Here is a 112,612-nt window from a genome sequence, read left to right as displayed (position 1 = left end):
CGCCGTGGTACTGCCACAGGCTGTCGGGCCGGCACAGCGGCGACCCCGACCGTCCGGCGGCGTAGGCCGCCAGCCCCACCGCGAAGACCCCGGCCGCCGGCGCCCACACCGACCGCCACCGCGGACGCCGGCTGCGGGCGAGGACGGCGGCGTACACCACGCCCGCGGCGATGATCGGCAGGTCGTGGGCGGGCTTCGCCCACGACGGCTGCGGCCCGTGGAACGCGAAGCTGCCGACCCCGACTGCCACGAGAACGATCGCGGCAGCCCACGCCAGCGGCGACCTCCACCGCATCGACCAGCCCAATACGACCAGTCCGGCCGCGACGTAGGCCAGGCTGGTGACCGCCAGAACGGGCTGTGCCAGCGCGCCATCGACGATTCGCTCGCAGTCCGAGTGACCGAAACGTGCAGACGCGGTCAAGACCCGCATGGTCGATCACCGTAGCGGTATCGGACAAAACGCCTGCGGAATGTGACGCTTGAGCGGTGTGGGGTGTGAACGCGTCTCGGCTCGGTCTCGCGGCTGCCTTCGTCGTCGGCGCACTGCCTGCGCTCGCGTTTCCCGCGCCGTCGTGGTGGTGGCTGGCCTGGATCGGCGTCGTCCCACTGCTTCTCGTGGTGCGTGCCGCGCCGACCGCACGGACAGCGGCTCTGCGGGCGTGGTGCGGCATGGCCGGCTACATACTGGCCACCCAGTACTGGCTGCTGCCGAGCGCCGGCCCGCTGCTGCTGGTACTCGCCGTCGGACTCGGCGCCTTGTGGCTGCCGTGGGGCGCGGCGACGTATCTGCTTCTGCGCGAACCGAATACGGTCGGCAGGACGGGCGCGGCCATGGCGGTGCTGCCCAGCGCCTGGGTGGTCGCCGAAGCGGTCCGCTCCTTCCCGGGTCTGGGAGGGCCGTGGGCGCTGCTCGGTGCGTCGCAGTGGAATCAGCCGGCCACACTCGCGTCGGCATCCCTGGGCGGCGTGTGGCTCACCAGCTTCCTGATCGTCGCCGCGAACACCGCGGTCGCGGGGGTGATCCTGAACCGGCAGCTGCCCGTCCGCCTGGTCGCGGCCGCGGTCGCGCTGGCGTGTGCGGCACTCGGACCGGCATGGTTCTGGCTGGGACCTGCGCCACCGGCGGGGTCGACGGTGCGGGTGGCGCTCGTGCAACCGGGCAACATCGAGGACTCCGCAGCCCGTCAGGCGGCCGGTGAAGCGCTGACCGACGATCTGCGTGGCCGGCGGGTCGACCTGGTCGTCTGGGGTGAGAGCAGTGTCGGGGTTGACCTCGCCGGCGACCCGGACGCCGTGGCGCGTCTCGCGGACCTGTCCCGCCGGGTCGGCGCGGACCTGCTCGTCAACGTCGACGCGCGCGATCGCACCGGCGAGATCTCCAAATCGTCGGTCCTGATCGGACCCGGGGGAGTTCGCGGCACGTACTCGAAGATGCGGCTCGTGCCGTTCGGCGAATACGTTCCGTTGCGGCCGCTGTTCGGGTGGGCCACTCGGCATACGAAGGCGGCGGCAGAAGATCGAAAGCGCGGCAGCGGAATCGCCGTGCTGCACACCGAAGACCTCGCCCTCGGGCCGCTGATCAGTTTCGAGACGACGTTCTCCGACCTTCCCCGCGAACTGGTGGAACGCGGCGCACAGTTGCTGGTGTATCAGAGTTCCACCTCGACGTACCAAGGGAGTTGGGCGCAGCCGCAGTTGGCAGGCATGGTCGCGGTGCACGCCGCGGAGGTGGGACACCCGGCCGTGCACACCGGATTGTCAGGTGTCAGTTCCGCCTTCGACGCACGAGGCCGGCAACTCGGGTGGTATGCCGCCACCGAGAGCGGTGTGCTCGTCGTGGACGTCCCGCTGGGATTGCACACCACCACATTCCAGCGGTTCGGCAATTGGGTACTGGCAATGGCGCTTTCGATCCTCGCCTGCGGTATCGCGTGGCTCGTCATACAACACGCCGGGCGAGGTGAGCGCCTCGGAACCGGTTCGGGGGCATGATGGGTCGCTGATGAACCCCGTGACGGTGGTGGACAAGGCGTTTGGCGGATCCGCCGATCGCCGTGGGTCGTACTCGCCCCCGTTACTCGACGGGGGGATGCCTGCCGAATACCTATCCCAGTTGATCGCCGTACTGGTGGACGGACATCCGAACCTCGGCCGCATCCGCGCCGCCGACGCCGAACGGCGCGGCGAAACGCCCTACGACCCGCGGATGATGGTCGCCGTTCTGTTGTACGGGTACACGGTCGGGGTGTGTTCGTCGCGGCAGCTCGAGCGAACGTGCGCCGACGATCCGTGTTTTCGGTGGCTGGCGGCGGGTCAGGTCCCACACCATCGTGCGATCGCGCGGTTCCGCAGACGGCACCTGGCCGCGTTGACGCCGTTGTTCGTGCAGGCGCTGGCGTGGTGTCGGGGCGCGGGTGTCGACCGGTTGGGCCGGGTCACACTGGAGGGGACGACCAGGGGCGCGCTGGCGGAGGAAGTCCTGGCCATGCTGGCCGACGCCGAACGCGCCGACATCGCCGAGGACGCGACGTGCCGCGAGCCCGCCCCAGCGACCTCGAATGCGCGGCGTGCGTTGGTCGGAGCGGTCCTGGCGGCGCTGATGTGCGCCGGCGGTTACGCCGTGGTAGCGACCAAGCGCGTCACACTGTCCGTCGACGGTGTCTCGACGACGGTGTCGACGATGAAGTCGCGGGTGGTCGACGTTCTGCGGGACAACGGCTACGCCGTCGGCGAGCACGACGAGATCAGCCCGGTCGCGGATCAGTCGGTCCGCGCGGCCGACACGATCGTGTTGAGACGCGCTCGGCCGCTGCAGGTTTCCGTCGACGGGCGGCCCGGCGGGCAGGTGTGGACGACCGCGCTGACCGTCGGTGACGCACTGACACAGTTGTCGATGCACGACGTGGAGCCCGTCACCGCGTCGCGTGCCAGTCGCGTACCGGTGGCCGGTATGGCGCTACCGGTGGTCACTCCGAAGCGGGTGCGCATCAACGACGGCGGGGTCGTCAGTGAGCGGCGGCTGGCGGCGGCGACCGTCGGCCGGCTCCTCGACGCCGCCGGTGCGCCGCTTCAGCAGACCGACAGGGTCACGCCCCCGGCCTCGACGCCGGTCGTCGCCGGGATGCAGATCGTGGTCACCCGCATCCGCGTGCACAAGGTTTCCGAGCGCCTGCCCCTGCCTGCGCCGCTGCGGCGCATCCACGACCCCTCGATCAACATCAGCCGCCGCGTCGTCGATGACCCCGGTAAGGCCGGCACCCAGGACGTCACCTTCGCCATCTCGACGGTCAACGGCCGGGTGACTGGCCGGCAGGTGCTGGCTCGCAGCATCGTCACCCCCGCCCGGCCGCAGGTGCAGCGGGTCGGCGCCAAACCGGGCACCACCGTGCCGCCCGTACACGACAACGCCACGTGGGACGCGCTCGCTTTCTGCGAATCGAGCGGCAACTGGGCCATCAACACCGGTAACGGGTTCTACGGCGGTGTGCAGTTCACCCAGAGCACCTGGGAGAGCTTCGGCGGATTGCGCTACGCGCCGCGCGCTGACCTGGCCACCCGCGAAGAGCAGATCGCGATCGCCGAACTGACACAGGCCGGGCAGGGCTGGGGCGCCTGGCCGGTGTGCAGCAGGCGGGTGCGGCGCTGACCGGCGTCAGCCGAGCCGCGGGTCGATCAGCGTGACCCCTGCCGGGGTCGCGACGCTCAGCGACGACAGGAGCGTGGCGCCTTCGGTGAGCCCGACGACGCGCTCGACGATTGCCTGCGGGCGCAACGTTCCCGCCTCGATCAGCCGCATCATTCCGGGGTAGTCCCCGCTGGCCATGCCGTGGCTGCCCAGGACGTCGAGTTCCCACGCGATGACCCGGTCCATCGGCACCGCCGGATGCCCGGTGACATCGGGCAGCAGGCCGACCTGGAGGTGACGTCCGCGGCGTCGCAGGCTGTGGATGGCATCCGCGCACGTCGCCGCAGAACCGACCGCGTCCACGGCGACATGGCTGCCCCCGCCGGTGAGGTCGTGGACCCGGCCCGCGACGTCGGCGCCGTCAGCGTGCACGGTGTGCTCCGCGCCCAGTCGGCTCGCCAGCGCGAGCGCCGCCGGCTCCCGGTCGACCGCGATCACCCTGGCGCCGAAGGCGACGGCGATCTGCACGCTGCTCAGTCCTACCCCGCCGGCCCCGACGACCGTCACCCACTCGCCGGGGCGGATCCGGGCGCGTGCGCTCAGCGCCCGGTAGGCGGTGGCGAATCGGCAGCCCAGTCCCGCCGCGGCGGCGTCGCCGACGGCGTCCGGGACCGCGACCAGGTTGGCGTCGGCGGCGTGCAGGGCCACGTACTCGGCGTACGAACCCCAGTGCGTGAAGCCCGGCTGGGTCTGGTCCGGACACACCTGCGCCTGCCCCTCGAGGCACCATTGGCAGCGGCCGCACCCGCAGACGAACGGTGTGGTGACACGGTCGCCGACCCGCCATTTCTCGACGCCGGCACCGACCTCCGCCACGACGCCGACCAGTTCGTGGCCGGGTACGTGGGGGAGCGTGATGCCGCGGTCGTGGCCGGCCCACCCGTGCCAGTCGCTCCGGCACAGGCCGGTGGCGTGCACCTCGACGACCACGCCGCCGGGCGGCGGCGACGGGTCGGCCACCGACCGGACATCCACCGGACCACCGAACTCTTCGAAGATCATGGCGCGCACGAGAACAGTCTGCCGACACGGGCCACCGCGGATCGGTGTGACGCCGGGCCCGGCTGAGATGATCGGTTGGGTCGACCCGGTTGATCAGAGGCAGGGTCGGCAGAACGGGAGTGGTCGAGTTGTCCTCATCGCAACACGAATTCTCGGCGTACGGCCCATCGCACTGGGTGGTGCTCGCGCTGTTCGTGGTCGGCGCGGCGTTTCTGGTGGTGCACGGACGCAGGCATAGCGAATCGCGGGCGCGCCTGGTGAGTCGCATCCTTGCGGTGCTGATCCTGGCGGCGTTCTCGGCGGCGCTGATCTACAAGCTGATCCGGCCGGACCTCGCCACCTCGGTGCCGCTGCAGTTGTGCGACATCGCGGAACTGACGGCGGCCTACGCGTTGTGGTCGCAGCGGCATCGGGCGTTCGTGCTCACGTACTACTGGGGTCTGGTGCTGAGTTCGCAGGCGCTGCTCACCCCGGACATCGGCACGCCGCAGGAGGGTGCGCCGGACTTCCCGCACCACCTGTTCGTCACGTTCTTTTCGCTGCACGTCCTCGTCGTGTGGGCGGCCATCTATCTGACCTGGGGACGGGGGATGCGGCCGCGGTGGCGCGACTACCGCTTCGCGGTCGTCGTGACGCTGGGATGGATGGCGTTCACGTTCGCGTTCAACGCGGTCGCGGGGACCAACTACGGCTATCTCAACGGCAAGCCGCCGACGGCGTCGTTGCTGGACGTTCTCGGTCCGTGGCCGGTGTACCTGTTCGTCGAGATCGCGGTCGTCATGGCCGTGTGGGCGCTGATGACGTGGCCGTGGGAGCGGATGAGACACCCCGCGGACCACCGGGCGGTCAAGGCCGCTGTCGAGTGAGCGGGCCGGCGACCGATTCCGCCGCTGGCGCGGTGGCACTCGCCCTATGCTGATGGCCGGCCGATTCGCGGGGACTCTACTGATGACCAATGGCACGCCGGTGGTGCGCACGGCGATCGTCCGCGCGGCCGTCGCGCTCGCTCTCGTGGCGGCGTCCTCGTGTGGGTATGCCTCGTCCTCGGCAGTGAACGAGGGCACACAGACGGCGGCAACGACGAAGGTGCCCGCCCCGCCCCCGCGGGCGTCGGCGACGCGGCCCGCACCGCCCCCACCGCCCGTGGCGCCCTTGGCAGCCGACTTCGCGACCGTCGCCAAGCTCGTGAACGACGCGATCGCGGCACGCCGGCTCCCCGGCGCCGTGGTGTCGATCGGGCACGGCGGCCGAGTCGTCTTCCAACAGGCCTTCGGTTCACGCAAGGTGGCGGGCGCACCCGGGCTCGACGGACTGCCCGCCCCCGCGGAGCCGATGACCGAGGACACGATCTTCGACCTGGCGTCGTTGACGAAGTGCCTTGCCACGGCGACCGCGGTGATGCAGCTCTACGAGCAGGGCAAGGTCCAGTTCGACGATCCCGTCCAGAAGTACCTGCCCGAGTTCAACAGAGCCGATGACCCGCAACGCGCACGAGTGACGGTGCGGATGTTGCTCACGCACACCTCGGGCGAAGAGCCGGACGTCAACCTCGACGACCCGTGGGGACTGCGCCGGGCCGAGAAGGGCGAAGGTCTCCACCGTGCGCTCACCTCACCGCTGCACTCGGAGCCCGGTGCGGTCTACCGCTACTCCGACATCAACTACATCCTGCTCGGCGCGCTGATCGAGAAGGTCACCGGTGAGGCGGAGGACACCTACGTCGAGCGGAGCATCTTCTCCCCGCTCGGCATGGGAGACACCCGGTACCTCCCGCCCGCCGAGGCGTGCGGGCCGCGCAGGATGCGAGGAACCGCCATCGGGTGGGCCGCCGCGCGGCAATCCGGCGTCCCGGCCGTCTGCCCGGCGGGGACGTGGAACACCAGCCTCTTCAGCCGTATCGCGCCCACCGCGCATGACGACGAGGGCCGACGCGATCCGAGGACCAATCCCGACTGGGATCAGCTGCTCCGTGGCGCCGTGCACGATACGACCGCGCGCCGCATGGGAGGAGTGGCCGGACACGCGGGGGTGTTCTCGACGGCGCGAGACGTCGGCATCTACGCGCAGGCCCTCCTCGATCGGCTTGCCGGCCGCCCGAGCAACTTCCCGCTGAAAAGAGCGACGCTCGAGCTGATGACGGCCCCGGAGCAGCCCGGCAGTTCACCGCGACAGCTCGAGGCGGCGAATGGCACCGCCCGGCACGCCATCGCGCACACACCGAATACGGCACACCCACTGCTGGCTCCGAGCTATCCGGCGATCGAGGGACAGAACCTGCGCGGTTTCGGCTGGGACATCGACACGGCCCATTCGCAGCCGCGCGGCAGGGTCTTCCCGATCGGCAGCTTCGGTCACACGGGCTTCACGGGAACCTCGATGTGGATCGACCCGAGCTCGGACACTTACGTCGTGTTGCTCGCCAACGCGATTCATCCGCGCGGCAATTATCCGATCTCCGAGCTGCGCGGTGAGGTGGCGACGGCGGCGGCTCAGGCTCTCGGGCTCGACGACGGGGCGACGTCAGCGCCTCGCTGATCTGTCGAGATCCCACTGCCCGAAGTCGCTCGCGAGCACCTCGTCCACATCCACGTGGGTACCTCCCAGGGCGACACCGGGTTCGGAGGCGGTGACGACGACCGACTGATAAAGCACCGCCCTGGGCTCGCGCTCGCCGGCGGACCACGCCTTGGTCTGCCACGCCCACCAGTGATCGGGCGTGGTCGACCGGCCGATCACGCCGTCGGCGATCGCCCACGCACACGCGCGGGAATGTCCGTAGATCCCGGTGCGGTGACCGCCCAGCACCGAGTTGATCCCTCGGAACCACTCGACCGCGACGGTGTTCCAGGTGTCGTCGTCGATGTCCTCATCGACGCTGAAGAAGATCGGCGCCGAACCCGGCCCTCCTGCGGCGGCATGCAGCCGCAGGGCGGTTCGCGCGTCGGCCACACCGCCGCTGTAACCCCGGGTGTAATCCGACGGCGTGGGCCAACCGGGTTTGCCGTACTGGTAACAGCTGACCACGTGAAGGTCCGCCGCGCGCAGCGCATCCGCATACCCGCGGGTGACGGGCTTGAAATCGAAATCCGCGCCCGGTCGTAACTCCGAGACATAGACGAGTGCCCCGTCGAACCCGGCCGATTTGATCTGATCCGGAGGGACCAGCCGATGGGTGAAATCGATCAGCCTCATACCCGCGGCTGACGCCGTCGGCCCGGTCAGTGTCGCAGCGACCGGGCCGAACAGCACCAGCGCGGGCGCGGTCGCTCCATACCGGAGCGCGTCGCGCCGGGAGAGGGATCGCAGCCCGCCCCGACCGGCCGGCGCAGGCGAATCGTGCACGGCGCGATCGTAACAACGGGCGCTCAACGCCCAGGGCGGGTCGACGGGATTACTTGCGAGGCAACCTTTCTCCCATCGCGGCCCTACGGTCATCATCGGAGAACCCGACCTGCCTGCCACTCCGGATGAGGGATCGCCGAGAGTTTCTGCCCGACCTCGGTGACGAAGGTGCCCACGGCATCGAGAAGTGCGGTTCTCCCGCGGGGTTCCACCACGAACTCCGGCACCTCGTCGATGGGAGTCCTCGAGTAGAGCCGTTCGTACTGGCGGTGATCCGGCTTTGATCAGCGCGCAACACATCGAGGCCGCCCACAGACGCCTGGATGATTGATTTCGCCACCGATGATGACGTACGGGGAACCCCGCGTACACCTTGATTTTAGCCTCTGAACTGCGCAGATGCAGCGAAATGGGGGTTCGGGATGCGGCGTTCACACTCACCCGGGTCGCGCGCAGACGGGTCCGCACGCGATGATGGGTGGGTTGTGACTGACCTCGATCTCGACCTGCAGGCGCTGCCGCTGGCGCCGAAGAACCCCCTGCCGTACCGGCAGTTGCTGCCGCTGGTGCGCCACTTCCACACCGGACAGGAAGTGCTGCGCCAGGCTGCGGGCCCGGTGATCCGGCTCAAACTCGGGCCGAAGTGGATGATCCCCGAGATCGTCGTGGTCACCTCACCGGCCGGGATCCGCGATGTCCTCGGTCGCAACCACGCCTCGGCCGAACGGTGCCGCGTCCACGACGAGGTCCGTGACCTCGGTGGTGAGAGCCTCTTCGTCCTCCCCAACGATCCGTGGATACCGCGCCGCCGGGCGCTGCAACCCGTGTTCACCAAACCCAGCGTGCGCGGGTTCGGCGGACACATGTCGCGCGCGGCGGAGATGGTCGGGGAGCGCTGGGGTCAGACCGCCCAGGTGAACCTCGACGAGGAGTGCCGGCGGCTGACGATGCGCTCGCTGGGCCGGTCCATCCTCGGTCTCGACCTCGACGCGAAAGCCGACCTGATCGCCGGTCCGCTACCCGTCGCCGCCGGCTACGCCGCCGACCGCGCCCTCAAACCGGTGCGGGCTCCGCGCTGGCTGCCGACCCCCCAGCGCCGCCGCGCCAATGCCGCGGTCGCGACCATGAAGGCGGTGACCAACGACATCTTGCAGGCCTGCCGCGCGGACCCGGCGCGGGATGCGCCACTGGTCCACGCGCTGATCAACGCCTCGGATCCGGAAACCGGTCGCTCGCTGTCCGATGACGACATCTGCAACGAACTGCTGGTCTTCATGCTCGCCGGCCACGACACGACCGCCACGCTGCTGACCTACGCGCTGTGGGCGCTCGGGCACCACCCGGACATCCAGGACCGCGTCGCCGCCGAGGCGTGTGCGCTCGGTGACCGGCTGCCCACCCCGGACGACGTCGGCCGACTCGGATACACCGTGCAGGTGCTCAACGAGTCGCTTCGGCTGTGCCCACCCGCCGCCGGTGTCGGCAGAATGGCGCTGCGCGATGTCGAGGTCGACGGCTACCGCGTCGAAGCGGGCAGCCTGGTCGGCATCGGGATCTACGCCGTCCACCGCGACCCCGAACTGTGGGACCGCCCCTTGGAGTTCGATCCGGAGCGGTTCAGTCCGGAGAACGTCAAGGACCGCGACCGGTGGCAGTTCATCCCGTTCGCCGGCGGGCCACGGGCCTGCATCGGTCAGCACTTCGCGATGCTGGAGGCGACGCTGGCGCTGGCCACGCTCATCCGCTCCCACGAAATCCGCTCCATCGACGACGATTTCCCGCTCGAGACGCCGTACACCACGGTCGCGGCCGGTCCCATATGGGCCCGCGTGCACCGTCGCACCTGAGAGCATCGCCTCATGACGGTCGTAATCGCGCTGCGCTGCGCCGACGGAATCGTGCTCGGCGCAGACTCCCAGATCACCGAACCCGCCCGCGGGCTCACGTACCCGGCCCAGAAGCTGCACGGCCTCGGGAAGCGGGCGGCGTGGGGCGGCAGCGGCTCCCGGGCGGTGCTCTACGACCTGGAGCAGCTGTTCGACGCGCAACCCGAGACGATCGTGGAAGCCAAGGACGTCGGGCGGGCGCTGCAGGCGCGTGTGGTGCCCGTGCTCGAACACCACTACGACAACTTCATCGAGAAGGTGCCCGGCGAATCGGCCAGCGGCGCAACGCCGGCGACGTATGTGCTGGCCGCCGGCTACTCCGACGGCGAACCGTTCATCGTCGACATCGACCCGCACGGCCTCATCGGGCACTACGAGGAGACCGGTTTCCACGCCGTCGGCAGCGGGGCGCCGATGGCGCAGCAGGCGCGGGCACTGCTCGCCAACTTCCGGATGTCCGAGCGGCCCGTCCAGTACGGCGTGGCCGCGGCGCTGCGGGTCCTGGATGCTCTCGACGAGAGTTCACCGACCGTCGGTGGGCCGATGGACATCTGCCGCATCACCGCCGACGAAGGCGCCGAACACCTGTCGGAGGACAAGGTCGCCGAGGTCCGCGACAGCGTCCGACGCTGGCAGGATCTCGAGCGCCGCGCGCTCGACGGGCTGTTCGATTAGCCGGTTTTGACGATCGACAGCACTTCCGCTCGCGGTAGCGAGGTGAGTCTGTCGGGCTCGGCCAGGATCTTCGACGCGCGCACGCCGCTGCCGATCACCACGTGAGGCTGGGCGAGGACCTGTTCGTCGATGAGGATCGGCCAATCGTCGGGCAGGCCCAGCGGTGTGATGCCGCCGTACTCCATCCCGGTCAGCGACACCGCGGTCTCCGTGGGCGCGAACGAGATCTTGCGCGCGTCGAGCCATTTACGCACGACACCGTTCACGTCGGCTCGTGTGGTGGCCAGCACCAGGCAGGCCGCATACCAAACCCGTTCGGCGCGTTTGGCTTCCACCACCACACAGTTGGCCGAATGTTCGGGCGCGATTCCGTACTGCGCACAGAACTCGGCGGTGTCCGCCAACCCGGGGTCGATCGCGCTCACCCACAACCCCTGCGCGCCACCGCGTCGCACATCGCGCCGGACCGGTTCGGCGACCAGGTCGAGCGCATCGGCGATCGGTGTGAAATCCAGTTCCCCCAACCGCATCACAGCGGGTCTCCGTCGAGGCTGTCGTTCCGGTCACCGACGAAACGCAGTAGATGCGGGTCCGAGGAGACGAATCTGTCGACCTCCTCGCCGCCGTCGCACCGCAGCAGCGCGACGGTCACCCGGTCCGGTGTCCGCGACACGACCGTCCATACCGCACCGCTGTCCTGCCACCGCCGAAGCTCCTCGACCCGGTCCCGTTCGGTCATTTCTCCACCATCCCATGGGGTACGCGAGCCGTGGCATAGGCTCGGGGCGTGGACGCAGCCTCAGCGGTCGCGGTCGGCGCGATCTTCGTGTGGTTGGGGATGGTGCTCGCCATTTCGTTCCTCGAAGCGCCGTTGAAGTTCCGGGCGCCGGGGGTCACACTGCAACTCGGGCTGGGTATCGGCCGGTTGGTGTTCCGCGCGCTCAACGCCTGCGAGGCCGTGCTCGCCGTCGCCGTGGTGGTGGCGTTCGTCGCGCATCAGCCCTCGGCAGGTGCTGCCGTCGGCGCCGCGGTCGCCCTGGTATGCCTGCTGGTGCAGGTGGTCCTGATCCGCCCGCGGCTGCAACGCCGGTCCGACGCGGTGCTCGCCGGGGCGGAGGGACCGCGGTCCCATGCGCATTACGTCTACGTCGGGTTCGAGGCCGTCAAGGTGATCGCGCTGGTCACCGCCGGAGTGCTGCTGCTCGCAGCATCGTGATGTAGGTAAACCTACCCTCAGTTGGTCGGGTAGGCTCATCGCTCAAATGACCGAGATCGATGAGGCGCTCAAGCCGGTCCTGCCGCGGGAATTGACCACTGTCTCCGACGAGGTGCGTGCGGTGCCCGCGCCGCCGCTGCCGGTGCTCGCTGAACCTTTCGCCCTGCGTCCCGCCGACGCGGACGCCGACGCGGAGATGATCTCGGAGTGGATGAACCGGCCCCACCTCGTCGAGGCGTGGGAGTATCCGTGGCCCCCGCAGCGGTGGCGCCGCCATCTGCAGGCCCAGATCGACGGTGAGTACTCGCGCCCGCTGATCGGCAGCATCGACGGCGCCGACATCGCCTACCTCGAGCTCTACCGCGCGGCCAAGGATTCGATCGCGCCCCGGTATGCCGCCGACCCGTACGACATCGGCATACACGTGGCGATCGCCGACCTCGACTTCGTCAACCGGGGTCTGGCGCCGTCGCTGCTGCCGCGGGTGGTGGCGAGCCTGTTCGAGGCCGAACCGCGGTGTCGGCGCATCATGTTCGATCCCGACCACCGCAACACCGCCGCCCGGCGGGTGTGTGAGGCCGGTGGGTGCGCATTCCTCGGCGAACACGATATGACGAACCGCCGGATGGCGCTCTACGCGCTGCCGCGTACCCCGCAGGACGCGCCCCCGACCGCCGGCTCTTAGTCACCGCCGGCGTTGCGCGCCGTCGACGACACCTACGTCACAGCGCGCCGCGGCGGACCCCGCCGTCGATCCACACCGCTCCCGGCACCGATTCGACGGTGACCACACCGTGCCGCGCGGTGACCTCCTCGGCCACCTGCACGCCGGCCGTGATGCGCTCCGGGGTGTCGACCACGACCGTGGTGACCGGAACCCGGCGCCCGACGCGCAGCAGGCTGTCCGACAGCGCCGCCTCGCCGCCCTGAAATCCCCACACCCCGCGGAACACAGTGGCCCCGGCGCTCGAGTGCAGGTCGCGCAGCCGGGAGATCAGCTCGCGATGTACCGGGATGCCGTCGTGCATCGCCGAGGCGGACGTCTGCACGGTCAGCTTCCGGTGCATGTGGTGACCTGTGGTGTCGGGTGGCGGTGCGACCGGCCGGCCGGCGAGCACGCATGTGTTCACGGCCTCGACGGTCAGCATCTGCAGACCCGGTGTGGCGCGCAGGACGTCGATCGCCTCGACGGCCCTCGCGGTCGGCCCCATCCCCACGACCATCGCCGGCACCTCGAGGTTGCGGCTGAAGAACGTGGCGCGTCGTCGCTGTCCGTCCGCGGTGCCGTCCACCCCGAGGTAGGCGGTCGCGGAGTGGAATCCGTGACGGCGCAACACGTCGCAGACGGCCACGTAGGCGAGCACCCCCGAGATGCGCTGCCCCCGACGGACATAGACCGTCAACCGGGTCAGCGGTCCGCTCGGCATCGGTCCGTCCGCCGACCGCACGGACTCCCGCGTGACCAGGCCGCGGGAGACGAAATCGACTGTCCGCGAAGCCAACTCGCGCATCTTCGCGGAACTGTCGACCGCGACTACCGCGATGGGCGGATCCTCGGACCCGGTGAGCGTGACGTCGCTTCGCAGCTCATGCCGTGGCCCGAACCCCGCGATCCCGCGGATCACGATGCTGGTCGCCACCGACGCGGAACCGTACAGGTCGAGCAGCGCGTCGGCGGTGAACCGGTCACCGCTGCGCTGTCGCTCCCCGAAGTAGGCCGTCAACTTCGTCAGATCGTCGTTCACAGCAGGCTCCCGAGCCACAGCCCCGCCGCCGCGGCGGCCAGACCCGCAACGACGCTGCCGACAACGTTCGCGGCGGCCGGCCACCCACGGCGCTCCTCGGCGAGGCGTTGGGTCTCCAGCATCCAGGTCGAGAAGGTCGTGTAGGACCCGATGAACGCCGTGCCCATCAACAGTGCGAGATGCGGGCTCAGCGCCAGCCCGCCGAGGAAGCCCAGGAGGAACGCCCCGCTGACGTTGACCGCCAGTGTGCCGAACGGGAACGGTCGTCCCACCGCCGACGTGACGCGGCGGTCCAGCAGAAAGCGGCACACCGCCCCGGCCCCGCCGAGGAACATCACCCCCGCCCACACGATCATCGGCGGATCCGCGCACGTCTGACCAGCGCGGTGGCGATGACGACCGCAGCGAGCCCGGCGGCCAGGCTGGCGGCGGTGTAACCGACCGCGAGCCCGACGTGGCCGCGCTCGAGCATCCGGACCGTCTCGACCTGCATCGTCGAGAATGTCGTCAGACCGCCGCACAGTCCGGTGCCCAGAAGCGGGCGGCGGTAGCTCGACACCGGCAGCCGTTCGAGCAGCCTCGTGGTGAAGTAGCCGAGCAGGAATGCGCCCACGATGTTGACGGTGAACGTCGGCCACGGCCACCGGCCCGGGTCCGGTGCGGCGAGTTCCTCCAACCCCGCCCGCGCCAGCGTGCCCAGCGCGCCGCCGACGAAGACCGCGGCCAGTTCCCGACCGTCGAAACGGGGCATGACGGAGAGTATGGCGGGAATACCTCCAGCCGTCGGACAGCGCCACGTCACCGAAAGGGCAGAATCAGGACCATGGCGGCCAACCCCCGCGCCGGGCAGCCGGCGCAACCCGAAGACCTCATCGACGTCGCGCAGGTCGTGACGGCCTACTACGCCGTGCAGCCCGATCCGGAGGACGTCGCCCAGCAGGTGACGTTCGGCACGTCCGGGCACCGCGGTTCGAGCCTGGACGCGGCGTTCAACGAAGCGCACATCCTGGCGACCACGCAGGCGATCGTCGAGTACCGCGCGGCGCAGGGCACGACCGGCCCGCTGTTCATCGGCCGCGACACCCACGCGCTCTCGGAACCGGCGTGGACCTCGGCGCTCGAGGTGTTGGCCGCCAATGATGTTGTGGCGATGGTCGATTCGGCCGGCCGCTACACGCCGACCCCCGCGGTCAGCCACGCCATCCTGGCCTTCAACCGGGGCCGGGAGGCCGATCTCGCCGACGGCATCGTCGTCACCCCGAGTCACAATCCGCCGCGCGACGGGGGCTTCAAGTACAACCCGCCCAACGGCGGGCCCGCCGACACCGACGCCACCGGCGCGATCGCCAGACGGGCGAACGAGATCCTGCGCAACGGGCTGCGCGACGTGAAGCGGGTGCCGCTCGCGCGGGCCCTGCAGACCGCGCAGCGCCACGACTACCTCGATGCCTACATCGCGGACCTGCCCAACGTGGTCAACCTGCACGCGATCCGCGCCGAGGGGGTGCGCATCGGCGCCGATCCCCTCGGCGGCGCCAGCGTCGACTACTGGGGCGCGATCGCAGAACGCCACGATCTCGACCTCACCGTGGTCAACCCACTGGTGGACGCGACGTGGCGGTTCATGACCCTCGACGGGGACGGCAAGATCCGCATGGACTGCAGTTCGCCGAATGCGATGGCCTCCCTGATCGGAAAGATCGGCGACTATCAGATCGCCACCGGTAACGACGCCGACTCCGACCGGCACGGCATCGTCACCCCCGACGGCGGGCTGATGAACCCCAACCACTACCTCGCGGTGGCGATCGACTATCTGTTCACCCACCGGCCCGACTGGCCGTCGGCGACGGCGGTGGGCAAGACCGCCGTGAGCTCGTCGATCATCGACCGCGTGGTCGAGGGTCTGGGCCGCACCCTGCGGGAGGTGCCGGTCGGGTTCAAGTGGTTCGTCGACGGGCTGATCGGCGGGACAATCGGATTCGGCGGTGAGGAGAGCGCGGGGGCGTCGTTCCTGCGCACCGACGGCACCGTGTGGACGACGGACAAGGACGGCATCATCCTGGCGCTGCTGGCCTCGGAGATCCTCGCGGTGACGGGGTCGACGCCGTCGCAGCGGTACGGCGAGCTCGCCGAGAAGTACGGCGCGCCGACCTATGCGCGCATCGATGCGCCGGCCGACCGCGAGCAGAAGGCGCGGCTGGCCAAACTCTCACCCGAGCAGGTCACCGCCACCGAGCTGGCCGGCGAGCCGATCACCGCGAAACTGACGGCCGCGCCGGGTAACAACGCGCCGCTGGGCGGGCTGAAGGTGACCACCGAGAACGCATGGTTCGCCGCGCGCCCGTCGGGCACCGAGGACGTGTACAAGATCTACGCGGAGTCCTTCAAGGGGCCCGAGCACCTCGCCGAGGTGCAGGAGGCCGCCCGCGAAGTGGTGGCGGCGGTCATCTCATGAGGTCGGTCATCGCGTGAGTTCACGGACGGAGGGCGACTGTCCGGCGAAAACGACGAAGCAGCGGTTGCCCCGCGAAGTCTGGGTGCTCGTCGTCGCCAACGTCGTCGTCGCGCTCGGCTACGGCGTGGTGGCCCCGGTGCTGCCGCAGTACGCCCGGCACTTCGGGGTCAGTATCAGCGCGGCGACGTTCGTCATCACCGCCTTCGCGGTGATGCGCCTGGTCGGGGCGCCGGCGGCCGGGCTGTTCGTTCAGCGGCTGGGGGAGCGGCGGGTCTACGTCAGTGGCCTGATCATCGTGGCGTTGTCGACCGCGGCGTGCGCATTCGCCGAAACCTATTGGCAACTCCTGCTGTTCCGATCGCTGGGCGGCGTCGGGTCCGCGATGTTCACCGTCTCGTCGCTGGGGCTGATGATCCGGATCTCGCCCCCCGATGCGCGGGGCCGCGTCGCGGGGCTGTTCTCGTCGGGCTTCATGATCGGCTCGGTGGGCGGTCCGATACTCGGAAGTCTCACCGCCGGGCTGGGGTTGTCGGCGCCGTTCGTCATCTATGGGGCGGCGCTGTTGGTGGCCGCGGCGGTGGTGTTCATCAGCCTGCGCAACTCCGCCGTGGTCGGCCGGGCCGACGAAGCGGTCGAAACTCCGGTGCCGTTCCGGGCGGTGATCCGGCACCGGGCCTACCAGGCGGCGCTGTTCTCCAATTTCGCGACGGGGTGGGCGTCGTTCGGCCTGCGGATCGCGCTGGTGCCGCTGTTCGTCGTGGAGGTGCTGGGCCGCGGGCCCGGCGCGGCCGGTCTGGCGCTCACGGCGTTTGCGGTCGGCAACATTTCTGTCGTCATACCCAGCGGGTACCTGTCGGACCGTCTCGGCCGGCGCAAACTGCTGATCTTCGGGCTGGCGTTGGCGGCGGTGTCGACCGCGCTGGTGGGTTTCACGACGTCGATGCCGGTGTTCCTGGCCGCCGCCTACGTGGCCGGCGCGGCCACCGGGGTGTTCGTCTCACCGCAGCAGGCCGCGGTGGCCGACGTGGTGGGCAACAAGTCGCGGGGCGGGACCGCGGTCGCGACCTTCCAGATGATGGCCGACTTCGGCTCGATCGGCGGTTCGCTGCTGGTCGGCCTGATCGCCCAGTACACCTCGTTCGGGTGGGCGTTCCTGATCAGCGGTGTCATCCTCGGTGTGGCGGCGGTGGGCTGGATCTTCGCGCCCGAGACCAGGCCCCGCTCGTCCACCGAGCACACCGGTGCCCGACCGCTGGGACCGGAGGCCGGTGGCGAAGTGCCGTGACCAGCGATTTTGAGCGGCCACCCCTCGTGGTGTAACTTCGGTGGGCACGACTTACGGGGCTATGGCGCAGCTGGTAGCGCACCACACTGGCAGTGTGGGGGTCAGGGGTTCGAGTCCCCTTAGCTCCACCCAAAGAAACCCGCTCCGGCCGTCGGCCGGGGCGGGTTTTCTCGTCGCCCTGCTCGGGTCAAACCGCGAAAGAAGTGCCCACCGTCACCCTAGGGTTACCAGGCAGGTAAACCTCCGAGAGGACGGATCGGTCGTGGGTGCAGATGAGATCGTGTCCCCGAAACTGCCCGGCGGTGAGACGCTGCCCTTCGCGACGGTGCCCTCCGCGAGTGTCGCGGGCCGCACGCTGCAGGAATCCACGTACGCGCAGCGGGTGACCCCGCCGCGTCTGCACGGCGGCGCGCCCAACATCGTGATCGTCCTGATCGACGACGCCGGGCCGGGTCTGCCATCCACCTTCGGTGGCGAGGTCCGCACGTCGACCCTGGACCGCATCTGTGCCGAGGGCGTGTCCTACAACCGGTTCCACACCACGGCGATGTGTTCGCCGACCCGCGCGTCGCTGCTGACCGGACGCAATCACCACGAGATCGGCAACGGTCAGATCGCGGAGTTGGCCAACGACTGGGACGGATACGCGGGCAAGATCCCCCGCAGCAGCGCGACGCTGGCGGAAGTCCTCAAACAGTACGGATACGCCACCTCGGCCTTCGGCAAGTGGCACAACACCCCCGCCGAGGAGACGACGGCCGCGGGCCCGTTCGACAACTGGCCCACCGGACTGGGATTCGAGTACTTCTACGGGTTCCTGGCCGGCGAAGCCTCCCAGTACGAACCGCACCTCGTGCGCAACACCACGGTGGTGGCGCCGCCCAGGACCCCCGAAGAGGGTTATCACCTGTCCGAGGATCTCGCCGACGACGCGATCGGTTGGCTGCGGCGGCACAAGGCCTTCCGTGCCGACAAACCGTTCTTCATGTACTGGGCCAGCGGCTGCCTGCACGGCCCGCACCACGTCATGAAGGAGTGGGCGGACAGGTATGCGGGCCGGTTCGACGACGGCTGGGACGCCTATCGGCAACGGGCGTTCGAGCGGGCCAAGGACAAGGGGTGGATTCCGCAGGACTGCGAACTCACCGAGCGGGACGAAACGCGGGCCTCCTGGGACAGCATCCCCGAGGACGAGAAGCCCTTCCAACGCCGTCTGATGGAGGTCGCCGCGGGTTACGCCGAGCACGTCGACGTCCAGGTCGGCCGACTCGTCGACGAACTCGACGATCTCGGCTACGGCGACAACACCCTGTTCTTCTACATCTGGGGTGACAACGGCTCGTCGGGTGAAGGGCAGAACGGCACGATCGCCGAACTGTTGGCGCAGAACGGGATTCCCACGACGGTGCGGCAACACATCGACGCCCTCGACGAGCTCGGTGGCCTGGATGTGCTGGGCTCACCGCTGGTGGACAACCAGTACCACGCCGCGTGGGCCTGGGCGGGCAGCACGCCGTACAAGGGCATGAAACTGCTGGCCTCCCACCTCGGCGGCACCCGTAATCCGTTGGCGGTCAGGTGGCCCGGCAAGATCGTGCCCGACGCCGCACCGCGCGAGGTCTTCCTGCACTGCAACGACGTGGTGCCCACCATCTACGACATCCTCGGCATCCAGCCGCCGCGCATCGTCAACGGCGAGCCGCAGATACCGCTGGCCGGGGCGAGTTTTGCCCGCACCCTCGTCGACAGATCTGCCGACGGAGGAAAGAAGACCCAGTACTTCGAGATCATGGGCAGCCGGGCCATCTATCACGACGGGTGGCTGGCCTCCGCGCGCGGACCGCGGCTTCCGTGGGTGCCCGGCCAGCCCCAGGGGATCGACACCTGGACCCCGGACGACGACACGTGGGAGCTCTACCTCCTCGACGAGGACTGGTCGCAGGCCCGCGATCTCGCCGCGGAACACCCCGAGAAACTGACCCAGATGCGCGAGATGTTCGCCATCGAAGCCGCGCGGAACTCGGTACTGCCCGTCGGTGGTGGCCTGTGGGTGCCGGTCTACCACCCTGAATTGCGCATCGCGCCGCCGTACCGGGAGTGGGAGTTCTCGGGCGACACCGTGCGGATGCCCGAGTTCTGCGCTCCGGCCCTGGGAAACAGGGACAACGTCGTGACCATCGACGCCGAGTTGCCCGAGAACGCGAACGGTGTGCTGTACGCGCTCGGTGCCGCCGCCGGCGGACTGACCTGCTATCTCGACGGAGGTCACCTCTGCTACGAATACAACCTCTTCATCTTGATGCGCACGAAGATCCGCTCGGCGGCGAAGCTCCCGGCGGGCCGCGTCACCATCACCGTCGAGACCCGCTACGCCGAACAGCGGCCGGCCGGCCCGCTCGACATCGAGATGCGCGTCGGCGACGAGAAGGTCGCCGGCGCACGGGTGCCGGTCAGCGCTCCGCTGCTGTTCACCGCGAACGACTGCCTGGACATCGGGACCTGCCTGGGGTCGCCGGTATCCCTGGACTACCGCGAACGCGCTCCTTTCCCGTTCGAGGGACGTATCCACCGGGTGCACGTCGCCTACGTGTGATGGAGGCCGGCCGCCTGACATTCAACCGCGGCCGCTCGGCTGATCGTTGTTCTTCTGCGCGCCCCAACCGTGCACCCGGTCGACCTCGATCAGCGCGCTGATACGCGGCCGCTCCCGATCGGGGTACTGCTTGCCCTGATAGTGCCGCGACAGCGCGTCGATGTCGGTGAGGCCGTCGTCGTCGTACATCTCGGTGACGCGCCCGATGAGGGTGAGGTGGGTGTACCAATCGGTGTCATCGATGACCGTGAGCGACACGCGCGGCTCCTTGCGCATGTGCTCGAGACGTTTTCGGGCGACGTCCATGTTGACCAGCACGCGGCCGTCGTCGCGCAGCAGGTACCAGGTCGCGGCCGATACCGGTTGGCCGTCGCGCCGGACGGTGCTGATGACGGCGGGGTTGGGCTTCGACAACATCCTCTTGGCGTCGTCGGTCAGCTTTGGCGGTGTCATGTGAAGTGGATGCCCGAACCGCGACGGCCCAAGCGGCCGATAGTGAACCATCACAGCTTGAAGGACTGCCACTCACACCGACCGTCGGCCTTGCCGGACACTGCCTTCGCCTGATGCCGCGCTGGCATGAAGCGAGCGTGCGATCCGGCCAGTGGCCCAGAGTCCGTAGAGCGCGGCGCGTTTGGAGACCAGACCGGAGACGGGGGCGAGTATCACGTTCCGCATGCCCACCGCGCCGAATGCCCGCAGCCTGGCGACGACCTGCTCGGGGGTTCCCCACACCAGGGGTCCCTCGGCGATGAGGTCGTCCGGCACGGCGGCGATCGCCTCGTCCAACGTGGCACGGTCGTAGTCGCCCGGAATGAAATCGACCAGCGCGTTGAAGTGCTCCCCGAACGGGTGCACCGTCCCCGCCCGGCGCCACAGGTCGGCGGGGGCCATGAGACCCAGCGCCCGGATGGCCTTCGTCTCGAGCATGGCCCGGGCCTCGTCCTCGGTGCGGGCCACCACCATGAAGCGGTGTAGCGCGGGCGTGATGGACGCAGGGTCGCGCCCCGCATCGCCGGCCGCGGCTCGTACCGTCGCGAGCTTGTCCGCGTATTCCCGCGGCGAGACCACCGCGGTCGGATACCACCCGTCGCCGTAGCGACCGGTCAGCGCGAGCATGCGGGGACCGTGTCCGGCAATCCAGATCTCCGGTGCCCGACCCGGCGCGGGTTTGAGATCCATGACTGCCTGCTCGAGACGGAAGTGCTCACCGGAGAAATCGATCGGCCCGGACGTCGACATGCACAGCCGGATGATCTGCAGAGCTTCCTCCAGGCGGCCGACCGGCTGCGCGGGGTCGAGTCCGTAGGGGTCGATGTTCATCCGTTCGCCGGCTCCGATACCGAGGATCGGCGGCCGTTTGGTGAGGTGCGACAACGTCATCATCGCTTGGGCGATCAGCACGGGGTGGCGCCGGATCGGCTCGGTGACCCCGACACCGAGGCGCATCCTCCCGACCCGCGAGGCGAGGTATCCGATCAGCACCTGATAGTCGAAGAACTCGTGGGGGGTGGGACGTTGCGCGGCGAGCCAGGTGAAGTCCCGGTCCCAGATGGCAGTGGGGAAGAGGTTCTGGAAGTGGTCGATGAGCATCACCGAGTCCAGTCCCATCACCCGTGCCCCGAAGAGAAACGCGCGCGTCGCGCTCAACGGAGGTTGGGTGCCGAGTTGCAGACCGACCGAGATCCCCGAACCGGTCACGACGGCCTCGTTCGGCGGCAGCGCAGTCGACATGACCTACCTCCTCCACACCGTTGTCGAAGCAGTCAAGCCAGACCTCGGGGCGTCGAGCTAGTGCCCAAGGTCCCCGACCGAAGTTCGATGCGGTACCGGACCCCCATGTCATGCATCACCGATGACCTCGGCCATGCCCGCTAGGGCCATCGGTCCCTAGGGAGTGATCCGCAGTGACGCCGAGACTGGTGGCGCAAGGTGCTGGTCGCCTGCCCGGTGGCGCCCCTCACCCGAGATGTGATGAACGAGCGGGCTGTACCGGGTTGCCGCCGCAGCGGCGGGGGACTGTTCGTCGCTGCGCTCGACCGGGAGTTGAGGCGTCGCGGATTCGCCGTGCCCGCACTCGAGCACGACCTCGCCGCAGAGCTGAGCCGAGAGGGGCTGACGTGGACTCGTTGACCTATGCCGGCGTTGTGTGGGACGTGTGTCGAACGGCTCGCGAAGGGCAGGCCGGCATCACCCGGCGGCAGTTGCAGCGCCTGCGCGAGATCGTCGCCTACGCACGCGCGGGCTCCACTCACTACCGCCGCATCTATCGCGGTGTACCGGAGGACGTCTCCACGGTCGGTCAACTCCCGGTGGTCACCAAGGCCGAGCTCATGAGCCACTTCGACGAATGGGTGACCGACCCGTCGGCGACCCGAGCAGGAGTCGATGCCTTCCTCGCCGATCCGGACAACGTCGGGCGCGACTTCCTGGGCCGCTATGTGGTCTGTACGACTTCAGGGGCGACGGGCAGTCCCGCGATCCTCTTGCACGATCACAGCGCATTGGCCGTCTACAACGCGGTCGGATACGCCCGATCGCTGCCGACGGTGCTGCTGTCTCCGCGGAAAGTGTGGCAACTGTTGCGCGGGCGCGGCCACCTGGCAGCGGTCTTCGTGACGGGAGGGCATTTTCTCGGCAACACCATGATGGCCCGACGCGTTCGTAGAATCCCGTGGCGCGCCAGAACGCAACGGATCTTCTCGGCCATGGCCCCGATGGACGAACTGGTGGCGGAGCTCAACGCCTTCCGGCCCGTGATGCTGAGCGGATATCCCAGCGCTCTGGTGGCGCTGGCCCACCAGCAGCAAGCCGGCCGGTTGCACATCCGACCCATGCTGGTCAGCGCCGCAGGAGAAACGTTGTCCGCCGCGAACCGCCGGCTGATCGGAGCGGCTTTCGGTTGTCGGGTGAGTAATTACTACGGATCCTCCGAAGCCGTCGGCCTGACGTTCGAATGCGCCGCGCAGCGGCTTCACGTCAACTCCGATTGGTACATCGTCGAACCCGTCGACGCGAGCAATCGCCCTGTGCCGGCCGGTCAGTTCTCCGACGGCGTGCTGATCACGAACCTCGCCAACAGAATCCAACCGCTCATCCGGTACCAAATGAGTGACCGGGTCGCGATCGACCCGCACCCGTGCGGATGCGGGAGCCCGTTTCCGGCGATGGACGTGATCGGCCGCACGGATGACACTCTCGTCTTTCCCAAACGGGCAGGCGGGAGCGTCCAGATCCTGCCGCTGGCCATCGCCACAGTGGCCGAGGAGAGCCCGGGAATCACCGCGTGTCAACTCATCCAGCGCGCCCCATCGACGCTCACAGTGCGCCTGCGCGTCGCGGAGCCCGACACCGAGCAGGCGGAATGGGACGCGCTGAGAGAACGTCTGGTTGCCTTCTTGTCCGCCCACGGAGCTACCGCGGTCAGGATCGAGAAGGCCGCCGAGCCACCCGCGCTGAATCCCCGCAGCGGCAAGTTCCGCCAGGTCTACTCCGAGGTCTCGCCGCTCGGCTGCTGACCGTCCGCGTGAAGATGGTCCCGCAGTGCCTCCTCCAGTCGTCACTCGCGCATCCTCACGAGACGATCGCGGCATGATCGGAGTCCACGGTCCCGAGATCGGTGTCCCGAAGGCGCTGGGTGGTCAGGTCTGCACGCCGATGGCGGATACTGGTCGCATGACAGCGAGATGGGATGTCGTGGTCGTGGCCCCCTTCGAGGAGGGCATCGAGCATCCCTCGGACGAGGATCTGCAGTCCACCACCATCGACGGCGCCGACGAGGCCGACGCCCGCCAGACCTACGTCGAGAAGCTGCAGGCCGTGGGCAATCAGCGTCATACCGCTGTTCAGCTCCGGTGCGACGGCCGCATCGTCGAGCAGTGGCCGAGCTAGGTCACTTCGCGCGGCGCCGCGAGGCCACCCATCGGTCGACGGTCTCCTTTGCCCACCCCTGATTGCGGCCGACGGTGACATCGGGTTCGGGGAAGTCGACGTAGCCCTTCACAGTCGCCAGGCTGACGCCGAGATACTCGGCGATCTCGCCCCGCGACATGAAATGCAGCACCACGAGGGGAGAGCCTACCCGACCCGATATGGTCATCCTTAAAGACGAAACCAGTTCTCTTTACTGCTGCAAATAGTTCCGTTGAACTGTATTTTTCTCTGCAAGAATAGGTTGCTGGGGCCACCCTTAAGGCGGTTAAAGTGCCGCCATGAAAGGCGCCCTTAAGGTTGCTACCGCCGCCACCTCGATAGCGATCACGACCGCTGTGCCTGCTGCGGCTGACACCACCTTGTACGTGGGCGGCACCGGTTGGCCCGGCACCCCGACGCAGTCACAGATGACCTGGTTGCAGAACGACGTCTACGCGGGACGCGACGACGCCCTCGTCGGCGTCGGCTACCCGGCCTCGCCGATCCTGATGAACGAATCGGTCGCCGTGGGCGCGGGGCGACTCGGCGAAGCGGTCGCCACCACGAAGGGGCCGAAGTCCCTCGTCGGCGTCTCCCAGGGGAGCCTGGTGTTGCACGAGCAGGAGCGGCGCATCATGGCGTTGCCCGAAGACCAGCGCCCGGCCGACGACGAATTGCGTTTCGTCTACATCGGCGACCCGGCCCGACCGTCCGGTGGAGTCGCCAACTGGGTGCCCGAAGGTGTCCGGGTTCCCGGGATCGGGCTCAGCCGCCCGGCGCCGCCGGCCGAAACCCCCTACGAAACCGTCTATGTCACACGCGAGTACGACGGCATCGCCGACTTCCCGGATCGTCCCCTGAACCTGCTCGCCACCGCGAACGCCGTCATGGGTGTCGCCTACCTCCACCCGAACTACGGCGTCGACCTGTCGGACGTACCCGAAGACAACATCACCGAGACGACGAACACCAAGGGCGGTAGGACCACCTCGTACCTCGTCCCGACGAAGGATCTGCCCCTGACGAAACCGTTGCGCCAGTTGGGCGTCGACCGCCGCATCGTCGACGAGGTCGACAAGCGTCTGCGGCCGGTCATCGACTCGGGCTACAAGCGCAACGACCCGAAGTCCGAATCGGGGGGCGACCACCCGACGACTTCCGCCGACGACGATGACCCAGGCAGCGACGCCGCCCCTGACCGCCCGTCGTAGGATCCGCGGGTGGCTCCCGATGAGCGCCGACTCGACGACCTGAAACGGTTGCGCAAGGTCCGCGACCGGATGGACCGCGACTACGCGAAACCCCTCGACGTCGAAGCGCTCGCACGCGGTGTCGACATGTCGCCCGGGCACCTCAGCCGCCAGTTCAAGCAGGCCTACGGCGAGTCGCCGTACAGCTACCTCATGACGCGGCGCATCGAGCGGGCGATGGCGTTGCTCCGGCGTGGCGACCTGAGCGTCACCGAAGTCTGCTTCGCCGTGGGTTGTTCGTCGCTGGGCACCTTCAGCACCCGTTTCACCGAACTCGTCGGGGTGCCGCCCAGCACCTACCGGCAGCAGCTCGCCGACGCGACGGCCGAACCCCCGTCCTGCGTGACGAAAGTGGTCACCCGACCGGTCAGGAATCAAGAAGCGCCGCCCGCTGCGCCCCATTTACGGTGAGTCCATGGACATCACGATTCACAACACCTTCCTTCCGCACGACAACCCCGAAGAGTCGCTCGCGTTCTACCGCGACGTCCTCGGCTTCGAGGTCCGCCTCGACGTCGGTGGCGGCACGATGCGCTGGATCACCGTCGGTCCACCCAATCAGCCCGGCACCTCGATCGTCCTGCACCCGCCGGCCGTCGACCCGGGTGTCACCGACGACGAACGCCGCCTCATCGCCGAGATGATGGCCAAGGGCACGTACGCGATGATCGTGCTCGCCACCAAGGACCTCGACGCCGCCTTCGAGCGGTTGCAGGCGCGCGACGCCGACATCGTCCAGGAACCGACCGTTCAGCCGTACGGTGTTCGTGACTGCGCTGTCCGCGACCCCGCGGGCACCATGATCCGCATCCAGGAGTTGCCCTGAACCATGGCGGGAAAGACGGGTAAGCACGCCGCCGACACCCACGACGTCATCCGCGTGGTCGGCGCGCGGGAGAACAACCTCAAGAACATCGACGTCGAACTGCCGAAACGGCGGCTGACCGTGTTCACCGGGGTGTCGGGATCGGGCAAGAGCTCGTTGGTGTTCGGCACCATCGCCGCGGAATCCCAACGTCTGATCAACGAGACCTACAGTGCGTTCCTGCAGGGTTTCATGCCGTCGATGTCGCGGCCGGACGTGGACGTCCTCGAAGGGCTGACGACGGCGATCATCGTCGACCAGGAACGGATGGGCGCCAACCCGCGCTCGACGGTCGGCACGGCGACCGACGCCCATGCCATGCTGCGGATCCTCTTCAGCCGCCTCGGTGAACCGCACATCGGTTCACCGCAGGCGTTCTCGTTCAACGTCGCCTCCGTCAGCGGGGCCGGCGCGGTGACGTTCGACAAGGGCGGCAGGACCGTCAAGGAGAGGCGCGAGTTCTCGATCACCGGCGGGATGTGTCCACGGTGCGAGGGCCGCGGGTCGGTGTCCGACATCGACCTCACCGCGCTCTACGACGACTCCAAATCCCTCAACGAGGGCGCGCTGACCATCCCCGGCTACAGCATGGAGGGTTGGTACGGTCGAATCTTCCGTGGCTGTGGGTATTTCGACCCCGACAAACCGATCCGCAAGTACACCAAGAAGGAACTCAACGACCTTCTGTACCGCGAGGCCACGAAGATCAAGGTCGACGGGGTCAACCTCACCTACGCCGGACTGATCCCCACGATCCAGAAATCGTTCCTGTCCAAGGACGTCGACGCGATGCAACCCCACATCCGCGTATTCGTCGAACGGGCGGTGACGTTCGCGACCTGCCCCGAGTGCGAGGGCACGCGCCTGACCGAACAGGCACGGTCGTCGAAGATCAAGGGCTGCAGCATCGCCGACGTGTGCGCGATGCAGATCAGCGACCTCGCCGAGTGGATCCGCGGGCTCGACGAAGCCTCCGTCCGTCCGCTGCTGGACGGTTTGGGCCACCTTCTGGATTCGTTCACCGAGATCGGCCTGGGCTACCTCTCGCTGGACCGTCCCGCGGGCACGCTGTCCGGGGGAGAAGCTCAGCGCACGAAGATGATCCGCCACCTCGGCTCGTCACTCACCGACGTCACCTACGTCTTCGACGAGCCCACCATCGGCCTGCATCCCCACGACATCGAGCGGATGAACACGCTGCTGCTGCGACTGCGGGACAAGGGCAACACGGTGCTCGTCGTCGAGCACAAACCCGAGACGATCGTCATCGCCGACCGCGTCGTGGACCTCGGACCCGGTGCGGGTACCGGCGGCGGCGAGGTGGTCTTCGAGGGCACCGTCGCCCAGCTCCGTCGCAGCGGCACGCTCACCGGACGTCACCTCGACGACCGGGCGGCCCTGAAGAAGTCTGTGCGCCAAGCACAAGACGCCCTGGAGATCCGCGGTGCCACGACGAACAACCTGCGCGACGTCGACGTCGACATCCCGCTCGGTGTCCTCACGGTGCTCACCGGGGTCGCGGGGTCGGGGAAGAGCTCGCTCATCGACGGTTCGGTGGCCGGCCGCGACGAGGTCGTCTCGATCGATCAGGGCGCGATCCGCGGTTCTCGGCGAAGCAACCCCGCCACCTATACCGGCCTGCTCGACCCCATCCGCAAGGCGTTCGCCAAGGCCAACGGCGTGAAGCCGGCGCTGTTCAGTTCCAACTCCGAAGGCGCCTGCCCGGCCTGCAAGGGCGCCGGTGTCATCTACACCGAACTCGGCGTCATGGCGGCCGTGGAGTCGCCGTGCGAGGAATGCGAGGGACGACGGTTCCAGGCATCGGTCCTCGAGTACACGCTCGGCGGCCGGAACATCGCCGACGTGCTCGAGATGTCGGTGGCGGACGCGCTCGGCTTCTTCGCGGACGGCGAGGCCGGGACCCCGGCCGCGCACAAGGTGCTCGACCGTCTCGCCGATGTGGGGCTCGGATACCTCAGCCTCGGTCAGCCGCTCACCACACTCTCCGGGGGCGAACGGCAGCGCCTGAAGCTGGCCACCCGGCTGGGGGACACCGGTGCCGACAAGAAGGACGTCTACGTACTCGACGAGCCGACCTCGGGTCTGCACCTCGCCGACGTCGAGCAGCTGCTCGCGCTGCTCGACCGGCTGGTCGACTCCGGCAAGTCGGTCATCGTGATCGAGCACCACCAGGCGGTGATGGCGCACGCGGACTGGATCATCGACCTCGGTCCCGGCGCCGGCCACGACGGGGGCCGGATCGTCTTCGAGGGACCTCCGGCAGACCTCGTGGCCAGCCGGGCGACCCTCACCGGTGAGCATCTCGCCGAGTACGTCGGCGGCTGAGTCAGCGGCCCGCCCGCTGCATGATCGTCGCGTCCCGGTCGACGATCTGCACCATCGCGTCGAGGTCGGAGGCCACGCGGCCGAATGCGGCGTGCAGGGCGTCGAGCGAGGGCTGGTCAGGCGGGTCCCGAAGGGACGCGCAGCGCGCCTCGACGTCGTGTGCGCTGACGACGACGGTCTGCATCGCCCTGGTCAGATCGGGATCCGGGGTGTCGACGATCGCGGACATCTCGACGGTGATGGGGGCGATCATCTGGCTGCAGTAGAACCTGATGTCGCCCACGTCGCGGGCGGTCAGGGCGTTCTGCACCTGCGGACGCACCTGATGGGCCACCTCGGTGACCGTCTTCAGGGTGTCGGAGGAGGCGGTCACCCACTCCCACATCGCCTCGATCGCCGCGCGGGTGGGCGTCCGGACGCCCCACCCGTCCTGGAGCACGGTGGGCGTCGCCGTGACCGAACTGCGGGCGAGGGGCGGACGCTGCGGGTTCTGCGGACCGACCGCATCACGCAGTGCGGTCACCCCCGTGAGCATCGCGGCGGCCAAGACGACCGCACCGATGACCGCCGCCGTTCTCGACCTCGAACGGGTCCGCGGCGGACTCGATGTGTGCGCATCCGGATCCCATCCCGGCGGTGCGGAAGGAGGCCCCATGGCTCAGAGGGTAGTTGTGAATGCAAGGGTCCGTCCCACCTCCGGGCGAACGGTCCGCCTTTGAATTGACGCTCGTGTTTATTCAGGCGTCACGGGGGTACCGCCGAATCACACCATCAACGGCCGCGGGGAGCCCTGGATTACGGAGTTGAAGCGATGGAAGACGCCCTACGAGATATGTGGAGGTCGGTCGCGAACTTCGCGCCGAAACTGGTGGCGTTCCTCGTCATCCTGATCATCGGGTGGATCCTGGCGAAGCTGATCGCCAAGGCCATCGACAAGATCCTCGAGAAAGTCGGATTCGACCGGGCCGTCGAGCGCGGCGGCGTCAAGAAGGCGCTGGCGCGCAGCGACTACGACGCCTCGACCATCGTCAGCAAGATCATCTACTACGCGCTCCTGCTGATCGTGCTGCAACTGGCCTTCGGCGTCTTCGGCCCGAACCCGATCAGCGAGTTGATCGCCGGGGTCATCGCCTTCCTGCCGAGGCTGCTGGTCGCGGTGATCATCATCGTGGTCGCGGCGGCTATCGCCGCGGCGGTCCGCGACATCGTGTCCAACGCGTTGAGCGGCCTTTCCTACGGCCGGATGCTGGCCAACATCGCCAGCATCGCCATCCTCGGTCTCGGTGCCATCGCGGCGCTGAACCAGGTCGGCATCGCGCTGACCGTGACGCTGCCGGTGCTGATCGCCATCCTCGGGACGATCGGCGGCATCCTCGTCGTCGGCGTCGGTGGCGGTCTGATCAAGCCGATGCAACAACGCTGGGAGGACTATCTGTCCCGGGCCGAGAGCGAGGGACGCAACATGCGCGAACACCTCAACAGCCGGGACCGGGAAACGACGGTGCTCCCGGCCACTGCTGGGTCGCCGCAACCGGGCTATTCACCGGGCGGGGGGCAACAGGGCGCCGGGCAGTACGGATACACCGAAGGCGCGCCCCGGTACTCCAACGAGCCGCAGTACCAGTCCGACCCCCGGTACCCGAGTGCACCCCAGTACCCGAACGACCCGGGCGGACGGACATCGCCGACGGGTCCGCCGACCGGTCCGTATACAAGCGGACAGCCCACCGGATACGACGATCCGTCCGGTGGCCGGCACACGGGTATGCCTGGCGGACAGCAGTATCCGTACGGCGGAGACCGCGGAGGTCAGCAGTAGCGCGCCGCACAAGTGCGGCCTCCTATAGTCGCAGGGGTGGACTCGTCGCCGGAGAGTGTGACCGCTGACGAGGCGTTGCGCCTGGTCGTCGACGAGTCTCGGGCACTGCTCGACAGTGGGCCGGGGCGGGTGATCGTCGGGATCACCGGCCCACCCGGTACGGGGAAGTCCACGTTCGCGCGGCGGATCGTCGAGCGCGCGGCAGCGGTGGCGAGCTATGTCCCGATGGACGGCTTCCACCTGTCGAACGCCCAACTGGACCGGCTGGGACGGCGTTCCCGCAAGGGCGCACCGGACACCTTCGACGTGGACGGTTACGTCGCGGCGCTGACCCGCATCGCGGCCGACCACGGTATCCGGGATGTCTACGTCCCCGATTTCGACCGCACCCTCGAGGAGCCGGTGGCGGCGGGCCGGGTGGTGCCCGCGGACGCCCGTCTGGTGGTCACCGAAGGCAACTATCTCGGCCTCTGGGAGGGTGTTCCGGCGTTGCTCGACCGGCTCTACTACCTCGACACTGAGCCCGCTGTTCGCCGCGCGCGGCTCCTCGCCCGACACGTCGCCGGGGGGCGCGGTGACGCCGAGGCGCAGGACTGGGTCGAGACGGTCGACTTCTCGAACGCCGCACTCATCGCCGCCGCCCGCGACCGGTGTGACCGCATCCTCGAAGTGGTTGAGCCACAGTCTTTGTGAGATGCCCGCCGCACATCAGGACGTTTCGCCGGACACCCCGGTCCGGCGGGTCAGGGACGCGTCAGCTGTGCGTACCGGCTGACGTGGTGGTCGGTGGAGCCGAACTCGTACTGCAGTGCGGTGAGCCGTTTGAAGTAGTGACCGATCGCGAGCTCCTCGGTCATCCCCATACCGCCGTGCAGTTGGACGGCGTTCTGGCCGACGAACCGCGCCGCACGGCCGATGGTGGCCTTGGCCGCCGACACCGCCCGCGCACGCACCATTTCGTCGGATTCCAGGTTGAGCACCGCCAGATAGGTCGCCGCGACGGACTTCTCGACCTCCATGTGCATGTCGACCATCCGGTGTTGGAGCACCTGGAAGCTGCCGATGGGAGTGCCGAACTGATGGCGTTGTTTGCAGTACTCGACGGTGTCGGCGAGCACCCTGCGCATCGCGCCGACGGCCTCTGCGCAGACGGCCGCCGCCCCTTCGTCGCGGGCCCGGGCGATCGACGGCCAGGCCCGACCCTCCTCGCCGAGCAGCGCCTCGCCGGGGATCCGCACACCGTCGAATGTGATGTCGGCGGCGCGACGGTCGTCGATCGTGCGGTAGGCGTGCATCGTGAGGCCGCCCTGCACCGCTGAGAGGTCGACCAGGAAGAGCGAGATGCCCTCCTCGTCATCCCGGCCACCCGACGTACGCGCCGTGACCAGCAGGTGGCCGGCCAGGGGCGCGCTCGTGACCACGACCTTCTCGCCGCGCAGCACCCAGTCCGCGCCGTCCTTCTCGGCGGTGGTGGACACATCGCGCCAGTTGTCCCCCGAGGTGGCCTCGGTCGCGGCGAGCGCGACCAGCGCGGTGCCCTCGACGATCTTCTCGAGGACGGCGCTTGCGGTCTCGCCGCCGGCGCGCTGCAGCAGACCGCCGGCCACCACCACGGTGTCGACGAACGGTTCCACCACCAGGGCGTGGCCCAGCGCTTCGGCGATGACCATCGCCTCGACCGCACCGCCGCCGATGCCGCCGGCGTCCTCGGGCAGCGTGGCGCCGAGGATGCCGAGCTCCTCGGCGAAGCCACGCCAGATGTCCGGCTGCCATCCCGCGCCGGTTTTGGCTGCGGCCCGGCTCTTTTCGAGTTCGTAACGGGTGGACAGGAACTTCGTCAACCCGTCGCGCAGCAGTTCTTGTTCTTTGGTGAGCGAGAAGTCCATCAGAGCCCCAATGCTGCCTTGGCCAGGATGTTGCGTTGAATTTCGTTGCTGCCGGCGTAGATCGAGCCGGCGCGGTCGTTGAAGTAGCGCAGGGGCGCCACCGCCTGCCACGGTTCGCCGCTCACGTAACCGTCGGCCGGCGGTTCGTACTCGGCCACCGGCCCGCCGGGACAGGTCGCATGCGGCTGATACACCCGCGACCGTGGACCGGCGGCCGCCATCGCCAGCTCCGTCAGGTCCTGGCTCAGTTCGGTGCCGAGCACCTTGAGCATCGACGACGCCGACCCGGGGTTCCCGCCCGCCGCGACCGTGGCGAGCACCCGGTACTCCAGGATCTCGAGGACGTCGGTGCGGATCCGCGCGTCGGCCAGTCGCTGGGCGAACCTCGCGTCGTCGATGAGCCGGCCACCGTCGGGCCCCGGCTGATCGGCTGCGACGGTGGCGATCTCCTCGGCCAGCACCTGCAGGGCGGGTGCGGAGGACCCGCCGCCGCGTTCGAATTCCAGTAGGTACTTGGCGACGGTCCAACCGTCGTCGATCTCGCCGATGACGTTGCTCTTGGGTACGCGGACCTCGTCGAAGAAGACCTGGTTCTGGACTTCCTCACCCGAGGTCATCACCAGCGGCCGGATCTCGATACCGGGGGTCGTCATGTCGATCAGGACGAACGTGATGCCCTGCTGCTTCTTCGGTGCGCGGGTGGTCCGCACCAGGGCGAACATCCAATTCGCCTCCGCGGCATGGGTCGTCCAGATCTTGCTGCCCGTGCACACCAGGTCGTCGCCGTCGTCGACGGCCGCCATGGTCAGTGCGGCGAGGTCGGAGCCGGCCTCCGGTTCGGAGTAGCCCTGGCAGAAGAACACCTCGCCGGTGAGGATGCGGGGGAGGAAGTAGTCCTTCTGCTCGGGGGTGCCGAATTTGATGATCGCGTGCGCGACCATCCGGATCCCCATGGGGGACAGGGACGGAGCCCCGGCCAGTGTGGACTCCCGGCTGAAGATGTAGTGCTGGGTGAGGCTCCAGTCGCAGCCGCCGTACTCGACCGGCCATGCCGGTGCCGCCCAGCCCCGCTCATGCAGAATCTTCTGCCACGCCATGCTGGCGTCGTGGTCGGCGTAGACGCTGGTCATCAGCCGTCCCGCCCGCTGGATGTCCGGGGTCAGTTTCTCGGCGAGGAACGCGCGCACTTCGTCGCGAAACGCCAGATCGTGATCCGACCAGGTCAAGTCCATGGGTCACCCCCGTCTGCAGTGTGCGTCCTCACAGAGTAAACCTAGTTAGTCAAGTGATGGTCACGTGGCCCACGGAAAGTCGACCGGCGGCGGGAGGGCGATAATCGTCCGATGGAGCGGCGACGAGACGGCCAGGACGATCGATCCCCGATGTCGCTGCTACGGGACATGCCCGCGCTGGTGTTGCTCGAGCGGTTCCCGGTCCCGGTCCTCGCCATCGCCGAGGACGGCGCCATCCTCTTCGCGAACGGCGCCTTCGCCGACATGGTGGGTCACCGGACCGAGGACGTGACCGCGGCGCATTTCACCGAGATCTTCCACCGCCTGCCCGCCGAGGACTCCGCGGTGACGGCGGTCCGGGCACACGCCGACCTCGTCGTGGAACTCGTGCACCGTGACGGGTCGATCGTCCGGGCCCGGATGAGCAAATCCGCGCTGGTGCGCGGCGACGATCCGGTGGCCTTGGCGACGTTCACCGATCTCACCGAGCGGCTGTGGGCGGAAGGGGTGTGAACCGGGTCAGTCGCCGGTGGGGCCCCGACGTGCCTCGCGCGCCAGGAACTCGGTGAAGTACTCCCGGGACGCATCGGTGACGATTGCGGGCAGGACAAGGCCGAACAGGCGCGTGACGCGCGCGCGCAGATCCGTCCCACCCGAGGCGGCGTCGGAGAGCAGGCTCCCGCCGACGAAGGCGCCGACGAACGTCTCGGCGACCGCGACGATGTCGACGTCGTCGCGGACGTCGCCCTCGTCGCGGGCTCGGGCGACATCCGTGGCCATCGCCGAGAGCCAGCCGCTGTAGGTGCCTCCCGCGGACTCACTGAACCCGGCGAAGACGCGCATCAGCACGATCCCGACGCGGGCCACCTTGTCGCTGCCGAGCTGGTCCACGACGAGGAAAGTCCCGTGGATGATGCTCTCCAGCGCGGGCGACGACGATTCACTGATGGCGTCGAAGGTGGCCAGCAACCGGGCGCTGCCCTCGGAGACGATCTCCGCGGCAAGGGCTTCCTTCGAGTCGAAGTGGTAGTACAGCGCACCCTTGGTCATCTGGGCACGCTCGATGATGTCGCCGAGTCCTGTTCCGGGATAACCCCGTTCACTGAACAGGTCGACAGCCGCCTCGATGATCCTGCGCCTGGTCGCCTCGGATCGTGCTTGGCGAATCATGTGCTGTCACCCACCTCCGCACCGAGACCGTCGCCATGTGACGCGGCCCGCGGTCACAGGGTATCGGTGGACAACGGTCGTGCCTTCTTGATCGCCAAGGCGCTGCGCCTGCGGACGAATGTCCGCAGATACCCGAGCCGCTCGGTGACCGCGAGCCCGGGCAGCACCAGCGCCCACGCTCTTTCCAGGTCACCCAGGAACGCGGCGGCGTCGTCGAGGTCGCTGGCCTGGCGGACGCCCAGGTAGAGGAAGACCAGCAGGCGGGCGACGTCCTCGGGGGGCGTGTGATCGGCGGCGTCACCTTCCTCCACCGCCCTGCGTGCGAGCGGGACGAGCGCGGCGCGGGATGTGTCCAACGCCCGCCGACGCAGGCCGTCGGTACGCCCGACGGACTCCAGCAGATTCAGTCCCGCGCGCGTGACGTGCTCGCCGATGTCGTCCACAGCGGTGCCGAAGGTGACGTCGACCAGCGTTTCCATCGCCGAACGCCGCAGTGCCACCGTCTCGTCGACGGTGCGGAGAGTCGATTCGAGCCACTGGTCGACAAGCGCCGAGGCGAGCGCGTACTTCGACCGGAAGTGGTGATACATGGCGCCTTTGGTGACCGCGGCGTCGGAGAGGATGTCGTCGAGATTCACCAGACCGTAGGGCTTGACCGCGAACTGTCGCGCGGCGGCCCGGAGAATCTGCTGACGCGTCGCGTCGGTTCTCCGGTCTCCCTGCTCGGCCACGCACACCCCCGGATTTCGCTCGAGCCGCGCACTGGCGGTGAAGGACGCCGCCCCCTGCGGGCGGCGAATGTCATACTTCAGGTTATCCGCACGGGTGCGAAACGGCCAAAAGGTATGTAACGTTCGGGTAGTGATGACTGCAAGTATCTCGCAACCAGCGTCCGCGGACCGCAGATGCGACCGCGCGGGCCTCGGAACGGCTCAGGTACCTGCGCTTTCCCTCCGTACGCTGCGATGGTACCTTCATCCGGTTGCCACGGCCTGTTCTGGCAAACCCCCTCGAATCCCTGCACAGGCCGTGGCAACCCACCTTCCAGCTGTGCGAGGTGTCCCGACCGACCGCCCGACCATCCGGCGGAACGTACCCGAGCAACGGCGAGGTGTTTAACGCATATGTGGGATCACGAAGTCGACGTGCTGTGCGTGGGTGGCGTCATCGGTGCGCTCGCCAGCGCTGTGGTGGCGGCCGACGCCGAGGTCGAGGTGCTCGTCGCGATCTCACCCGTTGACGACTCGGGCTGGCCCACCGACCGGGTGGAGGACGAGGACACCGTCGCCTACTTCGCGGCGCTGACCGACGGCCTCGCCACCTCGCCGCAGGCGATGGCCGATGTGCCGGTGCGCCCGGTCCGACCGTTGACGGCGGCCGAGCGGCGCAGGGCCGCACCGTTCTACGGCGCCCGGCTGAAGACGTGGACCGAGCAGTGCCTGCTTTCGCCGTACGGGCTCCTGCACACCAGGGTCACCGACTGGCGCACCACCACCATGCGGACCCTTGACAACCGTCCCGTTCAGGTCAAGACGGTCGGCAGGATCGCACTGCCCGCCGCGGGTGGGCCGGTGCCGCTGGCCACATGGCTCGAGGAGCAGGCCCGCGTCCGCGACATCGACATCGAGTCGGATGCCCGCCTGCAGCGGCTCGTGTTCGAGGAAGGCGTCGTCGTCGATGCGGTGCTCGAGACCGCGGCCGGTCCGTACGCCGTGCGTTCCCGCCACGGAATCACCCTCGCGCCGCGCGTCGCGCACGGCGTCGCCGAATATGTGCGTGGTGACGATGAGGCCGAGGTGGCGCTGGTCAGCGAGATCGGCAGCCGGTTCGCGCGGGTCGAACTGCTCGCGGCCGCCCCGCCCGCGGCCCCGCCCGCCGCGACCTGTTCGAGTAGCAATCGCCGGCTTCCGAAGGCGATGCGGGAGTCGCGGCGCAACCGCGCCGAACCCCGCCGGTCACGAGAAATGAACGGGCACCCGCCCTTCGGCCAGTAGCCGTTCCATCTGTTCGCCGGGCACCGGACGGGACAGCAGGAAACCCTGGGCGCGGTGGCACCCGTGGTTCAACAGGGTCTGTGCGGCGATCTCGGTTTCGACTCCCTCGGCCACCAGCTCGAGCCCGAACGCCGCCGCGAGCGCGATGATGGCCCGGACGATCGCGAGGTCACCGGCGTTGACGCCGAGATCCCGAACGAAGCTCTTGTCGATCTTCAGGGTGTCCACGGGAAGCGATTTCAGCAGCGACAACACGCTGTAGCCCGTCCCGAAGTCGTCGATCGCCACCTGGACCCCGGCCTCCTTGAGCCCTGCCAGGGTGACCCGTGTGGTGTCGATGTCCTGGACGACGACGCTCTCGGTGATCTCCAGACATACCGACCCGCGTTCCAGCCCGAAATCGGCCATCACGTCCGCCACGGACTCGACGAAACCCTCCGTGACGAGCTGCACCGGAGACACGTTGACGCGCAACACGATCCGGTCTCCCACCCCGGCTGCGCGCCAGCGGGCGAACTCAGCGCAGGCGTTGCGTAGCACCCACCGGCCCAGTTCGCCGGCGAGGTTGATGGACTCCGCCACCCCGATGAACCGGTCGGGGGAGAGCAGCCCGCGGGTGGGATGCTGCCAGCGGACGAGAGCCTCGGTGGCGAGGATCTCACCGGTTCGGATGTCCACCTCGGGCAGGTAGTGCAGAACCAGGGCCCCGCTGTCGATGACGCTCTGGAGATGCAACTCGATGTCGTTGCGCAGGGTGATCTCCTGCGACATCTGTTCACTGAAGACCGAGATGCTGTTGCCGCCTTCTCCTTTGGCGCTCAACACCGCCTGGTCTGCCCGGCTCAGCAGATCCGAGGTCGTGTCGCGGCCGGGCATGCCGACGGCGACACCGATGCTGATCGTGCGGGTCAACAACTCGCCGTCGATCGAAACCCGTTCGCGCAGAACGGCCTGCAGTCTGTGCGCGAGTGTCTCCGCGTCATCGGCGGTCATCGGCGCAGCCGGAACGACGACGAACTCGTCACCGCCGAGGCGGGCGATGAACTTCTTCTCGTCACCCTGCTGCAGGCGCTCGGCGAGGACCCGGATGAACCAGTCGCCGGCGATGTGGCCGAGATAGTCGTTGACCGCCTTGAGCCGGTCGAGATCGAAGAAGAGCACCGCCACCGGACCGGGGCGGCCCGCCGCGAGCCGGTCGTCGAGGTGTCGGAGCAGCGCACGGCGGTTGTGCAGACCGGTCAGGTCGTCGTGGTCGGCGAGGTAGCGCAGCCGTTCCTCGGCGGCGATCCTGGCCTGCACCTGGGCGAACAGCGATGCGATGGCGGTGAGCGCGTTCAGTTCGTCCTGCTCCCAGACGCGGCCGCCGAACTTGACGAAGCCCAGCACGCCGGTCGTGACGTCACCGGATCGCAAGGGGATCTCGGCGACCGTGGCCGCCCCGCGGGGACCTGTCGCATCCGCGGGCGCCGGCCGCAGGATCGCCGGTTCGTCGAGATGCTCGGTCTGCGCGAACACCGGGTCGGCGTCGGAGAAGTAGACGACCTTGAGCGGATCGGGCCCCCCGGGGGAGGTGCGCGGCGGCCATTCGGCGACCAGTTCGGAAGCGTGCACGCGGTGGTCGTGGTGCCGCAAAAAGCTCGCATCGACGTCGAAATACGAGACGAGGTCGCCCAGCACGCGTTCACTCACCTGCGCCGAGGTCGCCGCAGTGACGGCCATCAGGTCGATGGCGACCGCGGTCACGAGGACCTCGAGGTTTCTCGGCACGGTCGTCTCCGTTCCCGGTGGTGTCATGCCGGTGCCGGGGTGCTCAGGCTGCGGCGTCTGCTGCGCATCGACGGGCGGGGCGCGATGGAGAAGCGTAGGACCAACGCCTCGGACTCCTCCGCGCCGATGCCGGTCAGCGCGCGGAAACGGCGTCGCAGCTCGCCGAGTTCGCCGGCGAACGCCGGGGAGAGTTCGGCGAGTTCGCGGTCGCCGTGCGCGTAGAGGAACACCGGCGACACCGGATGGGTTGCGACGCCGTGCTGTTCGGCGGCGATCCAGACCGCCTCGGTCGCCGCGCCCCCGCGCAGGTAGTCCGGCAGTGTGTGTCCGGTGACGGTGACGACACCCAGTGCGGCGCTGGACGTCAGCCGGTCGTAGGTGTCCTCGCCCAGCGCCGACCCCGCATCCCACCGGGCCAGATCGGCCATCACCTCGCCGCGGCGCAGGATGTCGAGCTTCACCAGGTCCGTCGGGCCCAACTCCAGTGTCCGCACGTCGATCCCGGAGTCGGGCGCCGGATCCCCGGGCCAGCGCAGCTCCGAGAACATCTCCGAGTGCAGACGTGGTGTGAGGTACCGGATCCGGTCGGTGGCCGCGAGGATCTCGGCGGCCTCGGCCATGTCGCGGGTGTCGGTGAGCATCGCCAGGCGGCCACCTTCGGCCCGCGCGGCGGCGGCCATCGCCTCGATCTCGGCGGCGCCGATCGGTGTGCCGGACCCGTGATGCCGGTTGGTCTCCCGCCGCAGCATCGCGGGGTAGAGACGCGCCAGCTCCTCGTCCTCGGCCCGCCCGAGGCGGACGACGGCGCGAAGGGGCGAGCGCTCGTCACCGCGCTCGATGTGCACGTCGGCGGCGCGGTGGTGGGCCGCCGCGGCGATCCGCGCGTTCAAGACCGCCGCACCGAGTGCGACCGCGCTACCCCGGTACGCGACGTCCATCGCGCTCGTGGCCTCGGGGGCCACCCACAGGTGTACGGCGTCGGACTGTAGTTCGATGTGCCACGGCTGTGAGTTGCCACCCGAGGGGGCCCGCACGGCGGCGGCGGCGACCTTCTCGGGGACGGAGTCCGTTTCGGAATCGGCCACCCCGTCGTCGGCCGTGTCCTCGACAGCCGGGGAACCGAGCGGGTCCTCGACGCGGTCGAGGAGCGCAGCGGCATCCATCCGCACCCGGCCCGAGGGCAGCGGTTCGCCGAGGCCGATGCGGCGCACCGCCTCGGTGACGGCGGTGGCGCCCAGCGCGACTTCACCGGCGAGCTGCGGCCATGTCGTCAGGCTCGTCCCGACTTCCACCAGCGACGCGGCCATCCGCGACGACAGCGCGCTCGCGTCGAGGATGCGCAGCACGTAGGGCACCTTGTCCTTGCTCGTCAGCCCGGACAATGCCGCGGAGTCGATGTCGCCGAGCAGCCCGTGCAGCAGCGGCCGCGACGGGTCGACGTCGAAACGTTCGACGTCGAGCAGGCCGCGATCGCTGGTCGCCATCAGGACCGGGATGCGGCGGGCCCGGGCGTGCTCACGCACCAGGACCTTCACGTCCAGCGAATCGCACTCCTCCACCACCACGTCGAGCCCGTCGAGGAACTCCTCGACCGTGGCCGGTGTGACGCCGTCGGTCATCACCTGCACCGGGAGGTAGGGATCGAGTTCGGCGATCCGGCGGGCCGCGACCACCGCCTTGTTCACCCCGACGTCGACCAGGCTGGCGGGGACTCGGTTGAGGTTCGACACCTCGAGGCCGTCGAAGTCGGCGAGCCGCAGTTCGCCGCAGACCCCCTGTGCGGCAAGCGTGTGGGCCACGGCGTGGCCGACGCTGAGACCGATCACCCCGACCCGCAGCCGACCGAGGCGCTGTTGTTCCGACGCGGTGATCAGATTGCGGTTGCGGTCGAGTCGGAGCCGGCTGTGGGCACGAGGACCGAGGACGCTGACGACCGTGCGCCGCCACGGGAAGTACGCCCACCGGATCGGCTCATCCGCCAGCTCACCGTCCGCGGGCGGACGCAGTTCGGCCAGGGCCGAGCGCAGTTCCGCGGCGCGGTCGACGAACTCGATCCCGGGATCGGACCGCAGCGTCGCGAGTGCGTCGCGGTCTGCGTCGTCGATGAGAACGGAGGCGGTGTAGACAGTCTGATCAGTGGTGGACCGTGTCATCAGACCGTCGCGGCGGCGGACGTGAGTCGGCCGATCCCGTCGAGTTGCGCCGTCACCTGCCGCGTCTCCGCGAAGAACGTCGAAACCTGCTTGGGGTCGGCGTGATTGGCGTAGGTACGCCTGTCCCACCACATCATCTTCGTCTGATATCGGGCGTCGGGATATGGAGTCGCGGGAATCTTGGCGGCCAGCACACCGCCCGAGGATAACCAGCGATTGAGGACATATGCCGCGGCGGTCGCGACGGCGAATTGCGCGTCGAGCAGAAGCATGGAATGCAGCGGCACGCGGGCCAGGACGTCGGTGAGTGCGCGGCTCTGTTCGGGGTCGTCGCTCACCCATGCCGATTTGATTTCCACCACGCCGAATGGCAGGCGATCACCGACCATCTTGCGCACCGCGGTCAGGCCGGGTTGGCCGTCCCACTCGACCACCGCGTGGCACTCGTCGATTGCGGTGTACGGGCCCTTGGCGCGAACGCCACCGACCACCTGTCCGGCCTGGTTGATGCCGGCACAGAACAGCGCGGTGTCGTCGCCACGCTCGAGCGCACCGGTGTCGAGCGCGCGCTCGACTCCGTGCTTGTGGTAGCTGAGCTGCGCCCCGCGAACATACTCGGCCCAGAGTTCGGGCTCCGTTGAGGGCTGTGCCAAGACGATGGTGCACTGGCTCGCAGTATCGAACCAGGTGGGGTTCCGGTCCAGTTCCAGAAGCCCGGGGGTGGGGGTGTCTAGCTGGGCAGCAGGCATGGGTGTCCGTCCTTCGGGCAGCCGCCTGGGGGTTAGGCGACGGCTGATCGTGGTGCGCGTCACGCGGGTTCGCGAATACGCGAACTTGAGTATCCCGCTCTTAGTGGGTTCCATTCCAGCTAGCGAGAAAAACTTGTCCAGTATTGCGTTTTGTGGACCAGGCCATCAGATGTGTTTGTGCACGGAACTTCAGTTATGGCAATCGGCTATTCGCGGGTCTTCGCAGGTTGTTTGTCCGGTGGTGGCGTCCGGCGAACTTTGCGTGTGCACCGACTGCATCGCCGGCGCGGGCGCGCCGGAATCGAGCGTTTCTTGCTGTTTGCCGGCCGAGCCAGGTTGTGAGCCTCGTCACCCACTAGCGTCGACGGATCACCGGTGGGCGCGGGATCGGCGTCCACGGATGTCGCCGATGCCGACGCCGGCCAGGGCTGTCGGTGCGCCGACACCGTGGCGGTCCGACCACCGTGCGTCAGGGTCGGACCTTCGGTTTTGCGCCGTCCGAGGCTCGGGTGGCGTGCCGGTCGCCCGGGTGGGACGCCCCGTCGCCGGTGGGGTGGGACGGGTTTGCCAGGAGAACGGTCCGGGCACGGTTCTCGTCGCTCCCGCGACGCCTGCGGCGGCGCTGGAACGCGTATGCCCCGCGCGATCGGCGGGTGGGTCGCGGGGCGCGTCCGGGTGCCTGCCGCGAGTCCGGGTTGCTCGGCGCCATCGCCGACGGCGCACCGCCCCGGCGGTCCACACCACCGAATTGGCGCCGACTCCTGCGACCGGTGACACGTCCATCCCGGTCTGGATGTCGCGCCGATCTTGTCGCTGCCGCGGGTGACCAATCCCGCTGATGCTTGCGCAGGGCAATACTTCGAGATTGCTCGCCGCATTCGGAACCGACACGCGAAAAATCCGGGCGGCTCGTGATCGTGTCGGCGCACAATGCCGGCAGAACGTGCCAGCCGCGGTCGGCTGGCCCCTCCGATAGGCGAAAGGGCGCCCGCGCTTCTCCGTTTCCAGGGTCCAAATCGATGCCGGAGATAATGGACGACTTGCGAACAAATCAGTCGAATCAACGCAATTCTGGCAAATTCGAATCCGACTTTATCCTCGCGGCGGCGGGCCCGTCGGCGCGCCCGGCGTCGATCGGCGGGGTGGCTGACCGTAGGGTGCGAGGCGTCAGGGGCGCGAGCGCGCCGGAGAGGAGACACCCGTGAAGACCTTCAATGGACTGGACGAGCTCGCGGCGGCCGAGGGCACCTCACTCGGCCCGACGGAATGGCTCGAGATCACCCAGGATCGGGTGAACCTGTTCGCCGATGCCACCGACGACCACCAGTGGATCCACGTCGATCCGGAGAAGGCGGCGCAGGGTCCGTTCGGCGGCACGATCGCACACGGACTGCTGACGCTGTCACTGCTGCCTCACTTCAGCCACCAGCTCTACACCGTCGGCAACATCGCCATGGCAATCAACTACGGCTACAACAAGGTTCGCTTCATCAACCCGGTCAAGGTCGGTGCGCGTCTGCGGGCCCGGGGGGAGATCAGCAAGGTGGACCGGCTCGACGGTGCCGTCCAGGCCATGACCACCATCACCGTGGAGATCGAGGGGGCCGACAAGCCGGCCGCCGTCGCCGAGTCGATCGTGCGTTTCATCGGCTGAGTTCGGCTTACCCGCGTCTGACATCTGTCAGATGTCGTTGACGCGCGTCACATCGCGTGGATAGTGTGCTGCCCATCACTCGGTGAGGAGCACACGTGGGTCAGACGTCGCCGCGCACAGCGATCATCGGGGCGGGCATCAGCGGCCTCACCGCCGCCAAGATGCTCAAGGACTACGGCGTCGCCCACACCACGTTCGAGAGTTCGGACCGGATCGGCGGCAACTGGGCGTTCGGCAACCCCAACGGTCACAGCTCCGCGTACCGCTCGCTGCACATCGACACGTCCAAGCATCGCCTGTCGTTCAAAGACTTCCCGATGCCGGAGCACTATCCGTCGTTCCCGCACCACACCGAGATCAAGGCGTACCTGGACGACTACGCCGAGACGTTCGGACTGCTCGACGACATCGAGTTCGACAACGGCGTGGTGCGCGCCGAGCGGAAGATCGCCGGTGGGTGGGACATCGAGGACCAGGCGGGGGAGCGGCGGCACTTCGACCTGCTGGTGGTCGCCAACGGGCACCACTGGGACCCACGCTGGCCCGAATTCCCCGGTGACTTCGCCGGCGAGTCCATCCACTCCCATCACTACGTCGACCCGCACACCCCCCTGGAGTTGACGGGCAAGCGCATCCTCGTGGTGGGGTTGGGCAACAGCGCCGCGGACATCACCGTGGAACTGTCGTCGAGGTCGCTGCGGAACAAGGTGACGCTGTCCACGCGGTCGAGTGCCTGGATCGTGCCGAAATACATCGCGGGACGCCCCGGTGACCAGTTCTTCCGGACCACGCCGCATCTGCCACTGTCCTGGCAGCGCAAGGCAATACAGCTCGTCGCGCCGATGCTGGGGACCGACCCGACGAGTTACGGTCTGCCGCCGGCGAACCACAAACTCTTCGAGGCCCACCCCACGCAGTCGGTGGAGTTGCCGCTGCGGCTCGGCTCCGGTGACGTCACCCCGAAACCCAACGTCACCCGATTGGACGGGTATACGGTGCATTTCGAAGACGGCACCAGCGACGACTTCGACGCGATCGTCTACTCCACCGGATACAACATCACCTTCCCGTTCTTCGATCCGGCGTTGATCAGCGCGCCGGACAACCAGATCCGGCTCTACAAGCGCATGTTCCTACCGGGCGTCGACGATGTCGTGTTCATCGGGTTCGCCCAGTCGGTGCCGACGTTGTTCCCGTTCGTGGAATGCCAGTCCCGGCTGCTGGCGGCCTACGCGGTGGGTCGCTACGCCCTGCCCGGGCGCGCCGAGATGGAGCGGACGATCGACGCCGACCAGCGGTTGCACGCCGGCCACTGCACCGACCGGCCGCGGCACACCCAGCAGGTCGACTACTTCGTCTACGAACACGACATCCGCGCGCGCGAACTCCCGGCCGGGTACGAGCGGGCGCGCCGGCAGCGGCCGGTGTTCGCGAATGCGGCCGGCTGACAGTGCGTTCGGCGACCGATCGACGCCCGGCGCAGCGCAGCGATCTGCGCCGCGAGGCGATCCTCGACGCGCTCGACCGATGGTTGCAGCAGTCGAGCGTGGAGACGGTGAACATCGCCGAGGTGGCGCAGCAGGCCGGCGTGACGCGCTCGGCGTTCTACTTCTACTTCGAGAACAAGGCGGCTGCGGTGGCGGCGCTGACGGAGCGCATCCTCGACGAGACCATCGCCGTCAACCAGGCACTCACCAGCGCATCGGGTTCGCCCCGGGCCCGCGTTCACAAGATGCTCGCCGGGCTCTTCGGCCTGTGCGAGCGTCACCGGCATCTGTTCCAGGCGATGCTCGAGGTGCGTGGGTCCAGCCCTGCGGTGCGCTCGATCTGGGACGACGCCCGCGAGTCGTTCGTCGACTCCATCGCCGAGCTGATCCGCACCGAGCGTTCGGCGGGGGTCGCACCCCCCGGCGTCGACGCCCTCGTGTTGGCCACCGTGCTGCTCGAGTTCAACGACCGGATGCTGGAACGTCTGACCCTCGGCGGACCCCTGGCGGCCGATGAGTTGAGGCACGGGGCGGCGGCGGTATGGCTGAGTTCGGTCTACGGCATCACCGACCCCGAGGAGCGTCCCGCGACATGACCACCACCTATGACGAGGTGGACTTCACCTCGATGGACACCCGCTGCGCAGCGCGGCACTACCGCAGCGAATCCGACCGGCTGTCCGGTCCGTACGGGCGGCCGGTCGTGGTCATGGCGCATGGTTTCGGCGGGACGATGGATTCGGGTCTGGAACCCTTCGCCGACCGGTTGTGCGCGGCGGGCGCCGACGTGCTGACGTTCGACTATCGCGGCTTCGGCGCCTCCGACGGTCGACCACGCCAGAGTGTGTCGGTCACGCGTCAGCTGCAGGACTTCCACGCCGCCGTGGTGGCGGCGCAGCGCCTGCCCGGTGTGGATCCGGTCCGGGTGGCCCTGTGGGGCTCGTCGTTCTCCGGCAGCCATGTGATCCGGGTGGCGGCCGGCCGGGCCGACGTCGCGGCGGTCATCGCGATGACGCCGCTCACCAGCGGGCTCGCGGCGAGCAGAGCAGCGGTCGCGCACCGCGACGTCGGTGCGGCGCTGCGCTGGTCACTGGTCGGCGCCAAGAGCCGCGTGGCGGTCGCCTGCGGTCGCGCCCCGTCGCTGATGCCGCTGGCGGCCCGCCCGGGGCAGCCCGGTGCGCTCGCCCTCGACGGCGCCTACGACAGCTACCTGTCGATCGCCGGACCGACGTGGCGCAACGAGGTCGACGCCGCGATCGGGATGGAACTGGTGAAGGTCCGAACGGCCAAGGAGGCCAAGCGGATTCGGGTGCCGGTCCTGGTCCAGATCGCCGACTTCGACCGGTTCGTACCCGCCGAGTCCGTCGCCAGAACCGCGGTACAGGCCAGGGCGCAGGTGCACCACTACCCGTGCGACCACTTCGACGTCTGGCCCGGCCACGACTGGCACGACAGGGCCGCGACGGACCAGGCGGCGTTCCTCACCCGGGTGTTCGCGCAGCGGTCGCCGGCCCGGACCGTCAGAACTGGGTAGACCCGCAGTCGACGGCGATCGCCGCGGCCGTGACGAACCGCGATTCGTCGCTGGCCAGCCACGCCACCGCGTCGGCGATGTCCTCCGGTTGCGCGATGTCCTGGATGAACGGGGTGACCATGTTCATCAAGCCGGGGTTGGCGGCGTCGGCGCGCATCAGCCCCTCGACCATGTCCCCGGTGCCCATCGGGGTGGCGACCGCGCCGGGATGCACGCTGTTGACCCGGATCCGATGCTTGCCGAGTTCGGCGGCGAACGCCCGCGCCATCCCGGTGACGGCGTGCTTGCTGGCGGTGTAGTGCACCATGAACGGCTGCATCTTGAGCCCCGCGGCGGAACTGATCAGGATGATGGAACCGCCTCGGTCGCCGTCGACGATGTGCTGTGCGCCGGCCATCACGGTGTTCCAGGTGCCGGTGATGTTGACGTCGGTGACGTCGCGGAAGTCCGCCGGTGTGATGGTGTTCCACGCCTGCGGCGCGGTGATACCCGCGTTGGCGACGATGACGTCGAGGCGGCCCAGTTCGGCGACCCCGGCATCGACCGTCTCCCGCAGGGCATCGTGGTCGCGGGTGTCGACCACCGAGGCCAGGATCCTGCGGCCGGTCGCCTCGACCAGCGACACGGTCTCGGCGAGGTCCTCCGGCGTCGAATGGTCGTACGGGACGCAGTCCGGCAGCTTGCCCGCGATGTCGACGGCGATGATGTCGGCACCCTCGGTCGCCAGGCGGACGGCGTGCGCACGCCCCTGGCCGCGGGCCGCGCCGGTGATGAAGGCGACCTTGCCTGCGAGGCGGCCGGTCATGAGTTCGCCGCCGTCCGCTGCGCGGCCTTCACCAGTGCGCCGCCGATGATCAGGCGCTGGATCTCGCTGGTGCCCTCGTAGAGTCGCAGCAGCCTGACGTCGCGGTAGATCCGCTCGACGGGCACCTCGCGCATGTACCCGGTGCCGCCGTGGATCTGCACCGCGAGATCGGCGACCTGCCCGGCCATCTCGGTGCAGAACACCTTGGCCGCCGACGGTGCGATGCGCCGGTCCTCGTCGGTGACCCACTTGCGCGCGGCGTCGCGGACCAGCGCCCGCCCGGCCATCACCCCGGTCTGCTGATCGGCCAGCATCGCCTGCACCAGCTGGAAGTCACCGATCGGCGTGCCGCCCTGCGTGGCGGTGGCGGCGTAGGCCACGGACTCGTCGAGCGCGCGTTGCGCGGCGCCGACCGCGAGCGCGGCGATGTGTACGCGCCCACGCGCCAGGGTGATCAGTGCGGCGCGGTAGCCGATGTCCTCGCTGCCGCCGACGAGCGCCGAGGCCGGTACGCGGACGTCGGTGAAGTTCACATCGGCGGTCCAGGCGCCCTCCTGACCCATCTTGGCGTCCTTCGCGCCGACCTCCACACCGTCGGCATCGGCGGGTACCAGGAACACCGCGATACCGGCGCCGCGGTCGTCGGCCGGCCGGGTGCGCGCGAAGACGACGAACAGGTCGGCGGTCGGGGCGTTGGTGATGAAGCGCTTCTGGCCGTTGACGACCCAGTCGCCGGCGTCGTCGCGCACCGCTCTGGTCCGCAGTCCCGCCGGATTGGAGCCGGCCCCCGGTTCGGTGAGTGCGAACGAGGCGACGACGTCACCGGAGGCGATGCCCTCGAGCCACTGCTTCTTCTGCTCATCGGTGCCGAATCCCACCAGCACCTGCCCGGCGATGCCGTTGTTGGTGCCGAACATCGAGCGCAGCGCCAGTGACGTGTAACCGAACTCCATGGCCAGTTCGACGTCTTGGGTCAGATCCAGTCCGAGCCCGCCCCATTCCTGCGGAATGGCGTAGCCGAACAGCCCCATGCTCTTGGCGGCTTCGCGCAGGTCGTCGGGGACCTTGTCCTCGGCGAGGATCTCGGATTCCCGCGGGACCACCGCGGATCGGACGAAATGTCTTGTCTGCGCGAGGATCTCGCGGAAATCCTCGTCACTGACTTCGCTCATCGACGACCTCCAGTCGCAGTAGGCGGCCCATGGGGTGGCTGGCCACCAATATCGTATATGAAATACGATGTACGCCGACCGGGCCCCTCGGAGGCCCCCGACGAGTCAGGTAGGTGATCGAGTGTCGTTGCTGAGTGAACAGACCGCGGTCGTCACGGGCGGTGCGCAGGGACTGGGATACGCGATCGCGGAGCGCTTCGTGTCCGAGGGGGCGCGGGTGGTGCTCGGCGACCTCGACCTCGACGCCACCGAGGCGGCGGCCGAACGCCTCGGTGGACCGGACGTGGCCACCGCGGTCCGGTGCGACGTCACCCGGGCCGACGAGGTGGATGCGCTCGTGGCCGCGGCGGTGGAGCGCTTCGGCGGCCTCGACGTCATGGTGAACAACGCGGGGATCACCCGCGACGCCACCCTGCGCAAGATGACCGAGGAACAGTTCGACCAGGTGATCGCCGTCCACCTCAAGGGCACCTGGAACGGGCTGAAGTCGGCGGCGGCGATCATGCGCGAGAACAAGCGCGGTGCCATGGTCAACATGTCGTCGATCTCGGGCAAGGTCGGGCTCGTCGGACAGACCAACTACTCGGCGGCCAAGGCCGGGATCGTCGGGATGACGAAGGCCGCGGCCAAGGAACTGGCTCACCTCGGGGTGCGCGTGAACGCGATCCAGCCCGGTCTCATCCGGTCGGCGATGACCGAGGCGATGCCGCAGCACATCTGGGACCAGAAGCTCGCCGAGATACCGATGGGCCGGGCCGGCGAACCGGCCGAGGTGGCCAAGGTCGCCCTGTTCCTCGCCTCGGACCTCTCCTCGTACATGACCGGCACCGTGCTGGAAGTCACCGGCGGGAGGCACATCTGATGCGCGACACCGTGATCTGTGAACCCGTCCGGACGCCGATCGGACGGTACGGCGGCATGTTCAAGGACCTCACGGCCGTCGAACTCGCGGTGACGGCGCTGCAGGGCCTGCTGACGCGCACCGGCATCGCGCCGGACGCCGTCGAGGACGTCATCGTCGGCCACTGCTATCCGAGCATGGAGGCGCCCGCGATCGGCCGTGTCATCGCGCTCGATGCGGGACTGCCGGTGACCGTGCCCGGTATGCAGATCGACCGCCGCTGCGGTTCCGGGCTGCAGGCCGTCCTTCAGGGCGCGATGCAGGTGGCCAGCGGCAACAACGACCTCGTCGTCGCCGGCGGTGCCGATTCGATGAGCAACGTGGTGTTCCACTCGACCGACATGCGGTGGGGCGGCGCACGCGGCGGCATCGCCGTGCACGACGCGCTGGCCCGCGGGCGCACCACCGCCGGCGGTAAGAACCATCCGGTGCCGGGCGGGATGCTGGAGACCGCCGAGAACCTGCGCCGCGAGTACGGCATCACCAGGGCCGAACAGGACGAGCTGGCGGTCACCTCGCACCAGCGGGCGGTCGCCGCCCAGAAGAACGGCGTCTTCGCCGAGGAGATCATCCCCGTGACCGTGCGTACCCGGCGCGGTGAGGACGTCGTCGACACCGACGAGCATCCGCGCGCGGATACGTCGATGGAGACGCTGAGCCGGCTCAAACCGATTCTGGCCAGACAGGATCCGGAGGCGACGGTGACCGCGGGCAACGCCAGCGGTCAGAACGACGCGGCCTCGATGTGCGTGGTGACCACGCCCGAGAAGGCCGCCGAACTCGGTCTCGAGCCCCTGGTGCGGCTGGTGTCGTGGGGTCTGGCCGGGGTGCCGCCGAAGGTCATGGGCATCGGACCGGTGCCGGCGACCGAGGCCGCGTTGGCCCGAGCGGGCCTGGACCTGGCCGACATCGATCTGATCGAACTGAACGAGGCGTTCGCCGCGCAGGCGCTCGCCGTGATGCGGGAGTGGAAGTTCACCGCCGCCGACATGGAGCGCACCAACGTGCACGGGTCCGGGATCTCGCTGGGACATCCGGTGGGAGCGACCGGCGGACGGATGCTCGCCACGCTCGCCCGGGAACTGACCCGCAGGCAGGGCCGGTACGGGCTGATGACGATGTGCATCGGCGGCGGGCAGGGACTGGCTGCGGTGTTCGAGCGGGTGACCCCGTGACCCGGCTCGCCCAGACTCTGGGCCTGACCGAATTCCAGACCGAGATCGTCTCCACCGTAAGGCAATTCGTCGACAAGGAGATCATCCCGAACGCCCAGGAACTCGAGCACGCCGACACCTATCCGCAGGAGATCGTCGACGCGATGCGCGAGATGGGCCTGTTCGGCCTGATGATCCCCGAGGAGTACGGCGGGCTCGGCGAATCGCTGCTGACCTACGCGTTGTGCGTGGAGGAACTCGCCAGGGGATGGATGAGCGTCTCCGGCGTCATCAACACCCACTTCATCGTCGCCTACATGATCCGCCAGCACGGTACCGAGGCGCAGAAGCAACGCTTCCTGCCGCGCATGGCCACCGGGGAGACCAGGGGCGCGTTCTCCATGTCCGAACCCGAACTGGGCTCCGACGTCGCGGCCATCCGCACCCGCGCCCGCCGCGACGACTCCGGCGGCTACGTGATCGACGGGCAGAAGATGTGGGTGACCAACGGCGGCAGTTCCACCCTGGTCGCCGCGCTCGTGCGCACCGACGAGGGCGCGGACAAACCACACCGCAACCTCACCGCGTTCCTCGTCGAGAAACCCACCGGCTTCGGCGAGGTGATGCCCGGGCTGACCATCCCCGGAAAACTCGACAAGCTGGGCTACAAGGGCATCGACACCACCGAGTTGATCTTCGACGGTTACCGCGCCAGCGCGGAGGACATCCTCGGCGAGCGTCCCGGCCAGGGCTTCTTCCAGATGATGGACGGCGTCGAGGTCGGCCGGGTCAACGTGTCGGCGCGGGCCTGCGGCGTGGGGTTGCGCGCGTTCGAACTCGCGGTGCGCTACGCCCAGCAGCGGCATACGTTCGGGAAACCGATCGCCGACCATCAGGCCATCGCCTTCCAGTTGGCCGAGATGGCGACGAAAGTCGAAGCGGCGCATCTGATGATGGTCAACGCCGCCCGCCTCAAGGACTCCGGTGAGCGCAACGACGTCGCAGCGGGGATGGCGAAGTACCTCGCCAGCGAGTTCTGCGCGGAGGTGACCCAGCAGAGCTTCCGCATCCACGGCGGCTACGGCTACTCCAAGGAGTACGAGATTGAGCGGCTGATGCGCGACGCACCGTTCCTGCTGATCGGGGAGGGCACCAGCGAGATCCAGAAGAACATCATCAGCAAGCGTCTGCTCGCCGACTACCGGATCTGACATGTCCGCCCCCGATTTCGCGGCCCGCCCCCAGCTCTCGGAGGACGTCGCGCGGTTCGTCCGTCGGCGCATCTTCGATGGCACCTACCCGGCCGGCGGGTACATCCGGCTCGAACAGCTGGCCTCCGAGCTGGGCGTCAGCGTGACACCGGTGCGCGAGGCGCTGTTCGGGTTGCGCGCCGAAGGGCTTCTCGCACAACAGCCCCGGCGCGGATTCGTCGTACTGCCTGTCACGGGTCGCGACATCGCCGACGTGTCGAACGTGCAGGCCTACGTCGGCGGCGAGTTGGCCGCCCGCGCAGCGCACAACATCACCGACGATCAGCTGCGTGAACTCACCGCGATCCAGGATGCGCTCGAGGACGCCTACCGGCGCGACGACGGCGAAGGTGCGGTGCGGCTCAACCACGAGTTTCACCGGGCGATCAACGTCGCGGCCGAGTCACCGAAGCTCGCCCAGATGATGTCGCTGATCACCCGGTACGCGCCGGAGTCGGTGTTCCCCACGATCGAGCGTTGGCCCGCCGAGTCGGTGCGTCACCACCGGCAGTTGCTGACCGCGCTGGCGCAGCGTGACGACGCCCTCGCGCGGTCGGCGATGTCGGAGCACCTCGCGGCGGGCGCCGAACCGCTCATCGAGCACCTCAAGACCCGCGGCGTGGTCCAGTGACTCCGCGAGCAGACACAAATGTCCCCGAACTCGGCCGAAATGGGGGACATTCACGTCTGCTCGCCGGACGAGGCGGCCAGTAGCTCCCGGAGCGCGCGCACGTCGACCTTGCCGGTCGCCTTGCGCGGGACGGCGTCATCGTCGTCGAGCAACAGCCATATCGTGGGCACCTTGAACGCGCTGAGCACGTTCTTGGCCGCCGACCGCAGCGCCCCGACCGTCGTCGGGCGGTCGCAGACCACCGCCGCCCCCACCCGGTCGGCGCCGGCGTCGGGCACGTCGGTGACGAAGGCAGCGGCGACCCCGTCGAGGGTGCGCAGCGCCGCCTCGACCTCGCTGGGGTAGACCGTGGCGCCGCTGACCTTGAACATGTCGTCGGATCGCCCGTGGTAGAACATGAATCCGCGGTCGTCGAGATGGCCGAGGTCGCCGGTGGGATAGAACCCGTCGGCGGTGAAGACCTCCTCGCGGCTGCGCCGGCAGATGCCGCGCATGACATGCGGTCCGCGGATCTGGATCTCACCGATCCGGCCGGCCGGCACGGGTGCAGCCGTTTCGGGGTCGACGATGCGGACCTCCATCCCGTCGAACGGTCGGCCGCAGCTACCCCAGCCGGTTTCCGGCATATCGGTGTCGGCGCGGTAGCCGCAGTACGGCCCGAACGCCTCGGTCATCCCGAACAGTCTGGCGCGTGCTCCCGCCCGGCCCCGCTGATCGGGTGGCAACAGCGCCTCGAGACTGCCCGGCCGCAGCGACGACAGATCCCCCCCGACCGAATGTCGGTGCCGTGCCAGCGCTTCGGCCTGATCGGGCCAGCCACGGAACAGCGTGACGCGTTCGGCCTCCAGTAACCGCAGCGTGGACTCCGGTTGCGGGATCTGCTCGGTCACCAGCGTCGCCCCGGCCACCAGCGCCGAGAGCACCCCGCTGCCGAACCCGCCGACCCAGAAGAACGGCATCGGCAGGTACAACCGGGTGTCGGCATCGATGCAGCGGGCGTGCAGACCCGCGGCGACGGCGCCGAGCGCGTTGCCGTGCGAATGCACCACCCCCTTGGGCGGACCGCTGCTGCCGGAGGTGAACATGATCGCGAGCGTGTCGCTGGGGGTCACCGCGTCGGTGAGCGCGTCCACCAGTTCGTGGTCGACGGCCCGGGACTCCATGAGCTGGTCCGGGTTCCAGACCTGCCGCAGTGCAGGCAGTTCGGGGCTGTGGAGAGGGTTGTCGAGGTCCGGCAGACCCAGTTCGGCCCGCAGGTCGTCGAGGTAGCGGTGGCCGCGGAACTCCTCGACGGTGATCAGCACCTGCACCGCCGCGGTGCGCAGCTGCGCCACCAGCTCACGCGGCGCCAGCAGCGTGCTCAGCGGCACGAGTACCGCGCCGATCCGGGTCAGGGCCACCGCGATCTGCACCCACTGCACGCTGTTGGGCATGACGAGCCCGACCCGCGAACCCTTGCCGACACCTGCGCCGACGAGGGCCGCGGCCAGCGTGCGGGTGATGCGGTCGAGGTCGCCGTGGGTCACCCGGGACGCCGGGTCGATGACGGCGGCCTTCTCCGGATGGGCGGCGGCGTTGCGGCGCAGCAACCGGTCGATCGTGGTGTCAGCGTTGGACATCGAACACCTTCGTGAGCCGGGGGAGGTCGACCTTGCCGCTCGCCATCACGGGCAGGTCGTCGCGGGTGAGCGCGGTGATGCGGCGGGGGATCTTGTACGCCGACAACTCCTCGCGCAGTGCCTCGCGCAGCGCGGCGGCGTCGAATTCACCGGGGTCGTCGACGATCACCGCCGCGGCGACCACCTGTCCGCGGTCGCGGTCGGGAAGACCGACGACGTACGCCTGTGCACCCGTGGCCCGGGTGATCGCGCGTTCCACCTCCACGGGTGTCACGTTGGCGCCGGCGGTCTTGATCATCGCGCCGCGCCGACCGAGGAAGTAGTACAGCCCGTCGTCGTCGGTGCGCACCAGATCGCCGGTGTGGAACCAGCCGTCGGGATCGAAGCACCCCTCACGGCTGCGCTTGTAGTACCGCTGCATCACATACGGTCCACGCACGCACAACTCGCCGACCTCGCCGGCATCGACCGGTGCGCCGGTGTCCGGGTCCACGATCCTGGTGTCGAATCCGGGCGCGGGCAGTCCGAACGATCCGCGGCGGCGCTCCGGCTGATCGGAGACGTCGGGGTGCAGCAGAACGACGCTGCCCGTCTCGGTCATACCCAGCATGTGGTGGCGCAGGTCCGGGTCGGCGGGACGGGCGTCGGGCGCCATGATGGGGTAGAGGTTGCCACGCCGCATCGACGACAGGTCACGGTGCGGCAGGCTGGGATGTGCTGCCAGGGCGGCGATCCCGGCGACGTAGCCATTGGTGATGGTGGGCCGGGTGGCCTCCAGCAGATCGAGGGTCGCGGCCGGGTCCTCGGCGTTCGAGCACACCAGTGTCGCGCCGGCGACCAGCGTGGCCAGCACCGAGAACGCGATCCCCCCGATCCAGCAGAAGGGCGAATTGCAGAACAACCGGTCGTCGGCGCCCAGTCCGCGGATGGCGTTGAGGTTGCGCTGGTGCTCGATCAACGCGGCGTGGGTGTGTACGACACCCTTCGGTGCACTGGTGGATCCGGACGTGTAGACGATGGTCAACGGGTCGCTGCCGTCGACGTCGTCCTCGACCGCGGTCAGCAGGGCGGCATCGACGCGGCCGTCGGGATACCGGTCGACGAACACGTGGCGCAGATGGGGGACCGCGGCGCAGTAGAGGCGTTCCCCGACGGGGATGTCGCCCCCGAGTACCTCGCGCAGCCGCGAGGCGTAGTCATGGGAGCGGAACGATCCGGCCGACAACAGGATCTCGGTGTCGCTGTGGCGCAACTGCTCTGCGAGTTCGCGGGCCGTGGCGAAGGTGCTGAACGGCACCACCACCGCACCGATGCGGGCCGCGGCCAACATGCCGACGAGGAACTCCGCGCCGTTGGGATACAGCAGGCCGACGTGGGTGCCCTTGCCCGCACCGAGGGCGACCAGGCCGCGCGCCAGGCGAGCGGACCGGCGTTCTGCCTGCCCGTAGTCGAGGCGGTCGGCGTCGCGGATCAGCAGCGGGTGCGCTGGGCGGTCGACCGCCCAGCGCCGCAGCACGGCGGCGACGGTGTGCGGCTCAGCCATGGTCGACGGTGACCGCCGTATCGATTCGCGGCTCGGCCGCGGTGGCGAAGTACCGCCGGACAGCGCCCAGATCGGCCTTACCCGAGGGGGTCCGCGGGATCGTGTCGACGACGGCGATCTCGCTCGGCACCTCGTAGTGCGCGAGGCGGCCGCGCAGGTATGCGGTGAGCTCGTCGCCGCTCGTGGCCGCCCCGTCGCGCAATTCGACCATCGCGACGGGGATTTCGCCGAGGCGGTCGTCCGGGCGCCCGACCACGGTGGCCCCCCGCACCGCGGGATGCCCTTCGAGCGCGGTGCGCACGTCGTCGGGCATCACCTTGAAGCCACCGCGGATGATGGCCTGATCCGCGCGGCCCAGAATCCACAGGAAGCCGTCGGCGTCGATACGGGCGAGGTCGGTGGTCCGGATCCAGTCCGCACCCGGGCCAAGCTGGCCGGGTTTGACCTCGAGCAGCCCGGGTTGGTCTGGACCGAGCGGCGTCCCGTCCTCACCGACCACGCGCAGTCGAGAGCCACCGCTGGCACGTCCGACGCTACCCCGTTTGGTGTGCCAGTGGCGCTGATGGTCGGCCAGCGTCCAGCCGGCCACCCCACCTCCGAATTCCGTTGCGGCGTAGGACGTCAGCACCGGGATGCCGAACTTCTCGGTGAACGCGTCGGCGTCTTCGGCCGACAGCGGCGCGGTGCCCGAGGTGACGGCGCGGATGCCGGCCAGGTCGTCGCGGGTGAGGTCGGAGTGCAGGACCATCCGCAGGGCCGCCGGGACCAGCGACACCGCAGCGGGCCGGTGCCGGCGCACCGCATCGGCCCACCGCTGCAGATCGAACCGCTCCAGCAGCGCGAACGACCGCGCCTCGCCCACGCACTGCAGCACCCGGAACACCCCGCCGATGTGCACGAGCGGGGCGTTGACGATCGCGATACCCCGACGCGGTTCGTCCGGCTCGGGCCCCAGGACGCTGTGCGCGAGCATGTCGTAGGTGAGGTCGATCCGCTTGGGAGGCCCGGTGGTCCCGCTGGTCAACATCCGCACCGCCACCCCGGGGCGCGTCTCGGCCGTGCGCCGTGCGGCGGGGTCGACGACAGGTTCCTGCGACAGCGCCGTGAGCGACAGCACCGTGGTGGCGGATGCCGGGGTCACCAGGGCGGCCAGATCGTCCGGTTCGCCGATGAGGACCGGGAGCGCGAGGGCGGTGATGTCGGCGCGGGTGCGGTCGTCCCCGCGGGACGGGTTGACCACCACCACGGTGCCGCCGGCGAGCAACACCCCCAGCACCGCGGCGACCTGTGGCGGCCGGTTGCGGAGCAGGATGCCCACCTGCGGGGTGTCGCCGCCGTACCGGGTGACCAGTTGGGCGATCCGCCGGGCCGCCTCGCCGATCTGCGCCCACGTCACCCACTGCCCGTCGTATTCCACGGCGTTGCCCTCGGGCCGCAGATCCAGCACGTGGGAGATGCGCCGGCTCAGGCGGTGGGGGGCCATCACCGCACCCTCGGGTCCGGGCGGGCCGCAGGCGGATGCGCGGCGAGTTCGGCCTGGCCGATCGGATTGCCCAACCGGGTGTAGATCAGCCCCTGCTCCATGGCCGCCCGGTACGGTCTGTCCAGCGATTCCCAGATGGCCTTGACGGTGCCCTGGGTGGCCGACGGCGGTTTGGCGGCGATGGTCGCGGCGATCTCGTGGGCGCGTTCCCAGAGCCGTTCGCGAGCAACGACTTCGGTGACCAGTCCGATGCGCAGCGCGGTCTCGGCGCCGACCCGTTCGTCGTTGCCCATCAGCGCGATGCGCAGGGTGTCACCCAGACCGACCCTGCGCATCAGGCCGATCGGTTCCAGTGCGCACACCAGCCCGGCGCTGACGTGGGAGTCGAAGAACGTCGCCTCCTCCGAGCAGATCACCACGTCGGCCTCGTTGAGGAAGTAGAACGCGCCTGCGGTGCACATGCCCTGCACCGCACACACCACCGGTTTCCACATCTTCTGCCACTTGGGGCTCAGCAGTTCGCCGGGATCCTCGTGATTCCACACGTTGTCTGGTTGACCGTAGGTCGATTTGACGTCCAGCCCGGCGCTGAACGCCCGGTCTCCAGCGGCGCGCAACACCACGGCGTGCACCGTGTCGTCGGCCTTGACGACGCGCCACGCCTCGGCCATCTCCGCACACATGGTGCGGTTGAACGCGTTGAGCCGCTCCGGGCGGTTGAGCGTGATGGTCGCGACGTGGACGGCGGCGTCGACGTCGAGCGTGATCGTCTCGAAGGTCATCGGCACTTCCAGTCCGGGGTGCGCTTCTCGACGAACGCCTTCGGCCCCTCCAGGGAGTCCTCGGTGTGCAGGTTCCGCTCACGGAACGCCTCACCGAGCATCTCGGCCTCGTGCAACGGCAGATCCAGGCCCTTGAGGATGGCCAACCGGGTGCCGCGGACGGCCAACGGCGCATTGCGGGTCACCAGGTCGGCGATCTCATGGGCGCGTTCGAGGAGCCGGTCGTGCTCGACGACCTCGCTGATCATGCCGAGTTCGTAGGCCCGCTGTGCACTCATCCGCTCGTGTTTGCCCACGATCGCCATGCGCAGCGCGACCGAGCGCGGCAGCACACGGGCCAGCCGCACGACTTCGCGTCCGGACACCAGACCGATGCTGACGTGCGGATCGAAAAAGGTCGCCTGCTCGGAGGCGATCACGATGTCACCGGTGGTCACCCAGTCCAGCCCGGCGCCGCAGCAGATCCCGTTGATCGCGGCGAGCACCGGTTTGGCCATCCGGCGGAACGGCGGGGTGCCCTCCTGCGGCGCCTCCCACTGTTCGTAGGTGGACAGGAAGGCGCGTTCGTTGAGCACCTTGCCGTCCCCGGGGATCTCCTTGACGTCGGCGCCGGTGCAGAAGGCCCGTCCGGTGGCCGTCACGATCAGCAGCCAGACGTCGTCGTCGTTCTCCGCTTCGTCGTAGGCCGCGCGCAGTTCGGTGATCATGTGCGGGCTGAGCGCGTTGAGCGCATCGGGCCGGTTCAGCGTGATGGTCGCGGTGTGTCCGTCGACCTCGTATTTGATCGTGTCGTACGAACTGTCGGTCATCCGCGCTCCTCGGTGGTGTGGTCGGGGGTCATCGGCCCTGGAAGTCCGGGTCGCGCTTGTCCCGGAACGCGGCCAGACCCTCTTTGAAATCCGCTGTACGACACGAGAGTTCGACGTTGAACAATTCCTGTGTCATGGCCTGGGCGAGTGGCGTGTGCAACGCCTGGTGCACGGCCTGTTTGGCCAGGCCGATCGCGACCGTGGGCCCGGCGGCCAGGCGCGCCACCAGTCGGTCGGCGGCCGCGGCGACCTCGTCGCCCGGCACACTGTCGTGGATCAACCCCCATTCGGCGGCCTCGGCGCCGCTGACCCTCTCGCCGAGCAGCAGCATGCGTTTGGCCCGCGCCAGGCCCACCAGGCGGGGCAGCAGCCAACTGGCCCCGGAGTCCGGTGCGAAACCGCGCTCCACGAAGGGTTCCCAGAACACCGCGTCGGTATCGGCGACGGTGAAGTCGGCGGCCAGCGCCAGATTGCACCCGAGGCCCACCGCCCAGCCCTGCACACTGCAGACCACCGGCAGGTGCAACGTGTGCACCAGTTCGACCACCCGGTTCGCGCCGTGCGGGATTCGTCGCACCAGATCACCGGTTCGGGGACGCTGACCCGCGGTGTTGGTCGCCACCCAGTCGGCGCCGGTGCAGAAGTCCCCACCTGCGCCGCGGATGTGCACGACCCGCAGTGAGTCGTCGGTCGCCGCTGCGGTCAGGGCGGTGACGAGTTCGTCGATCATCCTGTGACTCAGCGAGTTTCGGCGCTGGGGTCGGTCCAGGGTCAGCACCAGTGCGGCGTCCTCGCGGTGCACGGACACCGACCCGTCCGGTGCGGCCGTACCGCCCTGTTGCCCCACCGGCGCACCCACCCTTCCGCTGTCGTTATGGTTAGCCCTACAGTAGGCGATACGATTCGTGCTCCGTACAACATAGCGAAATCCACCTCGACGAAACAGGGGAGCGCCACCGACGATGTCCGCGAACGCAGATCGCCGGTACGGGGAGGACCCGCTGCCGCAGACCGTGTCGGCGGCCGCGGCCATGCGGCGACTGACCGATCTGCTGCTGGTGCAGGAGGCGCCGCATCCCGCGGTGGACGAGATGCTGGCCAGATTCCCCGAATGGGAGAAGCAGCTGTCGGCCGCCGCTCCGCCGGACAGCGCCCCCCGCCTCGGTGACGGCGGCGAGGACCGACGCGTGTATCTGCAGCACGCCTTCGACGTCGGTACGTACAACCCCTGCTTCCCGCAATACCGGTTCGACCACCTCGGCGACGAGACCGCTTCCGGTTCAGTGACATTCGCGCTCGCGTTCGAAGGGCCGCCGGGGTTGGTGCACGGCGGCTTCCTCGGCGTCTTCTTCGACTGCGTCACCCAGCACCAGAGCTGTGCGGCCGGGGTGGCGGGTAAGACACGCTCGCTGACCGTGCGCTACCGCCGCCCGACGCCGGTGCTGACCGAACTGGCCTTCGACGTGGCCCGCGTCGAGACGGAGCGCGGCCTGACGTCCACCGCTCGGTTGTCGCTCGACGGCGAGGTGCTGTGCACCGGTGAGGTCGACACCGTGGCCTCGCCACCGGACCGGCTCGCCGGGTCGCGCTACGGGCGACGGCGGGTGTGAATGCACGGTTGTGAACACGGAAAGGCACCAACGATGACGGATTCCGACGACCGGGTGTTGTTCGAGGCGGACCACGACACCCGCATCGCGACGATCACGCTCAACAATGCGGGCCGACGAAACTCCTACGACGCCGCCATGCGCGACGCGCTGGCACGGCACCTGGACCGGGTCGCCGAGGACGACGACCTCACCGTGGTGCTGCTGCGCGGCGCCGGCGGGGTGTTCAGCACGGGCGCGGATATGAACAACGCCTACGGGTGGTACGGCGGTGAGGACAACAGCAAGGACCAGGGCGGGAAGGCTCAAACCAAGAAACGTCCGAGCCAGCGCCGACGGCTCACCGTCGACCGCAAGTCGTTCGGCTTCTATCACAACTTCATGGGCTTTCCGAAGGTCACGGTGGGCGAGATCAGCGGGTATGCGCTCGGTGGCGGCTTCGAGATGGCGCTGATGTGCGATATCGCCGTGATCGGCCGCGGCACCGAGATCGGGATGCCCGCCACGCGGTTCCTCGGACCGGCGCTGGGCAGCCTGCACATGTTCTTTCACCGGCTCGGGCCGGTGCTGGCCCGGCGCCTCCTGTTGACCGGTGACATCGTCGACGCGGGCAGCCTGGAACACCTCGGGATCTTCACCGAGACCTGTGACGATGCGATGGTGTCCGCGCGGGCGCGCTACTGGGCGCATAAGGCGGCCAAGATGCCCGCCGACGGTGTGGTGATCGCCAAGGAGGCCTTCCGGCTCGTCGAGCAGAGCCAGGTCTATCAGGGTGAGGAGGTGGCGAGTTACCTGTTCCACGCATACGGGACCAACCTGCAGTTCGCGCCGGGGGAGTTCAACTTCGTCAAGACCCGCGCCCAGTACGGCACCAAAGAGGCGTTCCGGCGCCGTGACGAGCACTTCCATGTCCCCGAGCCCGACGTCGAGTGACCCTGCCGGTGGTCGCGCCGCCTTACAACTGATACCGTTTCTGTAAACGTCGCCAGATCTGCCTCCGCCGTCGCGGCGGCCTGACACACCGAGGTCCGAAACCATGTCAACACCCGTCATCGTCGGCGCCGTCCGTACCGCGATCGGGCGCTCCTTCAAGGGCACCCTGGTCAACACCCCGCCGGAAACCCTGATCACCACGGTGCTTCCCGAGGCCATCCGGCGCTCCGGGGTCGACCCGAGTGCCATCGACGACCTGATCTTCGCCGAATCCCACTACGGCGGCGGTGATCTCGCGCGTTACGCGGCCGACGCGACCGGCCTGCAGCATGTGCCCGGCCAGTCGGTCAACCGGCACTGCGCGGGCAGCCTCACCGCGATCGGCAACGCCGCGGCGCAGATCGGCTCCGGAATGGAGCGGGTGCTCGTCGCCGGCGGTGTGCAGTCACTGTCGATGACGCCGCTGGTGAACTGGCGCATCCCGGGCCCCGAGCTCAAGTTCGAGGAGCGGTGGATGCCGCCGACCCACGTCGAGACGCCGGATGCGCCGACCCGCGACATGTCCATCACCGTCGGCTGGAACACCGCACAGGCCGTCGGCATCACCCGCGAGGAGATGGACGCGTGGGCGGCCCGGTCCCATCAGCGCGCCATCGCCGCGATGGATGCCGGAAAGTTCCTCGACGAGATCGTCTCGCTGAAGGTGGAGCAGCCGGACGGCTCGGTGATCGACTTCAGCGTCGACGAGCATCCGCGACGGGACACCACCGCCGAGAAGCTGGCCGGGCTCAAGGTGCTCCATCCCGAGATCGAGGGCTTCTCGATCACCGCGGGCAACAGCAGCGGCACCAACGACGCCGCGGCGGCGACCGTGATCGTCGAGCGCGGCTACGCCGAGTCCGAGGGTCTGACGGTGATGGCGAAGGTGCGCGCCTGGGCGTCGGTCGGGGTGGCGCCGCGCGACACCGGTCTCGGTGGGGTCAAGGTCATCGGCAAGGTGCTGGACCGCGCCGGCCTCACCCCGGCCGACGTGGCGCTCTGGGAGATCAACGAGGCGTTCGCCTCGGTGCCCATCGCGGCCTGCCGTGAGTACGGTCTCGACGAGGAGAAGGTGAACTTCTCCGGAAGTGGTTGCAGCCTCGGCCATCCCATCGCCGCGTCGGGTGCCCGCATGGTCACCACGCTGGTCTACGAACTGCAGCGGCGCGGCGGGGGAATCGGCGTCGCGGCGATGTGCGCAGGCGGTGGGCAGGGCGGCGCGGTCGTCATCGAGGTCTGACGGTCCGGAAGGCTAGCGCGACGAGGCGTTCTTCCGTCGCGCGGCCGCCGGTTTCGCCGTCGTGTCCTGCTGCTCGATGAGCCTGGCGGCGTGGTCGAGGATGCAGTTGAGCCCGTACTCGAAGTTCATGTCGTTGGGGACGCCGACGTGATGGCCCTTGGCGCTGAGCTCGGCCATCAGCGGGGTGGATTCGGGATCGATCGTCGCCGAGTCGTCGAGCCGGAACTCCGAACTCTCCAACGACCGGGTCTTCTCGTACAAACGGGCGAGCACCACCGAACCGCGGACGTGGACCGACACCGCCGAGTAGGTGTCGAACGCATCCTCCGGTGACAGGCCGGCACCCACCAGCCCGGACACGGCGGCCTCGATCTGCTCGAGACCGAGTCGCAGCGCCTTGGTCGACAGCGCGCCGCGGATCAGCACGAGGTCGCACAGGATCGGGCTCGCGAGGAAGGTCTTGCGCATGTTGTGTGCATGGTTGTGCAGCGATTCGCGCCAGTTCGCCGCGTCGACGTAGGGCGCCTCGAAGGCGATCTGACGCAGCGCCCGGTCGGCCATCGCGTTGAGCAGGTCGTCCTTCTTGCGGAAGTACCAGTAGATGCTCGTGACGCCGACCCCCAGATGCTTGCCCAACAACGGCATGCTGAGGTTGTCGACCGACACCTCCTCGGCGAGTTCGAAGGCGCCCTTGATGATGTCCTCGGGGTTGATGGACCCGCGTTCGCGGCGCTGCCGCTTCTCAGCTGTCGCTTGTCTGGCCACCGCGAGTACCTCCGTCGAAGATCGATGATGCGCATGGGGAATGATCGGCCGAGGCGGTCTGATCCATGGCGACACCGCCGCGCCACAGCCCCGTGGGTGCCGTCGACCTTACCGGCCGGGTCACGATCGAGCGTTCATGGAAGACCATCGGAGACTCGCCGCCCTTCAACAGTAAGCCATATAGTACGCTTTTCTGGCAGCTGACGGGCAAGCGAAAGGCGAAGCGGTGGCGGACGAGGTCCTGTTGGAGCGCCAGGGGCGCACACTCATCATCACCATCAATCGGCCGGAGGCCCGCAATGCCGTGAACTTCGCGGTGAGCCAGGGCCTCGCCGACGCGGTCGACGAACTCGACAGTGACACAAGCCTTTCCGTGGCAATTCTCACCGGCGCGGGCGGCAACTTCTGTTCGGGCATGGACCTGAAGGCCTTCGCGGCGGGTGAGCGGGTCGACATCCCCGGCCGCGGAATCGGTTTCACCGAGCGGCCGCCCCGGAAGCCGTTGATCTCCGCGGTCGAGGGGTATGCACTCGCCGGCGGCACGGAGGTGGTGCTCGCCACGGATCTCGTCGTGGCGTCCGCGACCGCGAAGTTCGGCATCCCGGAGGTCAAGCGCGGTCTCGTCGCCGCCGGCGGGGGGTTGCTGAGGCTGCCGCGCCGCATTCCGTACCAGAAGGCGCTCGAGTTGGCGTTGACCGGTGAGAGTTTCACCGCCGAACAGGGCGCGGCGTGGGGTTTCGTCAACAAGGTGACCGAACCGGGGCAGGCGCTCGCCGGCGCGGTCGAACTCGCCGAACGCATCACGGCCAACGGCCCGCTCGCGGTGGCGGTGACCAAGGAGATCCTGGTCCGCTCCTCCGAGTGGAGCGAAGCCGAGATGTGGTCCAAGCAAATGGAACTCATCATCCCGGTGTTCTCGTCCAACGACGCCAAGGAAGGCGCCATCGCGTTCGCGGAGAAGCGGGCGCCGAACTGGAGCGGTACCTGAGCGGTGGACCTCGGACTGACCGACGCCACCGCGGTGGTGGTGGGCGGCGGCCGTGGGATGGGGTTGGCCACCGCCCGGTGCCTGGCCGAGGACGGTGCGAAGATCGCGCTGATCGGCCGGACGAAGGACGTGCTCGACCGTGCGGCGGCCGAACTGGCCGAGTGCGGCAGTCCGGACGCGATCGGGATCCCCGCCGACATCGCCCAACCCGAGCAGGTCGAACGGGCGTTCGCCGAGGTGGCGCGGCGGTGGGGCGGTGCGCTCAACATCCTCGTCAACACCGTGGGCCCCGACGTCCGCGGTGACTTCGAATCCCTGTCCGACGATCAGTGGCGCGCGGCCGTCGAAAGCGGTGTGCTCGGGATGGTTCGGTGTGTGCGCGCCGCGCTTCCCTTGCTGCGCAGCGCGTCGTGGGCCCGCATCGTCAACTTCTCGGCCCAGTCGACACAGCGGCAGAGTGTGATCCTGCCGGCGTACACCGCGGCCAAAGCGATGCTGACGAGCGTGTCGAAGAATCTGTCGCTCACCCTCGCCCGCGACGAGATCCTGGTCAACGTCGTCTCGCCCGGCAGCATCGCCTCCGAGGCGCTCACCGGGTGGGCGGAGTCGGTGGGCGTCGACGCCCACGATCCCTACCGGTTGATGGACGCCATCACCGAACACTTCGGCCATCCGGCGCACCTGCCGAGGGCCGGTCTGCCGTCGGAGATCGGACCGGTCGCGGCGTTCCTCGCCTCGCGGCGCAACTCGTACATGACGGGGGCGAACGTCAACGTCGACGGTGGCAGCGACTTCACCTGAGGGGCAACGCCGTTGACCTGGGCCGACGTCGGCCTCCACGTTCTTGTGGAATGCGCTACCGATAGGTATACAGTATGAGTACCTAATGCGGGGTGCGCCGACCACGAGGAGCCGATGCGTGACTGCCGGGGATGCCGAACCGGATGCCGTCCTCTACGACGTCAGGCCCAGCGGCGTCGCCGTCGTGACGCTGAACCGTCCGGACCGCCTGAACACCTGGGGTGCGGACATCTCGGCGGGCTTCTACGCGGCGATCGATCGCGCCGAGACCGATCCGGCGGTCCGGGTGATCGTGCTCACCGGCAGCGGCCGCGCCTTCTGCGCCGGAGCGCATCTGGGGTCGATGGCCACCATCGGTGATTCGCTGGGCAGGCCCCTCCCCGATGGCCAATCCCACGACGTCAGCAAGATCGTCGGGGAGCGGCACCCCCATTTCCTCACGGCACTGCGCAAGCCGGTCATCGCGGCGATCAACGGATCGTGCGTCGGAATCGGATTGACCCACGCGCTGATGTGTGACGTCCGGTTCGCCGCCGACGGCGCGAAGTTCGCGACCTCCTTCGCCCGCCGCGGTCTGATCGCCGAATACGGGATCTCGTGGATCCTGCCGCGGCTGGTCGGCTTCGGCGCCGCGATGGACCTGTTGCTCAGCGGCCGGACCTTCTACGCCGACGAAGCGGCCCACCTCGGTCTGGTCAAGGAGGTCGTCGCGCCCGACGAGCTCATGGCGCGTGCGGTGGAGTACGCCGAGGACATCGCCGCCAACTGCTCGCCGGCGTCGCTCGCCGTCATCAAGGCCCAGACCTACGGGGATGCCGAACGTGACGTCGTCGACGCCAGCGCCAGGGCGGAGAAGTTGATGGGCGAATCGCTGCTCCGTCCCGACGTGATCGAGGGAATCGTGAGCTTTCTCGAGAAGCGGGCACCGAGTTTTCCGATGTTGCAGGAGGGACCCTCATGACACTCGACTACATGGCGATCGACGTCGACAACCATTACTACGAACCGCTCGACGCGTTCACGCGCTATCTGCCCAAGGAGTTCAAGCGCCGCGGCGTGCAGATGCTGACCGAGGGCAAACGCACCTTCGCCGTCATGGGTGGCGTCGTCAACCACTTCATCCCGAACCCGACGTTCGACCCGATCATCGAGCCGGGCTGTCTCGATCTGCTGTTCCGCGGCGAGATCCCCGAAGGCGTCGACCCGGCGTCGCTGATGAAGGTCGACCGTCTCGCGGATCACCCCGAGTACCAGAACCGCGATGCGCGCGCGAAGGTCCTGGACAAGCAGAACCTCGAGACGGTGTTCATGCTGCCCACCTTCGCCTGCGGTGTGGAGGAGGCGCTCAAGCACGACATCGAGGCGACCATGGTGTCGGTCCACGCGTTCAACCAGTGGCTCGACGAGGACTGGGGGTTCGACCGCCCCGACCATCGTTTCCTGTCGGCGCCCATCATCTCTCTCGCCGATCCCGAAAAAGCCGTCGAGGAAGTCGAATTCGTCCTGGGCCGCGGCGCCAAGATCGTCTGCGTCCGGCCCGCGCCGGTGCCGGGTCTGGTCAAACCGCGCTCGCTGGGCGACCCGGTGCACGATCCGGTGTGGGCCCGGCTCGCCGAAGCCGGCGTCCCGGTGATCTTCCATCTCTCCGACAGCGGCTACCTGGCGATCGCGGCGCTGTGGGGCGGTAAGGCGACCTTCGAGGGGTTCGGGAAGAAGGATCCGCTCGACCAGGTGTTGCTCGACGACCGCGCAATCCACGATTCGATGGCCTCGATGATCGTGCACCAGGTGTTCACCCGCCACCCGAAGCTGAAGGTGGCCAGCATCGAGAACGGCTCCTACTTCGTCTACCGGCTGATCAAGCGGCTCAAGAAATCGGCCAACGCCGCGCCGTACCACTACAAGGAGGATCCGGTCGAGCAGCTGCGCAACAACGTCTGGATCGCGCCGTACTACGAGGACGACGTGAAGCTGCTCGCCGACACCATCGGCGTGGACAAGATCCTGTTCGGCTCGGACTGGCCGCACGGCGAAGGTCTCGCCGATCCGATGACCTTCACCGCCGACATCCCGCAGTTCCCGGAGTTCAGCGCCGAGGACACGCGAAAGGTGATGCGCGACAACGCCTTGGACCTGATCGGCGTGAACGTAGCGGCGCGTTGAGATGAGCGAGTGGACCATCGGCGGTGTCGTCGACGCCATCGCCGAGGCGGTGCCGGACCGGTTGATGACCATCTGTGGCGACCGCAGGAGCACCTACGCGCAGACCGCGGACCGCACCCGGCGGCTGGCGAACTTCCTGGTCGCCAACGGGATCGGTGCCCACCAGGAGCGTGACGCGCTCGACGGGTGGGAGTGCGGGCAGGACCGGGTCGCCCTGATCATGCACAACGACCTGTACCCGGACGTGGTCATCGGCGCTCTCAAGGCGCGTGCGGTGCCGGTCAACGTCAACTTCAACTACACCCCGCGGGAGGTCGACGAGCTCCTGAGTTACCTGCGACCGCGCGCGGTCGTCTTCCACCGCTCGCTGGGCGCCAAATTCGCCGACGTCCTGCCCCGGGCCGGGGTGGAGGTGATGATCTCGATCGACGACGGCAGTGAAGCACCGGAACCGGCCGGAGCGATGGCACTGGAGGACGCGCTGGCACAGGGCGACACCGACCGGCCCGTCACGCCGTCACCGGACGACGTGATGATGATCTGCACCGGCGGCACGACGGGACGCCCCAAGGGTGTGATGTGGCGACAGTCCGACACCTACGTGGTGTCGATGAACGGCGCCGACCACGAATCGGTCACCGAGATCCACGACAAGGTCCAGCATGCGGGTCCGCCCTGGTTCGCGGTGTCCCCACTGATGCACGCCGCCGGTATGTGGACCGCGTTCGCCGCATTGCTCAACGGCCAGACGGTCATCCTCTACGACAAACCGACCCTCGACGCGGCCGCGGTGCTGACCACGGCCGAGCGGGAGAAGGTCGGCCTGATGACCATGGTCGGTGACGCGTATGCCGCCCCGCTCATCGCCGAGTTGCGCCGACGTCCCTACGATCTGTCGTCGCTGTTCGCGATCGGCACCGGGGGTGCGGCGACCAATCAGCGCCATCAGGACGCACTGCTCGAGCTGCTCCCGCAGATCACGCTGATCAACGGATACGGATCTTCGGAGACGGGCAATATGGCGTTCGGGCGCAGCCTGCGCGACGACCGCAAGGACACGTTCGAGAGGCGCGACGGGGTGGTGGTGCTCTCCGAGGACCGCAGCAGGTTCCTGCAACCGGGTGGTGACGAGATCGGCTGGGTGGCACGGGAGGGCCGGATCCCGTTGGGATACTTCGACGATGCCGAGGCCACGCGACGGACCTTCCCCGAGGTCGACGGGCGCCGCGTGGTGATCTCCGGCGACCGGGCGGCACTGGAGGCCGACGGCACACTGCGCCTGTACGGACGCGATGCGTTGGTCGTCAACACCGGTGGCGAGAAGGTCTTCGTCGAGGAGGTCGAAGAAGTGCTGCGCGCCCAGGACGGCGTCGCCGACGCGTTGGTGGTGGGCCGCGACAGTGACCGCTGGGGACAGGAGATCGTTGCGCTGATCGAGAGGCAGGCGGGTGCCGACGTCGACCCCGGGGCGCTGCTGGATGCCTGCACGTCGGCCCTGGCCCGGTTCAAGGCTCCCAAGGAGTTCATCTTCGTCGACGAGGTGCGCCGGCTGGGTAACGGTAAAGCCGACTACCGATGGGCCAAGAGCCAAGCGGCGCAGCGGGATACGCTGGCGGGTCAGCTGTGAGCCCGCGAGTGCTGGACTGCCTGGTCAACGTGCACTTCGGGGAGACAGCCAAGCAGCCCGATTTCATGCTCAAGGTCCGCGACGACTACTTCAAGGGCCCGCGGTCGCTCTACGATCAGGTCGAGTTGCCCGCGCTGCTCGACGAGATGGCCGAGCACGGTGTCGAGAAGGCCATCCTGATGGACAATCTGGCCAAACCGTCGGTCACCGCCCGCAAGTTCGTCGAGGAGCGGCCGGACAGGTTCGCTCTCGCCGTCGGCGGTGTCAATCTGTTGCGGCCGATGCCGTCGCTGCGCGAGTTGCAGGCGGTGGTGGCCGACCTGCCCGTCGCGTATGCCGTTGTCGGGCCGAGTTTCTGGGGCGACGGCATGTACCCGCCCAGCGATGCGGTCTACTACCCGCTCTACACCAAATGCGCCGAACTCGGCTTGCCGCTCTGCATCAACACCGGGCTGCCCGGCCCGCCGATTCCCGGCGAGGTGCAGAACCCCATCCACCTGGACCGGGTGTGCGTGCGCTTCCCGGAGCTGAAGCTGTGCATGATCCACGGCGCCGACCCGTGGTGGGACGTCGCGATCCGGCTGATGATCAAGTATCGCAATCTGCGGTTGATGACCTCGGCGTGGTCACCGAAACGGTTGCCCGACAGCCTGTTGCACTATATGCGCACCCGCGGGAAGGACAAGGTGATCTTCGCCTCCGACTGGCCCGTGCTGCGCCAGAGCCGTGTCGTACCCGAGGCGCTGGCCTTGGATCTGCCCACCGACGTGCTCGAGAACTACCTGTACCACAACGCCCAGGAGTTCTTCTTCTCCGAACAGGAGCTGTGATGGACCGCTACGAACTGCGCAGGATCGACTACAGCCTCTCCGAGGACCACGTCGACCTGCAGACCGCCTACCGGCAGTTCTTCAAGACACACTGTCCCATCGAAACCGTCCGGGCCGCAGAGGCCTCCGGCTTCGACAAGAGCCTGTGGGAGCGGTTGTGCGCGATGGGCGCGACGACGATGGCACTGCCCGAATCGGCGGGCGGTGACGGCGCGACGCTGGTCGACCTGACGCTGGTGGCCGAGGAGATCGGCCGCAGCCTGGCGCCGGTGCCGTGGATCGAGCACGTGGTGGCCGCGCGCCTGCTCGCCGCACTCGACGGTCTCGGTTCCGGGGTCGTCGCGGGTGAAGAGCTGGCCACCCTCGACCTGCGGCTGGACGCCGGCCCGGGGCAGCGGTTGGTCTCCGGCGGTTCGATCGCCGACCACATCATCGTGCGGGACGGTGACGAGGTGGTGCTGCTGGGCTTCGGCACCCGCCCGGGGCGCGTGGACAACATCGGCAAGCTCCCGATGGCGTGGGTGGATCCGGCCGCGGCCGACACCCGCACCGTGCTTGCGGCCGGCCCGGACGCGGTCGCCGCCCACGACCTGGCGCTGACGGAGTGGCGGCTACTCACCGCGGCCGCGCTCGTCGGGCTCGTCGAAGAGACCATGACCATCGCCGCCGAATTCGCCAAGAGCCGGTACACACTGGGCGTGCCGATCTCGACGCTGCAGGGGATCTCCCATCCGCTGGCCAACATCGCGATCGTCGTCCAGGGCGGCCGCAACCTGGTCCGGCGGGCCGCGTGGTTCCTCGACAACGAACCCGACGAACGTCCGGAACTGGCGCCGTCGGCGTTCGTGTTCATGGCCGAGGAAGCCGCCAAGGCCGCCACCATGGCCGTACACGTCCAGGGCGGTCTCGGGGTGTCCGCGGAGGCCGCGGCGACGGCGTACCTCGTCCGTGCCCGCGGATGGCCACTGGCCGGCGGCGACCCCGGACTGGCCGCGCAACGCGTCGCGGCGATCGTCGCCGAGCGTGAGACCGGCGCAGAACGGAGCAGCTAGATGGATTTCTCCCGGGTCGAATTGTCCGATGAGGACGCGCAGTTCCGCGACGAGGTGCGGGCATTCCTGCGCGAGCACGTGACCGAGGAGGTCAAGCGGCGCGACCGCGAAACCGGCGACAACTTCGACGAGGGTGTGCACCTGGCGCTCGGCGAGGCCGGATACCTGGAGCGCGAGTGGAAGTCCGAGGCCGACGGCGGCTTCAGTCGGGTCCGCCGGCGCATCTGGGAACTGGAGAAGCGCCGCTACCACGTCCCGTGGGTGACCTGGGGGACGACGTCGATGGTGGCCCGCTCGGTCGACAAGTTCGCCACCCCGGAGGTGCGCGACGAGGTGCTGCCCCGGGTGTTCAGCGGACATGTCCGACTGTGCCTGGGCTACACCGAACCCGAGGGCGGCTCGGACATCGCGACCTGTAAGACCAGGGCGGTGCGGGACGGCGACCAATGGATCATCAACGGCTCGAAGATGTTCACCACCGGTGCGCACAACTGCCAGTACGTCTTCCTCATCACCAACACCGACCCGGCGGCGCCCAAACACCAGAGCCTGACGATGTTCCTGGTGCCGCTCGACTCGACCGGCATCGAGATCCAGGGCATCCGCACCGTCGACGGCGATCGCACCAACATCGTGTACTACAGCGACGTGCGGGTCGACGATCGCTATCGCCTCGGCGAGGTCAACGGGGGATGGACCGTGCTGCGGGAACCGCTCAACGCCGAGCACGGTGCGGTGGCCGCGGCCGAGGACGGTCTGGCCGACGTGTCGATCATGATGCACCAGGCCGGGTTCATGGCCGACGCACTCGACCGGATCGCCGGGAAGGTCTGCCGACCCGACCCCGGTGGACGCCGACTCATCGACGACCAGTCGGTCGCATACCGACTGGGGCGCAGCGCCGCCCGCGTGGAGGCCGCGCTGAGCGCGCCGAGCATCTTCGGCCGGGTCGCCATCGCGCAGACCATGCGCGACGTCTCACCGGATCTGATGGACATCCTCGGGGCGGCCTCGACCCTGCCGATCGGCACTGACGGTGCGGCCGACGACGGCGGCGCCGAATACGTGTACCGGTTCGCCCCGCTGGTGGGTATCTACGGCGGCACGCTCGAGGTGTTCCGGAACATGATCGCGCAATACGCGCTCGGTCTCGGGAAGCCGAATTACTCACCGCCGGTGAAGAAGGCGGGCTGACCTCTCGGCGGCCCGGTCTCAGGCCGCGAGCGCGGGGTTGACGAGCGCAGCGTGAGGCCCTCGCTGTTCTCACCGGCGAAGAACTTCTCGTGCGCCCCGGGTGCGGCGACGCGCTCGAACGTGGGATTGGGGATGAAGTCGGTGAGCGCCGGGAAAATTCGGCGAGCAGACGCAGAATCGCCTGAACGCAGGTGTTTCGGGGCGATTCTCTGTCTGCTCGCGGTGGTCAGGTGGACACGATCATGGCCGCGGCGGTACCGGGCGCACCGTAGAGCTGCCCGAACCCGACCCGTGGCTCACCGGGTACCTGTCGGTCTCCGGCCTCGCCCCGCAATTGCCGGACCAGCTCGTGGATCTGGCGCAGGCCCGATGCGCCGATCGGCTCGCCGTTGGCGATCAGGCCACCGTCGGTGTTGATCGGCAGTGGGCCGCCGATCTCGGTGGCGCCGTCGGCCAGCAGCTTCTCCTGATCGCCGTCGGCGCAGAATCCGCATTCGGCCATGTGGATGATCTCCGCGCCGGCGTCGGTGTCCTGCAACTGGACGACGTCGACGTCGGTCGGCGCGATGCCGGCCTTCTCGAACGCCGACCTGGCCGCGTACACCGTCGGCGCGACGTCCTCGTCGACGGGCGCGAACGTGGTATTGACCTCGTACGCGCCGTACTGCCGGGTGCGGACCTCCACCGCGCGCAGGTACACCGGTTTCGAGGTGTAGCGGTGGGCCAGGTCGGCGCGGCACATCACCACCGCGGCGGCCCCTTCGTCGGGCGCGCAGAACATGTACTGCGTGAGCGGATAGTTCAGCATCGTCGAGTCGAGGATCTGCTCCTCGGTCATCGGCTTGCGCCGGAACGCATTCGGGTTGAGCGCCCCGTTGCGGAAGTTCTTGGCGGCCACCTTGGCGAGCGTGGCGTGGGAGATCTGGTGATCGTGCAGATAGCGATTGGCCTTCATACCGAAGAACTGCGTGGTCAGGTACTGGCCGTTCTCCGCGTACCAGGACGGCATGCCCACCAGTGCGGGATCCTCGGTGAAGGCGCCGCGCGGATGCTTGTCCAGGCCGATCGCGATGCCGATGTCGTAGTCGCCCAATCGGATTCCGTCGGCGCAGGCCTTCAGCGCACTCGCTGCGGTGGCGCAGGCGTTGAAGACATTGGTGAACGGAATACCCGAGAGCCCGACCATGCCGACGATGGCGTCGGGGTTGGCCACCGTCCAACTGCCGCCGGTGGCGAACTGCACATCCGACCACGCGACGCCGGCGTCGTCGACCGCGGCGAAGATCGCGTCGACGCCCATCTGCATCGCCGACTTACCCTCGAACCGGCCGAACGGATGCAGGCCCACACCGATGATCGCGACATCGTTCATGCCGGTGATGATATCTCAACTGTAACGCTTACGGTAAGTGCCTGTGGCTCGCGGGCTGCAGGGATCAGGCGATGGCGCCCGAGTCCTTGAGCGCCTCGATGCGGTCCCAGTCCAGACCCAACTCCATGAGCACGATCTCGGTGTGTTCGGAGGCCTGCGGCGCGCGGGTCGTGACCAGCGGTTCGTGGTTGAACTGCACCGGGCCGCGCACCACCTTGAACGGTTCGCCGCCGTCGTTGGCCTCGACCTCGACGACCATGTCGTTGGCGATGGCCTGCTCGTCGGTGCCCAGATCGACGAGGCTCTGGAACGGCGCCCACTGGCCCTTCATCGTCTTCAGGTGCCGGCGCCAGTAGTCGAACGGTTTGCTGCGGATGGCATCGGCGATCAATTGCACTGCGGCCGGGGCATTCTCGATGAGCGGCATGACATCGTTGAAGCGCGGGTCGTCGGCCAGTTCGGGCAGGCCGAGGTGTTCGAAGGCGTCCCGGATGTACCCCGTCGGACTGACGATGCACAGGTTGATCGTGCCGCCGTCGGAGGTCAGGTAGTTGCCCAGGAACGGGTTGACCGAGGGGCTCGCCGAGTCGGGCATCAGCGAGCGCATCGTCTCACCGGTCTCCATACCCTGCGTGACGCTGGCTCCGGCCGCCCACCAGGCGGTGCTGAGCAGGGACACGTCGAGTTCGACCGCTTCGCCGGTGCGCATCCGGTGGAACAGTGCCGCCGAGATCCCTCCGGCGATGTTCATCCCGCCGATCGAATCGCCGAAGGCCGGGATGCCCTGCGACAGCGCGCCGCCGATCTCCTCGGGGGTCAGCGCATGACCCACCCCGCTGCGCGTCCAGAACGCGGTGCCGTCGAAACCGCCCACGTCACGTTCGGGGCCCTTGTCGCCGTAGGCGCTGCCGCGGGCGTAGATGATCTTCGGGTTCGCCGCCCGGATGTGTTCGACGTCGAACTTGTTCTTCTGCCGCTGTGCGGGCAGGTAGTTGGTCAGGAACACGTCCGCGGTCTTGGCGATCTCGTAGAGCACCTCCTGGCCGTCCGGCGTCGACACGTCGATACCGACGCTGCGCTTACCGCGGTTGGGGTGCTCGATGAGCGGATGCCGGTTCGGATCCAGTTGGAATCCGCCCATGTTGATGAAACCGCGTTGGGTGTCACCGCGCACGGGGTGTTCGACCTTGATGACGTCGGCACCCCAGTCGGCGAGGATGGCACCCGCCGCCGGCACGAAGGTGAACTGTGCGACCTCGAGGACCCGTACGCCCTCCATCACCTTGATCACTGGCTCTCCTGACATCTCGACGGGGCAGACAGGCACCGCGGTGCTGGGTTACCGTAATGGTTACAGTTACGCCACCAACAACTGTGATCCTATAGGAGGACCGGTGAGCGACGTCGTCGAGGACCGCACCGAGACGAGCGTCGAAGTCGGTGAACGAGCGGCCCGCCGGGCGGAACCGCGGATGCTGATCAACGGCGAACTCACCGAGTCGGCCTCCGGTGGGCGGTTCGACAACCACAGTCCCGCCACGGGGCGGTTGCTGGGGGACACCGCGGCGGCCACGGCCGAGGACATGGACCGGGCGATCGCCGCCGCGCGGCGCGCCTTCGACACATCGGACTGGTCGACCAACCGTGCGCTGCGCGTGCGCTGCCTGCATCAACTGCAGGAGGCCATCGAATCCGAACGCGAGGACCTGCGTGAGGAACTGGTCGCCGAGGTCGGTTGCCCGGTGATGTCGACCAGGGACGCCCAACTCGACTGGCCGCTGACCGAATCGCTGCGGTACCCGGCCGCACTCGTCGACGACTTCGCTTGGGCGCGAACGCTGTCCGGGGGCGGCCTGTTCGGTGAGCGCAACGTGCGCACCGTCGTCAAGGAACCCGTCGGGGTGGTTGCCGCGATCACCCCGTCGAACTATCCGATCGAGGTGATCCTCAACAAACTCGGTCCCGCGCTGGCCACCGGCAACACCGTTGTGCTCAAACCGGACCCGCACACGCCGTGGAACGCCACGCGACTCGGCAGGTTGATCGCCGAGCGCACCGACATCCCGCCCGGGGTGGTCAACGTCGCCCCGACGCCGTCCAACGACGTGGCCGAGATTCTCGGCGCCGATCCGCGCGTCGACATGGTCTCCTTCACCGGATCCACCGCCGTGGGCAGGCATCTGATGCGCCGGGGCGCCGACACCATGAAGCGGACCTTCCTCGAACTGGGCGGCAAGTCGGCGCTGATCGTGCTCGACGACGCCAAACCCGCCCGGATCCTGCCCGGCGCCATCGGCGTACTCGCGCACGCGGGTCAGGCGTGTGCGATGACGACGCGGCTGATCATCCACGAATCGCTGCTCGAGCAGGCGGTCGGCGAGATCGCCGCGGCGTTCGAGGCGGTTCCCGTCGGCGACCCCGCGTCGCCGTCGACCTTCGTCGGCCCGCTGATCAGCGCCCGCCAGCAGCGCAAGGTGCTCGACGCATGCGCGCAGGCGCGCCGCGACGGCGCCGAGATCGTCACCGGTGGAGGCGTTGTCGAGGGTCTGGCCGAGCACCTCGCCGGCGGGCACTTCGTGGCGCCGACACTGATCACCGGTGTGGACAACAGCGCTGCGATCGCGCAGGAGGAGACCTTCGGGCCGGTGCTGGTGGTGATCCCGTTCCGCGATGACGACGAGGCGGTCAGGATCGCCAACGACAGCGCCTACGGTTTGGCCGGCGCCGTGCTGTCGTCGTCGCTCGACCGCGGTATGGGCATCGCCCACCGGGTCCGGACCGGTTCGATCGGCGTCAACGGCGGCATGTTCTATGGCGCCGACGCGCCGTTCGGCGGATACAAGAGCAGTGGGATCGGGCGGCAGTGCGGGATCGAGGGTTTCGAGCAGTACCTGGAGACCAAGACGATCGCCCACCGCACCCCGCGAACCGGTTAGCGCGCGACGGGTTCGAACGTCACCGGAATCGCCGTCGGCGAGCGGAACGGCTGGCCGAAGATGTGCGGGTCGTCGTCGGTGACGAGTCGGATGTCGCGCACCCGGTCCAGCAGGCATTCCAGCGCGACGCGAGTCTCCATGCGCGCCAGGTGGAGTCCGAGGCAGGTGTGCGCGCCCGCGGCGAACGAGATGTGCGGGACGCGGTCACGGAAGACGTCGAACTCGTCGGCGCGTGCCCAGCGCTTCTCGTCACGGTTCGCCGACCCGATGCACGCATCGATCACGGTGTTCTTCGGGATGGCCACGCCCTCGAGTTCGGTGTCGACGGTGGTGAACCGCTGGACGGTGGTCAGCGGCGTCTCGTACCGCAGCCCTTCCTCGATGGCCTGGGGGATCAGACCGCGATCGGCCTGCACCGCGGCGAACTGGTCGGGGTGGGTGAGCAGGAGGTACAGCAGGTTGCCCGACGAGCGGTACGTGGTCTCCAGCCCCGCGGGCAGCAGCAGGCGCAGGAACGAGTAGATCGCCTCGTCGGTGAGCTTCTCGCCGTCGATCTCGGCGGTGACGAGGTCGCCGATGATGTCGTCGGTCGGATGTGACCGGCGCAGTTCCATCTGTTCGACGAAGTAGGTCTCCAGCGCCGCGGAGGCGTCGAACGCCCGCTGGTAGTTCACCGTGTAGCTGATCAGCTCGACGGCGCGCCGCCGGAACATCGGCAGGTCCTCCTCGGGCAGCCCGAGCAATCGGGCGATGACGCGAGTGGGGAACTCGAGGGTGAACTCGCGCACCAGATCGGCGTGACCGGCGTCGACGAACTCGTCGATCAGCGCGGTGACCACCGGTCGCACGATCGTCGGTTCCCACCGGGCCAGGGATTTCGACTTGAAGGCGGCCGAGACGAGGTTGCGGTGGTCACGGTGCGGGTGACCCTCCATCGCCAGGATGGTGGGCCCGGTGAACAGCCCGATCGTGGTGTCGTACAGGGTGGAACTGAACACCTTGCCGTCCCGGAAGACCCGGTTGACCGCGTCGAACGACAGGGCGGCGTACCCGTCGGTGGGACGCAGGGACTCCGGTGTCTTCGAGTAGTCGATCACGCTGCCATGAAAGACACCGCACGCGTTGCGCTTCTCGGCAAAGTGCGGGTAGGGGTCCCGCAGGTAACCGTCCGGCTTTGGGGCGGTGACGGCGTCATCCCGAATCGAGGGTCCCACGACGCCGACTTTACTGTAACCATTACAGTAGTGGTGCATTTACCGTTACCCTTACCGCACGGGCAACGAGAATCGTCTGGAGCAGGGGATGACCACAGTCGCCGAACGGGTCGACAATGCCGGAGATCACGAACGGTTGTGCACGGCGTTGCAGCGTCAGCGCAGCGCCTTTCGCGCGGAGGGGCCGCCGACCGCCGCCGTGCGGCGCGACCGCATCGACCGGCTCACCGCGCTGATGCTCGACAACGCCGACGCCATCGTCGACGCGATGTCCGCCGATTACGGAACGCGCCCCAGACCCGGTGCCCTGTTCACCGAGATCATGGGAGCGCTTCCGGTGATCGAGCACACGAGGTCCCATGTGGCGAAATGGATGCGGAGCACCACGCTGTTGCGTCCGGCGCGGCTGGCAGGGCTGCGGGCCGAGGTGGAACCGGTCCCGGTCGGTGTGGTCGGGATCGTCGGACCGTGGAACTTCCCCGTCAACCTCGTCGTCCTGCCCGCGGCCGCCGCCTTCGCGGCGGGCAACCGGGTGATGATCAAGATGTCGGAGATCACCGCGCACACCGCCGAACTGCTCGAGGCCCGCGCCCCCGACTACTTCGACGCGGCCGAACTCACCGTGGTCACGGGTGGGCCGGACACCGCCGCGGCGTTCACCGCGCTGCCCTTCGACCACCTGTTCTTCACCGGTTCACCGGCGGTCGGCGTACACGTGCAGCGCGCCGCCGCGGCGAACCTCGTCCCGGTCACGCTCGAGCTCGGAGGTAAGAATCCGGCCGTGGTCGGGCCGCGCGCCGACCTCCGGCGCGCAGCCGTGCGGATCGCGCAGGGCCGCATGGTCAATGGTGGGCAGGTCTGCGTCTGCCCCGATTACGTCCTGGTGCCCGAGTACCTCGTCGACGAGTTCAGCGCGACCGTGCTCGCCGCGTGGCGGCGGATGTTCCCGTCGATCACCGGTAGCGATGACTACTGCTCGTCGGTCAACGACGCCAATTTCGACCGGGTCGTCGGCCTGATCGACGACGCCCGTGCCGGCGGCGCCCGCGTGAACAGCGTTGTCCCACCGGGTGAAACGCTTCCGGACCGGAGATCGCGCAAGATCGCGCCCACGCTGATCCGCGACGTGGCACCGACGATGCGCATCGCCTCCGAGGAGGTGTTCGGGCCGGTGTTGTCCGTGCTCGGGTATTCCACGACGGACGAGGTGATCGACCACGTCAACAGCCGTCCCGCTCCGCTGGTGGCGTATTGGTTCGGCCCCGACGACCACGATTTCCGTACCTTCGTGCGCCGGACGTGCAGCGGCGGGGTGGCCCGCAACGACTTTGCCGCACAGATGATCCCGTCCGACGCGCCGTTCGGTGGGGTGGGGCGCAGTGGGATGGGCGCCTACCATGGCAAGGCCGGGTTCGACACCTTCAGCCACCACCGGTCCGTGGTAGGCAGCGACCTGCCGTTCTCGATCACCGGCAGCGCCGCACCTCCGTTCGGGGCCGCCATGCGGCGCAGCACCGAGTTCCGGCTGCGGATGGCCCGCAGGCGCAACCATCGCCGGCTCCGGCGCAGCCACGGTTGAGGGAGACGATGACCCAGACGAAGCTCGTGTTCGACCCGTTCTCCGAGGATTTCTTCAACGGTCCGTACGACACGTATCGCCGGTTGCGGCAGGAGGCGCCGGTCTATTACAGCGACCAGTACGACTTCTACGCGTTGAGCCGGCATGCGGATGTTGCGGCGGCGTTCAAGAACTTCGCCACGTACTCCTCGGCGCGCGGGGTGGATCTGGCCATGGTGCGCAACGAGGATCCGCCGCCCCACAAGTCGATCATCATGATGGACCCGCCCGAACACCGCCACATGCGCAGCCTGCTCAACAAGGTGTTCACACCTCGGGCCATCCAGTCGCTGCGGCCCATGGTCGAGGAGGTGATCGACGACTGTGTGCGTGCCGTTGATCCCGCCGGATTCGATATGGTGCAGGACTTTTCGGCGCTGTTCCCGATCGAGATCATCAGCCGCATGATCGGGGTGCCCGCCGAGCATCGCCAGCAGATGCGACTGTGGGTCGACGACTTCCTGCACCGCGAGCCCGGCGAGGTCGAGATGGGCGAACGCGGGATCCAGGCCGGCACCGAGATGGCCGTCTACCTCTACCGGTTGACCAAGGACCGCCGCAAGAACCTCGGCGACGACTTGTTGAGCAGGCTGATCACCGCCGAGATCGAGCGCGAGAGCGGTGAACACGGTCCGCTCGACAACATCGAGATCACCCAGTTCGCCATGCTGTTGGCCGGTGCGGGCGCCGAGACCGTCACCAAGCTGATCGGTAACGCCGCCGTGGTGTTCGCGCACAACCCGGATCAGTGGCGCAGACTGCTCGACGACCCCGGCAAGGTCCCCGCCGCCGTCGAGGAGCTACTGCGCTACGAGGCGCCCGCACAGTACAACGTGCGCTGCTCGCTGACCGATGTGGAGTTGCACGGGACGACCATCCCGGCCGGCAAACCGGTGTTCCTCATCGGCGGTTCGGCCAACCGGGATCCCGACGCGTGGACCGATCCGGACACGTTCGACATCGACCGGGACCGCACCGAGGCGCAGAACCTCGGGTTCGGCTACGGCATCCACAGTTGTCTCGGCGCGGCGCTCGCCCGGATGGAGAGCATCATCGCGCTGGAGAAGATGCTCGATTTCATGCCCGCCTACGAGGTGGACTGGGCGGGCTGCCGACGGGTGAACATGCAGAACGTCGCAGGCTGGCAGAACGTGCCGGTCCGGGTGCTGCGCTGAGGTCAGCTGCCGATCGCCTGTTCGCGGGCCCAGCGGTAGTCGGCCTTGCCCGCCGGGCTGCGCTGGATCGCCGCCCGGAACACCACCGCCTTGGGCAGCTTGTAGCGCGCAATGCTGTTGGCCGCGTGGGTGATCAGTTCGTCGGCGTCGGCCGCGGCGCCCTCGGCGAGCGCGACCACCGCCACCACCTCCTGACCCCACCTGTCGCTCGGCCGGCCGGCCACCAGCACGTCCTCGACTGCGGGGTGCGAGGCGAGCGCGGCCTCGACCTCCTCGGCGAAGATCTTCTCGCCCCCGGAGTTGATGGTCACCGAATCGCGGCCGAGCAGTTCGATCTCACCGCCCGCGAGGTGCCGGGCGCGGTCACCGGGCACCGCGTACCGCACGCCGTCGACGACGGGGAAGGTCCTCGCGGTCTTCGCCGCATCGCCCTTGTACCCCAGCGGTACGTAGCCGCGCTGTGCGAGCCAGCCGAGTCCGTCGTGCCCCGGCGGCAGCACCGAGCCGAGATCCTCGGCGATCACGCAGGTGTCCGGACCGGCATTGAACCTGCCGGTGGCGACGGCGCCGTTCATCGACAGGTGGGTCATCTGGGCGCCCGTCTCCGAGGACCCGACTCCGTCGACCACCATCGCGTTGGGTAGCGAATCGATAAGTCGTTGTTTGGTGGTCGGGGTGAGAAACGCCCCGCCGTTGGCGACGACTGCCAGCGAGGAGATGTCGGGTTCGCCGCTCCGGCGGGCTTTCTCGACGGCGTCGGCGAGTGGGCGGGCCATCGCATCGCCGACCACCGTCACGACCGCGGCCTTCTCGCGGGCGATCGTGTCCAGTGCGTCCTGCGCGTCGAGCCGGTCGACGACCGAGGTGAACACCACCGTCTGACCGGTCGTCAACGCGGTCATCACCGCCCACTGCGCCGCGCCGTGCATCAGTGGCGGCAGGATCAGCAGCTTGGTCCCGGGGTTGGCCGCCGCCCGCTGCGCGACCTCCTCCAGGGAGGTCACGGTGTCGCCGCCGTACAGCGAGCGGCCGCCGAACGCGGTCATGAAGATGTCGTGCTGACGCCACAGGACGCCCTTCGGCATCCCGGTGGTGCCGCCGGTGTAGAGGACGTAGAGGTCATCGGGGGAGGGCTGCACCGGTGGCGGGGCGGATGGCCCCGACGCGACGATCGACTCGTAATCGACTGCGCCCGGGAGGAGTTCGTTACCGGAGCCGTCGGCGATCTGGATCAGGGTGCGCAGCCTCGGCAGGTCGGGCAGCACCTCGGCGACCCGGGGCGCGAAGCATGCGTGGTAGAGCAGCGCAGTGGCCTCGCTGTCGTCGAGCAGGTAGCGCAGCTCGTCGCGTACGTACCGGTAGTTGACGTTGAACGGGGCGACCCGCGAGCGGAAGGCCCCGAGCAGTCCCTCGACGTAGGCGCTGCCGTTGTGGGCGTAGATCCCGAGCAGATCCTGGCCGGTTTGGTGGCCGCCGAGTTCCGACCGTTCGGTGTGGCATCCGAGCCCTGCGCCGTGGAGGTACGAGGCGAGCCGATTCGACCGCGCGACGATGTCGGCGTACGTGTGGCGCTGTCCACCCTGGACGATGAGTTCGCGGTCGGGGAGCACCGCGGCGACCGCGTCGGCCATCTGCGGCATCGTGAACTGCATCATGCCTCCTGCTTCCAGGTCTGCAGCAGACCCTCTGTGGTGGTGATCGTGGCCAACAGCGACAGCGTGTTGTCGATGACGGCGTCGCCGTACTCGGTCGGGATCCCGGCGACCGCGTCCCGCGGTAGCACCACGCGGTAGGCCGCGTTGACCGCGTCCATGACCAGGTTGGGAATCGCGACGTTGAGCGATACGCCGACGGCGACGATCGTGGTGACCCCTAGGTTGCGCAGGATCGCGTCGAGGTCGGTGCCGCCCATCGGACCGAGTCCGTGCCATCGCGCGAGAACGAGATCTTCTGGCTCCGGGCCGAATTCGGGGAGCAGGGTGGCGCCGGGGCTACCCGGTTCGATGGCCACCCCGCTGCGACCGACCGCGAACAGCTTGGCGTTGTGATTTGACCCGAGGCCGTCGGGCCGTCGCTGCACGAGACAGTGCACCACCCGAACGCCTGCCGCACGAGCCACCGGCAACAACCGTGTGATGTTGGGCAGGGCCGACCGTCGGGCCTCGTCGGCGAGTGCGGCCAGGCCCGCGTCGGGTCCGACGACCGCACCCTGCAGTTCCTGGGTGACCAGGGCGGTGTGCGCCGGCGCCACCAGCTCGGCCAGACGCGGCGTCATACCGATGCGGGCACGTCGTAGAACTGTTTGGCCCACTCCCGCATCGCCATATACGGTTTCGCGTCGATCTTGGCCAGCGGCGGCCGTTCGACATAGCGCTGATAGCGCCAGATGTCGAGATCCTCCCAGACCGTGCGCAGGAACTGTTTCTCCACCCGGGCGCGGACATCGTCCGGCGGGACGTCGGAGGTCTCCCCGTCGACCTTGGGCCACCAGATCGAATAGAACATGTCCGAGAGCCCGTCGTCGACCGGGGTGCACGCGAAGATCAGCCGATGGTTCGACGAACCCTCGAAGACGCTCACGGCGAACCCCAGCCCGGAGAAGTGGCTGTGGATGAACAGCGCCATCTTGTCCGGATCGTCGCTGCGCGGATCCGGCCAGCCGGTGAGGAAGCGCCACTCCTCACCGACGACTTCCCAGTTCAGGCAGACCGGCGTCACCGAGGCGCCGTGGACGTAGCGGAAATGTGAACTGTCCGGGCCGTTCTCGGCGACGATCTGCGGGTGCACCGGTTCGTTCGCGGCGCGGCTGGAGAACTCGGGATACGGCCGGTAGTACGCATCCGGGTCGGTGGGGAACTGGGGGAACTTCTCGAACAGGTCCGGCAGCGGCCACTGCGGTGGCGCGCCGTCGGGATGGTGCCAGACGAAGACGCAGCCGTACTGCTCGACGACGGGGTACACCCGCAGCTTCAGTGCCCGGTTCGGCCGGTCGGGTTGATAGGGGATGTAGGTGTTGTCGCCCTGCGGACCCCAGCGCCAGCCGTGGAACGGGCACTCCACGCAGTCGCCGACCACCTTTCCGCCGTGGCCGAGATGCGCACCGAGGTGTTTGCAGTGCGCTTCGAGGACATGCAGGGTGTCCGACGCGTCCCGGTAGGCGACCAGATCGTCGCCGAAGTAGTGCAGCGCCCTGGTCTCGCCGGAGACGAACTCCGCCGACCACCCGACCATGAACCAGCCGGTGACCTTCCAGGTGAACGGAACCTTCATGCCGCACCGACTCCCTCTGTGATGAACTGCTCGCCGAATGTCCTGATGAAATCGATCGCCGCCTCCGGGCTGGAACCGTCGACGTGCACCACGGCCCAGTTCGCACCCGCCGCGGCGAACTCGTCGAGGCGACGGCGTGCCCGCCGCAGTGACGTCTCGTCGTCGAACCCGAAGTGCGGGCACACCACCTGGACGTCCAGCGCGGCCGGGTCCCGCTCCTCCTCGACGAACCGGCGCCGAAGCCGGATGAGCGCGGCACTGAACTGGTCGACGTCCTCTATCGCCGCCGTGCGGATCGTGGACGCCATCGGGCGTGGGGCGATGATCGGCATCCAGCCGGAGCCGTACTCGACGACCCGGCGCAGCGCGGCGGCACTGTTGCCGCCGATCCAGATCGGCGGGTGCGGCCGCTGCGCGGGCTTCTGCAGCCACACGGTCGACGGGGCGGCGAAACCCGTGCCGCTGACCGGGGCCTCCGGATCCATCCAGATCGACCACAGTGCGTCGAGCGCCTCGTCGAACAACCGGGCCCGGTCGGCGAACTCCACACCGAGGGCCGAGAACTCCGACCGCAGATAACCGGCCCCCACCCCGGCGGTTAACCTGCCGCCGGAGACGAGGTCGAGGCTGGTCAGCGCCTTGGCGGCCAGGTACGGGTTACGGAACGGCAGGACGTACAGATTGGTCATCAGCCTGATCCGGGTGGTGACCGCCGCCATGAAGCTCAACGCCGCAACGGGGTCCAGCGTGTTGTGGCCGCCGTTGCGGCGCCATTTGTGCGACGGCGCCGGATGGTCGCTGAGAGCGATCGCGGAGAAACCGGCTGACTCGGCTTCGGCGGCCACGGCGCGCAGTACGTCCGGTTCCAGGAAATCGTCGGGCGCGCTGGGCAACTCGCTCGGGTACTCCAGGGTGTACCTCACCTGAACTCTTCGCCCATCGATCGGATTTTCCTCATTCCGGCCATCTACTGTAAGAGTTACAGTAACATCCACGCCGGTCATGCAGAACGCCATTGGACGGATGGGATCGGCGATGGACGGCGCCCCGGCGCGCAAGAGGGCACTGGTGCTCGGCGCCAGTGGAAACGTGGGCGCCGCAGTCGTCCGGCAACTGGTGGCTGACGGCGATGACGTGCGAGTCCTGTTGCGGCGCAGCAGTTCCACCAGAGGTATCGACGGACTCGACGTCGAGCGGCGCTACGGCGACATCTTCGACACCGAGGCGGTCGCCGCTGCGATGGCCGACCGCGACGTCGTCTTCTACTGCGTCGTGGACACCAGGGCGCATCTGGCCGACCCCGCGCCGCTGTTCCAGACCAACGTGGAGGGTCTGCGCGGGGTGCTCGACATCGCCGCGCGGGCGGATCTGAAGCGCTTCGTGTTCCTCAGCACCATCGGGACCATCGCGGTCGGCACCAACGGTGCGGTGGTGGACGAGGACACACCGTTCAACTGGAGCGGTAAGGGCGGGCCGTACATCGAATCCCGCCGTCAGGCCGAAGACCTGGTGCTGCGCTACGCCCGCGAGCGGGGACTGCCCGCGGTGGCGATGTGTGTGTCCAACCCGTACGGCCCGCCGGACTGGCAGCCCAGACAGGGCGCTCTCGTCGCGATGGCCGCGTTCGGCAAGATGCCCTGCTACATCCGCGGGGTGGGCTCCGAGGTGGTGGACATCGACGACGCCGCACGGGCGTTGGTGTCGGCCGCCGACCGCGGCCGGGTCGGCGAGCGCTACATCGTGTCGGAGCGCTACATGTCCCAGCGCGAGATGCTCACCCTGGCCGCGGAGGCGGCGGGTGCCACCCCGCCGAGGTTCGGCATCCCGATGGCACTGGTCCACGTCTTCGCCGCAATCGCGGGCCTGTCGACCCGGCTGTTCGGCACCGACCTCCCCATCAATCCGGCCGCGGCGCGGTTGATCGCGCTGACCTCGCCGGCCGACCACGGCAAGGCCACGCGTGACCTCGGGTGGCGCCCCGGGCCCACCGCGGACGCGATCCGCCGTGCCGCCCGGTTCTACCTTGAACGGCGCGACCGCAACGAGCAGGTGGTCGCGCTGTGACCGGGCCGATGCGCTACGAGGTGCTCGTCGTGGGCGCCGGGTTCTCCGGTCTCTACGCGCTGCACCGGCTGCGGGAACTCGGCGTCGACGCCCGGGTGGTGGAGAAGGCCGACGACGTCGGCGGCACCTGGCTGTACAACCGGTATCCCGGCGCCCGCTGCGACATCGAGAGCATCGAGTACTCCTACAGCTTCTCCTCCGAGATCGAGCAGGAGTGGGTGTGGACGGAGACCATGCCGGCCCAGCCCGAGATCGAGGCCTATCTGAACTTCGTCGCCGATCGCCTGGACCTGCGCCGCGACATCGACTTCGACACCGAGATCGTGGCCATGACGTTCGACGAGGACGCTGCCGAGTGGGTCCTCGAGACCGCGGCGGGCGCGCGTTATGTGGCTCCGTTCGTCGTCGCCGCCACCGGCATCCTCTCGGTGCCGCTCGAACCGGACATCCCCGGTATGGGCAGCTTCACCGGGACCTCCCTGTTCACCAGCCGCTGGCCGCGCGAGGGCGCCGACCTCACCGGTGAACGGGTCGGGGTGATCGGTACGGGTTCGACCGGCGTGCAGCTGATTCCCGTCGTGGCCCGCGAGGCCGGGCAGCTCAACGTCTTCCAACGGTCGCCTGCGTACACGCTGCCGTGGCGGGTCCGCCCGTTCGAACCCGGGGAACTCGACGACCTCAAGGCCCGGTACGGCGAGATCCGCGCCGCGCAACGGGAGCACCCGGTCGGCGCGGCCCGGCTCAGCGCCTTCTCGGTGCTGCTCGACATGCTGGTCCGGCCGCCGCTGAAGACCGCAGGCCCCGAAGACCGCAGGCGCGCGGTCGAGGAACACGGCATCATGGGCGCACTGAACTGGGGCGACATCTTCTTCGACATCGAGGCCAACCGGATGGCTGCCGAACTGTACGGCCAGGCGGTGGCCCGGATCGTCCGGGATCCGCAGACGGCGGCCGCCCTGGTCCCCACGCACCCGTTCGCCTGCAAACGGCCGATCATCGACCAGGGGTACTACGAGACCTTCAACCGCGACAACGTCACCCTGGTCGACCTGCGGCGCGGCGGTATCCGGTCGGTCACGCCCACGGGCATCGACACCGAACAGGGCTCGTACGACCTCGATGTGATCGTCTACGCCACCGGCTTCGACGCCATGACCGGAGCGCTGAGCCGCATCGACGTCCGCGGACGTGGCGGGGTGTTGTTGCGGGACGTGTGGGCCGCGGACGGGCCGGTGTCCTATCTCGGACTCCAGGTCGCCGGCTTTCCCAACCTGTTCACCGTCCAGGGGCCCGGAAGCCCCAGCGCGGCGACCAATTTCGTGGCGGCACTCGAACAGCACGTGGACTGGATCGCCGACTGTCTGCAGTATCTGCGGTCCGGCGGGCATCGCACGATCGAGGCCCTGCCGGGTGCCCAGACCAAGTGGATCGAACACACCACCGCCCTCGTCGCGCCGACCGTGCTGATGGATCCGTCGTGCAACTCCTGGTACAACGGCGGCAACGTGCCCGGCAAGAAGCGGATGTACATGGGCTACACCGGCGGCCTCCCCGAATACCGCAAGCGCTGCGACGAGATCGCCGCCGCCGGTTACCAAGGGTTCAAGGTGGGATGACGGCCCTCGATCGGGCTCGGCGGGTGGTGGCCGACGTCGCCGGTGTAATGCCCAGAGCCCATGCCGCACTGACGGATTCCGGTGACTGGTCGGCGTTCTCGGTCGGCGGCATCGGCCAACTCGGCGAGGTGGTGCTCGACGAGGTGGCGCTCACCGGGATGACGCTCAGCGGACCGGGTCCGGCGCTGGCGCGTTCGGTGCAGTCGTGCGCAGCGGCGGCCGAGGAACTGTCGGCGCTGGGCATGGACCGGGCGCACGCGGAGCCCGCACCCCTGCGCATCCGCGGGACGACCAGGCGGCGCTTCGGCCCGGTGAGATACGAGCGGGTGACCTTCGACCACGATCCGGCCCTTCCGGAATCGTTGACCGCCCAGGGTTTCGGCGGCATGGCGACGGCCGTGGCGCATCTGTGCCGCGCGGAAGAGGAGCGGCGTCCGTGGCTGGTGTGGGTGCACGGCGCCGGGCAGGGCCAGCCGCTCGACCTGATGTTCTCCCGCGCCCGGCGGCTGCACGACGAGCTGGGCGTCAATGTCGCGCTGCCGGTCCAGCCCGGACACGGGTCGCGCCGCACCGCGTGGCCGCCGTACCCGAACATGGACCCACTGGCCAACGTCGCGGGCATGATGCGCGCGGTGTCGGAGGTGCGGGCACTGGTCCGATGGCTGCTGCCGCAGTCGACAACCGTTGTGGTGTCCGGTGTCTCGATGGGGTCACCGGTGGCCGCACTCGTATCGCACCTGGAGGCGTCGGTCGATGCGGTCGCGGTCTACACCCCGATCTTCGGGCTCAACGAGATGATCGCGCACCATCTCGGCCGGTGGGGCCCGGCCGCGCAGGGCACCGTCGACCTGCTGCGGTCCGACACCGTCTCCGCGCTGACGTCCGTCGTGGACCTGCTCGCCGTCGAACCGTCACCGCCGCAGGCGCGCCGCCTGATCGTCGGCGCGTGGCATGACCGGATGGCGATGCGCGACCCGGCGATCGCCCTGCACGAGCGGTGGGACGGTGAATTGTTCTGGCACCCGGGAAGTGATGTCGGGCACATCTTCTCCGGGGGTGTCCAGGAGGTCTCCGAACGGTTCCTGCGCCGGGTCACCGACGGTGCTCGGGAATGAGACTGCCGGGATGACCGCAGAGATCCCCTCGGGCATCGACGACCTCACACCGCAGTGGCTCACCGAGACGCTGCGCGCGGATCCCACGCTGCCGGACACGGTGACGGTCACCGGGTTGCGGTCCGAACGGATCGCGCAGGACAGCGGGTTCTCCTCGCTGCTGTATCGCGTGCACCTGGACGGCGACGCTGTGCCCTCGACCCTGATCGCGAAATTCGCCGCGGTGTCAGAGGCCCGGGGAGCCATGGAATTGCTGGGTGGCTACCGGCGCGAGCTGAGGTACTACCGCGACGTGGCCGGGCGTGCGCCGATGGACACGCCGCACGTGTACGCGGCTTCCATGGCGTCCGGGTCGGTGGACTTCGTGCTGCTGCTCGAGGACCTGCAGGACTGGGACAACGCCGATCACCTGGCCGGTCTGTCACTGGAGCGGGCGCGCACCTGCCTCGGGGCGCTGGCCGGGCTGCATGCGTGGTCGGTGACCGACGCCGATCCGGCTGTGCTGGAGTCGTTCCCGAGCCTGGACACCGCGATCGCACGCGACCTGCTGGTGCCGGCGTTCGCCGGCGGGTGGGAGGTCTACCGCGACAGATCGGGTTCGGAGGTGCCCGCCGCCGTCGCCCGGTACGCCGAACGGTTCAGCGACCATGCGCCGACGGCGTTGCCCGCTCTGGCGGAACGGTCGATGCTCCTGCACGGCGACATCCGCGCCGACAACCTGTTCTTCGACGGCGACCGGCTCAAGGTCGTCGACTTCCAGTTCGCCGCGCGCGGGTGCGGTGCGGCAGACGTCGGGTACCTGATCAGCCAGGGACTGCCGACCGAGGTCCGCAGCGGCCGCGACGAATCGCTGGTGCGCGACTACCTCGATCACCTGATTCGCCGCGGGGTCACCGATTACTCGTTCGACGAGGCCTGGCGGCACTACCGTTTCGCGGTCGCCTATCTGATGGTGCTCCCGGTGATCACGCTCATCGGATGGGATGCGATGCCGCACCGATCGCGTGAACTGTGCCTGACGCTGACCGACCGGGCAGTGGCCACGATCGACGAGGTCGACGCACTGGAGGTGTTCGGATGACCCGTACCGCACGAGAAGTCGTGGAGCTGTACAACCTTCAGGTGTGGAATGAACGCGACTTCGCGCTCGCCGAGGAACTGATGGGCGACACCGTCGTCCGCCACGACGTGGGGGAGTCGGTCACCCTCACCCATGAGCAGGCCGTGCAGCGCATCGTCGACCACTGGGCGATGTTCGACACTGTGCGCTTCGACCTCAACCTCGTGGTGGCCGGTGACGACGGCGAGCACGTCGCCATCGTCTACCAGTCCCCGATGACGCTCAAGGACGGCACCACGACGACAATCAGCAGCATGGAGGTGTTCCGCGTCGTGGATGGCAGGATCACCGAGGTCTGGAACTGCGGCTACAAACAAGGGATCTGGTGTTGAGTAGAGACGGCGTATTGGACGAACTCGGCTACTACCTGCTGGCCGGTGCCGGCGGCGAAGGCCCGGCCACGCTGATGGAGGAGGCGCGCCGCGGCGAGGCCCTCGGTTTCGGGACGGCGTTCATCTCCGAGCGTTGGAACGTCAAGGAGGCGTCGTCGCTGGTGGGCGCCGCGTGCGCGGTCACCAGCCGGATGCAGATCGCCACTGCCGCAACGAATCACAACACCCGCCACCCGTTGATCACCGGATCCTGGGCGACCACCATGCACCGGCTGTCCGGCGGCCGGTTCACCCTCGGCATCGGGCGCGGTATCGGCGCCATCTACGGCGCGTTCGGCATCCCCGCGGTCACCACCGCGCAAATGGAGGATTTCGCGCACGTCATGCGGCGCCTCTGGCACGGCGAGCTGATTTTCAACCACGACGGTCCGCTCGGCAAGTACCCGGTGCTGTTCCTCGACCCCGACTTCAAGGAGGACATCCGGCTGGCGATCGTCGCGTTCGGCCCGCAGACGCTGGCGCTGGGCGGCCGCGCGTTCGACGACGTCATCCTGCACACCTACTTCACACCGGAGACGCTGCAGCGGTGCGTGAAGACGGTCAAGGAGGCCGCCGAACAGGCCGGCCGCGACCCCGACAGCGTGCGGGTGTGGTCGTGTTTCGCCACCGTCGGCGACCACCTGCCCGAGGAACTGCGCCTGAAGAAGACGGTGGCCCGGCTCGCCACCTACCTGCAGGGCTACGGTGATCTGCTGGTGAAGACCAACAACTGGGATCCCGCTGTGCTGCAACGCTTCCGGGAAGACGAGGTAGTCAAGTCGATTCCCGGCGGGATCGACCACAAGGCCACCGCCGAGCAGATCGAGCACATCGCGACGCTGATCCCCGACGAGTGGTTGGCGCCGGCCGCGACCGGTTCGGCCCGGCAGTGCGTGGACCGCATCCGCAAGGAGTTCGACTACGGCGCCGATGCGCTGATAATGCACGGCGCCACCCCCGACGAACTCGCCCCGATCGTCGAGGAATACCGCGCCAAGTGAGCGATTTCGGCGTGCGGGGTCGCGCCTAGCGCGACCGAGCACGCCGAAATCACCGGCTAGGGCATGATCACGGTGCGGGCCACCGGTTCGGCGACCGCCTGACGGCTGAAGATGCCGTGCTGCAGCGCCGTCAACAGCCTGTCGCGGGTCTCCACCGGTGAGATCAGCTCGTCGAAGCCGAGGTGGCCGGCCGAGCGGTAACTCGCCTCCAACTCCATCCTCTTGAGCACCTCGGTGTAGTCCTCGCCGGCGTGTGTCGCCCGGCTCATCGCCGCCGCACTCATCGCCCCCATGGTGGCGCCCGGATACGCGAATGTGGCCACCTGATCGTCGAAGCCCAACAGCGACATCACCATCGAGCCGAACCCGAACGCCTTGCGCAGCGTGACGTGCAGTTTGAGCGTCGTCGCGGCGGTCTGTGCGGCGAACATCCTGGCGCCGCTGCGCAGCACGCCGCTGCGTTCGGAGCGGCTGCCCGGCAGCATTCCCGGGTTGTCGGCGAGGAACACGATGGGCAGGTGGAACGAATCGGCGACCGTGATGAAGTGGGCCGCCTTGTCCGCGGCGTCGGCGTCGATGGAGCCGGCCATCACCTCCGGCTGGTTCGCCACCACCGCGACGGGGAAACCGCCCAGATGCGCCAGCGCGCAGATGACCGCGCGGCCGAACCGCGGCTGGACCTCCAACCAGTCGGGGCGGTCGAAGATCACGTCGAGCACGGTGCGCATGTCGTAGATGTGGCGGTTGTCGCGCGAGACGATGTCGAGCAGTTCGGGTGTGGGGCGCGGATCGGCGGTGTCGTCGGCGAGCCGGGTCGGCGGATACGACCACGCGCTGGACGGGAAGTAGGACAGGTACCGACGGATGTCGTCGATCACCGTCTCGTCGTCCTCGCCGTAGTTGTGGATCACCCCGCTGGTCAGCGCGACCTCGGGACCGCCCAGATCCTCCTTCGAGATGTCCTCTCCGGTGGACTCTTTGACCACCGGGGGACCGGCGGTGAAGATCGCCCCACCGGCGCTCATGATCGTGAAATCGCACACCGGGGCCACCAGCGCACCGTGCCCGGCGGACGGTCCCAGCACCGCGGCGACCGTGGGCACCTTTCCCGAGCACTGCGCCTGGATGATCAGGTCGGTCGGGGTGCGGCCGTAGTGTTCGCCGCTGGGCCGGAAACCCGCGCCCTCCAACAACATCACAAGCGGGATCTTGTTGCGCAGCGCCAGTTCGGCGAGCCGGTAGCGCTTGGCGTTGCCGCCCGGCCCGATACTGCCTGCGAGTGTCGTGAAATCCTCGGCGCCCACCATGACCGGGACGCCGCCGACCCGGCCGGAGCCGGCGACGAGACCGTCGGCGGCGATGTCGCCACCGACCAATGTGCCGAACTCGCAGAACGTATCCGGGTCGAGCAGACGTGTGATGCGCGCCCTGGCGTCGAGCTTGCCCTTGCCGTGGTGTTTGGCGACGCGCTCCGGCCCGCCCATGCCGTACGTATGCGCACGGCGGCGCTCGAGGTCCTCGAGCGTCTCCTTCCAGTCCTGCGCGTCCGTCATCCGTCGGTCCTCACTCACGGTCGTTGACCTTACTGAATTGCTTACTGTAGCGTCATCTCCCATGGGTGACGGCGCAGTGCCCGGCCTCAAAGTGGACCGAGGCATCCCCAGTCAACTCGCCCGCGTCCCCGAGGTGGCCACCGCCCTGGAAGACCAGGGCTACGACGGTTGCTGGACGGGCGAGATCAACCACGACCCATTCCTTCCGCTGCTGCTGGCGGCCGAGCACACCACCCGGCTCGAGATCGGCACCAGCATCGCGGTGGCGTTCGCCCGGAACCCGATGACAGTCGCCAACATCGGGTGGGATCTGCAGGCCTATTCGGGCGGGCGCTTCATCCTCGGTCTGGGCACCCAGATCCAGCCCCACATCGAGAAGCGCTTCTCCATGCCCTGGAGTCATCCGGTGGGCAGGATGCGTGAGTTCGTCGCGGCGCTGCGGGAGATCTGGTCGTGCTGGCATGACGGCACCCCGCTGCGTTTCGAGGGCGAGTTCTACACCCACAAGATCATGACCCCGATGTTCGTGCCCGAACCCCAGCCCCACGGTGTGCCGAAGATCTTCATCGCCGCCGTCGGTGAGGCGATGACCCGGATGTGCGGTGAAGTCGCCGACGGTCTGCTGGCGCATGCGTTCACCACCAAGCGCTACCTCGACGAGGTCACCACCCCGGCACTGCTGGAGGGGATGGCCCGCACGGGTCGGCGCCGCAGGGACTTCCAGGTGTCGTGCCCGGTGTTCGTGGTGACGGGGGAGACCGCCGAGGACGTGCGTGCTGCCGCCGTGGCGACCCGGAAACAATTGGCGTTCTACGGGTCGACACCCGCCTACCGCAGGGTGCTCGAGCTGCACGGCTGGGGCGATCTGCACAGCGAGCTGCACCGGTTGTCCCGGCTGGGCGAATGGGACGCCATGGGCGCGCTGATCGACGACGAGGTACTCGACGCGTTCGCCGTCGTCGCACCGCTGGACACCGTGGCCGCGAAGCTGCGGGCCCGCTGCGACGGGGTGATCGACCGTGTGCTGCCTGCCTTTCCGGCCGGGGTGCCCGACGCCACCGTCACCGATGTACTGCACGAGTTGCGCGGTCTTCCGGCCGCCGTAGGGAGGAGTCACCCGTGAGCGCCCCGATCATCGACGAGGCCGCCAGAGTGTTCGCCACTCCCCGGGCCTACACCGACGAACCGGCACTGCACGCCGCCCTGACGCACCTGCGGGCGCACGCGCCGGTGTCGTGGGTGGACGTCGACGGCTACCGGCCGTTCTGGGCTGTCACCAAACACGCCGACATCATGGCGATCGAACGCGCGAACACCGTGTTCACCAACTCGCCGCGTTCGGTGTTGATGACGGCCACCGCCGACGAACTCCAGGCAGGCGTGGGCATCCGCACCCTGATCCACCTCGACGACCCCGAACACCGCGACCTGCGGGCCATCGGCGCCGACTGGTTCCGGCCGAAGGCCATGCGGGCGTTGAAGGTTCGCGTCGACGAGCTGGCCAGGACCTACGTCGACAAGATGCTCGCGACCGGCCCGGAATGCGACTTCGTCCAGGAGGTCGCCGTCAACTACCCGCTCTACGTCATCATGTCTCTGCTCGGCGTGCCCGAAGCCGACTTCCCGTTGATGCTCAAGCTCACCCAGGAACTGTTCGGCAGCGACGACGAGGAGTTCCAGCGCGGGGACTCGTCGGAGGAGCAGATGGCCGCGCTGCTGGAGATGTTCCAGTACTTCACCGCGTTGACCGCGTCGCGCCGGGAGCACCCGACCGAAGACCTCGCCTCGGCGATCGCCAATGCGCGACTGGGCGGCGAGCCGCTGTCCGACATCGACACGGTGTCCTACTACGCGATCGTGGCGGCCGCCGGTCACGACACCACCAGCGCCACCATCTCCGGCGGCATGCTGGCGCTCATCGAACACCCGGATCAGCTGCGCCGCCTGCAGGCCGACCCCGGCCTGATGGGCCTCGCGGCCGAGGAGATGATCCGCTGGGTCACCCCGGTGAAGGCGTTCATGCGCACGGCGGCCCAGGACACCGAGGTGCGCGGCGTACCGATCAAGGCGGGCGAATCGCTTCTGCTGTCCTATGTCTCGGGCAACCGCGACGACGACGTGTTCGACGCGCCGTTCCGCTTCGACGTCGGACGCGACCCCAACAGGCACGTGTCGTTCGGATACGGGGTGCACTTCTGTCTGGGCGCCGCACTGGCGCGGATGGAGGTCAACAGCTTCTTCGCCGAGCTGCTGCCGCGGCTGCGGTCGGTCGAACTCGCCGGTCGCCCGGAACACGTCGCGACGACGTTCGTCGGCGGGCTCAAGCACCTGCCGATCCGGTACGCGCTGCGGCCGGCTTAGGGCTCAGCAGCACCGCGCTCCCGGGTTGGCGTCGGCGGCCGCATGCCGCATCCGCCAGTACTCACGCTCGGTGAGCACCGGTTCTCCCGGATGGGTGCGCCGCCGGTGCTCGAGGTAACGGCGGTAGTGGTTGTCGCCCATCAACGAGGCGACGTACCAACGGATCTGGCGTGCGATGACGGCAGCGCGTCCCACTGTTTCTGCACCTCCTTCTCCCGGGCGGTGGTGTGCAGGCCGGACGGACCGAAGATGCGCGACGGCACCGCCTCGTCCTCGGTGGTCGGCGGGGCGGTGCCCCGCAGGGCGCGCACCGCCATGACGACCCCCGCGGCGAAGACGATCACGACCAGCACGGCGAACACGATGGACAGGGTGCCCTGGATGAAGGTGTTGCGGATGACGTCGTTCATCTGATCGGGGTTCTTGGCCGCGCCGAACGACTCCTTACCCTGCGCCAGCGCCGCCTTGTACTGGAAGTGCTGGGTCCAGTAGCCGACCCTGGGGTCGCCGGAGAAGATCTTCTGCCACGACGCGGTCAGCGTGATGACCAGATCCCACAGCAGCGGAATGCCCGGCACCAGCGCCCACTTGCCCAGGCCCTTCTTCAGGACGACGACCGTGACGACGGTCAGCGCGATCGCCGCCAGCAGCTGGTTGGCGATACCGAACAGCGGGAACAGCGTGTTGATGCCACCGAGCGGATCGGTGACCCCCATCAGCAGGATGCTGCCCCACGCGGCCACGACGATCACGCTGCAGGCCCAGGCTCCGACGCGCCAGCTCGGGTCCTTCAGTTTCCGCAGTGGCCCACCGAGATTCGAAAGGCCGTCGGACAGCATGAACCGCGCCACGCGGGTGCCGGCGTCGACGGTGGTGAGGATGAACAGGGCCTCGAACATGATCGCGAAGTGGTACCAGAAAGCCTTGAGCGCGTCGCCGCCGAACACGCTGCTGAGCACTTCGGACATGCCGAACGCCAACGTGGGCGCGCCGCCGGTGCGCGACACGATCGAGCTCTCACCCACGCTCCTGGCGGCCTCGTCGATCTGCTCGGGGGTGATCGGGGCGCCGGACAGTCCGAGGTTGTTGACGTACTCCGCCGCGGTCTCGGCCGTGCCGCCGGTCTGGGCGGCGGGCGCGTTGAGCGTGAAGTACAGGTGCTGGTTGAGGATCGCGGCGGTGATCAGGGCCATGATCGCCACGAACGACTCGGTCAGCATGCCGCCGTAGCCGATCAGCCGCATCTGGCTTTCCTTCTCGAGCAGCTTCGGCGTGGTGCCCGAGGAGATCAGCGAGTGGAAGCCCGAGAGCGCCCCGCAGGCGATCGTGATGAACAGGAACGGGAACAGGGATCCGGCGAACACCGGCCCGGTGCCGCTGGCGGCGAAGTTCGAGATCGCCGGCGCCTCCATGACCGGGCGGGCGATGAGGATGCCGACCGCCAGCAGCGCGATGGTGCCGACCTTCATGAACGTCGACAGATAGTCGCGCGGGGCGAGCAGCAACCACACCGGCAACACCGACGCGGCCAGCCCGTAGAGGATGATCGCCCAGCTCAGCGCCACCGGCGACAGATCGAACCAGGATGCGCCCCAGGATGTTTCGGCCACCCAACGGCCGGAGGCGACGGCCAGCAGGAGCAGCCCCACGCCGATCACCGACACCTCGGACACCCGGCCCGGGCGCAGGAACCTCAGGTAGACACCCATGAACAACGCGATCGGGATCGTCATCGCGATGGAGAACACACCCCAGGGGCTCTGGGCCAGCGCCTGTACGACCACCAGTGCCAGCACCGCCAGCAGGATGACCATGATGACCAGCACGCCGACGATCGCGGCGGCCCCGCCGACGGCGCCCAGCTCGTCGCGGGCCATCTGGCCCAGCGAGCGACCCCGGCGCCGCGTCGAGATCGACAGCACCAGATAGTCCTGCACACACCCGGCGAACACCGCGCCGATGATGATCCAGATGGTGCCCGGCAGGAAGCCCATCTGCATGGCCAGGACCGGGCCGACGAGCGGGCCTGCGCCGGCGATGGCGGCGAAGTGGTGACCGAACAGCACCCGGCGGTCGGTCGGAACGTAGTCGGTGGCGTTCTCGAAAAGCTCTGCAGGCGTGGCGTTGTCGTCGCGCGGTTTGACGATGTTCATCTCGATCAGGCGCGCGTAGAACCGGAATGCCACCACGTACGTGCAGATGGCGGCGATCACGAACCAGACGGCGTTGACGGTCTCCCCGCGGAAGAAGGCGATCACCGCCCAGGCGATCGCCCCGGCGAGCGCGATGAGTCCGAAGACGATCTTGTGCCTGGTGGTGATCGGCGACCGGTCGATGATCGCCACCGGCGGCAGATCCTTGTCCGTGCGGATGTACGTGACGTCGCCGTCCGTCTCCTCGAAACGCTCCGATGGCGCGGCGGTGGGTGTGGCCACGATCCCTCCCTACGATGGCGCGACAGTGTCAGATGCCCGTGGTGTCGATACTTGCACCGGCCAGATCGCCCGTGCATCGATTCCGGGGTTTCAGCCGTGCTCGTAGAAGGCACGCACGGTGTCGACCGTATCCGCCTCGGCCGGCGATTTGTCGTCGCGGTAGCGCAGGACGCGGGCGAACCGCAATGCCATGCCGCCCGGATACCGCGTCGAACCCTGGACGCCGTCGAACGCGATCTCGACCACCTGTTCGGGCCGGACCTTGACGGTGTGGCCGTCGGTCGCCGGCTGCGCGGCTGGGTCGGCCAGTTCGAGGAACCGGGCGGTCTGCCAGTCGAGCATCGCGTCGGTCATCCCCTTGAACGTCTTGCCCAGCATGACGAAACCCCCGGTCGCGGGGTCGCGGGCGCCGAGGTGGATGTTGGACAGCTTCCCGGTGCGCCTGCCGCTGCCCCATTCGACGGCGAGCACGACCAGATCGAGGGTGTGGACCGGTTTGACCTTCAGCCAGCCCGCCCCGCGGCGGCCCGCTTCGTACGGCGCGTTCGGTGACTTCGCCATCACGCCCTCGTGTCCGGCGGCGAGTGTCGCCTCCAGGAAGCCCTGCGCGGCGGCGCCGTCGTCGGTGACGAGCCGGTCGACCCGGTGCGCCGCGGGCACGAGGTCGTCGAGGACGCGCACCCGGTCGCTGGTCGGCTGATCGAGCAGATCGGCGCCGTCGACGTGGAGCAGGTCGAAGACGAACACCGACAGCGGCTGCGTGGCGCGCGATGCCGCCCGGCCGAACCGCGATGCGGTCACCTGGAACCGGTGCGGGCGGCCGTCCGGGCGCAGCGCGATCGCCTCGGCGTCGGCGATCAGGTCGGTGACCGGCAGCGCGAGCGCAGCCTCGACGACCTCCGGCAGGCGGGCGGTGACGTCGTCGAGGGATCGGGTGTACACCGACACGTCCGATCCCCGACGGTGGATCTGCACGCGGGCGCCGTCGAGTTTCGCCTCGAACACCGCCGTGCCGCCCAACCGGTTCAGTGCGTCGGCGACTCCCGTTGCGGTCTGGGCGAGCATCGGCCCGACGGGGCGGCCCACCTGCAGGGTGAACCGGGCCAGCGCGGCGTCCCCTCCGGCGAGCACCGCGGCGGCCACCGCGGGCAGGTCACCGGCGAGCATCGCCGCCCGGCGCACCCGGGCGGCGGGCACATCGGCGGCCTTGGCGACGGCGTCGGCCATCACCCCGATCAACGCCCCCTGACGCAGTTCACCGGTCAGCAGGCGGCGCAGGAAGGTCTGCTCGACGTCGGTGGCGGCGGCGAACAGCTCGGCGACGAGACCCGCCCGGCGGGCCTGCGAACCTTTTCCGGCCACCGCGCCGATCTCGGAGAACGCCGCGTCGACCGCCGTCACGGTCAGTGTGGGCGCGGCGGCCGGGGCCGGGAGCGAACGCAAGGCCGCCCAGCCGACACCGATCTGGCGCTGGGGGAGTTCACCGGACAGCCACGCCACCGTCACCGCGACGAGCCGGGCGTCCTGTTCGGTGCCCGCGCGGCTCAGCAGATCGGCGATCCTGGCCGTCTTGGCCAGCCGCGACGACATCGCGCCGACGTCGACCGACGCGGTGGCGACATCGACGAGCAGCACACGTCGAGGATGGCACGCCGGTCAGACATTCCCCAGCAGAGCCTCGAGCACCTCGGCTTCGCCGCGCAGCGTCGCCGCGCGATCGGGGAACCCGCCGGCGTCGGCGGTGGCGGCGGCGCCGACCCGTTCGTCGACCTCGGCGGTCAGCAGTGAGCGGATCTGTTCGTCGGAGAGCACCCGCCGCGCCACCTCGGCGGCACCCAGTCCCTGGACGCTGCCCGCGACCGTTCCCGCGGGTGTGCCCGGCCGGCCGGGCTGCGCCGAAACCACCGTCGATTCGGGTGTTTCGGCGTTGTCCACGGCGGCCAGCGCCGAGCGCAGCGCAGCGACGCGCACGGTGTCGCGCTGCTTGCGCGCGGTGAGCAGTTCGCCGCGGAGCAGATGCCGCCAGTGTTCGGCCGGGGTGGTCATGGCAGTCGACCGTAGTGCGACCGGGTGTGGCCGAGCCACGGATTTTTCGTCGGGTCCGACGGCCGCGAGAATCAGGTGACGTGGAAGACGACGGTGTGCCAGCCCGTCGCGCCGTCGGGTACCGGATCGGCGCGATCCTCGGTCTGCACTGCGCCGGTGTTGTCCGTGGCGCGGACGACCATGGTGTACCGGCCCGGCTCCTTCGCCTCCCAGGAATAGCTCCACAGCCGCCAGGTGTCGTCGGAGTAGCTATCGCCCAAGGTGGCCTGCCGCCATTCGCCCCGACCGCCGGGCGGGTCGATGCGCACCTCGACCGCGCGCACGCCACGGTCCTGCGCCCACGCCACACCGCCGAAGCTCACCGGCCCCGATGCGACGTCGGTACCGCTGCGCGGCACGTCGATTCGCGACTGCGTCTTGATCGGCCCGCGCTCCGACCACCCCAGTTTCGTCCAGTACGCCTGCGCCCGGTCGAAGCGGGTGAGCTCCAGATCGACGACCCATTTCGTCGCCGACACGTATCCGTAGAGGCCGGGGACCACGAGGCGGGCCGGGTAACCGTGTTCGGTCGGCAGCGGTTCGCCGTTCATGCCGATCGCGAGCAGGGCGTCACGCGAATCGGTGAGCGCCTCGACCGGCGTGCCCGCGGTGAAACCGTCGTGCGAGGTGGACAGCACCATGTCGGCGTCCGCGTGAATTCCGGCTTCCGCCAGAATGTCTCGCACGCGGTACCCGGTCCAGGTGGCATTGGACACCAGCTCACCGCCCACCGGATTGGACACGCACGTCAACGTCACGACCTTCTCCACCACCTCGAATCGCTCGAGGTCGGCGAAGCGGTAGGTGATCTCGCGGTCGACCATCCCGTGCACGCGCAGCCGCCACTGCTCGCGGCCCACCTGCGGCACGCTGAGCGCGGTGTCGATGCGGTAGAAGTCGGCGTTGGACGTGACGAACGACGGCAGCGTCACACCGCCGGGCGCTACGGCCGCCGGTATCGGCGGCGCCGGTACGTCGATGCGCGGCAGCGCGAACGCGGCGCGGTCACCGCTCACCGAGGCGGCGCGCCGGGAGAGGACGGCCCCGGCCGCGCCCGCGAGACCGCCGGCGGCGAAAAGACCCAGGGTCACCAGCGAGAGGCGGCGGCCGCGGTCGACGGTGGCGGTCTCACCCCCGTCGGTGACCCGACCGGACAGCAGCACGTGCAGGACCGCCACCCCACACGCGGTACCCGCGACCGTCGGGATGAGGTCGGCGGCACCCGCGCCCGGCCGGGACAGCACCGCCGCGCACCCGAGGACGCCGCCGGCCACGATGACCGCGCTGCCCACCGGGACCCGACGCGTCTGCAGGCTCGCGCCGGCAGCGGCGAGTATCGCGATCACCGCCAGCACGAGAACGGACAGCACCAGCTTGTCGGCCATGCCGAAGACGGTGATCGCCCACTCCTTGACCGGGCCGGGCGTCGCGTCGATGACCGCCGAACCGACCGCGGTGCGGGCGTCGGCTTCCGGACCGAACAGCGCCGCCGTCAACTCGGTGACACCGAGGGCGACGGCCGCCGCGGCGATTCCACACCATGCGCGCGTGGTGCGTGGAATGCCGACCATGATCGCCAAGGTAGTCAGTCTGCGCACCCGAAGGCCTTAAGAAACGGTGACGTCGGCTAGGTTCCTTTACAGTCCGACCTCAATGTGGAAAGGGAGCTAGATGGAGATCGAGGGCAAGAAGGCCGTCGTCGTCGGAGGTGCATCCGGCTTCGGCCGTGCCACCGCCGAGGCGCTGACCAAACGCGGCGCGAGTGTCGCGGTGCTCGACCGGCCGCAGTCCAAGGGCCAGGAGGTGGCCGACGAGCTCGGCGCGACGTTCTACCCGGTCGACGTCATGGACTTCGCCGGCACCGAGCAGGTGCTGGCCCAGGCGGTCGAGGCGCTCGGCGGCCTGCACATCGCCGTGACCACCGCCGGCGGTGGTTCGGCCATGCGGACGCTGTCCAAGAACGGGCCGCACGACCTGGACGTCTTCCGTCAGGTGCAGGACCTCAACACCGTCGGCACCTTCAACATCAGCAGGCTCGCCGCCGAGCACATGAGCAAGAACGAGCCCGAGGACGACGAGCGCGGGGTCATCATCAACACTTCGTCGATCGCCGCGTTCGAGGGCCAGATCGGGCAGGTCGCCTACACCGCCTCCAAGGCCGCCATCGCCGGCATGTGCCTGACGATGGCGCGGGATCTGGGCAGCCTGGGGATCCGGGTGCTCGCCATCGCCCCCAGCCTCTTCGCCACCGGTCTGACCGAGGGCATCCCCGACGAGTTCGCCGCCCAGCTGACCAAGGACGCCGCCTTCCCCAAGCGGCTCGGCCGCCCAGAGGAGTACGCCAAGCTGGCCGTCGCGATCGTCGAGAACGCGATGCTCAACGGGCAGTGCATCCGGCTCGACGCCGGGCAGCGGTTCGCCCCCAAGTAGGTGATTTCGGCGTGGTCGGTCGCGTCAGGCGCGACCGACCACGCCGAAATCGCGAACGCGGGGTACCGCCGCCAGCGAACCCTGACCGATCCAGCCCGGCACCGCGCGGCGGACCTCTGCCGGGCCCGACACCGACACGCCACCGTCGAGCAGAGCACGCTGCCAACTGATGTCGCCGCGCCAGATCGCGGTCAGCGTCCGCAGGCCTGCCGACACCGTCGCCGTCACCTCGTAGCCGGGGTCGAAATCGCAGACGTCCGCCCGCCCGTCGGCGACCACCAGCCACCAGCGCGACGCGCGCGCCTCCACCCCGTCGAGGCGGAATGCCAGCGTGGTGCGGACGTCCGGCCATTCGGCCAACGGGATCGACCTGCGCATGTCCCACATCAGCAGGTGCGGGTCGAGGTCAGATTCGCCCAGTTCGCCGATCCAGCGCACCCCCCAGGCGCCCAGCGCGTCCACCACCGCGGTCAGTTCCTTGCCGCAGGGAGTGAGAGAATATGTTGTGCGACCGTCGATTTCGCTGCGCTCGACGACACCGGCCCGGATCAGCGACTTGAGCCGCTTCGACAGCAGCGCCGGTGACATCTTCGGCACACCGCGGCGCAGTTCGTTGAAATGTGTACTACCGAGCAACAATTCGCGGACCACCAGCAGCGTCCAGCGTTCGTCGAGCACTTCCATGGCCTTGGCCACGGGGCAGAACTGGCCGTAACCCGACATCGGCACACCTCCTCGACGACCGCACAGCCATCGTCGCGCACAACGCGCCGCCAGTACAGATATGGAACTGGAATCGCCGCGGACGGGGCGTGACGATTGTGGGCACCCGAACTAAGGAGACGCAGCCATGAGCAGTGACACCGCCACGGTCGACGACCGGCAACTGGCCGCCAGACACCGTTCCATCTGGGCCTCCGGCGACTACCCCAGACTGGCGGCCGAACTGGTCGCGCCGCTGGGGCCGGTGCTGGTCGAGGCTGCAGGCATCGGCGCCGGGGACCGGGTGCTCGACGTCGCGTCGGGCACCGGCAACGCCGCCATCCCGGCCGCCCAGAAGGGCGCCGCGGTGACGGCCAGCGACCTGACCCCCGAACTACTGGAGGCCGGTCGCGCGCTCGCCGCGCAGACCGGGGTGCAACTCGATTGGCGGGAAGCCGACGCACACGCTCTCCCGTTCGCCGACAACGACTTCGACGTGGTCATGTCCTGCATCGGGGTGATGTTCGCGCCCTACCATCAACGCGCCGCCGACGAGCTGCTGCGGGTGTGCCGGCCGGGTGGGACGATCGGGTTGCTCAACTGGACCCCCGAGGGGCACATCGGCCGGTTGTTCGCCACCATGAAGCCCTACATGCCGCCCCCGCCGCCGGGTGCCTCGCCGCCGCCGCTGTGGGGGCGCGAAGAGCACGTGCGGGAGCTCTTCGGCGACCGGGTCACCGACGTCGTCGCCGAGCGCCGCACCCTGCCGGTGACGCACTTCGCCGACGGCGCCCAGTTCCGCGACTACTTCAAGGCCGTCTACGGCCCGACCATCGCGGCGTACCGCAACCTCGGCGACGACGCGGACCGGGCCGCCCAGCTGGACAACGACATCGCGCAGCTGGGCGACGAGCTGATGGACGGCTCGTCGCACATGGAGTGGGAGTATCTGCTGCTGACCGCGCGCAAGGCCTGAGACCATGACGGCATGCCCGACGCCGCGCAGCAACTACCCACCCTGACCGACGCCGATGTGACCGCCCTGACGCAGTGGGCCCGCCGGGAAGGCCTCGGCACGACGGTCACCGACGTGACCCCGCTGGCCGGCGGCAGCCAGAACGTCGTGGTGCGGTTGCACCTCGACGGGCGGCCGATGGTGCTTCGCCGTCCGCCGGTCCATCCGCGGCCGACCAGTGACAAGACGATGCAGCGCGAGATCGCCGTGCTGCGGACGTTGGCCGGAAACCCCGTGCCGCACCCGGGTTTCATCGCGGGTTGCGAGGACCTCGACGTGCTCGGCGTGGTGTTCTACCTCATGGAGGAGGTCGACGGATTCAATCCCGGTAACGAGGTGGCCGAGGCCTATCGGCGCGATCCGGACATGCGCCACCGGGTGGGGTTGTCCTACGCCGCCAGCCTGGCCCAGCTCGGCAACGTGCCGTGGGAAGGCAGTGAACTCGCCGCGATCAAACGGCCGGGTTCTTTTCTGGCCCGTCAGGTCCCGCAGTTCCTGCGGCTGCTCGAGAGCTACCGCCATGAGCACTACTCGCCGGATTCGTTGCCCGCCGTCAGAGATCTGGCCGAGTGGCTGGAGGCGAATCGGCCCGCCGACGGCGAACCGGGCATCATGCACGGCGACGCCCACCTGAACAACGTGCTGCTGCGCCGGGAGACGCCCGAACTCGCGGCGTTCATCGACTGGGAGATGTGCACCGTCGGCGACCCGCTGCTGGACCTCGGGTGGATGCTGATCTGCTGGCCGCACGATCCGAACCCGATCGACGCCGGGTCGGAACTCGCCGCCCTCGGCGGGCTGGCGAGCCGCCGTGACCTGCTCGACGCCTACGTCTCCGCGGGCGGACGGCGCACCGACGCGCTGCCCTGGTATCTGGCGATGGCGTGCTTCAAACTCGCCGTGGTGATCGAGGGAACGTGGTCGCGGTATCTGGCCGGCCGCGCGACCAGGGAGGCCGGCGAACGACTGCACACCTCCGCGACCAACTTGATCGACCTGGGGATGCGCGTCGCCAAGGGCGACGATCCCTTCATGTGACGGTCTCAGCGGTAGGCGTCGACACCGAGTTTGACCGCCAGGCCGACGCCCGCGAGGCCGATGACAATGCGCATCGGGCCGGCCGGCGCCCGGCGCACCACCACCGGGCCCAGCCTGGACCCCATCAGGCAGCCCGCGCCCAGGGGGATCACCGCCACCCAGTGCACCGGCGCGAACACCGCGAAGACCAGGGCCGCGGTCGCGTTGGCGACCCCGAGGACGACGTTCTTGCCCGCGTTCGCGTGTGCGAGGGTGTCGGTCCCCGTGGTCAGCAGCAGCGCCAGCAGCAGCACTCCGGCCGCCGCGCCGAAGTAACCGCCATAGATGCAGATGGCCAAGATCGCAGCCGATGCCCACAGGCCGGCGTGCGGACGATGCCCCGGGTGCGCCGGAGCCGACCGGCGGGGCAGCAGGATCAGCACCGCGGACCCGCCCAGCAGGATCGGGACGACCTTCTCGAACCCTTCGGCCGGTGTCGACAGCAGCAGCGCCGCACCCGCCACCCCGCCGAGCGCGGCGGCCGGCACGATGCGCCGCAGCCACCCGCCCTGACCCCGCAGTTCGGGCTGCGAACCCAGCACCGATCCGATGCCGTTGAACACCAGCGACACCGTGTTCGTGACGTTGGCCGCCACCGGCGGCAGACCGGCGAGCAACAGTGCGGGGTAGGTGGCCACCGACGCCAACCCCGCGATGCTGCCGGTGAGGCCGCCCAGGACGCCTGCGGCCAGCAACAGACCGAACTCGGGCCAACCCATTGCGACGACCTTAGTGCCGCCCCGCCGGTGGCCGATCGGCGAGAGAAACTGTTTGCACGGCGGCCTGGCGGAGGTCTAGCATCGCCCACGTGCCAAGGCGACTCGTAGTAGCAACCCGCAGCGGGGTCTGATCCGGACCGACCCCTCGCTGTGGGTCGTTGCTACACCGTCGGTCACCTCCATCACGAGAAGACCGGCACATGAGCACCACGTCGATTATCGAATCGCCATCACCCGCCCTGACGCCCACCGCCAGCGAGACCGCGCCGTATGCCTGGATCACGCGGCTGCCCCGCGGTCTGCGTAAGGAGGCCGACGACATGACCTGGGACCAGTTCCTCGACGAATACGCACCCACGACGGGCCCGCTGCGGCTCGGCCAGTGGATGTGCACCGACACCGAACGGCCGGCCGGCCGGCTGGGCCCGCAGGCCCGCAACTACCAGGCGACCCTGGCGTTCGGCGACCGGATCAGCACCGCGACGGCGGCCGCATCCGGCCCGGTCGCGGCGCTGACCGCGATGCTGCACGACCAGGGCATCGCCGTCGAGACGGTCGCCTTCCACCAGATTCCCGCCGGCTCGCACACCGCGACGTTCATCCGCGGCTCCGACGGCACGCATACCGAGTGGGCGATGGGCTGGTCGCAGGACGCCACCCAGTCCGCCCTGCGGGCCGTCGTCGCCTGCGCCAACCGGCTGCTCGCCGCCTGACGCGGGGCGTCAGCGCAGCGGGCGCAACACGATCGGCATACCGTCCATCGGCACCGGCATGCCCGCGTAGTCCAGTTTCGAGACGTAGCCGGGACGCGGCGGTTCCAACCGGTAGCGGCGCAGCAGCCGATGCATCACGGTTTTGATCTCCAACTGACCGAACACCATGCCGATGCACTTGTGGGCGCCGCCGCCGAACGGCGCGAACGCGTACCGGTGCTGTTTGTGTTCGTTACGCGGTTCGGTGAAGCGGGCCGGGTCGAACTTCTCGGGATCTGTCCACAGTTCCGGCAGGTGATGGTTCACCGACGGCCAGAGCACCACGTCCGTGTTCGCCGGGATGTAGTGACCCAGCAGTTCGGTGTCGCGGACCGTCTGACGCACGTTGAACGGCAGCGGCGTCACCAGGCGGAGCGATTCGTTGATCACCAGGTCGAGGGTCTCCAGCTTCTCGAGCGCCTCGATGTCGAGCGGACCGTCGCCCAGGCGTTCGGACTCCTCGCGGCAGCGCTCCTGCCACTCGGGGTTGCGTGAGAGGTGATAGGCCATCGTCGTCAGCGTCGACGTCGAGGTGTCGTGGGCCGCCATCATCAGGAAGATCATGTGGTTGACGATGTCCTGATCGGAGAACGTGTTGCCGTCCTCGTCCGCGGTGTGGCACAGCACCGTCAGCATGTCGGTTCCCTCGGAGCCCCGCTTCTCCTTGACCCGCTGCTCGAAGTAGTTGTCGAGGACCTTGCGGGCCTGCAGGCCGCGCCACCACTTGAACGGCGGCAGGCCGGTGCGGATGATCGCGCCGCCGGCGCGGGTCGTCATCGTGAACGCGTCGTTGACCTTGGTGACGAGCTCCTTGTCGGTGCCCGGCTCGTGGCCCATGAACACCACCGAGGCGATGTCGAGGGTGAGTTCCTTGACGGCCGGGTAGAACAGGAACCGCGCATCGTTCTCGACCCAGTCGTTCGCGATGACCTGCGAGGCGACTCGGTCGATGTGCTCGACGTAGCCGGCCAGGCGGGTGCGGGTGAACGCCTCCTGCATGATGCGGCGGTGGTACATGTGCTCGTCGAAGTCGAGCATCATCAGGCCGCGGTTGAAGAACGGACCGATGACCGGGTGCCAGCCCCGCTGCGAGAAGTCCTTGTTCTTGTTGGAGAAGACGGCCTGGGTGGCGTCGGGTCCGAGCGCCACCACCGCTGGCAGCGCGGGGGAGTAGGCGTAGTGCAGCGGGCCGTAGGTCTTGTACACCTGCAGCAGGTAGTCCGGACCCCCGCGGAAGGTCTCGATCATGTGGCCCAGCACCGGGAGCCCGGAATCACCCATCACCGGCTTGAGCCCGCTGCCGGCGGGCGGTTCGGCCAGCACGAACTGCTTCCACTCCTGGTTCTGCAGCTTGTCGCGCAGGCGCTTCTCGACGATGCCCATCCCGGGGATGGTGTTCAGCGTCGGGGTGAACCGTCGCTTGGCCTGGTCGAGCAGATACTCCGGGGTGCTGATGGTCGCCATCTGAACGCTCCTGGTAGTCACAACGCTGTGGTGGACGTCACCTCCCCCACATCCTGACCGGCCGTCTTGACGCATGTCAAGTTTTGTTCTGGCGTGCCGCGGTGCCAAGGTTGAGTGTCATGACCGCCGAATCCGCCACGCCTGAGATCCGTCGCAGCCGCGGCGACCGGCAACGCGACGCGATCGTCGCCGCGGTTCGTGAGCTGCTCCAGGAGCAACCGTTCGCCGACCTGTCCGTCAGCACCATCAGCGAGCGGGCCGGTGTGGCGCGGTCGGGGTTCTATTTCTATTTCGACTCCAAGTACGCCGTGCTCGCGGTGATCGTCGCCGATGCGATGGCCGAACTCGACAAGCTCACCCACGACTTCGCACCGCGCGACGCCGAAGAATCACCCGCCACCTTCGCGCGGCGGATGGTCGGCTACGCCGCGGCGGTGTTCGCCAGCAACAACCCGATCATGCGGGCCACCACGCTGGCGCGGAACACCGATGCGCAGATCCGCGAGATCATGAACGACTTCGAGGACACCGTGATCGACAAGATCGTCGGGCTGGTGCGCCAGGACGACGGCGCCCGACCGATCTCCGACGACCTGCCCGCGTTGGTCAGGACGTTGACCGCCACGACGGCGCTGACGCTCTCGCACGACAGCGGTTTCGTCGGCCGCGGCGCCGACCCGGCGCGGGCGGTCGAGGTGGTCGAGCGCCTGTGGCTGTACGCGCTGTGGGGTGGCTCGGACCTGCGCCACACCTGAGCGGCGGGGGCGGCAGGTAGGGTCACCGCCATGACGCAGGGCAGCGGATTCACCGGTAAGCGTTGTCTTCTCACCGGCGCGGCCAGCGGTATCGGGCGTGCGACGGCGCTGCGACTGGCTCGCGACGGCGCCGAACTGTTCCTCACCGACCGCGACGTCGACGGGCTCGAGACGACCGTGGCCGACGCTCGTGCGCTCGGCGGCAAGGTCGCCATGTACCGGGCGTTCGACATCTCCGACCACGACGCCGTCGTGCAGTTCGCCGCCGACATCCACCGCGCCCACCCCGCAATGGACGTGGTGATGAACATCGCCGGCATCTCCGCGTGGGGCACCGTCGACCGGCTCACCCACCAGCACTGGAAGTCGATGGTCGACGTGAACCTGATGGGGCCGATCCACGTCATCGAGGCCTTCGTACCGCCGATGATCGCGGCGCGCCGGGGCGGCCACCTGGTCAACGTGTCCTCGGCGGCCGGGGTGGTCGCACTGCCCTGGCATGCCGCCTACAGCGCGAGCAAGTACGGTCTGCGCGGGCTGTCCGAGGTGCTGCGCTTCGACCTGGCGCGCCACCGTATCGGGGTGTCGGTGGTGGTGCCCGGAGCGGTGAAAACCTCTCTGGTGCATACGGTTCAGATCGCCGGGGTCGACCGCGAGGACCCGAACGTGCAGAAGTGGACCGACCGGTTCGCCGGCCACGCCGTACCCCCGGAGAAAGTCGCCGAACGCATCCTGACCGGGGTCCGCCGCAACCGATACCTGGTCTACACCTCACCGGACATCAGGGCGCTGTACCTGTTCAAGCGCACCATGTGGTGGCCCTACAGCGTGGCGATGCGCCAGGTCAACGTGTTGTTCTCCCGCGCCCTGCGACCCGCCCGCCGGTAGGGCTCGCTCAGCGCTTACCCCAGTCCCACGGCGGCGTGCTCAGCAGACCCTGGCCGGCGACGCGGGTCTCGCCGAACTCCTTGTACAGCGCGAGCCGGACCGCATCGCCGTCCTCGTCGAGCGGCACCGCGCCCAGCAGGTCGATCATCGCGGGGGAGTGGGTGACGACGACGACCTGCGTGCGCGCCGCGGCCGCGGTGGCAAGCCCGGCCAACGGGCGTACGAGGTCCGGATGCAGCGAGGTCTCCGGTTCGTTGAGCACCATCAGCGACGGCGGTTCCGGACTGAGCAGCGCGGCCGTCCACAGCAGGAAACGCAATGTCCCGTCGGATAATTCGGCGCACCGCAGGGGGCGCAACATCCCGCGCTGGCGTAACCGCAGATCGAAGAGCCCGTCGTGGACGGCGACGTCGAGCGTCGCACCGTCGAATGCGTCGGAGACCGCGCGGGGCAGATCGTCGAACCCCGCCTCGATGATCGTCTGCACGGCGGCCGCCAGGTCGCTGCCGTCGGCGGAGAGCACCGGCGTGCGTGTGCCCACCTGCGGGTGGCGCGCGGGGGCCGTCGCGTCCACCCGGAATCCGTCGTAGAACCGCCAGTTGCGCAACCGGTCGTGCACGGACGTGAGTTCGGGTACCGCGCCGGTGTATTCGGCGAGCACGCTGCGGTAGGACGGCAGCGACCGGGTCAGTTCGTCGAAGCCGCGGCCCGATTCGGCGCTGGCCTCGGCGTACTGACCGCCGCGACGCACCAGGGTGGCGGCGGGGCGCAGCACCGGCCCGGCGAACACCGCTTCGCGCTTGATCTGCGGGTCGCGTGCGAACAGCGAGCCCGGACCGGCGTGCTGGGGCAGGCCGAGATCCACGAGATAGCCGACATCGTCTGCGGCGTAACCGAGTTCGAGAGAGACGGGCCGGGTGCGGACGGTGCCTTCCGTGGTGCCCGTGCGCCGGGCGCCGGCGACCTGTTCCGGGCCGGCCCACAGCACCGACTCCAGCCCGCCCTCCCGGGCCAGCGACCCGATCACCTCACCGCGGCCGCAGTCGGCCAGCAGGCCCAGCGCGCGGTACAACGAGGACTTGCCGCTGCCGTTGGCTCCCGTGACCACGCTCAGCCGGCGCAGCGGGAGCACCACATCGCGCAGTGAGCGGTAACCGCGGATCGCCACAGTCTGGAGCATGAGGCGAGGCTATTGGTCCGCGGCGACAAGGGGTTCCGGGGGCTTGGGGGCTTCCGGCATCGCCAACTCCAAACGCACCCCGAGGAGCCGGATCGGCCGGTCGAGGTCGAACAGCGCGAGCACGTCGAGGGCGGTGGCGGTGACGACGCCGGCCTCGGTGGTCGGGGCGCTCAGCTTACGGATCTTCGTGCGGGTGTAGAAGGTGCTCGTGCGTACGGTCACCGCCACGCGGGTGACCACGCGGCCGGCCTCGACGACCTCGGTCAACGTCTGCTCGGCCAGGCGCGTCACCGCCGCGGTCATCTCCGCGCGGTCGGTGAGATCGTGCGGGAAGGTGACCACATGGCTGCGTGAGCGCGGCACCCACGGCGCTGCGCTGACCGTGTCGTCGCCACCGCCCTTGGCCAGCAACAGGATCCACAGACCGGTCGTCGGTCCGAACGTCGATGTCAGCACCGCGGCATCGGTGGCGGCGAGATCGGCCACCGTGGTGATGCCGAGGGCGGTGAGCTTCTTCGCCGTCTTGGGCCCGACCCCCCAGAGCGCGTCGACCGGACGGTCGCCCATCACGGCCATCCAGTTGGCGTCGGTGAGCATGAACACCCCGGCGGGCTTGCCGAAGCCGGTGGCGACCTTGGCGCGCTGCTTGTTGTCGCTGATGCCCACCGAGCACGACAGACCGGTACCGGCGACCACTTCGCGGATGCGCTCGGCCAGTGCGAACGGATCCTCGACATCGGCGCCGAGGTAGGCCTCGTCCCAGCCCCACACCTCGACCGGGTGACCCAGATCGCGCAACAACCCCATCACCTGTTCGGAGGCCTCGTCGTAGGCCGCGGTGTCCGACGGCAGGAACGTCGCATCCGGGCATCGCCGCGCCGCCACGCGCAGGGGCATCCCGGCATGCACCCCGAATTCGCGCGCGCGGTAGGAGGCGCAGGTGACCACCTTGCGCGGTTCGGTCGGGTCACCGCTGCCACCGACGATCACCGGCAGCCCCGCCAGTTCCGGGTGTCGGCGCAGCTCGACCGAGGCGAGGAACTGGTCGAGGTCGACGTGCAGGATCCAGCGCGGCACGCCTCACCGCCCACACAGCTTGACGGCCACGACCTCCCACGCGTCGGCCACCTCGTCGAGCGTGGCGCCGTCGGCGAGACGGTGCTCGATGTAGTCGGCGTCGAGGAGTGCGGTCAGGGCGGCGGTCTGCGCATCGAGGTCCCCGGTGGTGCCCGCCGACTGCAGCAGCATCCGGATGTGGGCGTGATGCAGTCGGAACGGCCCGGTGAAGCGGGTCTGCGGATCGCGCCCGGCATCCGAGAGCAGGGCGTAATGGTCGTGGACGAACGTGTGCCGGGCCCGCCCGTAGGCCAGCAACCGCTCCAGCGGAGGGGCGCCGGGACCGAGTGGCGGCGGCCCGAAGAGGAAGGCCTGCTGCTGGGCCTTCTCGTCCTCGTCGAGCAGTACCACCATCAGACCGGCCCGGCTCCCGAAGCGCCGGAACAGCGTGCCCTTGCCGACGCCCGCGGCGGCCGCGATGTCATCGGTGCTCACCGCGCCGGCACCCCGTTCGGCGATCAACCGGCGCGCCGCCTCGAGCAGCAGCAGCCGGTTGCGCGCGGCGTCCCCACGCTCCTGCGGCTCATCGGTCACCGGGAGCGGGGCGAACCGGTCGGGGGCGCTCACGACAACGACTGTAGTCCAGCCGGAATTAATCGGACCGTAGTCCGGTTACTGTCAGCGAGTCGGAGAACGTCAATGGTGCGCGAAAGGAAACTGACATGTCGGATGTGAACGTCCTGGTCCTGCTCGGCAGCCTGCGAAAGGCGTCGGTCAATCGCCAGCTGGCCGAGGTGGCGGTCGACTCCGCCCCCGAGGGTGTGACGCTGCGCCTCTTCGATCGCCTCGGAGAGCTGCCCTTCTACAACGAGGATCTCGACAACAACATCGACGAGAACCTGGTACCGGAGCCGGTGCGCGCACTTCGCGCCGCGGCCGGCGCGGCCGATGCGGCGTTGGTGATCACCCCGGAGTACAACGGCAGCATTCCCGCGGTGCTCAAGAACGCGATCGACTGGCTGTCGCGACCCTGGGGCGACGGCGCGCTCAAGGACAAGCCGCTCGCGGTGGTGGGTGCGGCGCTCGGCCGCTACGGCGGCAAGTGGGCCCACGATGAGTCGCGCAAGTCCTTCGGCATCGCGGGTGCGCGGGTGATCGACGATCTCGAGTTGTCGGTGCCGAGCGCATCGCTCGAGGGTGCGCACCCCCGCGAGAACGCCGAGCTCGTCGTGGCGCTGGGTGACGTGATCGGGAAGCTCGTCGCCTCCGTGGGCGCCACCGTCGGGTGAGTCCGCTGCTGGGCGGATGACGGGCCAGCTCAGCGCCCGCGCGGCGTTTGCTGAGCGCCTCCGCACGGCTTCGGCCCCGGGCCGGCTGTCGGTGCCCGGTGGTAGACCTGTCCATATATAGCGACACACCCTCCGTCCGGCGTGGCGACACGCCGGACGGAATGGTCCACCGGAGCTTACGACCTGGGAATTCCATGAATGTTGTTCAGAACATCTTGTATCTGTCCGCGATGTCGGCCACTAGGTGTAGTGTCTTGCACACCGACAGGCCACCACGGTTCGGAGGCCCGCCGGAGCGCAGGATCCAGTGCAGTCGGCTATCCGGTCCGCCGGAGACGCACCCCGCCGACCAGGAATTTCCGGAGCCCGCGGACCGCTGAACATCACAGCGGCACGAAGTACCGATGCAGTTGCCAGTCCGATTTGAATTCACCACCGCCGTTCGCGTAAGGAGCCGTACCGCCGATGTCGCAGCCCTTGATCACCGTGTACACCAAGCCCGCATGCGTGCAGTGCAACGCCACCTACAAGGCGCTGGACAAGCAGGGCATCGACTACGAGGTCGTGGACATCTCGCTCGACAGCGAGGCGCGCGACTACGTGATGGCGCTGGGTTACCTGCAGGCTCCCGTGGTGGTGGCCGGCAACGACCACTGGTCGGGCTTCCGTCCGGACCGGATCAAGGCCCTCTCCGGCGCGGTGGCCGCCACCGCCTGACCGGGTACGCGGTACTGCGGAGGTTCGAGTCAATGGGCAACATCGTGTACTTCTCCAGCGTCTCGGAGAACACCCACCGCTTCGTCGAGAAGCTGGAGCTGCCCGCCACCCGGATCCCGATTCTCGGACGTATCCAGGACCCCGACTTTGTTCGCGAGCCCTA

108 protein-coding genes, 1 tRNA gene and 1 pseudogene (2 of these 110 only partly in view) are annotated in these 112,612 nt (G+C 68.7%); 63 read left to right on the top strand and 47 right to left on the bottom strand.

The genetic code is table 11. The annotated features are described in order from the left end of the window. Window positions 1-433 carry the 5' portion of a hypothetical protein gene (locus G6N49_RS14825; protein WP_011559111.1) on the bottom strand. Its footprint begins 86 nt before the window's first position, so only the first 433 of its 519 coding nucleotides appear in the window; it begins with the start codon at window positions 431-433; its stop codon lies beyond the left edge, outside the window. Between the two features lie 56 nt (window positions 434-489). Here G6N49_RS14825 and lnt point away from each other — a divergent pair, with 56 nt between their 5' ends. The 3 genes and pseudogenes from lnt to G6N49_RS14815 all read left to right on the top strand — a co-directional run bounded on the left by lnt (window position 490) and on the right by G6N49_RS14815 (window position 3,649). Next, window positions 490-1,995, top strand: a complete 1,506-nt coding sequence (lnt, locus tag G6N49_RS14820) for an apolipoprotein N-acyltransferase (protein WP_011559112.1) — start codon at window positions 490-492, stop codon at window positions 1,993-1,995. 10 nt (window positions 1,996-2,005) lie between these two features. After that, window positions 2,006-2,377 (top strand): annotated as a pseudogene (locus tag G6N49_RS29710) (transposase); the annotation flags it as partial. Window positions 2,378-2,515: 138 nt separating this feature from the next. Beyond that, the gene (locus G6N49_RS14815; RefSeq protein WP_049771606.1) at window positions 2,516-3,649 is read left to right on the top strand and encodes a resuscitation-promoting factor; all 1,134 of its coding nucleotides are present in this window, start codon (window positions 2,516-2,518) and stop codon (window positions 3,647-3,649) included. Between the two features lie 6 nt (window positions 3,650-3,655). On the opposite strand, the gene G6N49_RS14810 is transcribed toward G6N49_RS14815, so the two are convergent. Continuing rightward, window positions 3,656-4,663 carry a zinc-binding dehydrogenase gene (locus G6N49_RS14810; protein ID WP_011559114.1) on the bottom strand — a complete coding sequence of 336 codons (1,008 nt, stop codon included), beginning with the start codon at window positions 4,661-4,663 and terminating at the stop codon, window positions 3,656-3,658. Window positions 4,664-4,818: 155 nt separating this feature from the next. Here G6N49_RS14810 and G6N49_RS14805 point away from each other — a divergent pair, with 155 nt between their 5' ends. Together G6N49_RS14805 and G6N49_RS14800 are read left to right on the top strand one after the other, a co-directional pair. Then, window positions 4,819-5,556 carry a YwaF family protein gene (locus G6N49_RS14805; RefSeq protein WP_011559115.1) on the top strand — a complete coding sequence of 246 codons (738 nt, stop codon included), beginning with the start codon at window positions 4,819-4,821 and terminating at the stop codon, window positions 5,554-5,556. Between the two features lie 82 nt (window positions 5,557-5,638). Beyond that, window positions 5,639-7,225, top strand: a complete 1,587-nt coding sequence (locus tag G6N49_RS14800; RefSeq protein WP_011559116.1) for a serine hydrolase domain-containing protein — start codon at window positions 5,639-5,641, stop codon at window positions 7,223-7,225. On the opposite strand, the gene G6N49_RS14795 is transcribed toward G6N49_RS14800, so the two are convergent. Beyond that, window positions 7,211-8,032 carry a DUF1906 domain-containing protein gene (locus G6N49_RS14795; protein ID WP_041309545.1) on the bottom strand — a complete coding sequence of 274 codons (822 nt, stop codon included), beginning with the start codon at window positions 8,030-8,032 and terminating at the stop codon, window positions 7,211-7,213. The two genes, G6N49_RS14800 and G6N49_RS14795, sit on opposite strands and share 15 nt — an antisense overlap. Before the next feature lie 422 nt (window positions 8,033-8,454). Between G6N49_RS14795 and G6N49_RS14790 the strand changes: the two genes are divergently transcribed. Together G6N49_RS14790 and G6N49_RS14785 are read left to right on the top strand one after the other, a co-directional pair. After that, the gene (locus G6N49_RS14790) at window positions 8,455-9,879 is read left to right on the top strand and encodes a cytochrome P450 (protein ID WP_011559118.1); all 1,425 of its coding nucleotides are present in this window, start codon (window positions 8,455-8,457) and stop codon (window positions 9,877-9,879) included. 12 nt (window positions 9,880-9,891) lie between these two features. Then, entirely contained in the window at window positions 9,892-10,593 is a 702-nt protein-coding gene (locus tag G6N49_RS14785) for an Ntn hydrolase family protein (protein ID WP_011768166.1), read from the top strand. Here the strand turns inward: G6N49_RS14785 and G6N49_RS14780 are convergent. Both G6N49_RS14780 and G6N49_RS14775 read right to left on the bottom strand, forming a co-directional pair. Continuing rightward, window positions 10,590-11,123, bottom strand: coding sequence for a YbaK/EbsC family protein (locus G6N49_RS14780; RefSeq protein ID WP_011559120.1), 534 nt, complete (start codon window positions 11,121-11,123; stop codon window positions 10,590-10,592). The genes G6N49_RS14785 and G6N49_RS14780 overlap by 4 nt on opposite strands. Continuing rightward, the gene (locus tag G6N49_RS14775) at window positions 11,123-11,332 is read right to left on the bottom strand and encodes a hypothetical protein (RefSeq protein WP_011768167.1); all 210 of its coding nucleotides are present in this window, start codon (window positions 11,330-11,332) and stop codon (window positions 11,123-11,125) included. The genes G6N49_RS14780 and G6N49_RS14775 overlap by 1 nt, the downstream gene beginning before the upstream one ends. A gap of 48 nt (window positions 11,333-11,380) precedes the next feature. Between G6N49_RS14775 and G6N49_RS14770 the strand changes: the two genes are divergently transcribed. After that, a complete protein-coding gene (locus G6N49_RS14770) occupies window positions 11,381-11,809 on the top strand; it encodes a hypothetical protein (protein ID WP_011559121.1) in 429 nt (142 codons plus the stop codon). Between the two features lie 46 nt (window positions 11,810-11,855). Continuing rightward, window positions 11,856-12,494, top strand: a complete 639-nt coding sequence (locus G6N49_RS14765) for a GNAT family N-acetyltransferase (protein WP_083045188.1) — start codon at window positions 11,856-11,858, stop codon at window positions 12,492-12,494. 37 nt (window positions 12,495-12,531) lie between these two features. Here the strand turns inward: G6N49_RS14765 and G6N49_RS14760 are convergent, their stop codons facing one another. The 3 genes from G6N49_RS14760 to crcB (G6N49_RS14750) are packed head-to-tail and all read right to left on the bottom strand — an operon-like array spanning window position 12,532 to window position 14,305. Beyond that, the gene (locus tag G6N49_RS14760; protein WP_083045187.1) at window positions 12,532-13,554 is read right to left on the bottom strand and encodes a DUF190 domain-containing protein; all 1,023 of its coding nucleotides are present in this window, start codon (window positions 13,552-13,554) and stop codon (window positions 12,532-12,534) included. Further along, complete coding sequence (gene crcB / locus G6N49_RS14755; RefSeq protein WP_083045186.1) at window positions 13,551-13,910, bottom strand: fluoride efflux transporter CrcB; 360 nt, start codon at window positions 13,908-13,910, stop codon at window positions 13,551-13,553. Before crcB (G6N49_RS14755) ends, G6N49_RS14760 begins: the two co-directional genes overlap by 4 nt. Next, entirely contained in the window at window positions 13,907-14,305 is a 399-nt protein-coding gene (gene crcB, locus G6N49_RS14750) for a fluoride efflux transporter CrcB (RefSeq protein ID WP_083045185.1), read from the bottom strand. The genes crcB (G6N49_RS14755) and crcB (G6N49_RS14750) overlap by 4 nt, the downstream gene beginning before the upstream one ends. Window positions 14,306-14,377: 72 nt before the next feature. On the opposite strand from crcB (G6N49_RS14750), the gene pgm reads away from it, so the two are divergent. The 4 genes from pgm to G6N49_RS14730 all read left to right on the top strand — a co-directional run bounded on the left by pgm (window position 14,378) and on the right by G6N49_RS14730 (window position 19,890). After that, complete coding sequence (pgm, locus tag G6N49_RS14745) at window positions 14,378-16,012, top strand: phosphoglucomutase (alpha-D-glucose-1,6-bisphosphate-dependent) (RefSeq protein ID WP_083045184.1); 1,635 nt, start codon at window positions 14,378-14,380, stop codon at window positions 16,010-16,012. Window positions 16,013-16,025: 13 nt separating this feature from the next. Beyond that, complete coding sequence (locus G6N49_RS14740; RefSeq protein WP_083045183.1) at window positions 16,026-17,297, top strand: MFS transporter; 1,272 nt, start codon at window positions 16,026-16,028, stop codon at window positions 17,295-17,297. 55 nt (window positions 17,298-17,352) lie between these two features. Then, a tRNA-Ala gene (locus tag G6N49_RS14735) sits at window positions 17,353-17,425 on the top strand. A 134-nt stretch (window positions 17,426-17,559) separates the two neighbouring features. Beyond that, window positions 17,560-19,890, top strand: a complete 2,331-nt coding sequence (locus G6N49_RS14730; RefSeq protein ID WP_235679520.1) for an arylsulfatase — start codon at window positions 17,560-17,562, stop codon at window positions 19,888-19,890. Between the two features lie 21 nt (window positions 19,891-19,911). Here G6N49_RS14730 and G6N49_RS14725 read toward each other — a convergent pair whose 3' ends face one another. Beyond that, complete coding sequence (locus G6N49_RS14725; protein ID WP_083045182.1) at window positions 19,912-20,343, bottom strand: TIGR03618 family F420-dependent PPOX class oxidoreductase; 432 nt, start codon at window positions 20,341-20,343, stop codon at window positions 19,912-19,914. A gap of 72 nt (window positions 20,344-20,415) precedes the next feature. Beyond that, complete coding sequence (locus tag G6N49_RS14720) at window positions 20,416-21,624, bottom strand: LLM class flavin-dependent oxidoreductase (protein ID WP_083045181.1); 1,209 nt, start codon at window positions 21,622-21,624, stop codon at window positions 20,416-20,418. Window positions 21,625-21,864: 240 nt separating this feature from the next. On the opposite strand from G6N49_RS14720, the gene G6N49_RS14715 reads away from it, so the two are divergent. From G6N49_RS14715 to G6N49_RS14705, 3 genes are all read left to right on the top strand, one after another. Then, window positions 21,865-22,023 (top strand): hypothetical protein, encoded by a 159-nt coding sequence (locus G6N49_RS14715; protein ID WP_163647415.1) that lies wholly within the window; start codon window positions 21,865-21,867, stop codon window positions 22,021-22,023. Continuing rightward, complete coding sequence (locus G6N49_RS14710) at window positions 22,011-23,408, top strand: phenylacetate--CoA ligase family protein (protein ID WP_083045180.1); 1,398 nt, start codon at window positions 22,011-22,013, stop codon at window positions 23,406-23,408. The genes G6N49_RS14715 and G6N49_RS14710 overlap by 13 nt, the downstream gene beginning before the upstream one ends. Window positions 23,409-23,481: 73 nt before the next feature. After that, complete coding sequence (locus tag G6N49_RS14705; RefSeq protein ID WP_235679519.1) at window positions 23,482-23,781, top strand: hypothetical protein; 300 nt, start codon at window positions 23,482-23,484, stop codon at window positions 23,779-23,781. A gap of 1 nt (window position 23,782) precedes the next feature. Here the strand turns inward: G6N49_RS14705 and G6N49_RS14700 are convergent, their stop codons facing one another. Continuing rightward, window positions 23,783-23,956, bottom strand: a complete 174-nt coding sequence (locus G6N49_RS14700; RefSeq protein ID WP_234786923.1) for a helix-turn-helix transcriptional regulator — start codon at window positions 23,954-23,956, stop codon at window positions 23,783-23,785. A 274-nt stretch (window positions 23,957-24,230) separates the two neighbouring features. Between G6N49_RS14700 and G6N49_RS14695 the strand changes: the two genes are divergently transcribed. The 4 genes from G6N49_RS14695 (at window position 24,231) to G6N49_RS14680 (ending at window position 28,263) form a co-directional block, all read left to right on the top strand. Continuing rightward, complete coding sequence (locus G6N49_RS14695) at window positions 24,231-25,013, top strand: PE-PPE domain-containing protein (RefSeq protein WP_235679518.1); 783 nt, start codon at window positions 24,231-24,233, stop codon at window positions 25,011-25,013. A gap of 69 nt (window positions 25,014-25,082) precedes the next feature. Then, on the top strand, window positions 25,083-25,463 hold the full coding sequence (locus G6N49_RS14690; RefSeq protein ID WP_407665056.1) for a helix-turn-helix transcriptional regulator: 381 nt from the start codon (window positions 25,083-25,085) through the stop codon (window positions 25,461-25,463). A gap of 4 nt (window positions 25,464-25,467) precedes the next feature. Next, window positions 25,468-25,878, top strand: a complete 411-nt coding sequence (locus G6N49_RS14685) for a VOC family protein (RefSeq protein WP_064915761.1) — start codon at window positions 25,468-25,470, stop codon at window positions 25,876-25,878. A gap of 3 nt (window positions 25,879-25,881) precedes the next feature. After that, window positions 25,882-28,263 carry an ATP-binding cassette domain-containing protein gene (locus G6N49_RS14680; RefSeq protein WP_083045177.1) on the top strand — a complete coding sequence of 794 codons (2,382 nt, stop codon included), beginning with the start codon at window positions 25,882-25,884 and terminating at the stop codon, window positions 28,261-28,263. Between the two features lies 1 nt (window position 28,264). Here the strand turns inward: G6N49_RS14680 and G6N49_RS14675 are convergent, their stop codons facing one another. Then, entirely contained in the window at window positions 28,265-28,918 is a 654-nt protein-coding gene (locus G6N49_RS14675) for a hypothetical protein (RefSeq protein WP_064915759.1), read from the bottom strand. A 177-nt stretch (window positions 28,919-29,095) separates the two neighbouring features. On the opposite strand from G6N49_RS14675, the gene G6N49_RS14670 reads away from it, so the two are divergent. Further along, on the top strand, window positions 29,096-30,082 hold the full coding sequence (locus G6N49_RS14670) for a mechanosensitive ion channel family protein (protein ID WP_234789162.1): 987 nt from the start codon (window positions 29,096-29,098) through the stop codon (window positions 30,080-30,082). A gap of 12 nt (window positions 30,083-30,094) precedes the next feature. Beyond that, window positions 30,095-30,775: a nucleoside/nucleotide kinase family protein gene (locus G6N49_RS14665; protein WP_064915757.1), complete on the top strand. Its 681-nt coding sequence runs from the start codon at window positions 30,095-30,097 to the stop codon at window positions 30,773-30,775. 50 nt (window positions 30,776-30,825) lie between these two features. Here G6N49_RS14665 and G6N49_RS14660 read toward each other — a convergent pair whose 3' ends face one another. Both G6N49_RS14660 and G6N49_RS14655 read right to left on the bottom strand, forming a co-directional pair. Continuing rightward, window positions 30,826-31,968 carry an acyl-CoA dehydrogenase family protein gene (locus G6N49_RS14660; RefSeq protein ID WP_083045176.1) on the bottom strand — a complete coding sequence of 381 codons (1,143 nt, stop codon included), beginning with the start codon at window positions 31,966-31,968 and terminating at the stop codon, window positions 30,826-30,828. Then, window positions 31,968-33,200: an acyl-CoA dehydrogenase family protein gene (locus tag G6N49_RS14655; RefSeq protein ID WP_064915755.1), complete on the bottom strand. Its 1,233-nt coding sequence runs from the start codon at window positions 33,198-33,200 to the stop codon at window positions 31,968-31,970. The genes G6N49_RS14660 and G6N49_RS14655 overlap by 1 nt, the downstream gene beginning before the upstream one ends. A 150-nt stretch (window positions 33,201-33,350) precedes the next feature. On the opposite strand from G6N49_RS14655, the gene G6N49_RS14650 reads away from it, so the two are divergent. Continuing rightward, window positions 33,351-33,713, top strand: a complete 363-nt coding sequence (locus tag G6N49_RS14650) for a PAS domain S-box protein (RefSeq protein ID WP_179967843.1) — start codon at window positions 33,351-33,353, stop codon at window positions 33,711-33,713. Window positions 33,714-33,719: 6 nt separating this feature from the next. Here the strand turns inward: G6N49_RS14650 and G6N49_RS14645 are convergent, their stop codons facing one another. Beyond that, window positions 33,720-34,370, bottom strand: coding sequence for a ScbR family autoregulator-binding transcription factor (locus tag G6N49_RS14645; RefSeq protein WP_064871811.1), 651 nt, complete (start codon window positions 34,368-34,370; stop codon window positions 33,720-33,722). A 53-nt stretch (window positions 34,371-34,423) separates the two neighbouring features. Continuing rightward, entirely contained in the window at window positions 34,424-35,101 is a 678-nt protein-coding gene (locus G6N49_RS14640) for a TetR family transcriptional regulator (protein WP_064915753.1), read from the bottom strand. A gap of 393 nt (window positions 35,102-35,494) precedes the next feature. On the opposite strand from G6N49_RS14640, the gene G6N49_RS14635 reads away from it, so the two are divergent. Then, on the top strand, window positions 35,495-36,364 hold the full coding sequence (locus G6N49_RS14635) for an FAD-dependent oxidoreductase (RefSeq protein ID WP_083045175.1): 870 nt from the start codon (window positions 35,495-35,497) through the stop codon (window positions 36,362-36,364). On the opposite strand, the gene G6N49_RS14630 is transcribed toward G6N49_RS14635, so the two are convergent. From G6N49_RS14630 to G6N49_RS14620, 3 genes are read right to left on the bottom strand one after another with little or no spacing between them, the layout of a single operon-like run. Continuing rightward, window positions 36,326-38,131: a putative bifunctional diguanylate cyclase/phosphodiesterase gene (locus G6N49_RS14630; RefSeq protein WP_083045193.1), complete on the bottom strand. Its 1,806-nt coding sequence runs from the start codon at window positions 38,129-38,131 to the stop codon at window positions 36,326-36,328. The genes G6N49_RS14635 and G6N49_RS14630 overlap by 39 nt on opposite strands. Window positions 38,132-38,154: 23 nt before the next feature. Next, complete coding sequence (locus G6N49_RS14625; RefSeq protein ID WP_064915750.1) at window positions 38,155-40,284, bottom strand: Rv1355c family protein; 2,130 nt, start codon at window positions 40,282-40,284, stop codon at window positions 38,155-38,157. Next, complete coding sequence (locus G6N49_RS14620) at window positions 40,284-41,033, bottom strand: hypothetical protein (RefSeq protein WP_064915749.1); 750 nt, start codon at window positions 41,031-41,033, stop codon at window positions 40,284-40,286. Before G6N49_RS14620 ends, G6N49_RS14625 begins: the two co-directional genes overlap by 1 nt. Window positions 41,034-42,234: 1,201 nt before the next feature. On the opposite strand from G6N49_RS14620, the gene G6N49_RS14615 reads away from it, so the two are divergent. From G6N49_RS14615 to G6N49_RS14600, 4 genes are all read left to right on the top strand, one after another. Then, window positions 42,235-42,687, top strand: coding sequence for a MaoC family dehydratase (locus G6N49_RS14615; RefSeq protein WP_011559151.1), 453 nt, complete (start codon window positions 42,235-42,237; stop codon window positions 42,685-42,687). 95 nt (window positions 42,688-42,782) lie between these two features. Next, a complete protein-coding gene (locus G6N49_RS14610) occupies window positions 42,783-44,135 on the top strand; it encodes a flavin-containing monooxygenase (RefSeq protein ID WP_011855220.1) in 1,353 nt (450 codons plus the stop codon). A gap of 2 nt (window positions 44,136-44,137) precedes the next feature. Beyond that, the gene (locus tag G6N49_RS14605) at window positions 44,138-44,770 is read left to right on the top strand and encodes a TetR/AcrR family transcriptional regulator (protein ID WP_011559153.1); all 633 of its coding nucleotides are present in this window, start codon (window positions 44,138-44,140) and stop codon (window positions 44,768-44,770) included. Next, a complete protein-coding gene (locus G6N49_RS14600) occupies window positions 44,767-45,708 on the top strand; it encodes an alpha/beta hydrolase (protein WP_011559154.1) in 942 nt (313 codons plus the stop codon). Before G6N49_RS14605 ends, G6N49_RS14600 begins: the two co-directional genes overlap by 4 nt. On the opposite strand, the gene G6N49_RS14595 is transcribed toward G6N49_RS14600, so the two are convergent. Next, the gene (locus G6N49_RS14595) at window positions 45,695-46,513 is read right to left on the bottom strand and encodes a mycofactocin-coupled SDR family oxidoreductase (RefSeq protein ID WP_064915746.1); all 819 of its coding nucleotides are present in this window, start codon (window positions 46,511-46,513) and stop codon (window positions 45,695-45,697) included. The two genes, G6N49_RS14600 and G6N49_RS14595, sit on opposite strands and share 14 nt — an antisense overlap. Then, the gene (locus G6N49_RS14590) at window positions 46,510-47,685 is read right to left on the bottom strand and encodes an acyl-CoA dehydrogenase family protein (RefSeq protein ID WP_083045174.1); all 1,176 of its coding nucleotides are present in this window, start codon (window positions 47,683-47,685) and stop codon (window positions 46,510-46,512) included. The genes G6N49_RS14595 and G6N49_RS14590 overlap by 4 nt, the downstream gene beginning before the upstream one ends. 67 nt (window positions 47,686-47,752) lie before the next feature. On the opposite strand from G6N49_RS14590, the gene fabG reads away from it, so the two are divergent. From fabG to G6N49_RS14570, 4 genes are read left to right on the top strand one after another with little or no spacing between them, the layout of a single operon-like run. Further along, window positions 47,753-48,547: a 3-oxoacyl-ACP reductase FabG gene (fabG, locus tag G6N49_RS14585; protein ID WP_083045173.1), complete on the top strand. Its 795-nt coding sequence runs from the start codon at window positions 47,753-47,755 to the stop codon at window positions 48,545-48,547. Next, complete coding sequence (locus tag G6N49_RS14580) at window positions 48,547-49,761, top strand: acetyl-CoA C-acetyltransferase (RefSeq protein ID WP_083045172.1); 1,215 nt, start codon at window positions 48,547-48,549, stop codon at window positions 49,759-49,761. The genes fabG and G6N49_RS14580 overlap by 1 nt, the downstream gene beginning before the upstream one ends. Continuing rightward, window positions 49,758-50,951 (top strand): acyl-CoA dehydrogenase family protein, encoded by a 1,194-nt coding sequence (locus tag G6N49_RS14575; RefSeq protein WP_083045171.1) that lies wholly within the window; start codon window positions 49,758-49,760, stop codon window positions 50,949-50,951. The genes G6N49_RS14580 and G6N49_RS14575 overlap by 4 nt, the downstream gene beginning before the upstream one ends. 1 nt (window position 50,952) lies before the next feature. After that, on the top strand, window positions 50,953-51,621 hold the full coding sequence (locus tag G6N49_RS14570; protein WP_083045170.1) for a GntR family transcriptional regulator: 669 nt from the start codon (window positions 50,953-50,955) through the stop codon (window positions 51,619-51,621). A gap of 50 nt (window positions 51,622-51,671) precedes the next feature. Here G6N49_RS14570 and G6N49_RS14565 read toward each other — a convergent pair whose 3' ends face one another. The 6 genes from G6N49_RS14565 to G6N49_RS14540 are packed head-to-tail and all read right to left on the bottom strand — an operon-like array spanning window position 51,672 to window position 58,704. Continuing rightward, the gene (locus G6N49_RS14565; RefSeq protein WP_083045169.1) at window positions 51,672-53,240 is read right to left on the bottom strand and encodes a class I adenylate-forming enzyme family protein; all 1,569 of its coding nucleotides are present in this window, start codon (window positions 53,238-53,240) and stop codon (window positions 51,672-51,674) included. Next, window positions 53,227-54,783, bottom strand: a complete 1,557-nt coding sequence (locus tag G6N49_RS14560) for a class I adenylate-forming enzyme family protein (RefSeq protein ID WP_083045168.1) — start codon at window positions 54,781-54,783, stop codon at window positions 53,227-53,229. Before G6N49_RS14560 ends, G6N49_RS14565 begins: the two co-directional genes overlap by 14 nt. Further along, on the bottom strand, window positions 54,776-56,266 hold the full coding sequence (locus G6N49_RS14555) for a class I adenylate-forming enzyme family protein (RefSeq protein WP_083045167.1): 1,491 nt from the start codon (window positions 56,264-56,266) through the stop codon (window positions 54,776-54,778). Before G6N49_RS14555 ends, G6N49_RS14560 begins: the two co-directional genes overlap by 8 nt. Continuing rightward, on the bottom strand, window positions 56,266-57,048 hold the full coding sequence (locus G6N49_RS14550) for an enoyl-CoA hydratase/isomerase family protein (RefSeq protein WP_011559164.1): 783 nt from the start codon (window positions 57,046-57,048) through the stop codon (window positions 56,266-56,268). The genes G6N49_RS14555 and G6N49_RS14550 overlap by 1 nt, the downstream gene beginning before the upstream one ends. Then, window positions 57,045-57,857, bottom strand: a complete 813-nt coding sequence (locus G6N49_RS14545) for an enoyl-CoA hydratase/isomerase family protein (protein ID WP_083045166.1) — start codon at window positions 57,855-57,857, stop codon at window positions 57,045-57,047. Before G6N49_RS14545 ends, G6N49_RS14550 begins: the two co-directional genes overlap by 4 nt. Before the next feature lie 28 nt (window positions 57,858-57,885). Then, a complete protein-coding gene (locus tag G6N49_RS14540) occupies window positions 57,886-58,704 on the bottom strand; it encodes an enoyl-CoA hydratase/isomerase family protein (RefSeq protein ID WP_083045165.1) in 819 nt (272 codons plus the stop codon). 115 nt (window positions 58,705-58,819) lie between these two features. Between G6N49_RS14540 and G6N49_RS14535 the strand changes: the two genes are divergently transcribed. The 3 genes from G6N49_RS14535 to G6N49_RS14525 all read left to right on the top strand — a co-directional run bounded on the left by G6N49_RS14535 (window position 58,820) and on the right by G6N49_RS14525 (window position 61,679). Then, entirely contained in the window at window positions 58,820-59,467 is a 648-nt protein-coding gene (locus tag G6N49_RS14535; protein ID WP_083045164.1) for a hotdog family protein, read from the top strand. A gap of 33 nt (window positions 59,468-59,500) precedes the next feature. After that, window positions 59,501-60,400, top strand: coding sequence for an enoyl-CoA hydratase/isomerase family protein (locus tag G6N49_RS14530; protein WP_179967759.1), 900 nt, complete (start codon window positions 59,501-59,503; stop codon window positions 60,398-60,400). A 103-nt stretch (window positions 60,401-60,503) separates the two neighbouring features. Next, window positions 60,504-61,679: a thiolase family protein gene (locus tag G6N49_RS14525; RefSeq protein WP_083045162.1), complete on the top strand. Its 1,176-nt coding sequence runs from the start codon at window positions 60,504-60,506 to the stop codon at window positions 61,677-61,679. A gap of 12 nt (window positions 61,680-61,691) precedes the next feature. Here G6N49_RS14525 and G6N49_RS14520 read toward each other — a convergent pair whose 3' ends face one another. Next, on the bottom strand, window positions 61,692-62,444 hold the full coding sequence (locus G6N49_RS14520) for a TetR/AcrR family transcriptional regulator (RefSeq protein WP_011559170.1): 753 nt from the start codon (window positions 62,442-62,444) through the stop codon (window positions 61,692-61,694). A gap of 226 nt (window positions 62,445-62,670) precedes the next feature. Here G6N49_RS14520 and G6N49_RS14515 point away from each other — a divergent pair, with 226 nt between their 5' ends. The 8 genes from G6N49_RS14515 to G6N49_RS14480 all read left to right on the top strand — a co-directional run bounded on the left by G6N49_RS14515 (window position 62,671) and on the right by G6N49_RS14480 (window position 71,099). After that, window positions 62,671-63,432 (top strand): crotonase/enoyl-CoA hydratase family protein, encoded by a 762-nt coding sequence (locus tag G6N49_RS14515; RefSeq protein WP_085975381.1) that lies wholly within the window; start codon window positions 62,671-62,673, stop codon window positions 63,430-63,432. Window positions 63,433-63,435: 3 nt separating this feature from the next. Next, on the top strand, window positions 63,436-64,233 hold the full coding sequence (locus G6N49_RS14510; protein WP_083045161.1) for an SDR family NAD(P)-dependent oxidoreductase: 798 nt from the start codon (window positions 63,436-63,438) through the stop codon (window positions 64,231-64,233). A gap of 85 nt (window positions 64,234-64,318) precedes the next feature. After that, window positions 64,319-65,194: an enoyl-CoA hydratase gene (locus tag G6N49_RS14505; RefSeq protein WP_083045160.1), complete on the top strand. Its 876-nt coding sequence runs from the start codon at window positions 64,319-64,321 to the stop codon at window positions 65,192-65,194. Next, window positions 65,191-66,396 (top strand): amidohydrolase family protein, encoded by a 1,206-nt coding sequence (locus G6N49_RS14500; protein WP_011559174.1) that lies wholly within the window; start codon window positions 65,191-65,193, stop codon window positions 66,394-66,396. Before G6N49_RS14505 ends, G6N49_RS14500 begins: the two co-directional genes overlap by 4 nt. Window position 66,397: 1 nt before the next feature. After that, on the top strand, window positions 66,398-68,023 hold the full coding sequence (locus G6N49_RS14495; RefSeq protein WP_083045159.1) for an acyl-CoA synthetase: 1,626 nt from the start codon (window positions 66,398-66,400) through the stop codon (window positions 68,021-68,023). Further along, window positions 68,020-68,853: an amidohydrolase family protein gene (locus G6N49_RS14490; protein WP_064915736.1), complete on the top strand. Its 834-nt coding sequence runs from the start codon at window positions 68,020-68,022 to the stop codon at window positions 68,851-68,853. Before G6N49_RS14495 ends, G6N49_RS14490 begins: the two co-directional genes overlap by 4 nt. Continuing rightward, window positions 68,853-69,905 (top strand): acyl-CoA dehydrogenase family protein, encoded by a 1,053-nt coding sequence (locus G6N49_RS14485; RefSeq protein ID WP_083045158.1) that lies wholly within the window; start codon window positions 68,853-68,855, stop codon window positions 69,903-69,905. Before G6N49_RS14490 ends, G6N49_RS14485 begins: the two co-directional genes overlap by 1 nt. Continuing rightward, on the top strand, window positions 69,906-71,099 hold the full coding sequence (locus G6N49_RS14480) for an acyl-CoA dehydrogenase family protein (RefSeq protein ID WP_083045157.1): 1,194 nt from the start codon (window positions 69,906-69,908) through the stop codon (window positions 71,097-71,099). 226 nt (window positions 71,100-71,325) lie between these two features. On the opposite strand, the gene G6N49_RS14475 is transcribed toward G6N49_RS14480, so the two are convergent. Further along, the gene (locus G6N49_RS14475) at window positions 71,326-72,471 is read right to left on the bottom strand and encodes a thiolase family protein (RefSeq protein ID WP_011559179.1); all 1,146 of its coding nucleotides are present in this window, start codon (window positions 72,469-72,471) and stop codon (window positions 71,326-71,328) included. A gap of 64 nt (window positions 72,472-72,535) precedes the next feature. Beyond that, window positions 72,536-73,750 carry a CaiB/BaiF CoA transferase family protein gene (locus tag G6N49_RS14470; RefSeq protein ID WP_083045192.1) on the bottom strand — a complete coding sequence of 405 codons (1,215 nt, stop codon included), beginning with the start codon at window positions 73,748-73,750 and terminating at the stop codon, window positions 72,536-72,538. 115 nt (window positions 73,751-73,865) lie between these two features. On the opposite strand from G6N49_RS14470, the gene G6N49_RS14465 reads away from it, so the two are divergent. Then, the gene (locus G6N49_RS14465; RefSeq protein WP_083045156.1) at window positions 73,866-75,407 is read left to right on the top strand and encodes an aldehyde dehydrogenase family protein; all 1,542 of its coding nucleotides are present in this window, start codon (window positions 73,866-73,868) and stop codon (window positions 75,405-75,407) included. Here G6N49_RS14465 and G6N49_RS14460 read toward each other — a convergent pair. Continuing rightward, window positions 75,404-76,660: a cytochrome P450 gene (locus G6N49_RS14460; RefSeq protein ID WP_083045155.1), complete on the bottom strand. Its 1,257-nt coding sequence runs from the start codon at window positions 76,658-76,660 to the stop codon at window positions 75,404-75,406. The genes G6N49_RS14465 and G6N49_RS14460 overlap by 4 nt on opposite strands. Window positions 76,661-76,709: 49 nt before the next feature. Between G6N49_RS14460 and G6N49_RS14455 the strand changes: the two genes are divergently transcribed. Then, window positions 76,710-78,200 (top strand): aldehyde dehydrogenase family protein, encoded by a 1,491-nt coding sequence (locus tag G6N49_RS14455; RefSeq protein ID WP_083045154.1) that lies wholly within the window; start codon window positions 76,710-76,712, stop codon window positions 78,198-78,200. 8 nt (window positions 78,201-78,208) lie between these two features. Then, window positions 78,209-79,414: a cytochrome P450 gene (locus G6N49_RS14450; protein WP_083045153.1), complete on the top strand. Its 1,206-nt coding sequence runs from the start codon at window positions 78,209-78,211 to the stop codon at window positions 79,412-79,414. A gap of 2 nt (window positions 79,415-79,416) precedes the next feature. On the opposite strand, the gene G6N49_RS14445 is transcribed toward G6N49_RS14450, so the two are convergent. From G6N49_RS14445 to G6N49_RS14430, 4 genes are read right to left on the bottom strand one after another with little or no spacing between them, the layout of a single operon-like run. Continuing rightward, a complete protein-coding gene (locus G6N49_RS14445) occupies window positions 79,417-81,066 on the bottom strand; it encodes a medium-chain acyl-CoA ligase Mig (RefSeq protein ID WP_083045191.1) in 1,650 nt (549 codons plus the stop codon). Continuing rightward, entirely contained in the window at window positions 81,066-81,689 is a 624-nt protein-coding gene (locus tag G6N49_RS14440; protein WP_083045152.1) for a cysteine hydrolase family protein, read from the bottom strand. Before G6N49_RS14440 ends, G6N49_RS14445 begins: the two co-directional genes overlap by 1 nt. Beyond that, window positions 81,686-82,684, bottom strand: coding sequence for an aromatic ring-hydroxylating oxygenase subunit alpha (locus G6N49_RS14435; protein WP_083045151.1), 999 nt, complete (start codon window positions 82,682-82,684; stop codon window positions 81,686-81,688). The genes G6N49_RS14440 and G6N49_RS14435 overlap by 4 nt, the downstream gene beginning before the upstream one ends. Next, complete coding sequence (locus G6N49_RS14430; RefSeq protein ID WP_083045150.1) at window positions 82,681-83,607, bottom strand: LLM class F420-dependent oxidoreductase; 927 nt, start codon at window positions 83,605-83,607, stop codon at window positions 82,681-82,683. The genes G6N49_RS14435 and G6N49_RS14430 overlap by 4 nt, the downstream gene beginning before the upstream one ends. 100 nt (window positions 83,608-83,707) lie before the next feature. Between G6N49_RS14430 and G6N49_RS14425 the strand changes: the two genes are divergently transcribed. Genes G6N49_RS14425 through G6N49_RS14400 form a run of 6 tightly spaced genes read left to right on the top strand, consistent with a single transcriptional unit; the run spans window position 83,708 to window position 89,971 of the window. After that, window positions 83,708-84,748 (top strand): NAD-dependent epimerase/dehydratase family protein, encoded by a 1,041-nt coding sequence (locus G6N49_RS14425; RefSeq protein WP_083045149.1) that lies wholly within the window; start codon window positions 83,708-83,710, stop codon window positions 84,746-84,748. 8 nt (window positions 84,749-84,756) lie between these two features. Next, window positions 84,757-86,364 (top strand): flavin-containing monooxygenase, encoded by a 1,608-nt coding sequence (locus G6N49_RS14420; protein ID WP_165760728.1) that lies wholly within the window; start codon window positions 84,757-84,759, stop codon window positions 86,362-86,364. Then, window positions 86,361-87,479, top strand: a complete 1,119-nt coding sequence (locus G6N49_RS14415) for an alpha/beta hydrolase family protein (RefSeq protein WP_083045147.1) — start codon at window positions 86,361-86,363, stop codon at window positions 87,477-87,479. The genes G6N49_RS14420 and G6N49_RS14415 overlap by 4 nt, the downstream gene beginning before the upstream one ends. Window positions 87,480-87,489: 10 nt before the next feature. Beyond that, window positions 87,490-88,560 carry a phosphotransferase gene (locus G6N49_RS14410; RefSeq protein ID WP_083045146.1) on the top strand — a complete coding sequence of 357 codons (1,071 nt, stop codon included), beginning with the start codon at window positions 87,490-87,492 and terminating at the stop codon, window positions 88,558-88,560. After that, complete coding sequence (locus tag G6N49_RS14405) at window positions 88,557-88,931, top strand: nuclear transport factor 2 family protein (RefSeq protein WP_083045145.1); 375 nt, start codon at window positions 88,557-88,559, stop codon at window positions 88,929-88,931. The genes G6N49_RS14410 and G6N49_RS14405 overlap by 4 nt, the downstream gene beginning before the upstream one ends. Continuing rightward, window positions 88,895-89,971, top strand: coding sequence for a TIGR03857 family LLM class F420-dependent oxidoreductase (locus G6N49_RS14400; RefSeq protein WP_179967842.1), 1,077 nt, complete (start codon window positions 88,895-88,897; stop codon window positions 89,969-89,971). The genes G6N49_RS14405 and G6N49_RS14400 overlap by 37 nt, the downstream gene beginning before the upstream one ends. Window positions 89,972-90,027: 56 nt before the next feature. Here G6N49_RS14400 and G6N49_RS14395 read toward each other — a convergent pair whose 3' ends face one another. Beyond that, window positions 90,028-91,524, bottom strand: a complete 1,497-nt coding sequence (locus G6N49_RS14395; RefSeq protein WP_083045143.1) for an acyl-CoA carboxylase subunit beta — start codon at window positions 91,522-91,524, stop codon at window positions 90,028-90,030. Between the two features lie 61 nt (window positions 91,525-91,585). Here G6N49_RS14395 and G6N49_RS14390 point away from each other — a divergent pair, with 61 nt between their 5' ends. Continuing rightward, a complete protein-coding gene (locus G6N49_RS14390) occupies window positions 91,586-92,647 on the top strand; it encodes an LLM class F420-dependent oxidoreductase (protein ID WP_083045142.1) in 1,062 nt (353 codons plus the stop codon). A gap of 11 nt (window positions 92,648-92,658) precedes the next feature. Beyond that, on the top strand, window positions 92,659-93,885 hold the full coding sequence (locus tag G6N49_RS14385) for a cytochrome P450 (protein ID WP_407665055.1): 1,227 nt from the start codon (window positions 92,659-92,661) through the stop codon (window positions 93,883-93,885). A gap of 3 nt (window positions 93,886-93,888) precedes the next feature. On the opposite strand, the gene G6N49_RS14380 is transcribed toward G6N49_RS14385, so the two are convergent. The 5 genes from G6N49_RS14380 to G6N49_RS14360 form a co-directional block, all read right to left on the bottom strand. Further along, window positions 93,889-94,080 carry a YbdD/YjiX family protein gene (locus tag G6N49_RS14380; protein ID WP_083045140.1) on the bottom strand — a complete coding sequence of 64 codons (192 nt, stop codon included), beginning with the start codon at window positions 94,078-94,080 and terminating at the stop codon, window positions 93,889-93,891. Beyond that, entirely contained in the window at window positions 94,026-96,320 is a 2,295-nt protein-coding gene (locus G6N49_RS14375) for a carbon starvation CstA family protein (RefSeq protein WP_083045139.1), read from the bottom strand. The genes G6N49_RS14380 and G6N49_RS14375 overlap by 55 nt, the downstream gene beginning before the upstream one ends. 90 nt (window positions 96,321-96,410) lie before the next feature. Further along, entirely contained in the window at window positions 96,411-97,955 is a 1,545-nt protein-coding gene (locus tag G6N49_RS14370; RefSeq protein WP_083045138.1) for an ATP-dependent DNA ligase, read from the bottom strand. Window positions 97,956-97,976: 21 nt separating this feature from the next. Then, window positions 97,977-98,366, bottom strand: a complete 390-nt coding sequence (locus tag G6N49_RS14365) for a glutamyl-tRNA amidotransferase (RefSeq protein WP_083045137.1) — start codon at window positions 98,364-98,366, stop codon at window positions 97,977-97,979. A 71-nt stretch (window positions 98,367-98,437) separates the two neighbouring features. Further along, complete coding sequence (locus G6N49_RS14360) at window positions 98,438-99,976, bottom strand: molybdopterin-dependent oxidoreductase (RefSeq protein WP_083045190.1); 1,539 nt, start codon at window positions 99,974-99,976, stop codon at window positions 98,438-98,440. A gap of 100 nt (window positions 99,977-100,076) precedes the next feature. On the opposite strand from G6N49_RS14360, the gene G6N49_RS14355 reads away from it, so the two are divergent. Beyond that, entirely contained in the window at window positions 100,077-100,835 is a 759-nt protein-coding gene (locus G6N49_RS14355) for an SDR family NAD(P)-dependent oxidoreductase (protein ID WP_011559202.1), read from the top strand. 24 nt (window positions 100,836-100,859) lie between these two features. Here the strand turns inward: G6N49_RS14355 and G6N49_RS14350 are convergent, their stop codons facing one another. Then, a complete protein-coding gene (locus G6N49_RS14350; protein ID WP_163647414.1) occupies window positions 100,860-101,558 on the bottom strand; it encodes a winged helix-turn-helix transcriptional regulator in 699 nt (232 codons plus the stop codon). Window positions 101,559-101,685: 127 nt separating this feature from the next. On the opposite strand from G6N49_RS14350, the gene G6N49_RS14345 reads away from it, so the two are divergent. Both G6N49_RS14345 and G6N49_RS14340 read left to right on the top strand, forming a co-directional pair. Beyond that, on the top strand, window positions 101,686-102,513 hold the full coding sequence (locus G6N49_RS14345; RefSeq protein ID WP_083045454.1) for a class I SAM-dependent methyltransferase: 828 nt from the start codon (window positions 101,686-101,688) through the stop codon (window positions 102,511-102,513). Window positions 102,514-102,525: 12 nt separating this feature from the next. Continuing rightward, a complete protein-coding gene (locus tag G6N49_RS14340) occupies window positions 102,526-103,590 on the top strand; it encodes a phosphotransferase family protein (RefSeq protein WP_083045453.1) in 1,065 nt (354 codons plus the stop codon). A gap of 5 nt (window positions 103,591-103,595) precedes the next feature. Here the strand turns inward: G6N49_RS14340 and G6N49_RS14335 are convergent, their stop codons facing one another. After that, entirely contained in the window at window positions 103,596-104,348 is a 753-nt protein-coding gene (locus tag G6N49_RS14335; protein WP_083045452.1) for a sulfite exporter TauE/SafE family protein, read from the bottom strand. Between the two features lie 200 nt (window positions 104,349-104,548). Here G6N49_RS14335 and G6N49_RS14330 point away from each other — a divergent pair, with 200 nt between their 5' ends. After that, window positions 104,549-105,061, top strand: coding sequence for a 2-isopropylmalate synthase (locus G6N49_RS14330; protein ID WP_083045451.1), 513 nt, complete (start codon window positions 104,549-104,551; stop codon window positions 105,059-105,061). 9 nt (window positions 105,062-105,070) lie between these two features. Here the strand turns inward: G6N49_RS14330 and G6N49_RS14325 are convergent, their stop codons facing one another. Next, window positions 105,071-106,564 (bottom strand): cytochrome P450, encoded by a 1,494-nt coding sequence (locus tag G6N49_RS14325; RefSeq protein ID WP_011559208.1) that lies wholly within the window; start codon window positions 106,562-106,564, stop codon window positions 105,071-105,073. A 119-nt stretch (window positions 106,565-106,683) separates the two neighbouring features. On the opposite strand from G6N49_RS14325, the gene G6N49_RS14320 reads away from it, so the two are divergent. Together G6N49_RS14320 and G6N49_RS14315 are read left to right on the top strand one after the other, a co-directional pair. Next, window positions 106,684-107,319 (top strand): TetR/AcrR family transcriptional regulator, encoded by a 636-nt coding sequence (locus tag G6N49_RS14320; RefSeq protein WP_083045450.1) that lies wholly within the window; start codon window positions 106,684-106,686, stop codon window positions 107,317-107,319. 30 nt (window positions 107,320-107,349) lie between these two features. Further along, the gene (locus G6N49_RS14315) at window positions 107,350-108,207 is read left to right on the top strand and encodes an SDR family oxidoreductase (RefSeq protein ID WP_083045449.1); all 858 of its coding nucleotides are present in this window, start codon (window positions 107,350-107,352) and stop codon (window positions 108,205-108,207) included. 7 nt (window positions 108,208-108,214) lie between these two features. Here G6N49_RS14315 and G6N49_RS14310 read toward each other — a convergent pair whose 3' ends face one another. From G6N49_RS14310 to G6N49_RS14300, 3 genes are read right to left on the bottom strand one after another with little or no spacing between them, the layout of a single operon-like run. Then, on the bottom strand, window positions 108,215-109,387 hold the full coding sequence (locus G6N49_RS14310; RefSeq protein WP_011855253.1) for an AAA family ATPase: 1,173 nt from the start codon (window positions 109,385-109,387) through the stop codon (window positions 108,215-108,217). A 9-nt stretch (window positions 109,388-109,396) separates the two neighbouring features. After that, window positions 109,397-110,464, bottom strand: coding sequence for a DNA polymerase IV (locus G6N49_RS14305; RefSeq protein WP_011559212.1), 1,068 nt, complete (start codon window positions 110,462-110,464; stop codon window positions 109,397-109,399). A 3-nt stretch (window positions 110,465-110,467) separates the two neighbouring features. Next, window positions 110,468-111,070: a TetR/AcrR family transcriptional regulator gene (locus G6N49_RS14300; RefSeq protein ID WP_011559213.1), complete on the bottom strand. Its 603-nt coding sequence runs from the start codon at window positions 111,068-111,070 to the stop codon at window positions 110,468-110,470. A gap of 95 nt (window positions 111,071-111,165) precedes the next feature. Between G6N49_RS14300 and G6N49_RS14295 the strand changes: the two genes are divergently transcribed. From G6N49_RS14295 to nrdI, 3 genes are all read left to right on the top strand, one after another. Continuing rightward, the gene (locus G6N49_RS14295; protein ID WP_011559214.1) at window positions 111,166-111,732 is read left to right on the top strand and encodes an NAD(P)H-dependent oxidoreductase; all 567 of its coding nucleotides are present in this window, start codon (window positions 111,166-111,168) and stop codon (window positions 111,730-111,732) included. Between the two features lie 465 nt (window positions 111,733-112,197). After that, window positions 112,198-112,449 (top strand): redoxin NrdH, encoded by a 252-nt coding sequence (locus tag G6N49_RS14290; RefSeq protein WP_011559215.1) that lies wholly within the window; start codon window positions 112,198-112,200, stop codon window positions 112,447-112,449. A gap of 32 nt (window positions 112,450-112,481) precedes the next feature. After that, a protein-coding gene (nrdI, locus tag G6N49_RS14285) for a class Ib ribonucleoside-diphosphate reductase assembly flavoprotein NrdI (protein ID WP_011559216.1) crosses the window boundary here: on the top strand, window positions 112,482-112,612 show its 5' end (the start). It continues 328 nt past the right edge of the window; 131 of the gene's 459 nt are visible here — the first part of the coding sequence; it begins with the start codon at window positions 112,482-112,484; its stop codon lies beyond the right edge, outside the window.

Origin of the sequence: Mycolicibacterium monacense (assembly GCF_010731575.1) — a bacterium.
Lineage (GTDB): Bacteria > Actinomycetota > Actinomycetes > Mycobacteriales > Mycobacteriaceae > Mycobacterium > Mycobacterium monacense.
The sequence above is the reverse complement of the archived record's forward strand: the minus strand, read 5'-3'. Positions and strand labels throughout refer to the sequence as shown.

What these genes read in the sequence shown, in the direction of transcription:
- G6N49_RS14310 (WP_011855253.1), bottom strand. Translation starts at nt 109,387, where the DNA reads ATGCTCCAGACTGTGGCGATCCGCGGTTACCGCTCACTGCGCGATGTG.
- G6N49_RS14625 (WP_064915750.1), bottom strand. Translation starts at nt 40,284, where the DNA reads ATGACACGGTCCACCACTGATCAGACTGTCTACACCGCCTCCGTTCTC.
- G6N49_RS14595 (WP_064915746.1), bottom strand. Translation starts at nt 46,513, where the DNA reads ATGACCGGCCGCCTCGCAGGCAAGGTCGCCTTCATCACCGGCGCGGCC.
- G6N49_RS14725 (WP_083045182.1), bottom strand. Translation starts at nt 20,343, where the DNA reads ATGACACCGCCAAAGCTGACCGACGACGCCAAGAGGATGTTGTCGAAG.
- G6N49_RS14455 (WP_083045154.1), top strand. Translation starts at nt 76,710, where the DNA reads ATGACCACAGTCGCCGAACGGGTCGACAATGCCGGAGATCACGAACGG.
- G6N49_RS14660 (WP_083045176.1), bottom strand. Translation starts at nt 31,968, where the DNA reads ATGGACTTCTCGCTCACCAAAGAACAAGAACTGCTGCGCGACGGGTTG.
- G6N49_RS14620 (WP_064915749.1), bottom strand. Translation starts at nt 41,033, where the DNA reads ATGCCTGCTGCCCAGCTAGACACCCCCACCCCCGGGCTTCTGGAACTG.
- G6N49_RS14555 (WP_083045167.1), bottom strand. Translation starts at nt 56,266, where the DNA reads ATGGCCCCCCACCGCCTGAGCCGGCGCATCTCCCACGTGCTGGATCTG.
- G6N49_RS14675 (WP_064915759.1), bottom strand. Translation starts at nt 28,918, where the DNA reads ATGGGGCCTCCTTCCGCACCGCCGGGATGGGATCCGGATGCGCACACA.
- G6N49_RS14500 (WP_011559174.1), top strand. Translation starts at nt 65,191, where the DNA reads ATGACACTCGACTACATGGCGATCGACGTCGACAACCATTACTACGAA.
- G6N49_RS14365 (WP_083045137.1), bottom strand. Translation starts at nt 98,366, where the DNA reads ATGACCACCCCGGCCGAACACTGGCGGCATCTGCTCCGCGGCGAACTG.
- G6N49_RS14550 (WP_011559164.1), bottom strand. Translation starts at nt 57,048, where the DNA reads ATGACCTTCGAGACGATCACGCTCGACGTCGACGCCGCCGTCCACGTC.
- G6N49_RS14600 (WP_011559154.1), top strand. Translation starts at nt 44,767, where the DNA reads ATGACCACCACCTATGACGAGGTGGACTTCACCTCGATGGACACCCGC.
- fabG (WP_083045173.1), top strand. Translation starts at nt 47,753, where the DNA reads ATGTACGCCGACCGGGCCCCTCGGAGGCCCCCGACGAGTCAGGTAGGT.
- G6N49_RS14530 (WP_179967759.1), top strand. Translation starts at nt 59,501, where the DNA reads ATGACGGATTCCGACGACCGGGTGTTGTTCGAGGCGGACCACGACACC.
- G6N49_RS14405 (WP_083045145.1), top strand. Translation starts at nt 88,557, where the DNA reads ATGACCCGTACCGCACGAGAAGTCGTGGAGCTGTACAACCTTCAGGTG.
- crcB (WP_083045185.1), bottom strand. Translation starts at nt 14,305, where the DNA reads ATGCCCCGTTTCGACGGTCGGGAACTGGCCGCGGTCTTCGTCGGCGGC.
- G6N49_RS14445 (WP_083045191.1), bottom strand. Translation starts at nt 81,066, where the DNA reads ATGCAGTTCACGATGCCGCAGATGGCCGACGCGGTCGCCGCGGTGCTC.
- G6N49_RS14320 (WP_083045450.1), top strand. Translation starts at nt 106,684, where the DNA reads ATGACCGCCGAATCCGCCACGCCTGAGATCCGTCGCAGCCGCGGCGAC.
- G6N49_RS14580 (WP_083045172.1), top strand. Translation starts at nt 48,547, where the DNA reads ATGCGCGACACCGTGATCTGTGAACCCGTCCGGACGCCGATCGGACGG.
- G6N49_RS14790 (WP_011559118.1), top strand. Translation starts at nt 8,455, where the DNA reads ATGCGGCGTTCACACTCACCCGGGTCGCGCGCAGACGGGTCCGCACGC.
- G6N49_RS14480 (WP_083045157.1), top strand. Translation starts at nt 69,906, where the DNA reads ATGGATTTCTCCCGGGTCGAATTGTCCGATGAGGACGCGCAGTTCCGC.
- G6N49_RS14355 (WP_011559202.1), top strand. Translation starts at nt 100,077, where the DNA reads ATGGAGATCGAGGGCAAGAAGGCCGTCGTCGTCGGAGGTGCATCCGGC.
- G6N49_RS14410 (WP_083045146.1), top strand. Translation starts at nt 87,490, where the DNA reads ATGACCGCAGAGATCCCCTCGGGCATCGACGACCTCACACCGCAGTGG.
- G6N49_RS14460 (WP_083045155.1), bottom strand. Translation starts at nt 76,660, where the DNA reads ATGCACCACTACTGTAATGGTTACAGTAAAGTCGGCGTCGTGGGACCC.
- G6N49_RS14785 (WP_011768166.1), top strand. Translation starts at nt 9,892, where the DNA reads ATGACGGTCGTAATCGCGCTGCGCTGCGCCGACGGAATCGTGCTCGGC.
- G6N49_RS14395 (WP_083045143.1), bottom strand. Translation starts at nt 91,524, where the DNA reads ATGACGGACGCGCAGGACTGGAAGGAGACGCTCGAGGACCTCGAGCGC.
- G6N49_RS14425 (WP_083045149.1), top strand. Translation starts at nt 83,708, where the DNA reads ATGGGATCGGCGATGGACGGCGCCCCGGCGCGCAAGAGGGCACTGGTG.
- G6N49_RS14505 (WP_083045160.1), top strand. Translation starts at nt 64,319, where the DNA reads ATGCGGGGTGCGCCGACCACGAGGAGCCGATGCGTGACTGCCGGGGAT.
- G6N49_RS14645 (WP_064871811.1), bottom strand. Translation starts at nt 34,370, where the DNA reads ATGATTCGCCAAGCACGATCCGAGGCGACCAGGCGCAGGATCATCGAG.
- G6N49_RS14590 (WP_083045174.1), bottom strand. Translation starts at nt 47,685, where the DNA reads ATGAGCGAAGTCAGTGACGAGGATTTCCGCGAGATCCTCGCGCAGACA.
- G6N49_RS14635 (WP_083045175.1), top strand. Translation starts at nt 35,495, where the DNA reads ATGTGGGATCACGAAGTCGACGTGCTGTGCGTGGGTGGCGTCATCGGT.
- G6N49_RS14330 (WP_083045451.1), top strand. Translation starts at nt 104,549, where the DNA reads ATGAGCACCACGTCGATTATCGAATCGCCATCACCCGCCCTGACGCCC.
- G6N49_RS14470 (WP_083045192.1), bottom strand. Translation starts at nt 73,750, where the DNA reads ATGGAGGGCGTACGGGTCCTCGAGGTCGCACAGTTCACCTTCGTGCCG.
- G6N49_RS14525 (WP_083045162.1), top strand. Translation starts at nt 60,504, where the DNA reads ATGTCAACACCCGTCATCGTCGGCGCCGTCCGTACCGCGATCGGGCGC.
- G6N49_RS14295 (WP_011559214.1), top strand. Translation starts at nt 111,166, where the DNA reads ATGTCGGATGTGAACGTCCTGGTCCTGCTCGGCAGCCTGCGAAAGGCG.
- G6N49_RS14560 (WP_083045168.1), bottom strand. Translation starts at nt 54,783, where the DNA reads ATGGCTGAGCCGCACACCGTCGCCGCCGTGCTGCGGCGCTGGGCGGTC.
- G6N49_RS14335 (WP_083045452.1), bottom strand. Translation starts at nt 104,348, where the DNA reads ATGGGTTGGCCCGAGTTCGGTCTGTTGCTGGCCGCAGGCGTCCTGGGC.
- G6N49_RS14680 (WP_083045177.1), top strand. Translation starts at nt 25,882, where the DNA reads ATGGCGGGAAAGACGGGTAAGCACGCCGCCGACACCCACGACGTCATC.
- crcB (WP_083045186.1), bottom strand. Translation starts at nt 13,910, where the DNA reads ATGATCGTGTGGGCGGGGGTGATGTTCCTCGGCGGGGCCGGGGCGGTG.
- G6N49_RS14655 (WP_064915755.1), bottom strand. Translation starts at nt 33,200, where the DNA reads ATGGACTTGACCTGGTCGGATCACGATCTGGCGTTTCGCGACGAAGTG.
- G6N49_RS14780 (WP_011559120.1), bottom strand. Translation starts at nt 11,123, where the DNA reads ATGCGGTTGGGGGAACTGGATTTCACACCGATCGCCGATGCGCTCGAC.
- G6N49_RS14435 (WP_083045151.1), bottom strand. Translation starts at nt 82,684, where the DNA reads ATGAAGGTTCCGTTCACCTGGAAGGTCACCGGCTGGTTCATGGTCGGG.
- G6N49_RS14345 (WP_083045454.1), top strand. Translation starts at nt 101,686, where the DNA reads ATGAGCAGTGACACCGCCACGGTCGACGACCGGCAACTGGCCGCCAGA.
- G6N49_RS14800 (WP_011559116.1), top strand. Translation starts at nt 5,639, where the DNA reads ATGACCAATGGCACGCCGGTGGTGCGCACGGCGATCGTCCGCGCGGCC.
- G6N49_RS14450 (WP_083045153.1), top strand. Translation starts at nt 78,209, where the DNA reads ATGACCCAGACGAAGCTCGTGTTCGACCCGTTCTCCGAGGATTTCTTC.
- G6N49_RS14775 (WP_011768167.1), bottom strand. Translation starts at nt 11,332, where the DNA reads ATGACCGAACGGGACCGGGTCGAGGAGCTTCGGCGGTGGCAGGACAGC.
- G6N49_RS14570 (WP_083045170.1), top strand. Translation starts at nt 50,953, where the DNA reads ATGTCCGCCCCCGATTTCGCGGCCCGCCCCCAGCTCTCGGAGGACGTC.
- G6N49_RS14420 (WP_165760728.1), top strand. Translation starts at nt 84,757, where the DNA reads ATGCGCTACGAGGTGCTCGTCGTGGGCGCCGGGTTCTCCGGTCTCTAC.
- G6N49_RS14485 (WP_083045158.1), top strand. Translation starts at nt 68,853, where the DNA reads ATGGACCGCTACGAACTGCGCAGGATCGACTACAGCCTCTCCGAGGAC.
- G6N49_RS14535 (WP_083045164.1), top strand. Translation starts at nt 58,820, where the DNA reads ATGTCCGCGAACGCAGATCGCCGGTACGGGGAGGACCCGCTGCCGCAG.
- G6N49_RS14690 (WP_407665056.1), top strand. Translation starts at nt 25,083, where the DNA reads ATGGACCGCGACTACGCGAAACCCCTCGACGTCGAAGCGCTCGCACGC.
- G6N49_RS14545 (WP_083045166.1), bottom strand. Translation starts at nt 57,857, where the DNA reads ATGACCGACAGTTCGTACGACACGATCAAATACGAGGTCGACGGACAC.
- G6N49_RS14695 (WP_235679518.1), top strand. Translation starts at nt 24,231, where the DNA reads ATGACCTGGTTGCAGAACGACGTCTACGCGGGACGCGACGACGCCCTC.
- G6N49_RS14475 (WP_011559179.1), bottom strand. Translation starts at nt 72,471, where the DNA reads ATGAACGATGTCGCGATCATCGGTGTGGGCCTGCATCCGTTCGGCCGG.
- G6N49_RS14670 (WP_234789162.1), top strand. Translation starts at nt 29,096, where the DNA reads ATGTGGAGGTCGGTCGCGAACTTCGCGCCGAAACTGGTGGCGTTCCTC.
- G6N49_RS14290 (WP_011559215.1), top strand. Translation starts at nt 112,198, where the DNA reads ATGTCGCAGCCCTTGATCACCGTGTACACCAAGCCCGCATGCGTGCAG.
- G6N49_RS14315 (WP_083045449.1), top strand. Translation starts at nt 107,350, where the DNA reads ATGACGCAGGGCAGCGGATTCACCGGTAAGCGTTGTCTTCTCACCGGC.
- G6N49_RS14565 (WP_083045169.1), bottom strand. Translation starts at nt 53,240, where the DNA reads ATGTCCAACGCTGACACCACGATCGACCGGTTGCTGCGCCGCAACGCC.
- pgm (WP_083045184.1), top strand. Translation starts at nt 14,378, where the DNA reads ATGGCGGCCAACCCCCGCGCCGGGCAGCCGGCGCAACCCGAAGACCTC.
- G6N49_RS14715 (WP_163647415.1), top strand. Translation starts at nt 21,865, where the DNA reads ATGAACGAGCGGGCTGTACCGGGTTGCCGCCGCAGCGGCGGGGGACTG.
- G6N49_RS14390 (WP_083045142.1), top strand. Translation starts at nt 91,586, where the DNA reads ATGGGTGACGGCGCAGTGCCCGGCCTCAAAGTGGACCGAGGCATCCCC.
- G6N49_RS14650 (WP_179967843.1), top strand. Translation starts at nt 33,351, where the DNA reads ATGTCGCTGCTACGGGACATGCCCGCGCTGGTGTTGCTCGAGCGGTTC.
- G6N49_RS14350 (WP_163647414.1), bottom strand. Translation starts at nt 101,558, where the DNA reads ATGTCGGGTTACGGCCAGTTCTGCCCCGTGGCCAAGGCCATGGAAGTG.
- G6N49_RS14495 (WP_083045159.1), top strand. Translation starts at nt 66,398, where the DNA reads ATGAGCGAGTGGACCATCGGCGGTGTCGTCGACGCCATCGCCGAGGCG.
- G6N49_RS14360 (WP_083045190.1), bottom strand. Translation starts at nt 99,976, where the DNA reads ATGGTCGGCATTCCACGCACCACGCGCGCATGGTGTGGAATCGCCGCG.
- G6N49_RS14325 (WP_011559208.1), bottom strand. Translation starts at nt 106,564, where the DNA reads ATGGCGACCATCAGCACCCCGGAGTATCTGCTCGACCAGGCCAAGCGA.
- G6N49_RS14705 (WP_235679519.1), top strand. Translation starts at nt 23,482, where the DNA reads ATGATCGGAGTCCACGGTCCCGAGATCGGTGTCCCGAAGGCGCTGGGT.
- G6N49_RS14765 (WP_083045188.1), top strand. Translation starts at nt 11,856, where the DNA reads ATGACCGAGATCGATGAGGCGCTCAAGCCGGTCCTGCCGCGGGAATTG.
- G6N49_RS14720 (WP_083045181.1), bottom strand. Translation starts at nt 21,624, where the DNA reads ATGTCGACTGCGCTGCCGCCGAACGAGGCCGTCGTGACCGGTTCGGGG.
- G6N49_RS14415 (WP_083045147.1), top strand. Translation starts at nt 86,361, where the DNA reads ATGACGGCCCTCGATCGGGCTCGGCGGGTGGTGGCCGACGTCGCCGGT.
- G6N49_RS14440 (WP_083045152.1), bottom strand. Translation starts at nt 81,689, where the DNA reads ATGACGCCGCGTCTGGCCGAGCTGGTGGCGCCGGCGCACACCGCCCTG.
- G6N49_RS14340 (WP_083045453.1), top strand. Translation starts at nt 102,526, where the DNA reads ATGCCCGACGCCGCGCAGCAACTACCCACCCTGACCGACGCCGATGTG.
- G6N49_RS14685 (WP_064915761.1), top strand. Translation starts at nt 25,468, where the DNA reads ATGGACATCACGATTCACAACACCTTCCTTCCGCACGACAACCCCGAA.